This window comes from Nocardiopsis coralli (genome assembly GCF_014892575.1).
Classification (GTDB): Bacteria; Actinomycetota; Actinomycetes; order Streptosporangiales; family Streptosporangiaceae; genus Nocardiopsis; species Nocardiopsis coralli.
Genome location: NZ_JADBGI010000006.1, coordinates 57672 through 167903 on the forward strand (window position 1 = coordinate 57672; position 110232 = coordinate 167903).

Below are 110232 nucleotides of genomic sequence, written 5' to 3' on the forward strand. Positions count from 1 at the left end.
GTGCGCACGGGAACGCTCGACGGGTTCATGGAGCTCATCGACCCGGGCATGCGCCGCCTGCTCTCCGACACCATGGACGTGGTCCCGCGTCCCTACGCCCCCACCTCCTCCCCGGCCCTGGCCTCGGTGGACGGGGCCACGGTGCAGGACAAGCTCGACGAACTGGACCTGCCGGTCGAGGAGTACAACGCCAACGAGGCCGCCTGGGTCGGCCACCTCAACGCACCGCCCAGCGAGGCCGGATTCAGCGCCGCGCTCCGCTGGACGGCCGCCACCGCCGGTTCCTGGCACCTCATGCACGAGGCCTCCGCCGTCTTCCGGCTGACCGAGGGCACCCGGGCCCTGGTCTCGGCTCTGGCCGAGGAGGCGCGGGCCGAGATCCGTACGTCCACCACCGTGAGCCGTATCGAACACGGTGACGACGGGGCCGTCGTGACGACCGCCGACGGCAGCCGGATCACTGCGGGGCGGGTGGTGGTGAGCCTGCCGCAGAACATCCTCCCGAGCGTGGAGTTCTCCCCGGCCCTGCCCCCGGGCAAGATCGCCCCCGCCGAGGAGAAGGCCGCCTCGCAGGGCGTCAAGGTCTGGATCAGGGTGCGGGGGCCGATCACCCCGTTCTTCGCCTACTCCTCCGCGCAGCACCCGCTGTCGGTCGTGCGCACGGAGTTCATCGGCCAGGACGACGCCGTGCTCGTGGCCTTCGGCGCGGACTCGACCCGCATCTCACCGGACGACCGGGACGCGGTGCAGAAGGCCCTGAACGTGTGGCGGGACGACCTCGAGGTCCTCGACAGCACCGGGCACGACTGGATGGCCGACCCGCTGTCCGGGGAGACCTGGATGATCCACCGCCCGGGTCAGGTCTCGCGGTACCTCGAGGAGCAGCAGCGCAGTGAAGGGGGCCTGCACTTCGCCGGCAGCGACCACGCGAACCTCTGGCCCGGCTTCATCGACGGCGCGGTCGAGAGCGGGCTGCGCGTCGCCCGGCAGATCACGGTCGGAGAGTGAGCCCCGGCCCTTCAGCGAGAGACCGGACCCGCGGGACTCCCCCGCCCCGACGAACGACACGAAAGGGCACCAGCGACACCATGGTCACCGCCGACACCGCCGACTCTGCAGCCACGACCGACACCGCCGCCGACGACCTGGAGCGGATCCTCGACCGGGCCGCTTCCGCCGCCCCGACCTGGGGTGCGACCCCCGACCACGAACGGGCGCATGCGTTGCGCCTGGTCGCGGACGCGCTCTCCTCGGCCCGGGACGAGCTCGTCCCGGTCGCCCACGAGGAGACCGGACTCCCCCACCGCCGGCTCGAGGGCGAGGTGCAGCGCACCGCGGTCCAGCTGCGGATGTTCGCTGACCTCGTGGAGGAGGGCGGTCACCAGCGGATCACCGTCGACCGCGCCGACCCGGACTTCGCCCCCGCCCCGCGGCCGGACCTGCGCCGCATGCTCGTGCCGTTCGGCCCCGTCCTGGTGTTCGCCGCGAGCAACTTCCCGTTCGCGTTCTCCGTCGCGGGAGGGGACACCGCCTCGGCCCTCGCGGCGGGCTGCCCGGTGGTGCTCAAGGCCCACCCGGGACACCCCGTGACCTCGCAGCTGACCGCCCGCCTGGTGTGTTCGGCCCTGCGTGAGGCCGGCGCCGACGAGGGGGTGTTCGACCTGATCAGCGGGGTCGAGCCCGGGGTGCGGGCGCTGAAGGACCCGCGGATCACGGCGGCGGCCTTCACCGGGTCCCTCGCGGCAGGGCGTCACCTCTTCGACATCGCTGCTTCGCGGCCGGAACCGATCCCCTTCTACGGCGAGCTGGGCAGCATCAACCCCGCCGTGGCCACGTCCGGGGCCGCGCGCGAACGCCCCGACGACATCGCCCGCGGGTTCACGGGCTCCTTCACGCTGGGCGCCGGCCAGTTCTGCACCAAACCCGGGCTGCTCCTCATCCCGGAGGGCACGGATCTGCCCGAGCGCCTCCAGGAACTCGTGGAAGGTGTGGACGAACAACGGCTGCTCACCGCCAAGGTCGCCGACGCCTACGGGCAGCGGTTGACGGAGCTCGCCTCGACCGCGGGGGTCCGGGTCCTGGCCGGGGGCGAAGAGACCGTGCACGGGTCCGACCGCCCCGAGGCGGGGGCGAGCCTGTTCGCGGTCCACGCCCGCGACTTCGACGGCCGGGCGCGGACACTGCTGGAGGAGAGCTTCGGCCCGGCGTCGATCGTGGTCGAGTACGGCTCGGCCGAGGAGGCACGGCGGGTGCTGTCCCTGCTCACCGGCAGCCTCACGGCGACCGTGCACACGGCCTCGTCCCCGACCGAGGAGGAGGACCGGGACGTGCGGATGCTGCTCGACACGGTGCGGCCGAAGGTGGGGCGCATCGTGTTCGACGAGTGGCCCACCGGCGTCGCGGTGACCGCGGCCCAGCAGCACGGAGGCCCGTTCCCCTCGACGACCTCGCCTGCCCACACCTCCGTCGGGACCGCCGCGGTCGACCGCTTCCTGCGCCCGGTCGCCTACCAGAACACCCCGGAGCGGTTCCTGCCGTCCGCCCTCAGGGACGGGCAGGCGGGCTGAGCCACCCGCGCCCCCGAACGTCCTCCCACCGTCCGTACTCGTCGGTATGCACGGTGTGCACGCGGATTCCTGACCGAACCCTCCACCCTCGCTGCGGCTAAGGTGGGGGGCCGGTAAAGCCCCTCGGGGCGAACGAGGACGCGTGGGAGGACGAACACATGGGCGAGGCGCCCGAGTCGGCGGACCTGACCAACAAATCCGTGGTCAAGGCCGTGCGCCTGCTGAGGGAGCTCGCCAAGCACCCCCACGGCGCGACGGCCACCGCCCTGGCGGCCGAGACCCGGATCGCCCGGCCCACCGCGTTCCGGCTCCTCTTCAGCCTGGAACAGAGCGGCTTCGTCGACCGGGTCGACAACAACTACATCCTGGGTTGGGACCTGGCCCGCCTGGGCAAGATCGCCGACCCCTACGCCGGGCTGGTCAAGCGGGTCCAGCCGGCGATCGACGACCTGGCCGCACTGCTCAACGAGTCGGCGACCCTGTCCGTACCCCGCGGGGACGACGACCTGGAACTGATCGCGGACGCGTCCGGCCCCCACGTGGTCGGCGGCGGCATGGGCAAGTACATCGGCCAACGGTTCCCGCTGCACGCGAGCTCGACCGGCAAGGTCCTGCTGGCGGAGCTCTCGGAGGACAGGCTCGCGTCGATCCTGCCGGAGGAGCTGGAGTCCTTCGCCTCCCGCACCGTCACCGACCGCGCGGTACTCGCCCAGGAACTGTCCGAGGTGCGTGAGCAGGGCTACGCGGTGATCGACAACGAGCTCGAGGAAGGGCTCCTCTCCCTGTCCCGGCCCGTGCGGGACTCGGCGGGGAACCTGGCGGCGGTCCTGACGGTCAACGGGCCGCGTTACCGCTTCGGCCGGGACCGTATCCCCGACGCGCTGCAGGGCATGCAGGAGACGGTCAACAGCATCGTCGACGTGCTCTGGGAGGAGTCCCCCCAGAAGTAGGCCGGGAGCGCCGACTCGGCATCGAACACGTCCACGCCCGTTCCCACAGCAGCGCCCGGCCTCCCCTGTCCCGACGGGGACGTGGAAGACCGGGCGCGGGTCGCGGCCGGAGGCCTCAGCGGGATCCGGTGTGCTCGGTGTCGTCCGCGCGAGCGGCGTCATCGGCCGCCTCGGCGCCGTCGAGCTGCCCGGTGTGCTCGCGCAGCAGTTCCTCGGTCTCCTGCTCGGCCCCGGCGGCGGACTCGGCGAACTCGGGGGTGTCGAAGACCTCCCCGGCCAGCGGGTCCTGGATCGCGTCCTCCTCGCTCCAGTCGAGCGCGCCGGTGTCGGGGTCGACCGTGGTCTCCTGCGGGGCGACGTCGTGCACGGCGAGGACCGTGCCGCCGTTCTCGGGGGCGTTCGCCACGACCCCGCTTCCCACGGCGGGGTCGAGCCCGGCCAGTGTCGCCGAGGCGGAACTGAACCCGCCCTGGTGGCGACTGCCGCTGTTCTGCACCCGCAACAGGTCGCGCAGGTTCTCCCCGAGTTCCTGCTGGTCACCGGCCTGTTCCTTCGCGGTGGAGACCAACGCGGAAGTGGTCGCCTGCGGACGGATGCGCACGTAACGCGGCATGACGGCGATCTCGTAGCGCAGCATCCGGACCAGAGCCACGGTGGCCACCACGTAGATGACCGACAGCGGCGCTGCACCGGCGAGGGAGCTGACCTGGAGCACGGTCAGGGCGGCCTCACCACCCGCGAGCAGCAGGAGTGCCCCGGACACACCGACGAGCGCGGCCCAGAACAGGCGGGTCACCCGGGGTGTCTCGGTGCGTCCGCCGTGGCAGAGCACGTCCACGACGAGCGAGCAGGTGTCGGCCGAGGTCACGAAGAAGAGGCCGATGACCACGATCGCGATCATCGACAGTACCGCGACGAACCCGGGCCCGATCGGCAGGTTCTCGAAGAGGGTGAACAGCGAGGTGTCGGTGTCGACGACGCCGCCCTCGCCGATCATGCCGCCCTGGGTGATCTGGTAGTGGATCCCGGTGCTGCCGAAGACCGTGAACCACACGATCGCGACGACGGTCGGGGCGAGGATGACGCCGAGAATGAACTCGCGCACGGTACGTCCGCGGGAGATGCGGGCGATGAACATCCCGACGAACGGCGCCCAGCTCAGGAACCAGCTCTGCGTGAAGAGGGTCCAGCCGAGCGTCCAGCCGTCATCGGCGCCGGCACCGGTGACGAACATGAGTTCCGGCAGCGCCTGCACGTACTCACCGGTGTTCTGCACGAGCGACTGGAACAGGAACACGGTCGGGCCGAGCAGGAGCACGGCCAGCGCCAGGAGCGCGGCCAGGCCCATGTTGGCGTGGGAGAGCCAGCGCAGCCCCTTGTACAGCCCGCTGATGACCGAGATGGTCGCGACCGCAGTGATGATCACGACCAACCCGACGAGCAGGGTGTCGGAGGGCTCGAACCAGCCCAGATGCGCCAGCCCGGCCTGGATCTGGAGCACGCCCTGCCCCAAGGAGGTCGCCACACCGAACATGGTGCCGACCACCGCGAAGACGTCGATGGCGTGGCCGAGCCAGGACTCGATGAGCTTGCGGCCGAAGACCGGTTCGAGCAGCCAGCGCACCGACAGCGGGCGTCCCCGGCGGAAGGTCATGTAGGCCAGGCCGAGGCCGACGACCACGTAGATGCCCCACGCGTGCAGGCCCCAGTGGAAAATGGCCTGGCCGATGGCGGCGCGTCCGGCCTCCTCGCTCCCGGGTTCCATGCCCAGCACCTCGGGCGGGGCGACCATGTGGTTGAGCGGTTCGGCCACGCCCCAGAAGACGAGGCCGATGCCCATCCCGGCCGCGAAGAGCATGACGAACCAGGTGAACAGCGAGAACTCGGGCTTTTCGTCGTCGCGTCCCAATCTGACGTTTCCCGCCTTGGACAGCGCGGCCCAGAAGGAGAAGACGAGAAAAACCGTGACAGCGAGGACGTACCACCAGCCGAGGGTTTCTCCGATGCCGTCGCGGATACCGCTGAAGGCGGCCTCGGCGTCGTCGCCGTACTCGGCCCCGTACCAGGTGGCCAGTGCGAGCGCTCCGACGACGATGAGGACGGCCGGGACGAAGACCGGCTTCGAGAGACCTTGCCAGACCGAGGGTCTCTTCCCGTCGTTCTGCTGGAGAACGGATGACACGTGCGTTTCCTCTTCTTTCGGATCGTGCGGACACCGCAACGGTGCGGTGGTGCTCCGGCCCGCGTGCGGTGCGGTGCCGGGCGTGCGTCACGGCGGTGTCCATGGCGTGGGCCGCATCCCCCGCTGCGGGGGTGTGCGGCCGTGGTGCGAGGCTTCGGGCGCCGCGGGCTCTTTGTGCTGTCGGCTGTGGTCCCCTCAGCCGGTCGCGCTGGGCTCGGGGTGCGCGGAGAACACGGCCTGCGAGGCGAGCGGGACCGCCAGGATCGTGACCACCGCGGCGATCACGGTCGCCGTGGTCAGGGGCACAGCGAAGGTGAGCAGGCCGACCAGGACCGGTGGAACGCCCGCGCCCGCGTAGAAGGCGATGTAGAGCGCGCCCGAGATCCCCCCGCGCTGCGCCGGCGGCACGGCGCTCTCCACCGCCGCGGACGCTCCCCCGTACGCGAGCCCGTGGCCGATCCCCGCGACGACCGCAGCCACGGCGGTGAGGAAGGCGGCGCCTCCGAAGGAGAGGGCCAGCAGGACCAGGCTGAGCAGGAGCGCCGCGAGCCCGGCCAGCTGCGCGTTGCGCACGCCCAGCGCGGGCACGGCCGGTTGCACGAACAGGGAGAACAGCAGGACCGTCCCGAGGATCGCCCCGACCACGGCCAGGTTGCTCTGCCCCTCACGCGCGAGCAGGGTCGGGATGACCGACAGGAACAGTCCCGCGGTCGTCCACGCGAGGAACCCGGTCCGGGCGGCCGCGCGGAAGACGGGCCGCAGGGGGCCGGGCACGTGCGGGCGGGCGGGCCGCCAGTGCCGCAGCGACGCCCCTTCCGTGCGCGGCAGGGCGGACACCCGCTTCCAGGCGACCCACAGCAGCACGAGGTGCAGCAGGAACGGGAGCGTGAGCGGCGCCGGGAGGTACTGGCCCAGGAACCCGGCGGCGACCGGCCCGAGCGCGGTCCCGCCCACGAAGGCGGCACCGGCGGCCACGGCGGCCCTCCGGTCCCCTGCTCCCCGTACCGAGGAGCTGATGAGCGCGACGGCCGCACCGGTGGCCGCGCCCAGCGCGATGCCCTGCGCGGCCCGGCCGACGACCATCCAGGCAGGGCCTACCGCGAGGGCGAAGCAGACCGAGCCGAGCGCGGCGGCCGCGATCCCCCACCGCAGCACCGTGCGCGGGCCGAGCGCATCCGACGCGGGGCCGAGGAACAGCAGCGCCGGGATGCTGGTCAGCGCGAAGGTGGCGTAGGTGATCGTCATGAACGCATCACCCACCCCGAACGCCTCCTGGTATCCGGGATACAGCGGGCTCGGCAGGTAGGCGCCGATGGTGAGCACCACCAGGACGAGGACTCCGGCACGCAGTTCCACGGGGCGGTCCGTTCGGGGGCCGCTTCCCCTCTCACGCTTCGTAAACATCACGGGACCAAGTTTGGGCGCCATGACCGCTGATGAGAAGCAAACATTTTTCTTCGGAACCGTGCAAAATGGTTGCATGATCGATCCGAAGCTCAAGGTCCTGCAGATGGTCGCCGAGCACGGCACCGTCACCGCGGCCGCCGAGGCGCTGCACTACACGCCCTCCGCGGTCTCCTACCGCTTGCGCCAGCTCTCCGAGGAGCTCGGGGTCGACCTGCTGGCGCCCTCCGGACGGGGCATCACTCTGACCGCCGCGGCGCGTGTGGTGCTGCGCCACGCGGAGAACCTGTACGCCGAGGCCGAGCGCACCTACGCCGAACTGGCCGCGGCGACGGACGAACCCACCGGACTGTTCACGCTGTGCGGGTTCTCGACCGCGGCGACCCACCTGCTCCCGCCGGCCGCCGCCGACCTGCGGGACCGGTTTTCCCAGGTCACGCTCCGGGTGATCGAGGCCGAACCCGTGCGCTGCTTCGACCTCCTGCATTCGGGCGACGCCGACCTCGCCCTGGTGACCAACACGGCCGGGACCCCGCCCACCAGTGACGAACGCTTCGACCAGCAGCCCCTCCTCGACGACCCCCTGGACCTGGTGGTCCCCGAGGGCCACCGCCTCACCGGCCTGAACCGGGTCACGCTCGCCGACGCCGCGGACGAACCCTGGATCGTGGGCAGCACCGGGACCACCTACCACCACCTGGTCCTGAACGCCTGCATGACGGCGGGGTTCACCCCGAACATCGCCCACCACGCCGACGAGTGGGACACCGGGACCGCCCTGGTCGCCCACGGGTTCGGCATCATCCTCGTGCCGAAACTGGCCCGGCTGCAGGACTGGCCGGTCGTGCGCCTGCCACTGTCCGGGGAGTCCGCGCCCGTGCGCCGGATCCTGGCCGCGACCCGCAAGGGCAAGCGCGATCACCCCCTGGTCGCGGCGGCACTGGAGAGCATCAGTTCCTCGTCGACGCTGCGCCCGGCCGGCGAGGACGGCGTATGAGTACCGCCGGCACCCGGGACTGACCCGGAGGAGCCCTCGGCGGGAGGGGTGCCACCATGGATGCGATGCCGGAGAGCCGTGGTGGTCGACACCTGCGGGCCGGGGTGTTCACCCTGGTCTGCGCGAGCCTGTCCGCGCACGGGCACGCGTTGAGCAGCGGTCATGACGTCTCGCTCCTCGGTCTGCTCCTCGGGGCAGCCGTCGTCCACGCCTTGACCTGGGCGGCCTCCACCCGCAGCATGGGACGGCTCCGGATCGCCGGCCACATGCTCTGGGGCCAGTTCGCCCTGCACATGGCCCTGACCGTGATCGCCGCCCCGGGCGGTGATCACGCCGCTCACGGCCAGATCACGGACACGGCCCAGGGCGCCCCCGCCGGAGCCATGATCGCCCTGCACGTGTTGTCAGCGCTGGTGAGCGCGTGGTGGTTGCACCGGGGCGAGCGGGCGTTCTTCGCGTTCCTGGGTTTCATGGCCCTGCGGGCCCTGCCGCTGCTGGTGGTCGCCGGTGCACTGCCGACCCCGGCCACGCCGCCGAAGGCACGGGCACCGTTCCCCGATCACCGTGGCCGCCCTGCGTTCTCCTACCTGCGGTACACACAGGTCCTGCGCGGTCCGCCAGTGCCTTCTCCGGCCTGAACCCCCGTCGTCCCGGGCCACGAGAAGCCACTGCATCGAGCGCACCGAGCGACTCGCGCGACGCACGTGTACCGCTGCCTGCCCGGTCATGACCGGGCGGTCCGAGGTGGGACGTGTGTCCGGACGCGCCGCCACGCGCTCGGAGCAGCGTTTTCAGGACCACCGAGAAACGCCCCGAGGAGCCTGTCCATGACCACCCCTGCCCTCCCCCGGAAGAGCCCCCGCCGGGTGGACCGCCGCACCCTGCGTACGGACCTGCGCCATCTCATGTTCGACGCGGTTCTGGCCCTGGCGGTCACCGCGCTCATTTTTGCCCTCCTGTACTGGCGGATCGACGCCGGTACGTCTCAGACCCTCGACGTCATGCCGGAGCTGGACGACGCACGTGTGTACTGGCTCTACTGGGCCTGCCAGGCCTTCGGCTGGTCGGCCCTGCTGTGGGCCTGGGTCAGCGTGGTGTTCGGCCTGGCCCGGTCGATGGTGCCGCTGAGGTCCTCCCCGTTCTCCCACGCGCAGGTGGAGCGGTGGCACCGTGTCACCAGCATCACGACGATGTTGCTGATGCTGGCCCACGCGCTGGCGTTCTTCGCCGAGAAGATGCGCGCGAACGACGACGGGCTCGGCCCGGTCCCGCGGCTCCTGACAGCGCTCGCCGACACGTTCGTTCCCGGCCATTACTCGTCCGGGACCGGTGAGGTGGCCATCCTGATCGGCCTCATCGCTCTGTACCTGGCGATCCCTCTGGGCCTGTCCTTCTACGTGCGTTCGTGGACCGGAAGCAGGCTGTGGCGGGCCCTCCACCGGTTCGTGATCGTCGTCTACGTGCTCAGCGTCTGGCACACCCTGCTGTACGGCACCAACGTGTGGTTCGAAGGGTGGTTCCGGACACTGGTCTGGGCGCTCCAGCTCCCGATCGCCCTGTTGTTCCTGGCCAGGCTGTTGCGCCCGCTGCGACAGGAGGAGCGCCTGTCCCTGCGGAGCGTGGCGCAGGAACCGCGCCCCGGTGTGCTCGCGCGCTCGGCGGGACGGCTGCTCACCGCCGCCGACGTGGTCGTCCTGCTCCTGGCCACGGTGACCGGCCGGGACGGCGGCCGCACACCGGACGAGGAGGCCGGGGACATGCTCGTCACCCAGCCGATGGTCTGGGGCGGCCTCGCTGTCCTGGTGACGGTGATGGGGGCTGTGGCCCTGGCGAGGAGGCGGCCCCGCCCGGTGCCCACCACACCTGCCGAGTGAGCCGTCCGGTGCCTGAGCCGGGCCTCGGGCCGGGCCTCACCCCACGTTCAGTACGAGCTTGCCGATGTGGCGCCGGGTGGCGAGCTCGGTCTGGGCGCGGTGCACGTCGTCGAGGCCGAAGGTGGCGGCGATGACGGGCCGCACGTCCCCGCTCCGGGCGATCCCCACCAGGGTCCGGAAGTGAGCGGGGGTGTGCATGCTGGAGCCGACGAGCACGAGGTTGCGGGTGTACAGGCGCCGCACGTCCAGGTGCGGGTCGGCGCCGCCCAGGGCGCCGGCCACGATCCACCGTCCGCCGTCGCGCAGTGTTTCGAGCCCGTACGTGAGGCCGGTGCCGGCGACGACGTCGAGCACGGCGTCGACGCCTTCGGGGGCGAGCCCGGCGATGCGCTGCCACGGGTCGCCCTCGCCCCGGTCCAGGACGTGCTCGGCACCGGCCTCGCGCACCGCGTCGAGCTTTCCGGCGCTGCTGACCGCGATGACCCGGCAGCCGCGGGCCGCTGCCAACTGCACGAGGGCGAGCCCCACACCGCCGGAGGCGCCGGTGACCGCGACGGTCTCCCCCGCCCGCACGCCGCCGCGCTCGAGCATGCCGAGGGCGGTTCCGTAGGCGGTGGGGAAGCACGCCAGCTCGGCGTCGTTCAGCGGGGAGTCCCCGACGTCGTGCACACGGCCGGCCTCGACCAGGACGTACTGGGCGTAGCCGCCGTCGCGCTCGCTGCCGAGCAGGCCCACGGGGTTGGCGTCGTCGCCGTCGCCGTCGTAGATCGCGGGGTCGACGAGGACGCGTGCGCCCGTGAGGCCCGGGTCGACGCCGGCGCCGGTGCTCTCGACGGTTCCGGCGATGTCGGCGCCCTGCACGCGGGGGAAGTCGATCGGCCCGCGCCACCCGGACCGCGCCTCCGGGTCCCCCGGTGCCCCGTAAGCCCCCTCGCGGGTCCACAGGTCGGTGTTGTTGAGCGCGACCGCCGCGACCCGGACCAGAACCTGGCCGGGGCCCGGGGCGGGAACCGGGATCTGTGCGAGCTCCAGGGCATCGGCGTCGCCGTGGCGGGTGATGCGGGCGGCGAGCATCGTGTTGTCGTCGGCCATGGTGGTGACCCCCTCCTCAGGTATACTGATCGGTAAACCTTCCTCCGCAGCCTAAGGTACACAGATCAGTGAAGGCAACCGCTCTCGATCCTGACACGCTGACCCCGGGCGCACGGCGCGTCCTCGACTCCGCCTCGGAGCTGTTCTACGAACGCGGCATCACGGCCGTGGGCGTCGACCTGATCGCCCAGCACTCCGGCGTCACCAAGCGCACGCTCTACAACCGGTTCGGGTCCAAGGAGACCCTCGTGGCCACCTACCTCCTGGCCCGGGACCGCCGCTGGCGCGCCCACGTCGCCGATGCGCTGGAAACGCCCGACCTCTCCCCCGGGGAGCGCGTGACCGTGCCGTTCCGCGCCCTGCGGGAATGGATGCGCGGCAACCCCAGGGGCTGCGCCTTCATCAACGCCCTCGCGGAACTGCCCGACCCCGAGCACCCCGGCCATCAGGTGGCCGCCGACCAGCAACAGTGGCTGCTGGAGCTCTTCACCTCCCTCGCCACCGACGCCGGCCTGCGCACCCCCGACGACCTGGCCCACCAGCTGCTCTGCCTGTACGAGGGGGCGCTGGCCGTGCAGGTCCCCGCCACCACGCGCAGCAGCGCGGAGACGGTCGGCGACGCCGCGGCCGTGCTCGTGCGGGCCGCCGCACCGAGCAACCCCTGACCGGAAGAAGGATCCCCATGCTGCTCGTCGTCTCCGGTGCCTCGGGCGTCGGCAAGAGCACCGCCCGCCTGCACGCCGCCCCGCTCCTGGGTTCCGAGTTCGAGTCGGTGGAGCTGGGGCACTATCCGCCGATCCCGCGGACCCCCACCTCCGCGTGGCGGCAGGAGACCGTGGAGCGGATCGTGCAGCACGCCATCGAGCTCGACGGGCAGGGCCGCCACCTGCTGCTGGCCGGCGACCCGGTCCCCGCCGGGGAAGCGCTCGCGGCCCCTTCGGCGGACCGGATCGACGTCGCGGTGTGCCTGCTCGACGCCGACACCGAGACCCAGGGCGCCCGCCTGGACGCCCGGGACGAACCTGCCGAAACCAGGCACCTGCACGCCGCGTTCGCCGACTGGATGCGCAGGCACGCGGTCGACCCCGCGCACGCGCCCGAGGTGGTCACCGGTGATGCCTGGCCCGGGATGCGGTGGGACCGCTGGGTCGGCGCCGACGTCGCGCAGCACTGGGAGATGTCCGTGGTCGACACCTCCCACCGCACCCCCGAGGAGGTCGGCGCGTCGGTCGCCGACTGGTGCCGGCGTGCGGTGCGGGGCGAGGCCCCCGTGTTCCGCGCGGGCTGGCACCTGGCCTGATCCGGGCCCACGGGCCGGCCAAGGCCACCGCGCCCTCGTTTCCACCCGACCTTCCCTGCTCATACCAACATTCGTTAGATTGTTTGTATGACGACCGATTCCTGTGACCTGCTCTGCCTCGACCTGCCCCAGGCCGAGGCGGTCCGCGCACGCGTGCCCGTCGACGGCCCCGCCCAGCAGGCGGCCGACCGCGCGCGTGCGCTGGGCGACCCCACCCGGCTGCGTATCGCCCGTGCGCTGCAGGTGGGCGAGGAACTCTGCGTGTGCGATCTGGCCTGGGTCTGCTCGTCCTCGCAGAACCTGGTCTCCCACCACGTGCGGCAGCTGCGCACCGCCGGGCTGGCCGCCTCGCGCCGCGACGGCAAACTCGTGATGTACCGGCTCACCGAGCCCGGCCACAGGCTGCTCTCGGCGCTCATGCCCGACACCGAGACGGCAGAGAGAGGCTGACCGGCCATGTCCGACCTGTGCTGCGGCGACGACCCGCCGAACCCGTCCGGACGACGGCTCCCCCTCGCGGAGGGCTCCGGCACCACCGCGTCGTGCTCCTGCTGCGCGGGCGACGGGCCCGGCCCGCCGGGGGACGGCAACGACGCCGACGGGGGCGACGGCTGCGGCGACCCGACCTGTTCCTCCCCACCCGCCGAACGGGACACGGCGCCCAGCCGGTGGTGGGCGTCGTCGGCCGTGCGCTGGTCCACCGCGGCCGGTGCGCTGTGGATCGCCGGGCTGCTCGTCGATTGGATCACCGGCGCGACGGCGGTCCCGACGCTGCTGTACGCGGGCGCGGTCGTCGCAGGGGGCCGCACCTTCGTGCCCTCGACCCTGCGCGCCCTGCTGAAGGGCCGCCTCGGGGTGGGCACCCTCATGACCGTGGCCATGGTCGGGGCGGTCCTCCTCGGCGAGGTCGGAGAGGCAGCCATGCTCGCCTTCCTCTTCTCCCTGGCCGAGGCGTTGGAGGACCACGCCGTCGCGCGCACCCGCCACGGGTTGAGGGCCCTGCTCGACCTCGTCCCCGCCCGGGCGACCGTGCTCCGGGAGGGCGCCGAACACACCGTCGGGCCGGAGGAACTGGCGCCGGGCGACGTCCTGCTGGTGCGTCCCGGCGAACGGGTCGCGACCGACGGGGTCGTGCGTTCGGGCCGTTCCGCGCTGGACACTTCGACCGTGACCGGGGAATCGGTCCCGGTCGAGGCGGTGCCGGGGACCGAGGTCTTCGCGGGCACGGTCAACGGGGGCGGGGTCCTGGAGGTCGACGTCACCGCACGGGTGGCCGACAACTCCCTGTCCCGACTCGTGCACATCGTCGAGCGCGAGCAGGCCCGCAAGGGTGCGGCGCAGCGGCTGGCCGCACGCATCGCACGCCCGCTGGTACCGGTGATCCTCGCCGCCGCGGCGCTGATCGCCGTGGCCGGTTCCCTGGCGGGCGACCCGGCGACGTGGATCGAACGTGCCCTGGTGGTGCTCGTGGCCGCCTCGCCGTGCGCGTTCGCCATCTCCGTCCCGGTGACCGTGGTGGCCGCCATCGGTGCGGCGAGCCGCTCGGGGGTCCTGGTCAAGGGAGGGGCCGCCCTGGAGAGCTTCGGGGCGGTGCGCACCGTCGCGCTCGACAAGACCGGGACGCTCACCCGCAACGACCCCTCGGTGGTGGCCGTGGAACCCGCGCCCGGGCACACACGCGAGCAGGTCCTGGCCGTGGCCGCCGCATTGGAGGCCCGCAGCGAGCATCCCCTGGCCGCGGCGATCCTGGCTGCGGGCCCCGCCCCGGAGCCCGCCTCCGACGTCGAAGCGGTGCCCGGCCAGGGGCTGACCGGAACCGTGGACGGTGCGTCCGCCCGCCTGGGCCGTCCCGGGTTCGTGGAGCCCGGTGACCTCGGCGGCACCGTGGCCGCACTGCAGGAACAGGGGGCGACGACCGTCCTGGTCGAGCACGGGGGCCGGGTCCTGGGGGCCGTGGCGATCCGCGACGAACTCCGCCCCGAGGCCGCCGCGACCGTGGCCGAGCTCCACCGGATGGGCCTGCGTACGGTCGTGCTCACCGGGGACAACGAACGGACCGCGGCGGCCCTGGCCGCGCAGGCGGGTGTCGGCGAGGTCCATGCCGACCTGCGCCCGGAGGACAAGTCCGCACGCATCGATGCGCTGCGCCGCCACGGCGCCGTCGCGATGGTCGGGGACGGGGTGAACGACGCCCCCGCCCTCGCCACCGCCGACGTGGGTGTGGCGATGGGCGCGATGGGCACGGACGTGGCGGTCGAGGCCTCCGACGTCGCTCTCATGGGCGAGGATCTGCGCACCCTGCCGCGCGCGCTCGCCCATGCGCGCCGGTCGAGGCGGATCATGCTCCAGAGCCTCGTACTGTCCGGCGGCATCCTCGTCGCTCTGGTCCCCCTGGCCGCTCTGGGTGTCCTGGGGCTCGCCGCGGTGATCCTCATCCACGAACTCGCGGAGGTGCTGGTGATCGCCAACGGGGTCCGCGCGGGACGCCGCCGCGACCACGGCAGCGCCGCGGCACCCGGGACCTCCCCGAGCAGCCCCGTGCGGGAGGGTTCGGCCACCCGGGCGGCAGCGCTCGGTGACCCCCGGTAGGGTCCACCCTGTGACACACCGACCGCACCTGCACCGGCGCACCTTCGTGGTGTCGTTGCTGGCCGCGGTGGCGCTGTGTTTCCTGTGCGCCGTGTGCCACCAGACCCAGTCGGAACCGCTGTCGGGCCCGGCGGTCGCAGCGGCCTCGGCGTGCCCGGACGAGGAGGGGCCGTCCCCCGCGGACACCGGCCCGCCGGCCGCGGAACACCACTGCGAGACCGCCGAGGGGCAGGTGCTGCCCTCGGGCCAGTCCCCGCTGTTGCTCGGGGCGGTCCTGCCGCTCACCCCGTTCCTGCTCAAGCCCCCCGCCCGCGGCCCGGTCGGACACGCTCCGCAACGGCAGCCCTCGCCGCCGCACGGTTTCACGCTCCTGACCAGGCTCTGCGTCCAACGCGTGTAGTCACGGCCCGCGCTGCTCCGCCCCGCAGCGCCCTACGCACGCCGCGCCCCGGCGCGGCCGGCCGTGACCCTACGTCCCCGCGTGCCCGCGCACGCGCCGAAGGACTGGATGCACCATGAGCAAGAATCTCGCCATCACACTGGGGCTGATCCTGGTCGCCGTCGTCGGCCTCGGTCTGCTCGTCGGCCTCAACGAACCCGACCAGAGCCCTGACGGAAGCGAACAGGCCAACACGCCCGAAGGCGGTACCACCGCCCCCGAAGAGACCCTCGTGCGCGAGGACAGCCGCTTCCTCGACCAGCACGACGACGCCTCCGTGACCGTCGTGGAGTTCCTCGACTTCGAGTGCGAGGCCTGCCGCGCCCAGTACCCGGTCATCGAGAGGATCCGCGAGGAGTACGAGGGCCAGATCGACGTCGTCGTCCGGTACTTCCCGATGCCCGGCCACACCAACTCCGCCCCGGCCGCCGCTGCCGTCGAGGCCGCCGCCCAGCAGGGCGCGCTGGAGGAGATGTACCAGCGCATGTTCGAGACACAGGCGGAGTGGGGCGAGTCCCAGGAGGACCGCTCCGACGTCTTCGTCGGCTTCGCCGAGGACCTCGGCCTGGACATGGACGAGTTCACCGAGACGATGGGGTCGGAGGAGACCCTGGAGCGCGTCCAGGCCGACTTCGACGACGGCGTGGAACTGGGTGTGCAGGGCACCCCCACCATCTACGTCGACGGTCAGCAGACCACGACGATGCCCGACTACGAAGAGCTCAGCTCGATGATCGACCAAGGCCTCGAGGAATGAGCGGCACCCGGGCCTCCGACCGGGCCGCGGTCCCGGGAAGCGACGTCCCCGTCATCGGCCGGGCCCTGCCCTGGATCCTCGTGGCCGGGGGCGGGATCGGGTTGCTCGCTGCCGCCGCCCTGCTGGTCGAGAAGATGCTCGTCCTGGACGACCCCGGGCACACACCCGCCTGCAGCATCGACCCGGTGCTGTCCTGCGGCAGTGTCATGAACACACCGCAGGCCGAGGCGTTCGGTGTCCCCAACCCGCTCATCGGCGTCGCGGGGTTCGCCGTGGTGCTCACGGTCGGGGCGGGGCTCCTGGCCGGGGCGCGGTTCGCGCGCTGGTTCTGGTGGGGGCTCCAGGCAGGAACGCTCTTCGGGGCGGCCTTCGTCCACTGGCTGATCTTCCAGAGCCTGTACCGCATCGGCGCGTTGTGCCCCTACTGCATGGTCGTGTGGGCGGTGACCGTGCCCCTGTTCTGGTACGTGACGCTGTACAACCTGCGCGAGGGGCACCTGAGACTGCCCCGTGCCCTGAACCCGGCGGCGGGCGTCCTCTCGCGCAACCACACAGTCGTGTTGACGCTGTGGTTCCTCGGCCTCGGGGTGGTCATCTGGCAGGCCTTCCAGGTGTACTGGTCGACCCTGCTGCAGTGACCGCGGCCGACGGCCGTGCGCGGCACCTGCCGCCGGGAGGCCCGGTGGCTCCGGCGGCAGGTGTCCGTCATCCTTCGAACTGCGCGTGCGGTGGCGGGTTCTTGCGCGGGCGCATGCGCACCTGGGGTAGTTCCGGGGCGGGGAGCCGGTCCAGCCCGTCGCGGTTCCGGCCCGGGCCGCCGTGGCCCACGTAACCCTCGACGCGGCCGAAGCGCTCGCCGTGCTCCTCCCACTCCTGGCGGAACTGGCGGATCTCCTCGGTCGAGCGGCCCAGGAAGTTCCACCACATGATGACCTCCTCGTCGAAGGGCGCGCCGCCCAGGAGCACGAGCCGGGCCGGTTCACCCCCGCCGTTGGCGATGCGCAGGGTCTGCGAGCCCATGCCGGTGTAGCCCACGGCGTCCTTCGGAACGTGCACGCCCTCGAGCGTGACGGCCCCGCCCGTGTCCACCAGGAGGCCGTGCTCGAAACCCGCGTCGACCTCGAGATCGAGTTCGGCGCCGGGGTCGAGTCGGAGTTCGGCGCCCACCAGCGGCGTGTACATGCTCACCGGCGAGCGCGAACCCAGGAGCGAGCCGAGGAAGACCAGCGCGGAGCCGCCGTCGAAGCCGACGGGCTCGGGGACGTGGTGCTCGAACTTGCGGTCGGCGTCGTGGCGGGCCTCCTCCGGCAGCGCGACCCAGAGCTGCACCCCGTGGAGGCGGCCGGTGTCGGGCGAGGACGTCTCGGAGTGGCAGATGCCGGCGCCCGCCGTCATCAGGTTCATCTCCCCGGGCAGCACATCGGCGCTGTTGCCGCCCGAGTCGACGTGGGCGATGGCCCCCTCGAACAGCCAGCTGACCGTCTGCAGCCCGGTGTGCGGGTGCGGCGCCACGTCCATCCCGCCGGTGGCCGCGACCTCGTCCGGGCCGTAGTGGTCGACGAAGCACCACGCCCCGATCAGGGAACGCTGCCGCTGCGGGAGGGTTCGGCGCACGTTCATCGCGCGCGGGCCGCCCAGCGGCACGGCCCGGGAGCTGATGATCTCGACCGGCGCCCGCCCCTCGCGTTCGGCCCAGGGCCCCGGCAGGCCGCCGTCGGCGCACACCTGAGGGCTCGGGCGAGCCTCCTGGTTGGTCATTGCGGTGTCCCTTCCACCCGTCGTCGAGCGGGGTGACCGTGTCGGCCGCCCTCGTGTCCGGTCGCCGTGGCTCAGCTTCGCACGTGTTCCGCGGAGGCCTGCGCGGAGGCGGCGAACAGCGCGTGCACGGCGGCACGGACACGGTCGTCGACCGCCTCGGGGGTGTCGGCGTCGAGCTTGCCGTCCAGGTGGAGGAAGGCCAGACCGTGCACGAAGGCCCACACCGAGGTCGGCAAGGTGTCGGTGTCGGCCCCGGGAAAGACCGTGCGGACGACACCGGTCACGTACTCCCAGACGGTGGCGGTCGCCTGCACACGTTCTTCGTCGTCCCGGTCGCAGGGTTCGGCGAACATCACGCGGAACAGCGCCGGGTGTTCGACGGCGAAACGCACGTAGGCGACGGCGATCTCCGCCAGGTCGTCGAGGTTCCGGGATGAGGGACGGGCTGCGGCGAGGTACCCCGCGAGCTCGCGGTACCCCTCCCCCGCGACCGCGGAGATGAGCTCCTCCCGGTCCGCGTAGTGACGGTAGGGCGCCGCGGCGGAGACCCCGGCCCGCCGCGCGACCGCGCGGAGCGACAACCCGCTGCCGCCGCTCTCCTCGAGAAGCTCCCGGGCGGCCCTCACGCAGGCGGCGCGCAGATCGCCGTGGTGGTACGGGGCACTGGCCTGTGACACGGGCCCAGCCTCCCTGATGATGACGGTGCTTACATCCCCAAGGTAATCACCGCGCAGGCAGGGGACCGACCGCCGGCGCCCCTCCGTTCCGGCCGGCGGTCATTCGTTCACCAGCAGGAGCTTGCCGAAGTGGCCGCCCGCTTCGATGATCCGGTGCGCCTCGGCGGCCTCGGCCATCGGAACACTCCGGTCGACGACCTGGCGCACGGCCCCGCTCTCGATCAGCGGCCACACCTGGCTGCGGACCTCGGAGACGATGGCGGCCTTCTGCTCCGGAGGCCGCGAGCGCAAGGTGGTGCCGAACACCGACAGGCGCTTGAACAGCAGGTCCGCCAGGTTGAGCGGGGCCTCCAGACCGGCCTGGAGTCCGATGACGACCAGGCGGCCGTCGGCGTTCAGCGACCGCACGTTCCGCTCCAGGTACTGGCCGCCGATGATGTCGAGCACGACGTCGAAGGGTCCGTGCTCGGCGAAGTCCTCGGTGCGGTAGTCGACGGTCAGGTCGGCGCCCAGCTCCCGCGCCCGGGCGGCCTGCTCGGCGCCGCCGACGGTGGTGACCACACGGGCGCCCTTCGCCTTGGCGATCTGGATCGCCATGGTGCCGATGCCGCCCGTGCCGCCGTGCACGAGGAAGGTCTCGCCCTCCTTCAGACCCGCGGTCATGAAGACGTTGGACCACACGGTGGCGACCGCCTCGGGCAGGGACGCGGCCTCGACCAGGCCGACGCCCTCGGGCACCGGGAGCAACTGTCCGGCCGGGACGGCGACCTTCTGCGCGTAACCGCCGCCGGTCAACAGCGCGGCGACCTCGTCGCCCACCTGCCGGCCGGTCACGCCTTCGCCGAGGGCGCTGATACGGCCGGAGACCTCCAGCCCCGGATACGGCGACTCGCCCTCCGGCACGGGGTACAGCCCGACCCTCTGCACCACGTCCGCACGGTTCACGGCGCTCGCAGCCACGTCGACGACGACCTCGCCGGGCGCGGGCACCGGGTCCTCGACCTCGGTCCACGTCAGGACCTCGGGGCCGCCGAACTCATCGATCGTGATCGCCTTCATGACACTCCGTTCGCAGGGTCGGACCAGGTCGCGCCTGATGTATGCACTGTTCACATTAGGGGTGCAAGTAAGCACCGTCAACATTGGGGGCGGGCGCCGCCGAGGCACCACGACGGTGGTGAACGTCGATGCGCTCCACCGACTTTCGTCGGTGCCGTTCCGCCCCGGGACGCCGAAAGGCCGACCTTCGCCACACCGGAATTCACCATTGTGGTGGATCCGCCGACGGCGCTCCGTTCATTAGCGTGTTTCCCACACCCATTCGCAGGCCTCTCCTCCGCAGAAAGCAGGGAACCCCATGAAGCGTGACGCCCGTTCCACCGCCCTGGCCCTCGTAGCCTCCGGCCTGGTGATCGTCGGATCTGCCGCGTGCTCGCCCCAGGAGATCTCCGCGACGCTTCTTTCACCGGGTTCGGAACAGTCGGCCGAGAACGCCGGGGCCGAAGCGGAATCAGGGAACCTTTCCGGCCAGGTGGAGTTCCTGTCCCCCGGCGAATTCATCATCGACGACCAGGCGTTCCTCGTCGGCGAGAACACACAGATCACCGGCGGTATCAACGCCTGCCCCGCCGTCGAGGGCATCGACACGGACGGCATCGGGACCGTGGAGTGCGACCTGGAGTCGTTCGAGGCCGCGGTCCAGGGGGACACGGACGTCTTCGCCGAGGTCGCCCTGGGCGAGGAGGGCGTCGCCGAGTCGATCACCGAGTACGCCCAGGACGGCCAGGCCCCCGCCGAACCGGAAGACCCCGAAGCCGCGCCCGAGGACGGCGACGGGGAAGCCGGAGAGGCCGGAGGCTTCACCGGAACCGCGGCGGGTGAGCTGGAGTACCGGTCTCCGGGCGAGTACTCCATCGACGGCACGACGTTCTACGTCGCGGAGGACACTCAGATCACCGCCGGGAACTACGCCTGCGCCGGCGGGGTCCAGGACCCCGACACCGGCGAGGTCACGTGCGACTTCGACGACTTCGACGCCACGCTCGCCAACGGGACCGCCGTCCTCGCCACGGTCGACATCGTCGACGGGATCGCCGAGTCGATCACCGAGTACGAGGCCTGACGCACCCGCGACCCCCCGGCGTCCGGGGCCAGGGGAACCGTCCCGACCCGGCCACGGGGGTGGCCGGGGCCCGGCGCTCTCCGTACCCTGAGGGCCCCGGACCAGAAGGAGGCCGCCGTGCACCTGAAGCTCAAGCCCTGGGAGGACCAGCCGGACGAGGGTCCGGAAGCCCCCGAGGACCAGCCCGAGGAGCCCGAGGACGACCCCCACAGCTGACGCCGGTCGGAGCGCGCGGGGTCGACCACCGATCGGGTCCCCATGCGCAGGAAGGTGCGAATGCCCCGACAGGGTTCCGGATCACCGATCGATCTGCACGGCTCCCGCGCGCTCATCTTCGATTGCGACGGCACACTGGCCGACAACCACCCCGCGCACTTCGCCGCGCTGAACGACGTCCTGCAGCACTACGGCGTGCGCGTCTCGTGGGACTGGTACTCGGCCCGCACCGGCCTGCCGGGCGCCGAGACCCTCGCCGACGCGGCATAGGAGCACTCCCTCACCTTCGCGGTTCCGGTCTCCGAGCTCGCCGCCGAGTGCGAGAACGCCTACCTGCGCCACGTGCACCGCGTACGGGAGATCGCCTGGGTCGCCGACATCGCCCGAAGCGCGGACGGTCGGCCGACCGCTGTCGCCTCGAGCGGGCGCCGCGTCAGTGTCGAGGCCACCCTGCGCGCGATCGGGCTCGACCGCACGTTCGACGCCGTCGTCACGCGCGAGGACGTCGAGAGCGTCAAGCCCTCACCCGACCTGTTCCTACTCGCTGCACGCCGACTTGCGGTCGACCCCGCTCAGTGCGCGGTCCTGGAGGACAGCGACGAAGGCAGCCTCGCCGCCCGACGTGCCGGCATGGCCGTGGTGGACGTCCGATACAGAACCCAGCGATAGATGCTCAGCGTCGCGGCACGTACCGGGGGTTCCGTATCTTGAGCGCCGCGCCGAGCTCCGGCAACTCCCGAGGAGACCGAGGACGACCGCGCAGCTGAACGGCACCCTTTTGCTCACGGCGGAACACCTCAACCGAGCGCCAAGAAGGCCCTGCCACCCCCTGGGTGACAGGGCCTTGGAGAGCCAGCGAGCTCTTGATCGCAGAGCCGGAGACCGGCCGAGCGATTGCGAGAATTCAGCCTGCCATACAGGGGCCCGGCCTCGCCGACAAAATCAGATTCCGAACGAAGACTTCGCTGCCACGGGTCCCTGATTCCAACGCGTCACGAGGTCCGCGAGGGTCTCGTAGAAATCAGGGAAGGTCTTGCGGGCGCAGGCTGGGTCGTCCAACAGAAGGGGTTCGGGCAGACGCAAGGACGTAACGGTGAAGCTCATGGCGATGCGGTGGTCGGCATGACATGCGATGACTGCTGGATCAGGCGTGCCGGGCCGGACCTCGATCCAGTCCTGACCGGTTCGTGTGTCGATGCCGAGGTGGGTGAGGTTGTCGGCGCTGGCGGCGAGGCGATCGCATTCCTTGACCCGGGTGTTGTAGACATCGACGATCCGGACGGGCGCGTCGGCGAAGGGCGCGACAGCGGCCAGGGTGGGCATCGTGTCGGAGATGTCACGCATGTTGACCTCCAGTCCGTGGAGGTTACCGGTGCCGGTCACGCGAATGTCCTCATCGGTGAATTCGACGTCCGCCCCCATATCGCCGAGGACGCGGGCGAAGCGCACGTCCCCTTGGAGGGATCGGGACCCCAAGCCATTCACCACAACGGTGTTGCCGGTCACCGCGGCCGCAGCGAAAAAATAGCTACTGGTCGAGGCATCGGGCTCGATGTCGTATTCGCGTGCGGTGTAGTGACCAGGAGCGACATGGAAGACCTTTCCTTCGCGGCGGACCTGCGCGCCGAACTCCCGCATGACGGCCAGAGTCATCTCCACGTAGGGAACGGAGACCAGCTCGCTGACCTCCACCTCCAGACCGTCGGGGAACAGGGGGCCCGCCATGAGCAGGGCTGTCAGGAACTGTGAGGAGACCCCGGCATCCAGCACGATGCGGCCGCCCTTGAGCCCACGGGCGTTGATGGTGGCGGGGAGATGGCCTTCGGCGCCCTCGCAGACGACATCCGCGCCGAGCTCTCGGAGCGCCTCGAAGAGGGGCCCCATCGGGCGGCGGCGCATCTGCTCGGACGCATCGAACCGATAGGTTCCCTTCCTGGCCGCCGCCAGCACCGGCAGGAACCGCGCGACGGTCCCTGCGTCACGGCAGTAGACCTCGGCTTCCTGCACAGGTCGGGCAGCCGCGCTTCCGGTGACGATCCAGTCCTCGCCCTCGGTACGCACCGTGTGCCCCAAGGATGCCAAGGCCTCGGTGAAGGCTTCGGTGTCGTCGGAGAGCAGGGGGCGCCGCAGCCGGGAATCTCCCGAAGCGCATGCAGCAAGAAACAGGGCGCGTGCCGTCAGCGACTTCGAACCCGGCATATCCACTACAGCCACGCCCGCTACCGCCCTCCACTGAAAAATCTGATTCTTTCAATCGGACCCCAGAGTACCAGTCTTCAGCCAGAGCGGCGCAAATTCAATTATCGATGGATTCCTCGATCGTCCGAGAAATGCGCCAACCCCTTTGAGTACGGCAACGGGCTCCTGAAAAGCCAGAAACTCCAGCACCGCTGCACCCGAACGAAATCCGGCACCACCACGGCGTGCGCGTTCCGGGTGCCGGCACATGGCCCGCTCAGCCGAACCGGTTGTTCCTGCGCACATCGCCCCGCGCTCTGCCCCGTGGACACCTGGGCGCTGTCTTGCGAGGTAGGAGATCTCAACGTGAGCTGTTCATTTGGATTCCAACCGGCCTCCCAGGTGATCACGGTCTGAGCCGTTTCCCAGTCGGTGTGGCAGGCCTACGCCCCGCACGAAGCACGCGGAGAAACCCTTGCTGAGCAGTGGAAACCTGGATATTCGGGCGCTGACAGCACCGCTGTCAGCGCCCGCTCACACCGTCCTCGACCAAAACGTGACCCTTTTTCCGAGAAAGGTCGAGGAGCCTCAGGCCACCTGGCTCATCACCTTGTCGTAATGGCTCTGCGCCCGGGCTGCTGCCGCCGAGCGCCCGTACCGGCGCAGCATCTGCCCGCTCTCCCAACCGTTCAGTTCCTGGAGGTCACCCTCCGCACCGCCGCGCGCCAACCACTCGTGCGAGAAGTGGTGCCGGAACCGGTGCGGGTACACCTCAGGAACACCCGCCTCACCCGCACGCCGACGGATCATCTGATAGATACCGCTCCGGGAGATCGGCCCGCCCCGTACCGACAGCCACAACTGCTCCAGATGGGCCTCATCGCGCCTGGAGCGCTCGCGCAGATACCGGTCCAGAGCCAGGGCCGTGGGCGGCGTGAATCGCACCCACCGCGTCCGCTCCCCCTTGCCCGTCACCCGGGCCTTACGACGGTCCAGGTCCACGTCAGCCAACGTGAGACCGGCCAGCTCCTGCAGCCGCATCCCTGTGTCCCGCAGCAGGCTCATCAGCGCGAAGTCCCGACGCCGCAGGAACCCCCGCCCCTTGGCCTGGGCCAGGATCCGATCCGTCTCGTCCTGCTCGAAGACCGGCACCGGCTCCACCGTCACCTTGGGCGGCTTGGTCTTGCGCATGGGGTTGGGGATCTCTTCTTCCTCGGCCAGCCACCGGAAGAACTGCTGCAAGCACCGGTACTGGTTGTTCACGTAGGAGGACTTGTGGCCGCGCTCGTGCAGCCGGACGATCCACGTCTCCACGTGCGAGCGGTCGACGTCCTCCCAGTCCCAGACGGGATCGAACGTCTCGAGCTCCGCCGGACGGCCCGTGTCAGCGTCCAGGGCGTGGCGGTGGTCGATGTCATTGGGCTGACCGCCCGCCAACAGGTGCTCGGCGGCGAACCACGCCACCGCCTCGCGGTACATCGAGATCGTCTTGCGGCTGCGCTTGAGCGCGCGCAGCGAGCGGGTGAAGGAACGGATGTGAGCGTCGAGCGGACCCGCGGCCATGTTGCGGGGCCCGCGGCGGAGACGGATGCCTGCCATAGGCGGTACCTCACTGAGCGTCCAACCGGCAGAGCCGGTGATGATGCCCGAGCGATTTCCCGCGTCAGACCATGTGAGAGCCAGCGAGGGGAATCGAACCCCTGACCTACCGCTTACAAGGCGGACGCCTCTGCGACACAGAACATGCGCTTGACCTGCAAAAACACGGAGCCGAGTGAACCTGTTCGCGAACTTCTGAACGCATTCAGCACACCCCCAATGGCAAGCCACTAGGGGGTCCGGATGCTGGCGGGCGCTCGTAGCCTCCGCCACGGCATCCGCAGGCTCCGTGTCAGCCCCCGTCGGGCGGCACGCAGTGAAACCACGTGAGGGCTACGCTTTCGACCATGCGCCCATCGACCCCCCAATGGATCGGCATCGTCCTTCTCGGGCTGGTTCTGCCAGCGCTCGCTGCTACGGCCTGGCCTCTGGTGGCCGCTCTGGTCGATCGGGTGCCCGAGGGGCTCCCCGTAAGTCGCCTTGCACTGGCGGTGGCACTGGGAGCAGCCTTGGTGGTAATCCTCCGCGGCTACCTTCCCCGCCTGGGATGGCTGATCGTCGGGGCCTGGGCCATAGCTATCGGGGCAGTAGCAGTGATGGGGCTGCTGGCCTGGTTCGTACTGGGTCTGCCTGGGTTGCAGCCTCCCACTTCCCTGGCTCCTCGGGACATAGACGCGATCGCCACCCGAGCCTTCGCGATCGTGGCCGGCCTGGGGGGTGTGGCTCTACTCGTGATCTCCTACCGGCGCCAACGAGCCACCGAGCACGCCGAGCAACGCGCCGAACGGGCCGCCGAGCGGGAGGTGTCCAAGCTCTTCACTGACACCTTCGACAGTGCCAGCGAGAAGCTCGGTAGCGAGCACCCGGCTGTGCGCCTGGCTGGGGTTCACGCTTTGGCGCGTTTGGCCGACGAGGCCCCTGAAGGGCGCGAGGCATTGGTGCAAATGGTCATCGACGTCCTATGTGCCTACCTGCGTATGCCCTATACACCGGCCCCTGATCCACTGCCGAAGAACGCCTCCAAGGCCCGGAAGGAAGAGCGCCGTGAACGGGAGCTGGAGTTCGCCGCGCTGCGCGAGGTGCGCCACACCATCATCCGCATTATCGGTGAACGCCTACGCGAGGCCACCCGCTGGCGTGGAAAGCACTTCGACTTCACGGGCGTGACCTTCGACGGCGGTGACCTCCACGGAGCACACTTCACCGGCAGCGTGGTGAATTTCGACGGAGCTCAGTTCACCGGGGGCGAAGTTAATCTGAGCGGCGCAAAATTCGCAGGAGGCATGGTGCGCTTCGACGAGGCGAAATTCAGCGGCAGCATAGTGCACTTCGGGGGATCGAAATTCACCGGAGGCACGATTATTTTCGGAGGAGCCGAATTCACCGGAGGCGAAGTGCATTTCGGCGGATCCAGGTTCACCGGAGGCGAGGTGGACTTTGGCGCGGCCAAGTTCACCGGGGGCAAGGTGCACTTCATCGAGACTCGCTTCACCGGCAGCGTGGTGAACTTTCGATGGGCCGAGTTCAGTGGCGGCGTGGTGACCTTCCTCAGCGCCCACTTCAGCGGCGGCGTGGTGAACTTCGGCGGATCCAGGTTCACCGGAGGCGAGGTGGACTTTGGCGCGGCCAAGTTCACCGGGGGCAAGGTGCACTTCATCGAGACTCGCTTCACCGGCAGCGTGGTGAACTTTCGATGGGCCGAGTTCAGTGGCGGCGTGGTGACCTTCCTCAGCGCCCACTTCAGCGGCGGCGTGGTGAACTTCGGCGGATCCAGGTTCACCGGAGGCGAGGTGGACTTTGGCGCGGCCAAGTTCACCGGGGGCAAGGTGCACTTCATCGAGACTCGCTTCACCGGCAGCGTGGTGAACTTTCGATGGGCCGAGTTCAGTGGCGGCGTGGTGACCTTCCTCAGCGCCCACTTCAGCGGCGGCGTGGTGAACTTCGGCGGATCCAGGTTCACCGGAGGCGAGGTGGACTTTGGCGCGGCCAAGTTCACCGGGGGCGGGGTGCACTTCAGTTTGACCCAATTCAGCGGAGGCGAAGTGCGGTTCGAGGGAGCTCACTTCAGCGGTGGGCTGGTCAATTTCATCAGCGCCAGCTTCACTGGAAGCTACGTGGACTTCCAGCTAGCTAAGTTCAGCGGAGGGAAGGTAATGTTCGAGAGGTCCCACTTTATAGGGGGTGAGGTGCTCTTCGAAGAAAACGAGTTCAGCGGCTGCGATGTGAATTTCATCCGGTCTCGATTCGACAGTGGACACGTGTCATTCGCCGGGTCCTGGGGAGTACGCCCAATGAACCTTAACCCACCCACAGAGACCCTTATTCCTGAAGAATGGACTGAATACCATTTTGGCAATGATTAGGGAATTCCGACCCCATGCAGAAACTCACTCCGTGGTCGCTTGGAGCTTGTCGACTACACAGGAGGGACCAAGCTGCATACGCTTGGACCCTCACTACAGCTAAAGCAGAGAACTCAGTTCTTCCAACCAAGGTTTGCGAGAGCGAGCGCTCGGGCTTCCACGACGGCGATGCGGGCGGCGAGTTCGGCCTCGTCGACGTGTGAGGCCGCGGCCGTCACCTGCCCCTCCCACTTCCGGTAAAGCAAGCCGGCCTCCGACGAGAACCACCCCGGAGCGACGACACCGAGAGCCAGGAGCAGGCCGGTGTCCTCGGAGGCCGGCAGTGCCATCCATCCCCCGAGAGCCACGAGGAGTTCGCGGCGCACGCACAGGGTGGCGGGGTGCACAGGGGCACGGTGGAGGAGGGCGGACGCGTCGGACCGGAAGCCGCCAGGGCCGACAACCTGGGCCCATGCGGCGATGACAACGAGCGCGACACCAATCCAGCTACGAGACCGAACACGGACCAGGCAGCTAGCTTGCAGGCACCTGGAGACCGTTGGCTTCCATCTGCCCGGCCAGGCCAGGACGGCTCACTGCGTGTCGAGTCGGACCCAACTCGAGACGGCTTCGAGGACGCGATCGTCAGAGAAGGACTCCTCGATAACAGCAAAGGCGTTGGCACGCAGCTCCTGTACCCATACTTGCCCTGCTGAGGTGTTGGGAGCTCCGACATCGATTTCAGAGGTGATGTCCCGTACCAGTGCTGTGCTGGCCTCGCCGAAGAAGAACAAGGCATAGGAGGCCAGCTGCCTGCGGTGAAGAATCGTGGCTTCGGTTCCGAGGAGCAGTTTGAGATGCACCGAGATCTTCCCGGTCACGTAGCTCCTGCTGACGCCGTGCTCCTTCGCCACGCTGTCCCAGAACATCGGGAAGGCCTCCTCCGAGTCGGGTGCGGGCAGCATCATGAGGAGCTTGATCAAGTAGTTGGTGTGCTTGGAGTCGGTCAGGTCCACCATGGCTACCTTTCGGTGAGGGGTTGAGCGCAGTCACGCTACAGCGTGCCTGCGGCAGCTGCCAGGCCGGCGGAATGCCCGGCCACGCTTGGCGCACGAGCAGGGAGACCGCGCCGCAACCTCCGCATCCACCCGGGCAAAAGAAGGGCCCGAACCGCTCGGTTCGGGCCCTCTGTTCGGGGAGCTAGCGCTCGTTCCTGCGCTCCGCGCGAGCGTCGTCCTCGTCCTCCCAGGTGTGGTCCATGGAGCGCTTCAGGGACGCCACATGGTCCACGAAGGCTTCCACGCCGAGAGACCTGAGCATCAGCGTCGCCGCACGCTCCGGGGACGGGTCGGTCTGGTTCGTCGGCTCGAGCCCTTCCTGCCGGAGCAGTTCGCGGACCTGCTCGATCAGGCGGTCTCGGTCGTAGCTCTGGTACATGATCAGGCCTCCCAGGTCTTCCCGGTGAGCTTCTCATACACCTCGACGTAGCGAGCTCGGGTGGCCTCGACGATCTCATCGGGGATCTCCGGGCCAGGGGGAGTCCGGTCCCAGTCGGTGATGGTGCTCGACCAGTCGCGCACGAACTGCTTGTCGAAGGCGTGCTGGGTCTGCCCCGGCTGCCAGTCGTCCGCCGGCCAGAACCGCGAGGAGTCGGACGTCAACACCTCGTCGGCGAGCACGAGCGTGCCGTCCGCCGCGCGCCCGAACTCCAACTTGGTGTCGGCGATGATGATGCCGCGCTCAGCTGCGATCTGCGCACCGCGCCGGTAGATGTCGAGGGTGACCTCGCGCAGCCGGTCCGCGGTGTCCTGACCGATCTCGGCGACCACGTCGTCAAAGGTGATGAACTCGTCGTGGCCTTCGGTCGCCTTGGTCGTGGGGGTGAAGATCGGTTCCGGGAGCTTGGAGGCTTCCTCCAGTCCCTCGGGGAGCGCGATACCGGAGACCGTCCCCTGCTTCTCGTACTCCTTGAGCCCGAGGCCGGCGAGGTAGCCGCGCGCGATCCACTCCACGGGCAGCATGGTGAGCTTCTGGCAGCGCACGGCACGTCCGGCCCACTCCTCAGGCACGTCGGTGGCGGAGACGACGTGGTTGGGCACGAGGTCGGAGAGCTGGTCGAACCACCACAGCGAGAGCTGCGTGAGGATCTTGCCCTTGTCGGGGATGGGGGTGGGAAGCACGACGTCGTAGACGCTCACGCGGTCCGAGGCCACCAGGATGAGGTCGTCGCCATCAGCGTAGACGTCGCGCACCTTGCCCGAGTGCAGCAGTTCCATGTCGCTCCTACCTGGAGATCTCGTAGTTGTAGGTGGCCCAGCGTCGGGCCACGGAGACGGACTGGCCGAACTCGATCACGTCACCTTCGGCGTCGAGCACCCAGTTCTGCTTTCGCAGGACCGGAGAGCCGAGCGGAATTCCGAGGACCGCGGCGTCCTCCTCGGAGGCGATGTCGGCGCGGAGCTGGTCCTTGCCGGAGGCCGGCACCAGCCCGGCCTTCTCCTCGACGTACTTCGGGGTGCCCTGGGGAAGCCGCTTCTGTTCGAGCAGGAGCGGCGCGACCTCGGCAACTTCGCCCTTGAACCACGACGTGCTCGCGGAGGAAGGCATGCCGTCGCGAAGGGTGAGCCGCTGGCGCCGGACCACGTCGGAGCCGACCGGAACGCCGAGAGCGTCGGCGACGTCCTCGGGGGCCGGCGTGAGCTCAGCAGCCCGGATCTCGGCGCGCTCGTTGCTCGCGTAGATGCGCCCTTCCATGCTGCGGACCACTCGGTCCTTGGCGCTGGCCGCTGAGTGCCCACGGGTGACGATCGTGCCGACGCCGGGCTCGCTGCGCACGAGGCCCTCGGCCTTGAGCGTGCTGACGACCTTGGTCGCGGTGGCCAGGGAGATCTTCCACTTGGCACCGATGTTTCGGACCGAGTCGATCTTCTGCCCGTCCTGGAGGACACCGGACTCGATCTCCGACTTGATGTGCTTCACGACCTGCATGTAGGGCGGGTCGGTTCGGTGGACCTGAGGGGACACGTGCGGCTCCTTCGTGGTGAACGCGATCAGTGTACTAGTACGCGTAGCTGTTCGGCCATGTGAGCTGCGACTCTGCTGCCAGGCAAGGCCCGGCACAACGAAAATATGTGACCCGTACTAGTACACCTAACGTTCGCGTGCTATAACGGTTGCACGGCAACAGGCCGCAGCCCGGAAGAGGACTCCGGTGACCAGGGCAGAGCTCTGCTTCACCGCGTGGAATCCCGGAGCGCACGAGTGATGACAAGCCCACGTGGCACATAGCGAGCTTCGCCCCGACCCCATCCCGAGCTCCCAAGGGACGGCGACGGGCCCGCGACCACGGCACCTGCATCGGTGCACCGCTCTAACCAGGCGGTACGGAATGGCCGCGGTAATTGAGCACCCCCTGCGGGTGCCTGTCCTCGCCGCCCCGGACGCTGCCACGCGATCGGGCCGGCGGGGGCGGGGACCGCAGGGTCCTCCTCTGAACCACTCTCCGAAGGAGCAGCCCACGATGCCCACGTTCACCGCTGACACTCCCGGCCCGATCACGCTCGACCTCACCGCCCCCATCGCCGACGTCACCATCCGGACCAGCCCGGACCTGAACACCGCCACCATGACGGTGACCGGCCCCGACGAGGTCGTCTCCGGCGTCACGGAGCACACGGAGGACAGCCGGTGGACGGTCCGGCTTCCCGACCCCGGCCCGACGGTGATCACCGGATCGTCCGGCGGAGTCCGCAACACCGTCTTCGGCAACATCTCCGGCGGGGCGATGATCGTGTCCGGTGGGAACGTCACCATCTCCAGCGGCACCGTGATCAGCGGCATCAGCGGCGGGAGCACCTTCACCCAGACCGAACCCGTCAAGGTCGACATCACGCTTCCCGAGCGCTCCAACGCCGCCCTCTCCCAGAGCACCGGCCAGGCCCGGCTTCACGGCCACTACGCAGCCGTCGACTTCCGCTCCTCCAACGCCGGACTCGAGTTGAACGGCGACGCCGAATACCTGGACGCCGACACCACGAACGGCAGCATCAGCGTTGCCGGCACCGTCTCGGACGAGATCAACACCTCCGCCACCAACGGCACCCTCACCCTGACCAGCTCGGCACCGCGCACCGTCGCTCGGGCCACCAACGGCAGCGTCACGGTAGCTGCATCCGGCCCCCACAGCATCCGTGCCCGCACGACCAACGGCTCCCTGACGGTCCTGAAGAACGGCCACAACGCCGACGTCACCAGCTCCACCACCAACGGCAGCGAACTCGTCCACTGACCGGTCCACCTCAGGAAAGGACCCCAAGGATGCCGAACGCCGACACCCTCGAACTCCACCGTTCCCTGCGCGCTTGGGCCGACGGGTACAGCCCCGATGCCGCAGCCGTCGACCTGCTCATCGCCCACGGCACCTGGCTCCACCGGAACGACTTCCGCCACCACCTGGTGCCGGGCCACACCGGTGACGGCCAGGAGATCACCGCCATCGATTGGGAGGGCCTGTTGGAGGTCCGCACCCAAGGGCTGCCGGCCTCCTCCTCCGAAGTGGCCGTCCTCGACATCGCCCTGTCCCTGGCGGCCAACAAGCCGGTTCCCCTGGGAGAGGTCCTGGGGCTGGACGCGACCAACACCGCAGCGGTGGCCACCGCCCTCGTGCGAGCCGCCCAGCACTCGGCAAGGGTCACCGTCACCCTGGCCGACCCCAACCAACCCCCGAACCCCGCGCTGCCCGTGTGACGGCGGTGCCGCCCCACGGGGCGGTGCCGGGGCCACACGGTCCGCCACCGAACCGACCACGGAAGGAGCCCTGTGGGCGCCCTCTTCACCAGCCTCGGCGTCGCCCTGATCATCCTTTCCGCTTTCGGCCCCGGTGGCTTCCTGGCCCTGCTCGCAGGCGTCGGGTTGCTCTGGGCCGGACTCGCCCTCTGACCGACAACACCCCACACGCAAGAGAGCCCCGTCCGGACGCGACCCGGCGGGGCTCTTGCATACCCACAGCAATGGAGCGATGAGATGCACGACGAGCTTACCTTCGACGACCTCGACCTCTTCGACGACCTCGGCCCGGTTGCGGTGGCCCACGACTATGCGCCGGCCTACTGGGACCCCGAGGACGGTCTGGTGCACGGCACCGACCCGAACGAACCCCGCGAGGCCCCGCCCCAGTGGGACGAGGGCTGGGACGACCCGGCCAGCGCGGCGGCGATCCTCAGCGCGACAGTCGTCGACGACGCCAGGTTGTTCGGCCTGGCCGACGCTCCCGCCGACAGCCCGAGCATCGATGAGTTCCTCGAGGCGGTGGCACCGGTCGAGGCCGAGGAAGAGCTGCTGACCCTCATCGAGAACATGCTCGGCGCCACCCCGGAGGAGCTGCAGGAGGTCGCAGCGTGAGCATCGGCTCCTTCTACCGGCTCATCAGGTCTGACGACCTGCGCCCTTGGCCCATGGGGATCGCCGTCGGGGTTCTCGGGGCCGTTGTGGTTCCCCACCCCGTTCTGGCCGCCGTCATGGCTACGTCGGCCCTGGGGTTCGCCCTCTTCGCGATCGATTGCGCACGCGTACTGCCCCCGGAGTGCTCGTGCGGTAAGCGCCACTGGGACGGCGAAGGCGAGAGCCCTTGCTGCGACCCCGAACGCATCAGCACCCACGTTCCGGAGCGCGAACGCTCCCCCGAGATGGCTAGCGAGGTCCGCCGATGAGCTTCCGCACCCTGACCGAGATCCTCACGGGGCGCCGCCCCATCACCGTTTCCCGCCGCACGAACACCGGGATCGAGCCGATGGTCACCGGCCGCCTCCTGCGCGAGGAGCCGGGCCGCCTGGTCGTGCTCGCCGCCGACGAGTCTGTGCACCACATCCACCTCCACCCCGAGCTGATCGTCGGGAGGCCCTGATGCAGCACTTCTACGCCTTCACGCTCTTCGGACTCGCGCCGCTCGTCCTGACCCTCGTCCTCGTCGTGAACCTGTACGCCTGAAAGGAGCGCCCCCATGGGCAAGAAGAACCGGCCGGAGCGCCCTGACCAGGACGCTCCGGTCACCGCCGAGCAGATCCAGCGCACCGTCCAGGACGCCAAGACGCTGGCGTCCATCCCGGACCAGAAGTTGCTGGAGGACCCGGCCCTCAACCCCGCCACCCGTCAGCGCTACGACCAGCTCACGGCGGCCCGCCTGCAGGCCACGCTCGACCTGGAGCACCGCCGCAAGCTCAGGGAGGCCGAGGAAGCCGACCGCCGGGAAGCGGACCAGGCGGAAGTGGAGCGTGTCATCGCCTCCGCCCGCCAGGCGACCTCACCGGCCCGAACCATCCTGACCATGACGCGCCACCAGAGCCGGTTCGGCCGCATCACCCTGACCGCGAGCCTGCTCCTGTCGATCGGGTCCGCGGTCGGGCTGGCCGCCCTGGTCGCCCAACACGGCGGCCCGGAGCCGGTCGGCTACCTCGCAGAGATCGGATTGACGGGGTTGTCGACGACGGTGATCGTCTGGCGGGGCATCCTCGCTCGTGCCGGCACCGTCATCGACCAGAGCACGAGCCGCCTGTTCCTGACCCTCATGGTCGTGCCCCTGCTGATCTCGGTCATCGGATCCACCCTGGGGGCCGGTCCGGTCGGCGCCGCCTGCAGCGTCGGGTCCGCACTCTTCGCCGGACTCACATACCTGATCAACACCTCGGCCTCGGACGCGATCAAACAGTCGATCACCAAGATCGACCGGTCCGACGGGCCGACCGAGCACCCGCCCGAGCCGGACGCTCACACGGGCCCCGACCGTGCGAGCACCCCCGACCGGACCGCGACCGGAGATGGCCTCGGCGTCGTCGCCGATGCCCTTGCCGACGAGGCTGCCGACTACCTGCGCTCACACGAGAGCCCGTCCGAGCGCTCGCACGAGCACGGCCGCTCACACGGACAGGACGAGCCCTCCACCGTTCCGCAGAACGGGCAGGTCGGCGCGTCTGAGCGCCCGTGGGAGCAGGACCGCTCACACGGGCCCGATCAGGGTCCGCTGACCGCTCAGGAACGCCGCCGCCTCGAGGGGCTGCAGAACCGCAAGAGGGTGGCCAACTTCCTGTACGAGCGTCCCGACGCCACCGCGGCCGAGATCGCCGACGCGCTCGGCCTCGGCGAGTCCACCGTCCGCCGCATCCGCAAGGAACTCGACACCGGCGGCGCATGAGGATGCGGCACCCCAAAAACCGCACAGCACACACCACACACCGACTCGACCACCTCTGCTCTGAGGCAGTCGTCGCCCCCTGAGAAGGAGACCGAAATGTTCCGTCCTGTTCTCGACGTCGCCCTGCTCGCTGCGGTCCCGATGCTGCTCATCGGGGTAATCGCGGCCTACCCCGATGTCCCGACCTGGATGCTGGTGGCCTGCATCGGCGTCGCTGCGCTGCTGTTCGCCCCGGTCGGGGCCGGGCGCACCGCCGCCCCTGCGGGAGTGAAGTAATGACCGACACCGCAACCGACCAGTCCGAGGAGGAAGCGGTCAAGGTCGGCCCGGGCATCGGTGAACGCCTTGGCTCCTGGGTCAAGGAGTCGTTCACCCCACCCGAGATCTGGTCCGAGGACCGGCCCAGCCTGCGCAAGCAGCTCGACTATGCCCGCCAGGGAGCTTGGGGCCCCGAAGAAGGGTGGCCCCGCTACCTGGCCCTCGCAGCGTTCTGGGGCGTCAGCTTCCCCACGTCGGTGGCGGCCTACGCCCTCGAGTGGGTGGGTGAGCGGCCCTCGCGATGGATCACCGCGATCGTGCTGGCGTCTCTCATCTACCAGATCCCCGGCATCCCCTGGCTCGTGGACCTGCTGATCCGCATCCCTGCCTGGCCTCTGACGGCCACCTGGTCGGCGCTGGGGCTGACCGGCCCCTGAGCCGCCACCCAACACAGAAAGGAGGACCTTCGTGGTCGTTTCATCCATGGTCGGCGCGATCGCCGCCGGCATCGCCATCGTCATGTGGTTCTTCAAGAAGAAGGGCCGCACACTCACCGTTTGCTGCCTGCTGGCCGGGTTCGCAGTCGCCTGGCCGCTCTCGCAGGCCCTCGCAGGTCCGCTGACAGCCCTCGACCAGATCGCCGCCTGGGTGACGGTCAACCTCCTGCTCGCTGCTGCGGCCTCCACCTGGCTGTTCTTCCAGCTCAAGGAGAAGGGCACCAAGGCCTTCACCCCCTGGGTCGCGCTGATAACCCCGGCGCTCTTCGTCCTGGCCGCGGGTCCGTTCCTGCTGCCGCTCGATCTGGTCAGCAATGCCACGACACAGCTCGAGTCCGGTCTGTCCACGGTGAGCAGGTGAGGTGCCCATGTTCGAGTTGATCGTCGCTTGGAGCGTGTTCACCTTCCTCGTGGGCAAGGGGGCCGAGTCGGCCATCCACGCCTGGAAAGGCACAGCGCCGCCCGCCCATGAGCGGCGCATGGCCCGTATCCGGTCACGTCAGAGCGCACAGGAGAACGGCGACCACGACGGCTCACCAGCCGGACGAGGCGGCCGTCGTCGAGGCCGCGGCGCGATGCGCGCATACCTGGCCGATGTGTGGGACGAAAAGTGGATCGAGGCAGCTCAGCGTCGTGCCGATCGCTATCCCGAACGGGCCGAGCGCGCACGCGAGCGGGCCCGCATCCGAGAGCAGGTCCGGGCCGAGTGGGAGCGCAAGCTCGAGGACCGGTGGGAACAGCGGCGCGACGAGCGTGCCCGGAAAGAACTCGATCGGACCAACGAGCAACTGTCCCGTGCCAGAGAAGCACTCACCCAGTCCCGCCAGGAAGAGCAGAAGGCCCGTATGGAGGCCCGGGACAGCAAGCGCGACGCCGAACAGGCCGCTTCGGACGCTCGTGCGGAGCGGGCCCTGGCCAAGGCCGATCGCGCCCGTCAGAGCGAGCGCGCTGAGGAGCAGGCCCGCCGAGCTGAGCAGGCCGAACAGCGGGCTGCACGAGCCCACAAGCGCGCCCAGCAGCTCGAGAAGAAGGCCCGCGAGCAGGACGAGCGGCTGCGCGCCGCACAGCGGACGTTGGATCGCCTCAACGACCGTGCGGCCGACCTGAACCATGACGACCAGACCGAGGACGCTCCCACGAGTCAGGAGAAGGAGGCCGAGCCCACCGAGACGCCCGAGACCGACGAGGGCCGCCCCGAAGACACCGGCCCCGAGTCAGCGGGTGACCAGCAGAACGACGAGGAGGGCGGTCAGGTACTGCCCTTCCCCACCTCCGTCAATGACAACGCTGAGAACGAGAAGGAGCAGAGCATGAGCGACCAGAACAACAACGGCGGCAACGAGGTGCTGGGCCTGGACGGGGCACTCAGCTTCGCCCAGAACCTGGAGAACGTCAGCCAGGCGAACATGACCGGCACCGAGCAGGCCGTGGCCGCCATGGAGCGCGGCAAGGTCGGGGCCTCCATCACCGGCCGCGGTCAGCAGGTGATGGAGGCTCTGGACGCGCTCACCTCCCTGGCCTCCGCCTGGAAGGAAGACATGGAGCGGATGAAGACCGTCCAGGAGGCCTACGACGCCACCCCGGACGCCGGCGACAAGGAGTTCGTGACCGGCGGCCGGTAGACGGCTCTGGTGGGGCGCTCGACATGGGCGCCCCACCCCCGGTTCTCACTCTGGGTGTTTTGCAGTCGGGTGCAGGAGCGACTGCAAAACACCCCCACAGCGACTGCAAAACCCCCACCGCATGTCCGATTCACCCCGATTTTCTTGGTGAACGGGGTGGTCGAGGCGGTGGGAGTCGAGAGCAGAGTGCAGAACTGCAAAACCCACCACCTCTTACACACAGTTACGAGTTTCGAAGGTTGAGGACACCGCCCGGCCGCCCGCCGGACGCGCGTCCTGAGCCTGCCGAGGCGCCCGCACCGCGAGGGAGGAGCCCGCGATGGCCAACACCACCAAGCCGTCGAAGAAGGAACTGGAGAAGGCCCTACGGGCGGACTTCGAACGCACGCTGGCTCAGGCGATGGAACGGGCCGGTGCCGAGAGCCACAGCGCCGCCGGAACCAAGAGGTCCCAGGAGAACGAGGCCACCACCGGCAAGGAGCAGGCGACAGCATTCCTCGAACGTCTCCGCCGCGTCGAGGACACCGCCCTGCGCCACCGACTGCGCCTGCAGTACCAGCCCCATCTGGTCGGTGCGGCGGTCGCAGCAACCGCACTGATCGCGCAAGCGGCTCAGCTCGCGGTCGGCCCGTGGGCATGTGCGGCCGGCACCGGAGCGCTCATGGCTGCGACCCTCGCCGCCGTGCGGACGCGACGAGCTGGTTGGTGGGCCGAGGCGGGGGCGTGGCTCCGGGCCCATCCGCTGCGCATGGTCCTCGTCGGGTCGACTGCCTGGACGTGGATGGTGTGCTCACTGCTGGTGGGCTTCGACGGAGCCCACATGCTCGCCACCGGCGGTCTGGGGGCGCTGGTTGCCCTGTCGGCCCACTGGTGGCGCACCCACCGCATCGCATACCCCGAGGCTGCCGCTCAGGCCAAGGAGCAGGCCGCGGAGGAGATTGCCGATGTCGACCACATCGCCGAGGCCTGGGCCGCCAATCTCGCCGCCGAGAACAAGCCGCTGGCCGGTACCAGCCTGACCGACTACGAACGCACCCAACACGGCCATCAGTGGACCGTGCTGCTGCGACCGGGCGGGGGCGGTCTGGCCGAGTTGAGGGCGAAGGCTACGGCGATCTCCACCGCCATCGACGTCGACGTGCCGATGATCAGCCTGGAACGCCACCCCACCGGACGCCCGACCCGGGCGGTACTTCGGGTGACCGTGGACTCGCCGGTCACCGATGGGGTCCCGGTCACCCACGACGAGGACGGCCCGGTCGTAGCGGACCTGCCCCTGTGGAACGCGAAGGCCGGGGACATCACTCTGGGTCCCTACGCCGACGGCGTTGGGGTCAAGTCGTGGAAGACCTACCGGCCCAACAGCCTCTACGGCGGCTACATCTTCGGTGACACGGGATCGGGCAAGTCGGAGCTGCTCAACCTCATCGCTCTGGGCCTGCTCGCTTCGGGCACCACCGCGTACTGGTACCTCGACGGCCAGGAAGGCGCCTCCTCCCCGCTGGTAGCCGCCCACGCCGATTGGGACTGTTCGGAGTCGCCGTCCAAGGCCCGCCAAGCTCTGGAGGCGGCCTGCGCGGTCATGAAGATGCGCCAGATGCAGAACAAGGCGGCCCAGGCCAAGGGGTTCACTCCCTCGTCTGAGCGCCCGGGGCTGGTCCTGATCATCGACGAGTCCCACTTGGTGTTGACCGACTACGTGCGCATTCGCAAGGCCAGCGGGTTCGCCGGCAAGAGCAACGCCGAGCTGGCCGAGCTGATCGGACGCACAGGGCGCAAGGTCGGCGTCGCGCTCATCTGCGCCTCGCAGGACACCACCCTGAAGGCCTTCGGCAACAGCGGCCCGCTGCGGTCCTCACTGCTGCGCGGCAACGGGGTGGTCATGTTCTCCACCAACCGCATCAGCGCAGGCATCCTGCCGAACTTCTCCGCCAACCCTGCCGACCTGCCCGACGGCGGCGGCTACGCCTACTCGCTCGAGACCACGGACGCCACGGGCGCCAAGCACTCCAGGTCGGCGACCTTCCGCGGCGCCTACACCGAGGACTTCGGCCCGGACCTGGCCCGCTATCCCACCCGGGTGCTCGAGGAGGACTCGGCGACCGTCATCGACCTCTACCAGAACCAGGCATACGAGAGGAGACACGAGATCACCGCAGAGGCCAAGGCCGAAGCGGTCGGGGCCGACATCGACGCGTTCAAGCGCGGCGAGATCGACATCAACGACTTCCTCTTCGGCAACGGGCACACCACGCCGGCGGCCGCGGCCACAAGCACCACAGGCGGAGACGGCTCGGCACTGCCCGAACTGGCCGTCCTGCCTTCCCTGAGCGAGCTGGTGAACACACCCGCCGAGGACGACGAGGACCTCGTCGACACCTCCGGCCTGACCGCAGTTCAGCGGGCGGTGTACGAAGCGGTCTCGGACGGCATCAGCCGCACCCGGGACATCCCCGGGGTGATCGGTCGCTCGGAGAGGGCGGTCTACAACGCCAAGGGGGTTCTCATCGAACACGGCCTGCTCGTTCAGGCCGGACGTGGGGAACTGGCTCTGACCTCCAGAGCGGCATGACCCCGGACGACGAGGTGATGCCTCTGCCCACCAGCTTCCGCGCTGGTGGGCGGGGGGACCGCCTGGTCCACCCACACACAACGACGGCCCCACCGCAGCTTCCAGGCACCGGTGGGGCCGTCTTCTCTCCGCAGAGAGGACTACACCGTATGCGAAGCGCAACCCCCCGCGCCGCACTCGCCCTCCTGATCCACCGGTCGCTGATCCTGGCCGGCGTCATCGTCCAGTGCCCGGTCTGCCTGCAGCACTACGAGACCAGCGACCCTCGCGCCTCCTACCCGCACAACAACCACTGACCCCGGTGATGCCTCTGCCCACCAGCTCCCGCACTGGTGGGCGGGGGGACCATCCGGTCCCGAACGGAGAAGACCCGCCCCGCTGGTTTGCCGACCATCTACCGGGGCGGGTCTTCCTACTCCTGGAAGGAGCACCCCTAGTATGAGCGCGAAGCGCTGCTGCGGAACCTCGATCGGCGTGATGATCGAGGACGAACGCCACAACCTCCTCATGGTCACCCGCGGCTGGTGGCCCAAGGGCACCGCTCCCGTCGCGGGGCACGTGAGGGACGAACACACCGACGTGGCCGCTGCCCTGGTCGCCGAGGTCGAAGAGGAAGTCGGCCTGACGGTGACCGGCTCCGGGCTGCTCTGGGAAGGGTTCCTGCCCAACCTGTGTGCCAGCCTCCCCCACCGGCCCACGCCCGGTCACTACTGGCACCTGGCCATCGCCACAGCCGAAGGGCAGGTCACCCCAGCCGAGGGAGAGACCAAGGGCGCGCGCTTCTACTCGCCGGTCGAAGTGAACGACCTCGCCCACGCGACGCTGGCCCACTACCGCGACGGCGGACGCGCCGAGGAGCAGCCCGACGAGTCCCTCGAGGCTGTGTGGCTGCGCCTGCTCTGGGAGGCGGGCCGTCTGAGCTGGCTCTCCTCCGAGGACCTCGCCGTGGCAGAGACCGCCTATACGACCGAGCCCGGCGAGTACTGGCTGGGAGGGCGGCGCTGATGGAACTCCCCCCGCTGATCCGTGTGATCTCTTTCGGCTACCTGCACTCGCCCCCGCCTGCGGAGGCGCACATGGTCTTCGACCTGCGGCGCCACTTTCGGGACCCGCACATCGATCCGGAGTTCCGTCACCTGACCAGCTCCAACCCCCGTGTGCGGGCGAAGGTGCTGGGCACACCCGGCATCCCCGAGCTCGTCGACGCGATCATGGCCGCCTCCGTGGCGATGACCTCCGGTCCGGCCCGAGCCGACGTCGTCGTGGCCATCGGATGCGCTGGCGGCCAGCACCGAGCGCCGAACGTCGCACGGTCCGTGGTCGAGCGCCTGGAGGAGATGGGCCACGACGTGCAGCTCGACCCCCGGCACCTCACGAAGCCGGTGGTGGAGCGGCCGTGATCTGCGTGTTCTGCCAGATCATCAACGACCAGGCACCGGCTGAGGTGGTCCAGGTGTGGCCTGACGCCATCGCGATCGCACCGCTGCAGCCTGTGGCCGACGGCCACCGCCTGGTCCTGCCCCGCACCCACGTGGAAACCGCGGTCACCGACCCCGTCGTGACCGCCACGGCCGCACGCCGGGCCGCCCAGACGGTGCGACCTGGTGAGCACATGGCTCTGAATGTTGGCCCCGAAGCAGGACAGACGGTCCCGCACCTGCACATCCATCTGTGGCCGTGCCTCGGGGCCGGTGCGTGCATGCCCTGGGGCTGCCCGACCACCCACCGCAAAGGAGATTCCCGATGACCGTCACCCACCCGACTCAGTGGCTGGGGGTCGGCGGCCGCACCGAGCACGCTGACCTCCTCGACCAGATCCCGCACGACCTCGTCCTGACCTGGGACGGTGAGGTCTCCTACTCCGTAGAGATCCGTTTCGTCCTCGACCCCGAAGAGCCCGAGGCCTACCTGTGCTGGGAGGTCGACCGCGACGTGCTTGCCCGCGGAACGGCTTCCTGGGCGGGCGACGGAGACTTCCGCATCGCTGTGTGGGCCCAGGACCCGGCCCTCGTGGTCATCAACCTCTTCGACGCGGTGACCGGCCGCTGGTCCCGCTACCTGGCCCGCCGCGGGGAGCTCGAGGACTTCCTGGCCGAGACCTATCGGCAGGTCCCCTCCGGAGAGGAGCAGCTGAGCCTCGAACGGGTCCTGGCCGCCCTGATCGGGGGTGAGCGCTGATGAAGACGCTGCCCCCGCCCACGGACCCCACCTGGCGGACCCGAGCTGCTTGCCGGGATGAGGACACCGAGCTCTTCTTCGACGAGGACCGCCAGGCGGAGGCCCAGCAGGTATGCGCCGCATGCCCGGTGCGCACGGACTGCTTCGACGCCGCCCTGGCCACCTACGAGAAGTACGGGGTGTGGGGCGGGGCGACGACCCACGCCCGCACCGTCGAGCGCCGGCGGCGCCTGCGAGGGCGCGAGCCCCACTATCCCGCACCGCCCCCGCCCAAGGAAGTCGCTTCGCCCCCGGCCAGGGTCGACGCCACGGGTTCGGTACGGCGCCTGCAGGCGCTGCGGGCCGACGGCCACCGCACCTCCGACATCGCCGAGACCGCTCTCTGCTCGGTCAAGACGATGAGCGCCTGGTGCCACACCGACCGGAGGCGCATCGACGCGTCCCTGGCCAGCTCGATCTCCAGGGCCTACAGGGACTTGGCCGGACAACCGCCCGGAGGGAGCGGGCCGGGCCTGGGCCCGGAGGGACGTCGCTCACGGGCCGCCGCTCGCGGGTGGGTCCCCAGCACCCGGTGGGCCGGCATCGACCTCGACGACCCGCGCTCCCGACCTCACCCCGACGCAAGCGAGACCGCCGCCTGAGACCACCGACACCGCACACGAAACGGGCCCGCCACATTCCAGCTGTGGCGGGCCCGTTCTGTTCCCGGTTCTACCAGAAAGGGCTCCCCAGATGTTCGAGTTGACCGTGCCCGTCAACGAACTGGCCGCCCACCTGAAGTGGGTGTCTGACCACTGCCCGACCCGCCCCGCCGTGCCGGTCCTGGCCGGGATCCGCCTGAGCGTGACCGAAGGCCGCCTGGCCCTGGACGCGACCGACCACAAGACCTGGGCCTCGGCCCGTGTGGAAGCCGACACAAGCGGAGAGGGCATCGCCGTGCTCCCCGGGCGACTGCTGTCCACCCTGGTGGCCAAACTCCCTGCCGACCGAGAGCTGCGTCTGGAGATCGAGGAGGCTACCGCCCGCCTGCGGTGTGGACCGGTGAACGCCCGCCTGCACACTCTGGCCGCCGATGAGTACCCCGCTCCGCCGGAGGTTCCCAACACAGTGGGCCGGTGCGAGGCCTCCGACCTGGCCCCGGCCACGGCACGGGTGGCCGCCACCGCCGGGACCGACGACGCAATCCCGCACCTGATCGGGATGCAGCTGGTGTTCGGCGACGACGGTCTCTCCCTGGCCTCCACCGACAGGTACCAGGCCTCCCACGCGACCGTGCCGTGGACACCCACGATCTCCGCGCCCGAAGCAGGCCCGAAGGATTCCATCGTGGCGGCCGCGACCCTGGCCCGGGCAGCACGCGGCCTGATCGGCGACGTGGATCTGGCCGCAGGCGACGACCTGATCGGCCTGATCACCCACGCGCGCACGCTGATGATGCGCTGCCTGGACTACGAGTTCCCGAAGGTCGAAGCCTTCCTTGACTCCGCTCGCTCCCGCCACACGGCCACCGTGATCGTGGAGACCACCGTGCTCACCGCGGCGGTCGAGCGGGCGCGGCTGTTCTCCCCCGCGTCGGTTCCCATCACCTTGCACGTGGCAGGCAACGAGGCGACCGTTCGCGGCGGTCAAGAGGGTGAGGAGACCGCCGAGACACTGCCCGTTGAGGTCGAGGGCGAACTCGACGAGGACGGCGTCACCTTGGGCATGAACGCGGGCTACTTGCTCGGAGCCTTGTCAGGCACCCGCTCCGAGCAGGCCCGGTTGGCCCTGGCCACGGAGACCAAACCCGTGATCGCCACCGGCACCGACAGCGACGACCGGAACTGGAACGTGCTCATGCCCCTGCGCCTGTCCGGTCGGCGGTGAACGCCGGCCTCTCACCTCAGCACCTGCTCGAGGATCCCGATCTCCTCGTTCAGGTGCTGCCTTGAACGCCGAACACCCCGCGCCTACAAACCGATCCATCTGAGGAGGACAGCATGAAGGTGTACGACCTGTACCAGCGCGGCCGCCCCGAGCGCGCCCGAACTCTGGCCGCCGAGCTCCGACAGACCGTGCCCGAGCGGTGGTCGGCCCTCGACCGGTACCGCGCCGAGGAGCTCATCGAAGACCCGATCGACGAGGACGAGGCGGACGAGATGTGGCATCGCCTCAACGTGGCCGACCTCGGGGTGGCCCTGCGTGCCTGCTCGGGCGGTTCCTGGGCGGTCACCACGACCGGGGATCACCTGCTCATCGAACGGGTCGAGCTCACCAACGACTGGGCGGAGGCCGAGCAGCGTTACTTCGACCTGGTCGAGGACCTGTTGGAGGAACACGACCTGCGCGGTTGGGACTACAGCGACGTGGGCCGGTGCGTGGCCGCGGGCGGCGTTCTGCTGCCGAAGGCCCCCGACGCGGAGTTCGACATGTGGCGGATCTTCGTGTGAGGCCAGCCGCCCACGACAACCTCCGCATCCGGTGGCTCCGGCACGTGCTCGGCACGGCCTCGATCTCGGACGCGGTGCGTGTGGTGCTCCTCACGCTGGCCGAGGGGATGGACGAGGACGGAAGGGTCGAGGCCGACCGAGAGGAGCTGGCACAGCTCCTCTCACGCTCCCCTCGCCGCATCTCGTCGAGGCTGAGCGCAGCCATCGAATCCGGGTTGCTCAAGCGCACCCGACGGGGCTCACGGGGAGCCAAGAGCGCGTTCGAGGCCGCACTCCCGGAAAGTGCATTGGTGACCCCCGGGGGTCCCTTGTTTCCGAAGAAACAAAGGACAGAACCAAGACCTGTTTCCGAGGAAACCAATCGCCCCCGGGGGTCACCTGTTTCCGACGAAACAGATCACACCCGGGGGTCACGAGGAGCCGTTCCTTCGTCACCCCCGGGGGTCACGAAGGAAGCGCCCCCTATAGGGGAAGAGCGCTCGGAACCCGCTCCACAGGCCCCTTCGGCCCCGCCCGATCACCGCAGCCGGCACGGGCGGGTCAAGGCCCTCTCGGCCGTCTACGAGGACGCCACCAACCACATGACCAACCCGGACAAGGTCCGAGGGATCGTCCGGAAAGCCGTAGATGCGGGGTGCTACTCGGACGAGGAGATCATCCGCGGCCTGCGCCACATCGCCGCCGAGGGCCGCTTCTCCCTGACCGCCGACAGCCTGCGGATCGCCATCAACAAGAGCGCACCACGCCCCAACCTCCGCGTCGTGGGAGGCCACACGCCCTACCGCAACCCCTCCGACTACGGAGACAACCCCGACCCCTGGGCATGAGGAGGCCCTGCATGAGCACTCGAGACGCAGATCTGCTCCATCGGCTGCGCCACATCATCGACCAGAAGGGGCTGGACACCACACCCGGTCCCGTCGAGGACGATCCGCACCCCGACCTGCCGGGCCACCCCGAGTTCCACCACAGGCAGCGCGTGAACAGCGCCCTGTCCCGGTTCGAGACCACCACGCCGCCCCGCTACCTGACGGCCTCCACCGAGCACCCTCAGGTGTGCGATTGGGCCGACCGGGTGGCCGCGGACCCGACGCAGGCACCCTCCCTGATGCTCTGGGGCGGCACGGGCACGGGCAAGACCCACGCCGCCTACGGGGCCGTCCGCAGGATCGCCCTGAAGGGCCCCGCGAGGTTCGCGTTCGTGGCCACCACGTTCCCCGACCTCTACGCCGCTCTGCGGCCCGGGGCGGCCACCGACGAGGAACGCGAACGGCACCTGCGCCGCGTCCTGAATGTCCCGCTCCTACTCCTGGACGACCTCGGCACGACCAAAAGCTCGGCCTGGACGGAGGAGGTCACCTACCGGATCGTCAACCAGCGCTACAACCGCATGCTGCCGACCCTGATCACCAGCAACCCGCCGCCGGCGGCCCTGCCCGAGCTGCTGGGCGACCGGATCGCCTCCCGGCTGATCGAGATGACCACACGCGTGGAGATGAACGGCCAGGACAGGAGGCTCCGTCGATGAGTCCCGTCCTGACCGCCCACACGAAAGCGGCCCCGGCCTGTACCGCCAAGCACCGCCGGGACCGCGCCCCACACCTCAGCAAGGAACGGAGCTCCTCCATCATGACCGACGGCTGCATCATGACGTTCCCGAGCAGGGAGGTCACCCCCGCATGAGCACCAAGACCCCCAAGATCCCGGCACAGCGCGGCCGCGGGTGGCTGACGGTCGACGAGTTCTGCGAGGAGCTGCTGATCAGCCGCGACACCTTCTACGACTGGCGGAAGAAGGGGCGTGCCCCGAAGTGCGCGAAGCTCCCGAACGGGAGCCTGCGCATCCGCCGTGCCGAATTCGACAAGTTCATGACCACCGCCGAGGAAACCTCCTGATGATCGACCCCGACGACCTGAGCTACAAGGTCGCCATCTGGAAGACCGAGGTCTACAAGGGTGCCCGGGCCACCACCCACACCGTCCGGTGGCGGGTCGGCACGAAACGGCACCGGGAGCCCCTCCGTTCAGGACGCCAGGCCGAGGCCTTCCGAGCGCAACTCGTGCAAGCTCAGAGCCGCGGCGAAGCGTTCAGCATCAGCCGCGGACGCCCTGTGAGCGTCCTTCGAGCCACAGCCGACAAGGAGGCACAGGAGCGCCAGGGGGTGACCTGGTACGACTTCGCTGTCTCTTACGTCGACCACAAGTGGTCCGACACATCGGCCAAGCATCGGGCGAACATCGCGTTCGCGCTGATGATGGCGACGACAGCATTGCTCAGCACCGACCGGGGCATGCCGGATCCGATCCTGCTCCGAGGTGCGCTGAAACGCTGGGCCTTCAGCAAGACGAACCGAGCGAAGCAACAGCCGGCAGAAGTCGAAGCAGCCCTCCGATGGGTCGCTCAGAACTGCCGGACCGTGGGAGAGCTCTCCGACCCCGGGCTCGCAGGCTCCATGGTTCAGGCAGTGACGCGTGACCTGCACGGCAGGAATCTGAAGGTCTCATCCCAGCGACGCAACCACAGCATCATCAAAGCCGCGCTCGCACATGCGGTCTCAGAAGGGCTCCTGGACTACTCCCCCATCAAGGAACTCGAGGTGAAGAGTTCCAGCTCGGTGCACCAGGTCGACCGCCGGTGCGTCATCAACCCTCGGCAAGCCGGGCAACTGCTGAATGCCGTGCGGGAGTACGGAGACGAGCACACCGACCAGAAGTCCGGCCCCCGACTGGTGGCTTTCTTCGCCGTGATGTACTACGCGGCGCTCCGCCCCGAGGAAGCGGTCAATCTCCGCAGGCACGACCTGGTGCTTCCCGAACCGAAGCACACCACTAGTGAAGACGGGGAGGAGGAGCTCACCTACGACTGGGGCACCATCTACGTAGGTCAGGTCACCCCTGATGCGGAGCCGGCGTTCACCGACGACGGCAGCAACCGGGATACCCGCGATGCGCCCAAGCAACGAGGAGCGGGTGAGGTCCGTCCCGTCCCCTGCGACCCGGAACTGACCAGGCTCTTGTGGGAGCACATGGAGGAGTTCGGCACCGACTCGCGGGGGCGCCTCTTCACTGGGGTACGCGACGGCACCCCGCTCGCATCCAGCACTTACCGACGTGCGTGGTCCCGAGCGCGGGACCGGGCTCTGACCGAGTCTGAGGCGGCCTCACCGCTGGCCCGGCGCCCCTACGATCTTCGGCACACGTGCGTGTCCACGTGGCTGAACGCAGGGGTGTCGACGAAGCTCGTGGCCCAGTGGGCAGGGCACAGCGTGGCGGTACTGCAGGCGATCTACGCCAAGTGCCTCGTCGGTGAGGAGGAACAAGCGAAGACGCGCATCGAGGAGGCCCGCAAGCGCTTCTGAACGCATTCTGAACAACCACTCACCGCGGACCGCTACTGTCCACCGACAGCCACCGACGCATACAAAGGCCCCGTCACCTGTTCTCGCAGGTGACGGGGCCTTTTTGCATGTCAGAAGAAGAGCCAGCGAGGGGAATCGAACCCCTGACCTACCGCTTACAAGGCGGTTGCTCTGCCGATTGAGCTACGCTGGCGGGCGCTCCGCGCCGAGCGGGCCGGAGCGTCCAACCGAATGGTACCGGTTCCCGCGGCGGTCAGCCCACTCGGCGGGGTCCGGTGTCGACCGGGGACGCGCGCGGCGCCCCCGGTGCGGCCGATCAGCCCTGCTCGGAGCGCAGGCGGGCGATCTCGTAGAGGGTCACACCGGCGGCGACGGATGCGTTGAGCGATTCGGCGGCGGTGATCGGGATGCTCGCGACGGCGTCGCAGTTCTCCCGCACCAGGCGCGAGATGCCCTTGCCCTCGGCGCCGACCACGACCACGAGCGGGCCCGTGGCCAGGTGCAGGCCCGGCAGGGTGGTGTCGCCGTCGGCGTCCAGGCCGACGGTGAAGAGCCCCTCCTTCTTGTAGGCCTCCAACGTCCGGTTGAGGTTGGTGGCCTGCGCGACGGGCAGGCGCGCCAGAGTCCCGGCGGAGGTCTTCCACGCGGTGGTGTTGACGCCGGCGGTGCGGCGCTCGGGGATCACGATGCCGTGGGCGCCGAAGGCGGCCGCGGAGCGGGCGATCGCGCCGAGGTTGTGCGGGTCGGTGATCCCGTCGAGCACGACGATGAGGCCCGGCTCGTCGGCCGCCTTGGCGCGGTCGAGCAGGTCCTCGGGCGCGGCGTACTCGTAGGGGCGCACCTGGAGCACGATGCCCTGGTGCGCGGCACCGGGCTGGCCGTTGCTGTCGCAGCGGCGGTCGAGCTCGTTGCGGGTGACCTCGGAGACCTCGACGCCCAGGTCGCCGGCCAGGCGGGCGGCCTCGTTGACGCGGTCGTCGGAGTCGAGGCTGTTGGCCAGGAACAGGCGCTTGGCGGGCACGTGGGCACGCAGGGCCTCGACGACGGGGTTGCGTCCGACGAGCAGGTCGGAGTTGACCTTGCGGCCGCGCTGCTCGCCGCGGTCCTGGCCCTTGGGACCGGGGCCGCCCGCGGCTTGGCGCTTGGCGGCCTTGGCCTTCTGCTTGCCCTCGTACCAGTGGCGCTGCTCGGCGGGCAGGGTCCCGCTCTTGGCCTCGAGGGAACGGCGGTTCTTGCCGCCGCTGCCCTTGGTCGGGCCCTTCTTGTTCTTCTTCGCCGGCATGGTCGCCGCCTCCCGTACGTTCTGCGAGCATGCCGGAAGCGCGGTGCGTCCGGCGGTTGGTGCGCCGCCCAGAAGAGGCGGGCAAACCCCCAGACTACTGGGGACACGGCACCGGACAGGTCCCTGTCCGCAGTTCACGGGGCCGCCCCCGCGGCCGCCTCCCCCGGGCTCGGGAAGGGAGGCGCCGCGGGGCCGGGGTCATCCCATGTCGTAGACGCGCACGTGGTCGACGACCATCTGCTGCGGGAACTCGGTGCTGTCGTCGGGGTAACCGGGCCACTCGCCGCCGACGGCGACGTTGAGGATCAGGAAGAACTCCTGGTCGAAGACCCAGTCACCGTCCACGTCGTCGGCAGTGATGGTGTTGAAGGGCACGTCGTCGACCGACCAGGTGATGGAGCCGGGCTCCCAGTCGATGGCGTAGGTGTGGAAGTCGTCGGCGAACGATCCCCCGTCGGGGTGGTCGTAGGAGGAGCCGACACCGTCGCCGCCGGAGTAGCCGGGCCCGTGCACGGTGCCGTGGACGGTACCGGTCTCGTGCCCGATGAACTCCATGACGTCGATCTCGCCGGAGTCGGGCCAGGGGGTCTCGGGGAACTCCGAACCCAGCATCCAGAACGCCGGCCAGATGCCTTGGCCCTCGGGGAGCTGGATGCGGGCCTCGACCCGCCCGTACTCGTGCTCCATGTTGCCCTGGGTGGTCATGCGCGCGGACGTGTACTCGTCGCCCTCGTCCAGGGCGGTGATGACGAGGTTGCCGTCGCCGTCGAGGGCCGAGTTGTCCCGGCTCTCGGTGTAGTTCTGCAGCTCTTCGTTGCCCCAGCCGTGGTCGCCGGTCTCGTGGTTCCAGTTGTCGGGGTCGGGGGCGTCGCCCTCGGATCCCTCGAACTCGTCGGACCAGACAAGCTCGGCCTCCTGCGCGGCCTCGGGCGCGTCGTTGGAGACGGGTTCGATGTTCACCGCGGGGTCGTCGCCCCAGGTGAGCGCGGTCGCGGTGAGCGCGACGGCGGCCCCGGCGGCCAGGGCGGGAACGGTGTAGCGGCCGGCCCTGCGACGGGTGCGGCGGGAAGTGCGGGGGAGGTTTCTGTTGTCGGTGCTCATTCGGTGCTCCGGGGGTGGAGAGTGGCGGGAAACGAGCCCTGGACCTGCGCGGCACGGGGGCCGTGGAGATCCTGTAGATGCCTGGTTAACCTCAGCTGAACCAGTGTTAAGCGACTGTACGTGCGGGGTCGGTCACCGACAAGGGGGTCGCGGCGGAAATTTGGGAACGCTCCCACAGCTGCGACCGGCGACCCCATCGGAACTCGGTCCGGTGAGACACCCCGCCCCCGAACGACGGCGGGGTGCCGCGGCCCTCGGCCACGGCACCCCGTGCGTTCATGTCCCCGGCCCCACGACCGGGCGCCGGTTCACCCCCGGCGCAGGTCCCAGCGCGGCCCCTGCGGGGTGTCCTCGACCACGACACCGGCCTCGGTCAGCTGGTCGCGGATCGCGTCGGCCGCGGCGTAGTCCTTGCGCGCGCGGGCGGCCTGGCGCTGCTCCAGGGCCACCGACACCAGGGCGTCGACGACCTCGGACAGCCCCTGGTCACCGCCGCCGGACCACTTCTCGCTCAGCGGGTCCAGCCCCAGCACGTCGAGCATGGTGCGCAGCTCGGAGGCGTACTGGGCGGCCTTGTCGTTGCTGTCGGAGGCCAGGGCGCTGTTGCCCTCGCGCACGTGGCCGTGCACGACCGCGAGCGCCTGCGAGACGCCGAGGTCGTCGTTGAGCGCGGCCTCGAAGTCGCCGGGCACCTGCTGTGCGGGTGTGACTTCCCCCAGCACCTCGACGGCACGGGTCAGGAACCCCTCCACGCGCTGGTAGGCGGCAGCGGCCTCCTGCAGCGCCTCGTCGGAGTAGTCGATCGTGGAGCGGTAGTGCGCCTGGGCGAGGTAGTACCGCAGCTCGACCGGGCGCACCTTCTCGATGAGCTTGGGGATGAGCAGCGAGTTCCCCACGGACTTGCTCATCTTCTCGCCGCCGACCTTGAGCATGCCGTTGTGCAGCCAGTACTGGGTGAACCCGTCGCCGGCGGCACGCGACTGGGCCTGCTCGTTCTCGTGGTGCGGGAAGACCAGGTCGAGCCCGCCGCCGTGGATGTCGAAGCTCGGCCCCAGGTACTTGGTCGCCATCGCCGAGCACTCCAGGTGCCAGCCCGGTCGCCCACGGCCCCAGGGGGTGTCCCAGCTGGGCTCGCCCGGCTTGGCCCCCTTCCACAGGGCGAAGTCGCGCGGGTCGCGCTTGTCCCGGTCGGGGTCGGAGTCGGCCGCCTCCTGCACCTGGTCGAGGCGCTGGTTGGAGAGCTCGCCGTAGGGCGGGTAGGAGCGCACGTCGAAGTAGACGTCGCCGGAACCGTCCTCCGCGGCGTAGGCGTGGCCGTCGTCGATGAGGCGCTGCATGAGCTCGATCATCTCGGGCACATGGCCGGTGGCCCGGGGCTCCACGGTCGGCGGGAGGCAGCCGAGGGTCTCGTAGGCCCAGGTGAACGCACGCTGGTTGCGTTCACTGACCTGCCACCACGGAACGCCCTCTTCGGAGGCGGTGACGATGATCTTGTCGTCGATGTCGGTGACGTTGCGGCAGAAGGTGACGTCGTACCCCAGGTGGGTGAGCCACCGCCGCAGGATGTCGAAGTTGACCCCGGAGCGGATGTGTCCGATGTGCGGAGGTGCCTGCACTGTGGCACCACACAGGTACAGGGACGCACAACCCTCGCGCAGCGGGGCGAATTCGCGGACCTGTCGGGCACTGGTGTCATAGAAGCGCAGACTCACGCTCTTGAGCGTATCTGCTTTCCCTTCGCGCACGAGTCACAAACAACGAACCTTCGGGGCTCACCGCCCGTGCCCGGCGGCGCTCGCGGACGCGCACGCGGGGGAGAAATGGTTGAGCCGTATTGACACCAGCGGCATGTGAGATAAACCGGCCGCGGCCGCGCTCGCGCCCTCCCGAATCAGGCATATCCCCCGGACATCGGCGCCGGCCGCCGTCGGGAAGCAACCGGAATCGGCCGGAATCTCGTGTTGGCGGCACCCCCTCGACTACTCTGCGATGACGATGGCCCCTAACAACACGACCCCCGAGGAACAGCGCGACCGGTCCGGTGACCGAGCAGCGGGAGCCGGCCCCCTCATCGGCGGCACCGTCTTCGTCGGCGTCATCACCGCGTGCGCGCTCGTGCTCTCCTACCACGGCCTTTACCAGCTCGCCGAGTACGGCGGACACGAGGGCAGCGCGTTCGCCCACGTGTTCCCCGTGACCTACGCCTTGATCGTCCTCATGGCCTTCTGGGTCAGTTACGTTCTGCGTTCGGCACCGCCCCGCGACCGCCTGTGGGTCGACGTCGGGCTCATCCCCGTGCTGATCCTGTTCGCGGGGGCCACCATGGTCGCGCGCAACCTCGGTCTCTTCGACCCGCAGATCACAGGGCCGCTGCTGTCCGAACGCGTCGCCAACGTCATCGTCGCGGTCGCCCCGCTGGCCGCGCTCCTCATCGCGATCCTGCTGTGGATCACGGTCCGCGCCCACATGCGGCGACGGAACCGGGGCACCGCGCGCCCGAAGCCCTCCGCCGACCGCACGACGGTGCTGCCCGCCCGCCGCCCGGCCTCCGAGGAGCCGGAGCCCGCGCCGCTCAAGACCCGCCTGTTCGACCTCGGCCAGGAGAACCGTGGGGAGGACGAGGAGGACTCCACCGAGACCGAGCGTCTGCCCGCGGTCGGCGCTGCCTCGGAACGCGACGGGGAGGACGCCGAGCCGGAGCCGGTCGCCGACACACACGCGTTCGCGCGGCCGGAGGAGCCGGAAGAGCCCGAGGAGCCGGACGAGGTGCGCTCGGAGGCCCCCGCCGAGGTCGACCCCCCGGAGGAACCCGAGCCGGAGCCCGTCGAGGCACGGTCGGAGCCCGGTCCGGAGACCGGTTCCCTCCCCCGCCGCACGGGCGGGGACAACCCCATCAAACGCGCCGCAGAACAGCCGCCGGTCGTCCCGGGCGCCGCACCTCCGCGCGAGCCCGAGCCCGCCCCGGAGGACGATGCCGCGTTCCACCCGGTCGTGGTGCCCGACCACCTCGCCGACGAGGGCTTCGAGCACCAGTCCCCGGTGGGCGACCCCGTCACCGACGAGGCCGAGGCGCCCCGCGAGGAAGCTCCGGACGCCGGGGCCGACCTCACCGGGACGGCCACGGAGAGCCCCGCTGAACCCGTGCCGGCCGCGCCCGCACGGGCCGAGGCCACCCCACCCGTGCGTGCTGTCGGAACGTTCGAGACCCCGGCCCACGGCCCGGCGAACGCCGACGCCGACCCCGTGGACCCGGAACGCCCGGACGAAGGCCGTCCGGCGCCCGACGCCGGTGCTGCAGCCGCAGGGCCGGGCCCGGCCCCCGCCCCCGCGGGTCCCGACACCGGTTCCGTGGAGCCCGACCTGGAAGCAGAGTCCGCGGGGCCCGCCCACGACGTGCCTTCCGCGACCGAGTCCGTGCCCTTCGGGGCTCCGTCCGAGACCCCTTCCGCCCCGGACCACCCCCCGGAGGAGGCCCCGGTCGCCTCCGCAGGCCTGGACGACGAGGAGGACGGGGACCCGGCGTCCCCGGCGCCCGATCCCGCCGGGGACGAGCCCGCCGACGAGAGCGCCGACGGCCCCGCCCTGTGGGAACCGCCCACGGAGGAGACCGGCGGCATCCTGGACGACTACGTGCCCCCGGTGTGGACCCCGCCCGAGGACGACGGTCCCCTCGTCGGCACGTCCGTCGGCGAGACCGAGGGGTCCGAGGTGGCCGACGGCCCCGTCCCGGCTCTGGACCACGACACCGGCCCGGAGGTCCGCGCGGCCTTCGGAAGGCCGGCCGCCGTCCCGCCCGGTGCGTCCGTGCCCGAGGAGCCCGAGCACACCCCGGACACCGAGGAGCACGACCGCTCCGAGCCCGGCGACGCAGACTCGGCCCCCGAACCCACGGAAGTCGAGGAGCCGGCCGAACCGGCCGAGCCCGCCGAGCTCGAAGACCCCGCGTCCGACGCCCCGCCCGAGGAACCCGCCGACGACGGGGACGCGGTCCGCCGCACGACACCGCCGCCGCTGCGCCGCACCCCTCCGCCGCCCGCCAAGCCGCGTTCGTCCCCGGCGGCGCAGGCGCAGGACGCACGGTCCCTGCGCAAGCGTCCGATGGTGCTCAAGCCGCGCCGTCCCCCGATCCCGGACCTCAACTCGGGCCCGCCCTCCCGGCAGGTCCGCAGCGAGCCGATGCGCCCGGAGGACTGACCCCGCGCCCCGGAGGTCAGCCGCTCCCCAAGGCAAGGCAAAAGGCGCCCGCGAGCCATCCGCTCGCGGGCGCCTTCGTCGTGGTCCCTGTTCCGGGTCAGGCCGTGGGCACGCACAGGGCGGTCGCCACCGCCGCGATGCCCTCGCCCCGGCCCGTGAGCCCGAGCCCGTCCGTCGTGGTCGCAGAGACGCTCACCGGGGCGCCGACGACTTCGCCGAGCACCTTCTCCGCCTCCGCCCTGCGCGGGGCGAACTTGGGCCGGTTGCTGATGATCTGGATCGACACGTTGCCGACCTCGAAGCCGGCCGTGTGCACCCGGGCGACCGTCTCGGTGAGCAGGGCCGCACCGGAGGCGCCCTTCCACCGGGGGTCGGAGGTGCCGTAGTTGGATCCGAGGTCGCCCAGCCCGCACGCCGACAGCAGGGCGTCACAGGCGGCGTGGGCGGCCACGTCACCGTCGGAATGGCCACTGACCCCTTCTTCGCCCGGCCATTCCAGACCGGCAAGAAAAAGGGTGTGGTCAGGAGAAAAGGGATGGACGTCTGTTCCGACGCCCACCCTGGGAATTCGTGTCATGAAAAAGTGATATTCCACAATCGCGCCCCGGCCGATCCTGAGAATCTTCGGCCGGGGCGACGACTTGTTCGTCTGTGGTCCCCTAGTTGGTGAGAACCTCGTCGAGGAGGGCTTCGGCCTTGTCCTCGTTGGTCTTCTCCGCGAGTGCGAGCTCACTGACGAGGATCTGGCGGGCCTTGGCGAGCATGCGCTTCTCCCCTGCTGAGAGACCGCGCTCCTTGTCCCGGCGCCAGAGGTCGCGCACGACCTCCGCGACCTTGTTGACGTCGCCGGACGCCAACTTCTCCAGATTGGCCTTGTAGCGCCTGGACCAGTTCGTGGGCTCCTCGGTGTGCGGAGCCCGCAGCACCTCGAAGACCTTGTCCAGACCGTCCTGACCCACCACGTCGCGAACGCCGACGTCCTGGGCGTTCTCAGCCGGCACGCGCACCGTCAGATCGCCCTTGTCAACCCTCAGAACGAGGTAGGTTCTGTCCTCGCCCTTAATGGTGCGAGTCTCGATCGCTTCAATACGAGCAGCCCCATGATGGGGGTAGACAACAGTGTCGCCGACCTTGAAAGCCATGTGACAGGTACCCCTTCCGCTACCACGAGGATACCATGAATCTGTGACTTAACGTACCTATTAGGTTTGCGAAGCTGCAGGTCAGGCCACACTTTTCAGGGGTTGACAAAGTATACCCCGCTGCTACTGCATGCCTGGTCGGAGCGGCGCGGGGGCCTTTCGGCCCCCGCACACAGGGAAGATCGGCACCACCGCGACGTGTGGGCGCGGCGCCTCCCGAGAGCCGTGTCACGCTTCCGGCTCGTAGTCCTCCCGCCGGTCACCCGTGACCATGTAGACCAAGTTGTCGGCCACGTGCACCGCGTGGTCACCGAAGCGTTCGTAGAAGCGCCCGACGAGTGTGACGTCCATCGTGGCCTCAACGCCGTACTCCCACCCGGGCGCGAGGATGCGCTCCAGGAGCTTGCGGCGCAGGCGGTCCATCCTGTCGTCGTCCTTGTCGAGTTCCCAGGCGGTGTCGGGGTCCTTCTCGGTGATGACCTCGCCGGCCTTGGTGACGAGCATCTCGGCCTGGTGGCCCATCTCCAGCACGATCGAGCGCACCGGCTTGGGGATCGCGGAGTCCGGGTGGCGCCGACGGGCGATCTTGGCCAGGTGGACGGCGTGGTCGCCCATGCGCTCCAGGTCGCCGCGCATGTACAGCGACGTGATGATGGTCCGCAGGTCGGAGGCGACCGGCTGCTGGCGGGCCATGAGGCTGAAGGCGGTGTCCTCGATCTCCTGGTCCAGGCGGTTGATCTCCTCGTCTCCGGAGATGACCTCCTGGGCCGCGTTGAGGTCGCTGTCGAGCAGCGCCGTCGTGGCTCGGGCCACGGCATGCCTGGCCAGCCTCGTCATCTCGACGAGGCGTTCGCTCAGGCTGTCGAGGCCCTCGTGGTAGGTATCGCGCATAGGTCAATGCTCCCAGTGGTAATTCGAAGTGTCGGCCAAGGTTCGGTGAACGCTGGGCGAACCTCGCCCGTGTCACCTGCCCTGACCGGGTAAAGCCACACCCCGCACGTTTACGATCGAACCGTGCAAGGGGAACTTCTCGCCGCCGTGGCGGGCATCATCGGACTCGTGGCCGGCGTCGTCGTCGGTGCCGCGGTCAGTTCCGTGCTCCGGGCCAACGGCCGCTCGGGGACGGGCCGCGGCGGCCGCAACCACAAGCAGTCGGCAGAGCTGGGCCGGGACGGCACCACTCTTCCGCCGGGGATCGCCGAAGTGCTGTCGGCACTGCCCTCCTCCGCGGTCGTTCTGGACTCGGCCGACCGGGTCCTGCGGGCCTCCTCGGCCGCTCGTGCCTTCGGCATCGTGCGGGGCGAGGAGCTCGTCATCAGCGAGCTGCTGGCGCTGGCGCGGCAGGTACGCCGCGACGGTGTGATCAGGGAGACCGACATCGAGGTGGCGGTCCGCAAGTTCGGCCCCGACGCGACCTCGTTCGCCGTGCGCGTGGCCCCGCTCGGCGGAACGGGCCTGGTGCTGGTGCTGGCCGAGGACCAGACCGAGCACCGTCGTCTGGAGGCGGTGCGTCGGGACTTCGTCGCCAACATCTCGCACGAGTTGAAGACCCCGGTGGGCGCTCTGTCGTTGTTGGCGGAAACCGTACAGGACGCCAGTGACGATCCCGAGGCCGTCCGCCGTTTCACCGAGCGTATGCAGACCGAGGCCAACCGCCTCACCGCGGTCATCCAGGACCTCATCACGCTCTCCCGCATCCAGGGTGCCGAACCCATGGCGGAGCCCACGCGCGTGGACCTGAACGCCGTCGTGGAGGAGGCCCTGGACACGGTGCGCATGCCGGCCGACGCCAAGGGCATCGAGCTGGTCGGCAGCGGCGCCGAGGGGGTCACGGTGATGGGCGACGAGGGGCTGCTCGGCACCGCCCTGCGCAACCTCATCTCCAACGCCGTGGCCTACAGCCCGAAGAACACACGGGTCGCGGTGTCGGTGGGGAAGTCGTCGTCCTCGGTCGACATCAGCGTCGCCGACCAGGGTATCGGCATACCCCAGCAGGACCTCGAACGCATCTTCGAGCGGTTCTACCGTGTGGACGCCGCTCGGAGCCGGGCCACAGGCGGTACCGGCCTGGGCCTGGCCATCGTCAAGCACATCATGACGCACCACCGGGGAGAAGTGACCGTGTGGAGCAAGGAGGGGTCGGGCTCGACGTTCACACTGCGTCTGCCCAGACCCGAGACCGGAGGGTACGACGCCCCCCGCAACACCGACCGTCAGGAGGCGGCCCAGTGACGCGCGTACTCGTTGTCGAGGACGAAGAATCGTACAGCGACGCCCTGTCGTACATGCTGCGCAAGGAAGGTTTCGAGGTCGCCGTGGCCCCCACGGGCAACGTGGCGCTGGAGACCTTCGACCGCACCGGGGCGGACCTCGTCCTTCTCGACCTCATGCTGCCGGGCCTGTCCGGCACGGAGGTGTGCCGCACCCTGCGGCAGACGTCGAACGTCCCCGTCATCATGCTCACCGCCAAGGACTCCGAGATCGACAAGGTCGTCGGTCTGGAACTGGGCGCCGACGACTACGTCACCAAGCCGTTCTCCTCGCGTGAGCTGGTGGCCCGCATCCGTGCGGTGCTGCGCCGCCGCGGCGAGGAGGAGGCCCCGCTGCCGGCCGCGCTGGAGGCCGGTCCGGTCCGGATGGACGTGGAACGCCACGTGGTCACCGTGCGCGGCGACAACGTGTCGCTGCCGCTGAAGGAGTTCGAGCTGCTGGAGGTGCTCCTGCGCAACGCGGGGCGGGTGCTCACCCGGATGCAGCTCATCGACCGGGTGTGGGGCGCCGATTACGTCGGTGACACCAAGACCCTGGACGTGCACGTCAAGCGGTTGCGCGCCAAGATCGAGGAGGACCCCTCCCACCCGCGCTACATCGTCACCGTGCGCGGGCTGGGCTACAAGTTCGAGCCGGTCACCGTCGAAGCGAGCTGAGCACGGCCGTACCCCTCACTGCGCCCCGGACCCCCTCGGGTCGGGGCGCTGCGTCGTGTCCGGGACCGTCTGCCGCCCTGACGCTCAGACCTCGAGGACGACCGTGAAGGGCCCCTCGTTGGTCAGTGAGACCGACATCTGCGCGCCGAAGACCCCGGTGGCGACCTCGGCGCCGAGCTCACGCAGCTCCTCGACGACCGCGTCCACGAGCGGTTCGGCCACCTCGCCGGGCGCGGCCGCCTGCCACGTGGGGCGGCGGCCCTTGCGGGCGTCGCCGTAGAGGGTGAACTGGCTGACGACCAGGAGGGGCGCTCCGACGTCGGAGCAGGACTTCTCGCCCTCGAGGATGCGCAGCGTCCACAGTTTCCTGGCGATCTTGGCGGCCTCGGCCCGGGTGTCGCTGTGGGTGGCGCCCACGAGGGCCATGAGCCCGGGGCCGGTGATCTCGCCGACGGTCGCCCCGTCGACGGTCACCGACGCGTGCGAGACCCGCTGTGCGACCGCGCGCATGTCGTCGTCCTCCTGCTCATGAGTCGGCCTTGAAGCGGTTGAGGGACCGCAGCCGCCGGGTGTTGGTGATGACACCGGTGAGGGTCACCACGAAGGTGCTCACGGAGTCGGCGAAATCCTCTCGGATCCGCCATCCGTCCGGACCGGTGTACCAGTGGAGCCCGTCGCCGTCGAGTTCGTCGCTGGTGAGGTCGGTGCTCGCGGCCTCGGCGAGCAGGGCGGCCCAGCGGTCGACGTCGTCGAAGATGACGGCGTAGGGCAGGTAGCGCGAGAAGAAGGTGACCCGGCGTTCGGGCGGGGCCTGGGTGGCGCGTTCGCTCTCGAGGTAGTCGCGGAAGCCCATCGTGTGGGCGTAGACGGAGCTGCCCAGGCGGGTCTTGGCGGGCATGTACTGGGCCCCGGCGGTGACGGCGGCGCCGACGATGACCACCGCGAGTCCCGTGAAGGCCAGGGAGGTGAAGGCGGCGAGCACCCCGGTGAGCACGACCCCGGCGGCGGTGACGGCCATGCCGATGGTGGTCCACAGGCCGCGTTCCTGGTCGGGCGAGCGTGCGAACCAGCCGAGGTGGACCATGTCGCGGTAGAGCTGGGCGCGTACCCGGTCGACGCGTTCGGGCAGGTGCGGGGACCTGCGGGCGGAGGCGAGGTCGGACAGGGTGACAGTGTCGTCGTCGCCGAAGAGGGCCTCCATGAGGAGTTCCTCGGAGGGCAGGAGCGGTTCGTCGGTGCCGCCCTCCTCGCGCACCAGGCGCCAGTCGACCGACGTGAAGTGGTGGTGCGGCAGTTCCTCGATGCGTAGGTGCCCGCGGACGGCGAGGTCGAGCACGGTGGCGGTGAGGTCGGCGATGTCGACTCGTTCGTCGATGAGGGTGCCGATCTGGCCGGGGTGCACGTCGTCGGGGGCGTGGAAGCGGGGCAGGAGTCCGGGCCGGTCCTCGATGGGGTCGTGGTCGCCCTCGGCGGACTCCTTGCGCAGGGCACGTTCGTCGCGGCCGCGGATGCGTACGAGGGCGACGAGGCCGGCGGCGGGCAGCAGGAGCAGGAGCCCGAAGACGGTGGCGGTGGTGGGTGTGATCGCGAAGGCCGAGGCCAGGGACCACCGACGGTCGAGGTCGGGTGCGCCCTCGGCGGTGCCCTCGGGGTAGGTGACCACGATGTCGAGGCGGTCGGCGGGTGACATGTCGGCCTGCAGGAAGTGGGCCACGGAGGCGTCCTGGCCCATGTCCGAGGCGGTGCAGTACATGGCGCTGCGGGGTTCGCCGGCCAGGCAGGACACCGCCTCGGGCGGCATGGGGGCGTTCACGGTGACGTCGGTGGTCTCGACGTGGTGGCTGTAGGCGCCCACGGCCCGCCACTCCAGCTGGACCCCTTCGGAGACCTCGGTGACCGCGCCGGTGACGGTGTAGTCGAGCTCGACCTGTTCGCGCCCTGCGGTGTCCAGGTGCACCAGGAGCGAGGCGCCCTCCTGCTCGGTCTCGACGGGGACGGTACCGCCGTCGGGGTCGACCGCGCGCACGTTCTCGACCTCGAAGCGGCGGTCGTACTCCTTGTCGTAGAGCATCGCCGTGGTCAGGGCGCGGCTGAAGGTGTCGGGGGCACCGCCGTCGAAGGTGAGGGTCTCGCGTGCGGTCAGGGTGCCGTCACCGTCGAGGTCCAGCTGGATGTCGTTGGTGATGGCGCCCCCCGGGTCGGCGGCCCCCGGCGCCTGCCCCGGTACTGTTGTGGTCGGCACGGCCGCGGCCTCTGCCCGGGGCGTCCCTCCCGCCCCGCTGAGGAGCACAGCCGTGACCAGCGAGGACAGCACGAGCAGGGCCGTCGCGCCCGCGACCGCCCGACGCCAGGAGTCGACCCACCACATGACGCGAGAGCCTATCCGGTCCCGTTGTGCGTCGTTGCCCGGGGCGTGTCCCCGGGCCGCAGGTCACCCGATGTGCGCGGGGGTCGCGGAGTGAGAGCGCGGTCCCTGCCCGACGCGGGGGCCTGGGCCGAGCGCCCCGGGCTCCTCCAGCGGATGGGCCTGGGGGTGGCGTTGACGCTGGGTACCGGGTTGGCGGCGGTGGGTGTCACGGGGTTCCTCGCGATCTCGGCGGCCTTCCCCCCGAACGGGCACGACACCGGCATCGCGGAGGCCGGTTTCCCCGCAGCGGGCGGGCTTCCCGGCGGCAGCAGCGCGTCCGACGCCGTGGCCGATTCCGGCCAGGAAGGGTACGGGGACGACCCGCTCGGAGACAACCCGCTGTACCGGGTCGGCGAGCTGGGCGAGGTGACCTGTGCAGCACCGGATCTCGACGAGTCGGACCCCGAGTCCGTCGAGGAGTTCGCGCATGCCATCGCCGACTGCCTGGACGCGGCGTGGTCGGACTACTTCGACGAGGCCGGGCTGGAGTTCTCCTCCCCCAACCGCGTGTACTGGCACGCGCCCGGCCACAGCCCCTGCGGCCCCTTCCCGGACGAAGGGACGGCGGCGTTCTACTGCGGCGCGAACGAGGGCCTGTACCTGGGTGTGGAGGACATCGTGGAGGCCTCGGCCGGCAACGACGAGCCGGAGGCGTACACGTTCCTGCTCAGCCACGAGTACGGGCACCACGTGCAGGGGCAGTCCGGGATGCTGGCGGAGCTGCACGCGGCGCGGGCCACGGCGAACAGGGACGGTGAGGACGAGCTGACCAGGCGGAACGAGCTCCAGGCCAACTGTCTGGGCGGGGTGTTCCTGGGGGCGTCGGGCGACTCTCTCGGGCACGGCCGGTCGGAACAGGACAATATCCTCGACGACGTCGCACGCCGCAGCGACAGCGGCGGCGAGCACACACACGGTTCGCAGGAGAACGGGATCCTGTGGACCCTCCACGGCATGGACCGGATGAACCCGGCCTCCTGCAACACGTGGGTGGCCGACGAGCCGCTGGTGCGGTGAGTGGGCCGGGGCCGCGGTTCCTCCCCCGCGGCCGGGAACGGCGACGGCGACGACAGGTGGGCGGACCAGGGGTGCACGCGGGCTTCGGAGAATCGTCCCGGGCCGAGGCGGTGCGCAGGGCCCGGCGCAGCGACCGCCGGGTGTTCGCGCTCGTCACGGCTCTGCTGGTGGCGCTCCTGGCGTTGACGCTGTTGTCGTGGACGACCGTGGCGGAGGAGGGCTCCGGCGGTGCGTCCCAGGAGATGGAGGACCCGGCCGACGTCGGCCCGCCCGCGGACGAGACCAACGTTCCGGGCAGTGGTGCCGTGTCCGAGCGGCTCGGGACCCAGGACACCCCCACGGGCCGGACGGCGCTGGTGGCCAACCCTCTGTACGAGTCGGGGCGCCTGAGCCCGCTGCCGTGCCCGGTACCGGAGCTGGAGTCACAGGACCCGGAGTCGATGGAGGAGTTCCTGCACACGATCGCCGACTGCCTGGACCAGACCTGGGAGGCGCAGTTCGCCAAGGCGGGGCTGGAGTACGAGGCGCCCGAGCGGGTCTTCTGGGAGGAGCCGGGGGTCAGCCCGTGCCGTCCTTATCCCTCTCCTGCGGGCGCGTTCTACTGCCGGGCGAGCGAGAGCATCTACATCGGCCTGACCGACGTGGTGGAGAAGTGGAACGGGGCCTCGCAGAGCGTCATCTACGCGTCGCTGCTGGCCCACGAGTACGCCCACCACGTGCAGGGCGAGTCCGGGCTCCTGGAGTACTACCACGAGCAGCGCCAACTGGAGACCGAGGAGGCGGACCGGAACTCGTGGACGCGCCGCAGCGAACTGCAGGCCAACTGCATGGCGGGGGCGTTCCTTGGTTCGGTGCGGGTGTCGTACCCGTTGACCGACGGGGACCTGGACACGCTCCTGACCGACGCCGCGGCCACCGCCGACCGCCCCGAGGAGACGGCCGAGGAGCGCACGCACGGGTCGATCGACAACAGCGTCTCCTGGACCGAGCAGGGTTGGGAGGAGCAGGACCCGGGTGTGTGCAACACCTGGGAGGCCTCGGAGGACGAGGTGTACTGACCACCCTGCGGTGACGGCCCGCCCCGTGTGCGCGGGGGACCCGGTGCCCGCGGGGCCGGGTGCGGCCGTTGTCCACAGGCGGGGGATCCGACCTGTTTCCGGGGACCCGGGCGTGGTTATATGCGGACCATGCCGGATCACTCCGTACCCCCCGGTCCCCGTCTTCCCTCCTCCCCGACGGCCCCCGCGCCCCTCGCCGACGATCCCCCGGCGCAGGAGGCCGCCGCACCCGGTGCCGACCGCGTCGAACTGCGTGTGCACGGGGTCAGCGGCGGCCGTGCCGAGGAGCTGTTGGACGTCGAGCCGGCGGTACGGGTCGGCGGCGACCGGTCTGCGGGGTTCTTCCGGTGGCGCCGCGAGCCCGACACCGAGACGGTGCCCGGCATGCGGCGGGAGATCTTCGCGTGGGGGAACCTGACCTCCGGCAGCGCCTCCCGCGCGTTCTGGCTGCTGCTCCTGCCGTTCATGCTGCTCAACATCTCGTACTGGATGCGGCCGGGCCGGGTCGACCGCGGTCCGCGCGGGGTACGCCGGGTGGCCAACAACGTCTACGGGGCCGGGGTGCGGTTGCTCGCCCTGTCGTTGACGGTGCTCATCGTGCTCGCGGCGGCCGGGATCGGCATGGACCTGGTGGCCTGGCAGTGCCCGGCGCAGGCGCAGGAGTGTGTGCGGGCGCGGCCGTGGCTGGCGTTCCTGGCGGCGCCGGCCTCGCCCCTGTCGGCCCCGGGCACGGCCCTGCTCATCGGGGCGCTGCTGCCCGCGCTGGTCGTGGTGGCGCTGTGGCGGCTCTCGCGCCGCACGGCCTCCGACTACGAGGTCGCCGACGGCCGGGTCCGCGCCGAGCCCTCCGACGCCGCGCCGCTGAGCAAGCCGGGGTTCTGGAACAACAGCGAGACCATGGCGCGGCTGCGGTCGGCGCACATCGCGGTGGCCGTGGGAACGGTGGCGGCGCTCCTGCTGGTGCCGGCAGTCGGTTACGACCTGGAGGCGCACGCGCTGGGTGAGCCCGCGCTGCCGGGGTCCTGGGTTCCGGGTGTGCTGCTCGCGGTGCTGCTGGCCGCGGTGACCACGGCCGCGACGGTGAGTGTGCTGGTGCCGGGGGTGGATCCCCGGTGGAACGCGCGCGCCGACCTGCTCTGCCGGGTACTGCGCGACCTCGCGCTCGGGTTGGCGGCGGTGGTCGCCCTGTACACGTTCTGGCCCCGCCCGGGGTGGGTGGCCGAGGGGCGCCTGCCGGGCGCCACGAGCATGCTCAACACCCTGTTCACGGTTCAGGGGGTGCTGGTCTTCGTCCTGGTCGGGGCGGCCCTGGCCCTGCACACGGTCGACCGGGCCCACGGGTTCACCGCGATGCGGGGCATGGCCGGGCCGGCGACGGCCGCGCTGGGTGTGCTGCTGGGCGGTGCTTTCTCCGCGGCGTTGGTGTTCCAGGGGTCGGTGTGGTTGAGCGGGTGCGGTTCGTTCGCCACGGAGGAGGCCGACTGCGTGCCACTCGTGCCCCCGGAGATCTACTCGTGGTTGCAGCTGGCCATCGCGCTGGAGGCGGTGGTGGTGCTCGTGGTGGCGGCGTTCCTCCTGGTGCGGTTGCACGCGGTGCGCAGGGCGCTGATCCCCGACGTGGCCGAGCACTACGGACGCGGGGAGGATGCCCGGCGCACCCGCGACATCGCACACGCCTGGGCGGTGGGCCGCCTGACCGACACCATGCCGGGTGTGGTCCTGGCCCTGCTGCTGCCGGTGCTCGCACTGGTCGGGTTGGCGGTGCACGCGGCCCTGACCGGCGGCATGGAGACCGGACCGGCACCGGCGGCGAGCGCGGTCGCCGGGGGCATGGAGGGCGTCGCCCTCGAGACCATCAGCACGCTCACCGGTATCGGCTCGCTGCTCGGAGCAGGCGCGCTGGTGGCGCTGGTGTGGATCGGGCGCAGCGCCTACCGCGACCGGCCCACCCGCCAGGCCGTCGGGGCGCTGTGGGACGTGGGCACGTTCTGGCCGCGGGTGGCGCACCCGTTGGCGCCGCCGTCCTACGCGGAGCGGGCGGTGCCGCAGCTGACGGTCCGGGTGGCGCACCTGACCGGGGACGGGACCACCGTGGTGCTGTCCGGGCACTCACAGGGGTCGGTGCTGGCGGCGGCGACGGTGTGGCAGCTGCCGAAGGACTGTCTGGGCCGGGTCTCGTTGGTCACCCACGGGTCCCCGCTCGACCGGCTGTACGCGCGGTACTTCCCGGCCTACTTCGGGCCGCACTCCTTCGCCGACCTGCAGCGGCGCACGTCGGGGTGGCGGAACCTGTGGCGGCGCAGCGACGCGATCGCCGGTCCGGTGCGGGTGCGCACCGACCCCGACGACCGCAACAGCGAGCTGACGGTGGTGGAGCCCCGGGAACCGCTCACCGACCCGGTGGCCTACGACGCTCCGCCCGGGGAAGCACGCCGCCCGGAGATCCTGGGGCACTCGTCCTACACGTACGACCCGGCCTACGCGGAGGCGCTGTGGCGGGTCTCGACCGAGGAAGCGCAGGTCACGGGCGAGGAAGGTCCGGTCTCACTCGAAGGAGGGGGTGACCCTCACCAGGGGCCGTAGGGGCCGTTGTTGCGGCCGTTGTCCACACCCTTGACCGCGGGGCGCACGTCGAGGAGGTAGATGAGTGTCACCACCAGGCAAGCGATGACGAGCACGCCGCGGCCGGAGAAGACCGCGAGGCCGGACAGCGCCGTGGCCGCACCGGTGAGGATGACCCAGAGCTTCTTGGTCTGCTTGTCCATCACCTCGAACGCGGCGGCCGGCGTACGTACCGCCTCGACCAGCGCGTAGAGACTGGCCACGAAAGTGGCCAGGTAGATGGCGAACCAGATCAGGCCCACAAGGATCACTCTCCCGATTGCACGTTGGGCGGGTGGTGCGCCCGCTCCCCCACGGTAAACGGACAGAGGGCACCAATCGTGCCCGAGCGATCGTGTTCCTGCGGGTGTCGGCGGTCTCCCCGGCCACGGGAGGCCCGGTCAGACGGGGATGTGCCAGAGGCAGACGACAGAGGAGAGGAGGAAGGCCGAGGACCCCATCACGAACGCACCGATGTGGTACGAGAGCTCGTCGTCGGGGTGCAGCAGCCGGTTGACGCGCCGCACGACGCCGGGCTGGGCCTTCTCGACCACGGCCATCGCCCCGTCCGGAACGGGCCCGGGGCCGGCGGCGCCGAACCGCAGCAGCGCGGTGGCGAGCTCGCGAGGGGAGCTGGTGCGGCGTGCCTGGTCGTCGGCGCACATCTCGATGAGCAGCGCGACGGTCTCGTAGTAGGTGCGCACCAGCCGCACCTTCGGGAACGCACGCTTGAGGGAGGAGAAGGGCAGCAGCACCAGGTCGTGGCGCTGGCGCAGGTGGGCCTGCTCGTGGGCGAGCACGGCGGCGAGTTCCTTGTCGTCCAGGACCTCCAGCGCGCCGGCGCTGATGACGACCTGGGAACGCAGGACCCCGGGCAGGCAGTAGGCGGCGGCCACGGGGTGATCGACGACCCGGGCGCCGGGCACGTCGGGGTGTTCCTCGGCCACGAGCGCCAGCAGGTCGTGGTGGCGTCGGCGCACGCGTACGACCTGGACGAAGGAGGAGACCAGACCGTAGAAGAGCACCAGCGTGAGCACCATGGCGAGCACCACGGCCACGATGTGGCTGATGCCTTCGAGCCCCTGGGAGAGCTCGGCCAGGAAGAGTTCACCGGTGAAGATGTCGCCGACCAGGGCCATGCTGCCGGCGGCTGCGCCCTTCTGGTACGAGGACAGGCCGAAGGAGAGCAGGGCACCGATGGTGGACACACCCCAGGCGAGGCCGAGGGCCTGCCAGGCGATGACCGCTGTGTAGGGGCCGCGAGTGGGCCATTTGGCCCTGTGGAGGGCTTCCATGGCCAAAAGACAGCCGACCGATACCAGGGAGAGGAGGGCTGCACTGACCATACGGGCTAGTTCCTTGGCTGCTCGATTTCACCGAGTGCGCGCCGGAGCGCTTCAGCCTCCTGGCCGTCCATGGACTGGACGAAGGCGGCCAGAGCGGCATCGCGGTCACCCGTCTGGCCGAGCGCGTCGAACATCATCTCCGACACGTAGTTCTCTCGGCTCGCGGCCGGGCTGTACCGCCACGCACGTCCCTCACGTGCCCGGTCGACCACCTTCTTCTTGGCGAGCCGGTCGAGCACGGTCATGACGGTCGTGTGTGCCAGGTCGCGATCGGCCAGGGCCTTACCCACCTCACGAACCGTCATCGGTTCATTGCGTGCCCACAGTACATCCATCACCGCGCGTTCGAGTTCGCCAAGCCGATTCATGCCAGTGAGTCTACCGGCGCATCTACTACGCGTTGTCGTACCCCCACGTTAAATCTGGATGGCCTGTGGGCAAGGCGTTCTTGACCCGTTCGGCAGGGGTGTGGCGCTCCGTCACCGGCAGGGTAGGGACCGGGCATGGCTACCGACAACCCCACGGACATCACCCTCCTCCGTGGAGACATCACAGAGCAGCACGTCGACGCCGTCGTCAACGCCGCGAACAGCTCCCTCATGGGCGGCGGCGGGGTCGACGGCGCGATCCACCGTGCGGGCGGACCGACGATCCTGGAGGGGTGCCGCGCCCTGCGGTCCTCGGAGTTCCCGGAAGGGCTCCCGGCGGGACGGGCCGCTGCCACGACCGCCGGCGACCTTCCCGCACGCTGGGTGATCCACACCGTCGGCCCCGTGTACAGCAAGGAGGAGGACCGGAGCGGGCTTCTGGCCTCGTGCTTCACCGAGTCGCTACGGATCGCGCACGGGCTGGGCGCGGGGTCGATCGCTTTCCCCGCGATCTCCACGGGTGTCTACCGCTGGCCGGTGGAGGACGCGGCGCGGATCGCGGCGCAGGCGGTGCGCACGGCACCGGAGAGCGTTCCCGACATCCGGTTCGTTCTGTTCAGCGACCGGGCGCTGGCGGCGTTCGAGGAGGCGTTCGCACCCTGAGCGCCTGCGTCGGCGGCGTTCCCTCAGAGCGCGTGGCCGCCGGCGACCTGCAGTACCTGGCCGGTGATCCAACGGGCCTGGTGGGAGGCGAGGAAGACCACCGCGTCCGCGATGTCCTCGGGCTCGCCCACGCGTCCCAGAGGCACGACCGAGCGGGCGTGCTCGAGCGTCTCGCCCTCCATCCAACCCGTCTGGACCGGGCCGGGAGCGACGGCGTTGACGCGGATCCCGGTCGGGCCGAGGTCCAGGGCGAGTCCGCGGGTCAGCGATTCCAGGGCGGCCTTCGACGTGCCGTAGGCGACCTGGCCGGGGAACGCACGGGCGGCGTCGGTTGAGATGTTGACGGCGCAGGGCGGGTCCCCGGCGTCCTCGACGAGGGCGCGGCGGCGGGCGAGCTGGGAGATGAGCAGGGCCGGGGCGACCGAGTTGACCCGGTAGGTGCGTTCGAGGGTCCCGGCGGTGAGGGTGTCGACGGTGTCGGGGCTCTCGCAGTGCGCGGCGTTGTTGACCAGCACGTCCACGGGGCCGAGGAGGTTCTCGACCTCCTCCAGCAGGCGTCCGGGGGCGTCGGGCTCGGAGAGGTCGGCGGTCACGGACACGGCCCCGGGCAGGTCGGTGACCAGGTCGGCCACGCCTTCGCCGTCGGGGGTGACGTGGTCCCAGTGGGCGCCCTCGGGTTCGGGTTCGGCGCGGCCGAGGTTGTGCACGGCCACACGGGCGCCCTCGGCGGCGAAGGCCCGTGCGACGGCGGCGCCGATGCCCGCGCCGGCCCCGGTGACGAGGACGGTGCGATCCCTGAGCCCGGTGTCGATCATGGTGTGCCCCCCGTGTGTGGTCTCCCCCGGAACGCGACCGATCCTAACGAGCGCCCACGTCCCGGCCCAGGGAATTCAGCCGCCCTCGGGGTCGGCGATGGGTTCGGGGTATCCGGGCGGGGGCGGGTCCTGGGCCCAGGGCGTGTGCGCACTGCGTCCGGGAAGGTCGGCCAGTTCGGGAACGTGCCTCCGGACGTAGACGCCCTCGGGGTCGAAGCGGCGTGCCTGGCGCAGGGGGTTGAACCCGCGGTTGGGGCGCGTGTCGTTGCCCGTGCCGGCCACCCACTGCCAGTTCCCGTGGTCGTCGGCGACGTCTCCGTCGTACAGGTGCGCGTCGAAGTGGGCGACGCCGTGGCGCCAGTGCACGCGCAGGGTGCGGGTGAGGAAGGCCGCGGTGATCATGCGGGCCCGGTTGTGCATGAAGCCCTCGTCGAGGAGCTGGCGCATGCCGGCGTCGACGATCGGGACGCCGGTGCGCCCCTGTTTCCAGGCCTCGAGTGCGTCCGGATCCTCGTGCCAGGTGCGGCCGCGGTCTCGGTAGTCGTGCACGGTGATGCCGGGGAAGGCTGCGGTGACCTGGTGGTGGAAGTCGCGCCAGGCCAGCTGCCGCACGTAGGCGTCGCCGCCGCGGGCGTGGGCGGCCCGTTCCAGTTCCAGCGCGGACAGGCAGCCGAAGCGGAGGTCGGCCGACAGCTGGGAGGTGGCCCGGCCGGGGAGGTCGTCGTGGCGGTCGGGGTACTCGGCCAGGCCGCCGTCGAGCCAGTCGTTCCGGCGTGTGCGGGCGCGCGCTTCGCCCCCGCGCAGGGGCACGCGTGCGGGGACACCCCGGCCCTCCTCGGGCAGGTGGCCGGGGATCGTTCCGGGTTCGGGGCCCGAGGGCACGGGCACGCGGTCGGGTGCGGGCAGGACCGGCCTGCGCTCGGTACCTTCCCAGGCGCGCCAGTAGGGGGTGAAGACCTTGTAGTGGTCCCCGCCGACCGGGGTGAGGGCGCCGGGCGGGACGACGGTGAGCCCCGGGTGCGTGTGCACGCGCAGGCCCGTGCAGGAGAGCCGGTCCAGGCGCCGCTGCGCGGTACGGCTCACCCCGGCGGACAGGTGGACGTCGGTGGCCCCGGTCTCCTGGGCGAGGGCGTGCACCTCCTCGGCGGTCTCCCCCTGACGTACGAACAGCTCTCCTCCGCGGGCGCGCAGGGTCGCGCGCAGGTCCGCGAGGGCGTCGGCGAGGTAGGCGTTGCGGTTGCGCGACGCCCGCCCGGTCAGCGCCGGGTCGAGCACGAACACGGGCACGGCCCGGTCGTTCTGCTCGAGCGCGCGGGCGAGCGCGGGGTGGTCGTGGACGCGCAGGTCCTGGGTGAACAGCACGAGGGCGGTCTCTGCCACCAGGCCTTCCTCACTCTCGGTCACGGTTGTGGCCACTGAATCCGGGTGGTGACCACGGTGCCAGAGAGCGAGCCTGCGGGTAGGGGGAACACATGAAGCCGAACAACCCTCCGGAGACGACGAACGCCCCCCGCCCGCTGGTGGGGGTGTCCAGTTGCCTGCTCGGCGCCCCGGTGCGCCACAACGGAGGGCACTCACGCCACCGGTTCCTCACCGACGAGTTGGACCGGTTCGTGGACTGGCTCCCGGTGTGCCCGGAGGCGGAGATCGGACTGGGCACACCGCGCCCGACCCTGCGGCTGCGGCGCCGCGAGGAGCAGGACCGGGTGGTCTCCAACGCCGACGGGGCCGACCACACCGACGCTCTCGCCTCCATCGCCGACCAGCACCTCGACCGCCTGCGCGAGGCCGACGGGTACGTGCTGAAGAACAAGTCGCCCAGCTGCGGGCTGTTCGCCCTCCCGGTCGCAGGCGAGGAGGGTCAGAGGGTGAGCGGCAGCGGGCGCGGGGCCTTCGCCGACCGGCTCACGCGCCTGCTGCCGTCCCTGCCGGTGGAGGAACAGGGCCGGCTGATGGACGCCTCGCTCCGGGAGTGGTTCGTGGAACGGGTCTTCGCGCACGCGCGGCTGCGGACCCTGTTCGCGGGCGACTGGCGGCCGAAGGACCTCGTGGACTTCCACACCCGGCACAAGCTCCAGCTCATGGCGCACTCGCCGGAGGGCTACCGGGAGACCGGACGCCTGGTGGCGCGGGCCGGCGAGCGCCCGCGGCAGTGGACGGAGGAGGCCTACACCGCGGCCTTCCACCGCGCCCTGGCCGTGCGCACGAGTCGGGGCAAGCACGCCAACGCACTCCAGCACGCGTTCGGGATGCTGAGCCCGCTCCTCGACGACGGGCGCCGCCACGACCTGCTGGCCTCCATCGAGGACTACCGGCAGGAGCGTGCTCCGTTGAGTCTGCCGACGGCCCTGCTGCGCCACCACTGCGGGTCGGAGGAGGTGCCGTGGGCGCGGGACCAGACCTACCTGCGGCCGTACCCGGACGATCTCCGTCTGAGGCACGCCGTGGCCGTGTGACACAGAGACGAACACACACGGGGAGTAATTGGCTACACTGAGTAACTACCCCGAGGCCGGGTGCCCCTGTCCCCGGCCACCCCTCCCCGTTCCTCCGAGGTGTCGGTGTGTTCACGTCCTTGTCCTGGCGTCCCCTCGTCCTCGCGTCCTCCTGCACCGTCGCGATGGTCGCCGTGACCCTGGCGACCGTCCCGTCCGAGGGCCTGGTCGAGCGGGTCGAGGCCCGGCTGCCCCAGAGCGCGCCGGAGCTGACCGCGCACGAGATGCGCCTGCCCGAGGAGGGAGGCACTCCCCTGGCCGCCCCGCACCCCGAACCGGGCGGGGTCGCCGCGTGCGAGGAGGGCGGCAGCGACGAAGTACTCGCCCTCGACGACGACGGCGCCCCGGGCGGACAGCGACCCCTCTGGGTGCACCGGCCCCCGGGCCCCGACAGCGCCGACCTGCCCGTCCTGTACCTGCTGCACGGCTCGGCCTCCACCCACGTCACGCTCATGGAGCAGGGCCTGGGCCCCCTGCTGGACCGCGAGATGTGCCGAACCGGGGTGGAGTTCGTGGTCGCCGCACCACACGGGCAGGAGTCCGGCGGGGCGGCGACCGAGTGGGCCGACGCCGCCGACGGGTCCTTCGGCCTGGAGAGCTTCGTCACCGGCGACGCGGTCGAGGCGGTCGAGGGCGAGCACGGGCGGCACCGGAACCTGCGTGCGATCGGCGGGTTCTCCATGGGCGGGTACGGCGCAGCGAACCTGGCACTGCGCAACACCGAGCTGTACACCCAGGTCGCCTCGTTCGGCGGGTACTTCGGCGCGGACGACCCGCACGGGGTTCTCGGCGACGACACCGCCGAGCACTCCCCCGACCGGCTCCTCGACCGCGGGGGCCCCGACGACCTCCGGTTCGTGCTGGTGGAGGGCGACGACGAGCACCCGGGGCCGGAGGACGGGGGCGTGCGCGGGGAGGCCGAACGCTTCGCCGGGCTGCTCGAGGACCGCGGTATGACGGTCGCCACCGACCACCCCGACGGCGGACACGACTTCGAGACCTGGAAGAGCTCCGTTCCCACCGCCGTCGACTTCCTCGCCGCCGGGTGGGCCGCGTCCCCCTGATCTCCCCTTTTGTCAAGACCCGGCCCCTCGGACCGTCCGGTTGGGAACAGTGTGTACCTTCGTCGCTGTTGACGACAGCGGTTGACGGCACGACTCGGACGATTCGGAAGGGACCCACCGGTGGCTGGAAGCGTTCCCACGGGAGATCAGGCGGTAGTCCCGTCCAGGGTCGCGACGGTCAGCCTGCACACCTCCCCCCTCGACCAGCCGGGGACCGGTGACGCGGGCGGCCTCAACGTGTACGTGGTCGAGGTGGCCCGGCGCATGGCCGAGCGCAACGTGGCCGTGGACATGTTCACCCGCGCCACCGACCCCGACCTCCCGCCGGTCGTCGAGCTCGTCCCGGGCGTGAACGTGCACCACGTCCCGGCCGGACCGTTCGGACGCCTCGACAAGAACGCACTCGCCGACCACCTGTGCCCCTTCATCTTCGGGATGCTGCGCGCCGAGGCCGAGGCGGCGCCCGGCCACTACGACCTCGTGCACGGCCACTACTGGCTGTCCGGCCGCGCGGGCGTGGCCGCCGCCCGCCGCTGGGGCGTTCCGATGGTGCAGACCATGCACACCATGGCGCGGGTGAAGAACGCGGCGCTGGCCGACGGCGACAGCCCCGAACCCGAGCTCCGCGTCAAGGGCGAGGACCAGCTCGTGCGCCAGGCCGACCGGCTCATCGCCAACACCGAGGACGAGGCGCGCCAGCTGGTCGACCACTACGGGGCGAGCGAGAACCGCATCAGCACGATCCCGCCCGGTGTGGACCTGGACGTGTTCACCCCGGGCGACCGCCGTTCCGCCCTGCGCCGCATAGGGCTGCCCGACGACACGGAACTGTTGCTGTTCGTGGGCAGGGTCCAGCGTCTCAAGGCCCCGGACGTGCTCATCCGCGCCGCCGCCGAGCTGATCGAACGCGACCCCTCCCTGCGTGACCGGCTCGTGGTCGGGGTGGTCGGCGGGCTCTCCGGCGGGGGCATGCGCGAACCCCGGATGCTCACCGACCTGGCCCGTTCCCTCGGCGTGGCCGACGTCGTGCGCATAGAACCGCCGCAGTCGCGCTCCCGCCTGGCCGACTACTACCGCGCCGCCACGGCCACGGTGGTGCCCTCCTACTCGGAGTCCTTCGGGCTGGTGGCCGTGGAGTCGCAGGCCTGCGGCACCCCGGTGGTGGCCGCGCGGGTGGGCGGGCTGTCCACCGCGGTGGCCGGCGGGGTGTCCGGTGTGCTCGTGGACGGCCACGACCCTGCCCACTACGCCGCAGAGCTGCACCGGCTCATCGACGAACCGGCCTGGCGTGCGAAGCTGGCGACCGCGGCTCCGCGCCACGCCGCGACCATGGGCTGGTCGCGCACGGTCGACGAACTGCTCGACGTGTACGGCCGGGCCCTCGCCCCCCGCGCACCGCTCCCCATAGCCGCCTGCCGCTGACGCGGTACGGGCGGCCGACACCGACGAGGAAGGGACACCCCTGGTGACCAGCAACCCCGCGCGCGAGGCCGCCGTCGAGGCGGTCACCGCGGCAGTGGCCGAAGCAGGACTTGACGTGGAGATCCCCCGCGAGGGCTCCTTCCTGGTCACGATCCCGGGCAACGCCAAGCTCAAGACCCTGGTGTGGCTGGAGGCCGGCCCGCACAGCCTCACCCTCACTTCGTTCTTCTGCCGACAGCCCGACGAGAACCACGGCGACTTCTACCGCTGGCTCATGCAGCGCAGCGCCGAGATGTTCGGGATGGCCTTCACCGCGGACGAGGTCGGCGACGTGTACCTGCGCGGGCGGCTTCCGCTGTCCGGCGTCACACGGGAGGAGGTCGACCGCCTGCTCGGGTGTGTGCTGACCTACACCGACGAGAACTTCAACGCCGCCCTGGAACGCGGTTTCGCCTCGGCGATCCGCAAGGAGTGGGCCTGGCGCACCGAGCGGGGCCACGACACCCGGAACCTGCGCGCGTTCGCGCACCTGGCCGAGCAGCCGGAGTGAGACGGGGCGGCCGCGCGGGTGGCCTTCGCCCCGAATGCACGGGGTGAGCTGCGCGGTCCGGGCCGGGGGCTCGTTAGGGTGGGCGGTATGGGAACTCTGGTACTGCTGCGACACGGTGAGAGTGTCTGGAACGCCAAGGGCCTGTTCACCGGCTGGGTGGACGTGGACCTGTCGGCCACGGGCGAGGAGGAGGCCCGCCGCGGCGGTGACCTGCTCCAGGAAGCCGGCGTGCAGCCCGACGTCGTGCACACCTCGCTGCTCAAGCGCGCGATCCGCACCGCCAACCTGGCGCTGGAGAACGCCGACCTGAGCTGGCTGCCGGTCGAGCGCTCCTGGCGCCTGAACGAGCGCCACTACGGTGCGCTCCAGGGCAAGGACAAGGCTCAGACCCGCGAGGAGTACGGCGAGGACCAGTTCATGGTCTGGCGCCGCTCCTACGACACCCCGCCGCCGGTCATCGCCGACGACGACACCTACTCCCAGGCGGGCGACCCGCGCTACGTCGAGCTCCCCCCGGAGCTGATGCCGCGCACCGAGTGCCTCAAGGACGTGCTCGAGCGCACCCTGCCGTACTGGTACGACCAGATCGTTCCGGAGCTGGCCGCGGGCGCCACGGTGCTGGTGGTCGCGCACGGCAACTCGCTGCGCGCGCTGGTCAAGCACCTGGACGGGATCAGCGACGAGGAGATCGCCGGGCTGAACATCCCCACCGGCATCCCGCTGCGCTACGACCTGGACGACGACTTCCACCCGACCAACCCGGGCGGCACGTACCTGGACCCGGAGGCCGCGAAGGCCGCCATCCAGGCCGTCGCGAACCAGGGCAAGAAGTGACCCGGCGCTGACCGAGGTGTCGGGCCCGCGTCCGTGGGGCGCGGGCCCGACGTGTGTCCGGAGGCCGGGGACCGGGCCGGAGAGCAGGGCCCGGAGGCAGGGGCCCGGGTCAGTAGACGAGCGCCTGGGCGCCGTCGGCGAGGGTCTCCTCCACGAAGGTGGGGGCGCCCGCGATGCGCACCCCCTCCGCGAGGTCGTCCTGGGTGAGGTCCCGGCGGGCGGCGCACTGCGTGCACACCGTCACGGTTCCGGCCGCGAGCACGGCGCCGAGGAGATCGGCCAGAGGGGCGGCGTGCGGCAGGTCGAGGTCCAGGGTCTTCCGGGCGACGGCGAACCACGCCGCCTCCCCGGTCAGCCACAGCGAGACCTCGACCCCGCTCGCCACGGCCGCCGCAGCGACCGTGAACGCCTGGTTGCACCGCTCAGGCGCCTCAGCACCGGCGGTGACCTTGATCACCAACGAACGAGCCATGGCGTCAGCCTACTGAGAGCCCGAGGGCCAGCAGCACCGCCCCCGCGACCGCGCAGACCACGAAGGCCGCGGTGAGCGAGAAGGCCTCGGTACGGCGGGGCGGGGTGCGCACGGCAGTGACGTCCACGCCAGGCTCGACCAGGAGCTTTCCGCCCTCGGGAGCGGTGATGACCACCTGGCCGTCACGCACCGCGGGCACCCCGGTCACACGCACGCTCTGACCCCGGCGGATGACCCACTCGCGGTACTCGAACTCGATGGTCTCGCCCCGGAAGACACCGGAGATGCGCCCCTTAACGCGCGGCAGCAGGTCGTCGGCGGCCGCCGCGACACCGGGCTGCGGGCGCCCCACGACGCGCTGCAGGCACAGCTCGGCGCCACGCTGCTCGCTCTCGTCCGGGTCGACGAAGATCCGCTCGCCCTCGGGGTCGCCGCCCTCCGGGACCAGGCCGAACAGGTCCTCGGAGGTGTACTCGGCGATGGAGTCGCAGGTGCGCTGGCGCACGGCGGAGTCCCCACCGTCCCGGTTGAGGGGCCAGTAGTGGCGCAGTACCTCGTGCCCGTGCCAGACGCACCCAGCGCCCGCCAGACCCGAGCTGATGGTGCCCGCCGGGCCGGGCGCGGCCACCCCGGTCAACGTGACACGTTCACCCTGCTGGGCGGCGAGCGCGGAGGGGCGCAGCCGGGCGATGCCCTGTTGGCGCAGCCAGCGCCGCAGACCGATGACGGTCAGCGGCAGGAGGACCACAGCGGCCACGAGCAGCGCCGAACCGATCACCAGTAACACAGTCCGCCCCTTATGAACGCGTCGAAGCTCTTACGGCAGCGGCGGCCCAAGCACCCCGTGGCCACACCGCGTACGGTGACAATCTTTACCAGTTCTTCGGGAAAGCGGGGCCAATTGGGCGTATCCAGCCGGTGGCCGCTGGACGCGGGGCCGCCACGGTCACCGGCACCCCCGCGGCACGGCTACGCTCGGGGGCTATGGACGCTGCGGTACACCCTGATCTGGCGAAACTGTCCTTCCTGATCGGTCGTTGGGAGGGCGTCGGCGTGGCCGGCTACGCCGAAGAGGAAGAGTTCCAGTTCGGCCAGCGGGTCGAGTTCACCCCGCGCGAGGGCCTGCCCTACCTCGACTACCGGGCACAGGCCTGGCGGATGAACCCCGACGGCACGCTCGGCGAGCTGGTGACGGAGGAGTCGGGCTACTGGCGCGCGCTGTCCGAGGGCGACACCGCGCAGTACGCCAAGGACGACGAGAAGAACATCATCCACCTCGAGGTGCTCATCTCGCACAACGAGGGCTTCATCGAGTCCTACCTGGGCAACGTGTTCGCCAACCGTGTGGAGATGGCCACGAACGCGGTCATGCACACCATCACGGGGCTCGAGGTCACGGCCTCGCACCGCCTGTACGGGCTGTTCGGCGAGGACCGCAACACCCTGGGTTACGCCTGGGACCTGGCCGCCCGCGGGCACGACCTGCGCTCGTACATGTCGGCGCAGCTGAAGAGGTCCGAGGGCGAGAACGACGAGCAGAGCGCTCAGGCGGACGCCGAGCAGAGCTGAGACCGAAGGGCTCGGGGGCCGGTCGCTGTCGGGGGCCGTGCCCCGGACATGGGCGGACCCCGGGCCTTCTCCCTCCGAGGAGGGGCCGGTCGGACGAGGCCGGCAGCCCGGGGTCCGGGTGTCCGTCTGGGATTCGCGTCGGGCGCACCGCGCGAACGTCGGGTGTCGCCCTAGCGGACGGACACCTCGCAAGTCCTAAGATCGTGCATTCTTCGGACCACCTCCCTTCTTGCGTGTCTCCGACACTACGTCCGCTCCCGAGAGCGTGGCAAGGGATTTTCCTGACGACGAAACCGCAGTTCAGGGACGCGTTTTCCGACGGTTGGACAGCCGGATAATCTCGGGGCATGACTTCGCCGCTGCTGACCACACCGGGTGCCGTGACCGCCGAGTCCACCGACCAGGGGGTGGCCGCCCACTACGGTGACCCCACCCACGAGGGGCGCGCCATCGAGCGTTCCGCCGCCTGGGTGGACCGTTCCAACCGCGGCGTGGTCCGGGTCTCCGGCCCGGACCGGCTGGGCTGGCTCAACGACCTCACCAGCCAGCTCACCCAGGGGCTGCCCGCCGGGGCCGGGACCGAGGCCCTGGTCATGGACACCCGGGGCCACCTGAAGCACCACCTGTCCCTGGTGGACGACGGCGAGGCCACCTGGATCCACACGGAGCCGGACGCTGCCGCGCCGCTCGCGCAGTTCCTGGACTCCATGCGCTTCATGCTGCGGGTCGAGATCGAGGACCTCTCGGAGAGCCGCGCGATGCTGACCGTGGCGGGCCCCGAGCGCGACCGGATCGTGGACACCCTGGACACCTCCGACATCCCCGTGCGCGCCACGGAGTACGAGAGCGACCTGTTCGTGCCCGCCGAGCGGCTCAAGGAGACCGCCGACGCGCTGAGCGCGGCCGGTGCCAAGCCCGCCGGGCTGTGGGCGTACGAGGCCAACCGGATCTCCGAGCACCGGGTGCGGCCGGGTGTGGACACCGACGAGCGCACGATCCCGCACGAGGTCGACTGGGTCGGCCGCGCCGTGCACCTGGAGAAGGGCTGCTACCCCGGGCAGGAGACCGTCGCGCGGGTGCACAACCTCGGCCGCCCCCCGCGCCGGCTCGTCATGCTGCACCTGGACGGGACGGTGGAGCGCCTGCCCGAGGTCGGTGCCGACATCGAGCTGGACGGCCGCAAGGTGGGGCGTGTGGGCTCCTCCGGCCGCCACCACGAGCTCGGGCCCATCGCCCTCGGTGTGGTGCGCCGCAACACCCCGACCGACGCGGAGCTGACCGTCGAGGAGATCGCCGCGGGCCAGGAGGTCGTCGTCGATCCCGACACCGGGGCCAACGCCCAGATCAACCTCCGGCGCCGGCCCCGGTGACACGGGACGCCCAGCGCCCCCCGGTCGCCACGAGGCGGCCGGGGGCGCTTGTATGCGTATGGCCCTCGGGCGGCGGGAGCGCGGCCCGGGCCACGGGGGCGGATCAGACGGTGAGCACGATCTTGCCGCGCGTGCGCCCCTCCTGGTTCAAGCGCCAGGCGTCGGCCGCCTCGGACAGCGGGAACGCGCGCTCGACGTGCACCGACAGCTTGCCCCGGTCGGCGAGGCGACCGAGCTCCACCAGGTCGTCGTGGTCGGGGCGCACCCACAGGTAGTGGCCGCCGTGTTCGGCAGCGGACGGGTCGGCGATGGAGACCAGACGCGCGGGCTCCTCGAGCAGCGGCAGGGACGCCTCGACCGCGTCTTCGCCCACGAAGTCCAGAGCCGCGTCCACACCCTCGGGGGCCAGGGCGCGCACCCGCTCGGTGAGGCCCTCCCCGTAGGTGACCGGCTCCGCGCCCAGGGAGCGCAGGAACTCGTGGTTGCGCTCGCTGGCCGTACCGATGACCCGGGCGCCGCGGGCACGCGCGATCTGCACGCCGAAGGAGCCCACACCGCCGGCGGCCGCGTGCACGAGCACCGTCTCGCCGGAGACCGGGACGACCCGGTCGATGGACTGCAGCGCGGTCAGGGCCGCCAGCGGTACCCCGGCGGCCTGGTTCCAGTCGAGGGAGAGCGGCTTGTGCGCGATCATCCGCACGCTCGCCGACACGAGCTCCGCGTAGGCGCCGTTCTGCGCCCAGTCCTTGCGGATGTAGCCGTACACCTCGTCGCCGACCCGGTACTCGGGGACGTCGAACCCGGTCGCCTCGACCACGCCGGCCACGTCCCAGCCGGGGATCATCGGGAACCCGGCCTCCATGACGGGGTCCAGCCCGCCGGAGGCGAGTTTCCAGTCGACGGGGTTCACGCCGGCGGCGCGGACCCGGATGAGTACTTCGCCGGGCGCGACCTTGGGGTCGGGGAGCTCGGTCTCGGTGAGCTCGTCGGCGGTTCCGTAGTTGTTCAGTGCCATTGCCCTCATGGTCAGCAACAGCGACGGAGGGCGCCGACGCATTCCGTGGGCCCGCGTGAGCCGCGCCTCCGGCCGGGTCCCGGCCCCAGGGCCCGACACACGTGTGCCCGCCGCACCCCGGAGGGCACGGCGGGCACAGGCACACGCTTCGTCGGGGCGGGGCCCGAACGCGTCAGCTCAGCGCATCAGCGCAGGGCGGCGGCCAGGCGCTCGTCGTGGAGGCGCTCGCCCCAGGCCGGGGGCAGCGGGTTCAGCTGCCCCACGCGCCAGCGCAGCAGCAGGTCGGCCAGCTGCGGGTTCCGGGGCAGGGCCGGGCCGTGCAGGTAAGTGCCCAGCACCTGGCCCTGGTAGGCGCCCTCGGTCCGGTCGTCGTTGCCGATCCCGCGCACGAGCGTCGACAGCGGGCGGGCGGACGGGCCGATCGCGGTGCGGCCCTGGTGGTTCTCGAAGCCGGTGATACGGCCGACGCCGAGCCCCGGGTCGACGTCCGCGACGATCTCCCCGACCGCGCGCGTCTCACCGCGGCCGCTGCGGATGTCGATGATGCCCACACCCGGGAGCGGGTTGGAGTCGTCGTCGCCGTAGGTCTCGCCGATGATCTGGTAACCGGCGCAGACGGCGAACACACACCCGCCGTTGCGCACCGCTCCGGCCAGACCTCCGTCCGCGCGCAGGCGCTCGGCCGCCAGGATCTGCGGGCGGTCCTCACCGCCGCCGAGCAGGTAGATGTCGCCGTGCTGGGGCACCGGGTCGCTGGAGTGGACGTGCACGACCTCGGTGGGGATCCCGCGCAGTTCCGCGCGGCGCTTGAGGATCAGGACGTTGCCCTGGTCGCCGTAGGTGCTCAGCAGGTCGGGGTAGATCCACACGATCCGCAGAGCGCTGCTGGTGTCGGTCATGGTGGTGAACTCCCCTACTGGACGCGGCCGTACGCCGTGCGGATCTGCTGGAAGGCCGTGTAGTTGGCGATGACGTCGACCTTGGTGATGTCGGGGCGCTCGGACTTCAGGCGCCCCAGCACCTCGTCGACACGGTCGGCGACCTCGAACGGGACCCCGTCGGTCTCCAGGCGCAGCGCGAGGTCGGTGCGGCGCTCACCCATGACGAAGACCCGGCGGTCGCGCAGGACCCGGTAGTCGACGTCCCACAACCACGAGGTGTCCTTGCCGTCCGGAACCTGGGCGTTGACCGCGAGGATCACCGGGACCCGCGGCGGGTCGAGCACGGCGAACGACTCCAGCCACCCGGCCGGGTTCTTCGACAGGAGCAGGCGGACCTCGACGCCCATCGTGACCACGGAGGTGTAGCGCCCGGCCACGGACTTGATCTCGCGGAGGCGGTCGATGGTGCGCTCGGGGTGGATCCCGTACCCGGCCGCGGTGGCCGCGGCGATGGCGGCGTTGGCGCGGTTGGCGTCACCGGGCAGGTTGAGCTGTAGCTTGATGCGCTGGCCGTCGGGCGCGACGAGTGTGTCGGCGTCGTTGTCCACGCTCCAGGTGGTCCGCGGACGCGCAAGACCGCACTCGGGGCACTCCCAGTACGGGTCGGTGTCGCGCTTGAGGTGGCCTCCGCACTCGGGGCAGCACCAGGAGTCCTCCTTCCAGCGCTGGCCGGCCGAGACCCAGGTGGCGTTGGGCGCGCCCAGGCCCGCCCACGCGACGAGGGGGTCGTCGGCGTTGGCGATGACGTGGGTGTTGGTCTTGCCGAGGGCGGTACGCCACTTCTTGGCCAGGAGGTTGATCTCCGAGGCGCGGTCCATCTGGTCGCGGCTGAGGTTCATGAGCACGACGAAGGCCGGCTGGGTGGCCTCGATGACCTGCGGGAGGTACTTCTCGTCGACCTCCAGGACCCCGTTGACGGCCGACTTGTCGGACGAGAGCGCGGTGATGTGGCCGGTCGGCATGTTCGCGCCGTACTCGTTGGTGGCCACCCCGCCGAACTCGCGCAGGGCCTGGGCGATGAGGCGCGTAGTGGTGGTCTTGCCGTTGGTCGCGCTGACCAGGGCCAGGCGGCGGCCGCGGGAGAGTTCGCCGAGCAGGTCCGGCGCGACCTTGAGCGCGACGCGGCCACCGATGACGGAGCCGTCTCCGCGTCCGGTGGCACGGGACAGGCCGGCTGCGCTCCTACCCAGTACCGATGCCAGTTGGGCGCGCAAGGGAAGCTCGCTCATCTACTCTCCACTGTCGCTCGATCACCCGGTGTCGCCGGGGTCCGGGGCTTGGGTGATGGTCGGGCCAAGCTTAGTGTCCACCACCGGTCAGGACCGCCAGTCCAACCGTTCGGGAGGAGGCCCGAGGTTGGGCGGGACCTGCTCCGGTGGTCGGCCGGTGTCGGCTCCCACGGGGGCCGGGTGCCGCTCGGGTTCCGCTCCGTGCCGTGTGCCCGTTTCTTCGGGCCCGGCGGCCGGTTGCGGGCGGGTGGCCGGCTCCCCCGTCCGCGGCCGGGCCTGGTCGGCACGGTCGGACGTACCGTGCCCAACGCCTGGGCCGTGACCGGTGTTCCGGGAGTCGTCCACCGTGGCCAGAGTGGCTGTGGACAGGGTGAGGATACCCGGGTTGGTGTCGGCCAGGACAGGACCGGACGGGTCGAGGACCAACGCCACCGTCGCGGGGAGCGTTCGCAGGGCAGCGGCGTCGGTGCCGCTGGTCCGAACGGGTGATTCGTCCCCGTCCGCACCCCCGGGAGGGGCGTCGGAACCCTGCGCCCGTGCGGTCGCCTCGCCCCAGCCGGTGGCCGATCTCACACGCCGCAGGAGGTCGAGCGGGGCCACGGCCGCGGCGGCGCTGCGGACCATCGCCCCGGACTCGGTGTGCGGTGAGGGGAAGAGGCGTTCGTCGTGGGTGTCGGCCTCTTGGTTCCGGACGGACCCGTCGGCGACGGCCTCGTCCCCGACGGTCTCGCTCAGCCGGTGCACGGCCAGGCGTTCGGGGTCCCGGCCGGGGTGCTCGGCGACGGCGCGTGCCAGGAGTTCGGCGTCGCCCTCGTCCGGGCGCATGACCATCGGGAGGCAGCGCGGGTCGTCGAAGCGGGACAGCGCAGCGCCGGAGGCGTCGCGGAAGAGCAGCACGACCTCCACACCGCTGTCCTCGGCCACGGACAGCACCTGCTCGACCTCATCGGCGGGCAGGCGCTCGGCCCCGCACACCACCACCGTGCGCCGGCGGGCCGCGGCGCCGGCCGCGTCCGGGCTCTCACCCAGGAGCTCGCTGAGGGCCGCCACGGCGTAGGTGCCGTAGGAGCGGGCCGCCGACTCCCCCGAGGCACGGTCCACCGAGATGATCTTGACCTGTGCGTAGGCCGCGGCGTCGGCGCGCGTGCCGACCGCTTCGAACGGGGACAGGCGGCGTTCCAGTTCCCAGGCGCGCGCCCACACATCGGGGTCGTCGCCGCAGCGTTCCCGGACCCGGTCGCGGCGGTCGTGGGAGAGCAGGGCCAGCGCGGGGTCGTCGCCGGCCTCGTCGTCCGCGCGGGTGAGCAGGGCGCGCAGCCCGCCGATGATCTCGCCCACGCCGGCGTGCGGGCCCAGGACCTCCAGGAGCCGGAGCAGGAGGGTCTCGTCGGCGTCGGCGCTGTCCGCACCGCCCCCGGACGCGGCCACGGCAGAGAGGATGCGGGCGCGCTGGCCGGCGTCGAGGTCGGTGCCGAGCGTGACCAGCGGGAGGTCGGCCGGGAGCACCCAGTGCCGCGGCGCGACCGCGCACCGTCGGGCCAGGCGCCCGAGCTCGCTGGAGACGCCGTGCCCGGTGAGGTCGACGACGGTGAGGTCGCCGCCCTCCCTCAGCCGGGAGAGCCCGACCGTGGTGAGCAGCGCGGACCAGCCCGCGTCGGTGCCGCCGGCCACGACCACGGAGCCGACGCCGTCGGGCACGGTGACGCCGTACCAGTGGGGCTGGGCCTCGTAGGCGCGGAAGGCGCTCTGCCATGCGGTGTAGGCCTCGGCGTGCTCGCGTTGGCGTTCGCGGAGGAGTCGGTCGCGTTCGTCGCGTTCGGCATCGAGGCGTTCGCGGGCTCGGCGGACCCGTTCGGAGACCACGTGGCGCCCCTGGAGGAGGGCGACCGCGATCGGGGCGGCGATGGTCACGCAGGCGAACACCCCGGCCAGGGCGAGGATGCCCGGAAGGATGCGCAGCGCCCACAGCAGCGGGCACAGGAGCGCGATGAGCCCGAGCCCGACCAACGCGGCGTAGAGGGGGCGGTTGGTGCGGGCCTCGTCGCTGCGTTCGACCTCGGCCATCCCGTCACCCGGCGGCTCGGCGTCCTCGGGGGCGGGTCGGCGCGGGGCCTCCCCGGGGTGCGGGATGAGGACCGCGGGCCGCCATCCCACATAGGTCCGTGAGGTCCGCGCACGGGGCGCACGTGAGGGGGTGGACATCGTCCCGACACCTCCTGTCCGACCTTGAGTGACTCAAGTGAAGCAGGACCCGCGACGGTCTTCCAGCCCTCGTGTCCACCCCTGTGGACAACCGCGGCGTCCTCCGCTGCGAACAGGACCGGGACCGCGGTTCCGACACGCCCGGGAAGAGGGGCCCGTGCCGATGTTTGGCCCCCGGAGCACGGGCACGGTGACCGGTACCCCCACGGGAAGGAGCCCCCGTGTCCGAGCCGACCCTCCTCCTCGTCGTCTCACTGATGTTGCTGTGCCCGACCTGCCTCGCCGGCATCGTCTGCGTGGTCAAGGGGGTCCGTTGGGACAACGACCGAGGCGAGCCCGGCCACCCTGCCCACGGCAGTCTCACCGAGCTGTGGTCCGCGCGGCTGCTCGAGACCGCCCCGATCTCCTCTCGGCGCCATCGGCGGGCACGGGCCGTGGTCCGCTCCGGTGAACGGACCGACGACCCCGAACTCGCCCCCGCCGTGCACGCCTTGGCCGCCACCCGGATCATCTACTGGTGGAACCCCTGGACCTGGTCGGGTCAGGCCCTGTTGTTCGTGACGCTCGCGGGCACGATCGGCCTCAACCCCGCCACGTACCTGTGGGGAACCGCCGCCGGGCTCGCGACGGCCGTGCTCGCCGTCGGCATGGTCGTCGCCCAGCCGCGCATGGTGGCCCGCTACGGCCGGGCCCTCGACGCGCACCGGCCATACGTGGCGTGGGGCGATCCGCGGGAGACCGTGCCCGGGCGGTCGCCGACCACCGCGAAGCACCGGGACCGGAAGGGCTCATGACCGTAATCCACGAGATCCGCACCCTGCTCATGGTCGCCTCCATCGGGCTGATCCTCGCCGCTCTGGTGCTGCTCGCACTCTCCATCCGGTGGAAGCGCAGGAACCGAGGGGGTGGGACGTGGGCCGAGCGGGCGCTCGTCAACGGGCTCCGGCACCGGTTGCACGAGGTCGCTCCCCCGGATCTGAGACGGCAGGCCGCGCGTACCGTCCGCCGGAGGGAGACCACCACCGATCCCGGCCTCGGCCGCGCCGTGCACCTCACGGCCCGGATGTGGCGCCTCCACGCGGAGGACCCGTACCACCACGCCGCGCTGGCGCTGCTCCTGGCCGGGACCTCGCTCAACCTCGTGCACATCGGGCTTGGTCCGACCGACCCGCTCGCCCTGTCCCTGGCGGGAGCACCGGGGCTCGTCCTCGCCCCGTGCCTGCTGTTGATCCGCCGGCTCCGGCTCTCCCGCACCGAAACCGCACTGGAACAGCACGCGCCGTTCACCCATCCCGAGGACGAGACCCCATGGGAACCCACCGACACGTCACCACCACCGCGCGAGAGATGACCGTCCCACTGCATCCGGCCCAGGAGCCCCGTGTCCTCCCTCGAGAACATTGCCCACTTCACCCTCACCGTGCTGGCTCTGGCCACCGCGCTCGTCCTGCTCGCTCTGCACGTGCGATGGCACCTGCGGCACGGACTGCGGGTGAGTACGCGCGCCGGTTACCACCCCCGGTTCCGGCTCGACGAGCTCGCACCGCCGGGTTCCGACGTGCGGCGCCAGGTCAAGCGCATCATCCGCCGCGGAGACACCGCCGACGATCCGAGCCAGGGCCGTGCCGTGCACCTCATGGCCTGGGTCCGCCACCGCGAGTACGGGAACCCGTGGCCACCGTGGCTGGGGCTGGCCGCGGGTACGGGGTTCCTCCTGAACTCGTCGCTCTGGCCACTGACCGAACAGGGTTCCTGGTTGCCGGGCGGCCTCGGTCTCTTCTGGCTCGGGGCCGGCACGTTCTGGTGGTTCGCCCGGCGGACACAACTCCGCCTCACCGAGCAGGCCATGGCCCGGCACACGTCCTTCGCCGACCCCACCGACACGGTCCCGCCCAGGGCGCAGGGCTGAGCGGGAAGGCACACAGAAGGGCGCCGGCGGGGACCTCGTGGGTCCCCGCCGGCGCCCTCACACGTCGACACCGTCGCGGGCCGCGGCCCGCGGCACAGGTGTCAGGCGTTCACCTGGATCTCGATGACCTTGCCGACCTCGGCGGTCACCGGGTACTCACCGGTGAAACCCTGCGAGGCGAGCACGCGCACCTTCCAGTCGCCGTCGGCGGCGAAGAAACGGAACGTGCCCTCGTCACCGGTGGCCACCTCGCCGACGAAGTCGTCCGAGGCGTTGAGCAGTCGGGCGTAGGCGCCGCGCAGCGGCTGCCCGTCACGGGTCACCGTGCCCTGGATGACGGCCTGGTTGCCGGCGTCCACGTCGGCGAGGGCGACCCCGCCCTCGGGGGCTCCGCAGCTGTCGCTCACTTGGCCTCGGCCTCCCCCAACTCGACCGGGACGCCCACGAGCGAGCCGTACTCGGTCCAGGAACCGTCGTAGTTCTTGACGTTGTCCAGGCCGATGATCTCGTGCAGGGCGAACCAGGTGTGCGAGGAACGCTCGCCGATGCGGCAGTAGGCGATGATGTCCTTGTCGAGGTCCACCCCGGCCTCGGTGTAGAGCTCGCGCAGCTCGTCGGCGCTCTTGAAGGTGCCGTCCTCGTTGGCCGTCTTGGCCCACGGGATGTTGCGCGCGGTCGGGATGTGGCCCGGACGCTGCGAGGTCTCCTGCGGCAGGTGCGCGGGGGCCAGCAGCTTGCCGGTGAACTCGTCGGGCGAGCGCACGTCGACGAGGTCCTTGGTACCGATGGCGTCGACGACCTCGTCGCGGAAGGCGCGGATGGCCGTGTTCTGGGCCTTGGCCTTGTACGCGGTCTCGGCCCGCTCGGGGACCTCCTCGACCAGCTCGCGGGAGTCGAGCTCCCACTTCTTGCGGCCGCCGTCGAGCAGGCGCACGTTGTCGTGGCCGTACAGCTTGAAGTACCAGTACGCGTAGGCGGCGAACCAGTTGTTGTTGCCGCCGTACAGGATGACCTGGTCGTCGTTGCCGATGCCCTTGCTGGACAGGAGCTTCTCGAACCCGGCCTGGTCGACGAAGTCGCGGCGGACCGGGTCCTGCAGCTCGGTCTTCCAGTCGATCTTGACGGCGCCACGGATGTGGCCCTTGTCGTAGGCGGCCGTGTCCTCGTCGACCTCGACGAGGACCACGCGGTCGTCGTCCAGGTGAGCCTCCACCCAGTCGGCGTCCACGAGGACGTCGGAGCGGCTCATGGGGAACCTCCAGTGTTGTGGTGCGGTGTCACGTGTTGGCGCTCTCCGGGCTGCTGCCCGGGAAGCGGATGATCCGGGGGTCCGGGCGGTCTCCGTGGCCTTCGGCTCTCACGTGCGGGGGCGCAGGGGTTCTCGCTGCGGGTACCGGAAACAGCCCCCGGGGCCGGTGGGGCCTGGGGCGTGCGGAGGATCCGGGGCGTTGCGAGAAGGGCACCGCGACGAGGGATCGCGGGCTGCCGGTGACGACATGCATGGAATGCTGTCCCCTGCGTGCGCGGGTGTGATGACCGGTCGGCACGGCTCGGCGTGGGCCTCGGGGGCCCGACCGCCCTAGGGACACGGACAGAGCGCGCCGGCGACGCGGCAGAAGTCCACTGCCCGTCGCTTCGTCAGATACGCGCTCGTCAAGGAAGTCACGTCTGCGACGTTACCGGCCCGACCCGGAATTTGTCACTAGTGGCCTGGATCACAGGGCACCCTGGGATGCCCGCTCAGAAGGGAAACCCGGTGCCTCGGGCCCGCCCCGGAACGCCGACCCGGGACGCTGGAACCCCTCAGGCCACGGCCTCGCCGATCGCCGCGATCACGTCGGGCTTGCGCGGCTGTCCGACCGCCCGGCGCACCACACGGCCGTCGGCGTCCAGCACGAACACGGTGGGGGTCCCGGCGATACCGAGTTCCCGCACCAGTTCCAGGTGGGACTCGGCGTCGATCTCGGTGTGCACGACACCGTCGACCATGTCGGCCACGTCCTCGAGGATCCTGCGTGTGGCACGGCAGGGCTGGCAGAAGGCCGAGGAGATCTGCACGAGCGTGGCCCGCTCCCCGAGCGGGCCACCGACCCGGTCGGCCGTGAGCACATCGCCCACGGCCCCTTGCGTGCCGTCCATCCCGATCAGGCCGCCTCGCCGCCCATGATCGGCACGTCCGACGCGGTGCCGTCGACGCGGACGCCCGAGCTGTTCGGGTCGACGTCGGTGATGTGCAGACCGTAGGGCAGGTCCGGGATCTGGATGCTGAAAGCGAGCATCCCGGCGACGCTGTCGACGACCTGGGAGGGAGCGCCGTCCACCTCGACGTCGACCGGCCGCACGTGGAGGGTGTCGTCGTCGACCTCGAACTCGGCACCGGAGGAGATCTGGGTGCTGAGGTCCAGTTCGGTGATGGCGAGCTCACCGGACATCCGGGGCTCCTCGCCCTCGTCGTTGATGGTCACGCCCTCGGGCAGCTGGGAGTTGAGGTAGCTGTACGGGAGCACGACCGAGCCGTCGACCTCGCCCGCGGTGACGTCGGGGTCGCCGCTGACGAGGTCCATCAGCGGGGCGTCGACGTCGGAGAGGTTCACCCGCACCTGCTCGACATCGACGTTCTCCACCGTGGCGCTGTCGGCGCTCAGGTTGATCTCGGAGTAGTTGCCGCTGATCGCCTGGGGAAGGAACGCCCAGCCCTCGACGGACACGTCCGGCTCTTCCGGCATGTTCATCTGCTGGGCGGTCTGTGAGGCGATCGTGTTCTGCGCGAAGCTGCGGGCGAGCACATCGCCCACGACCACCACGACAGCCAGGAAGATCAGGAAGACCACAAGGAACTTACGCATCGGAAATCCCAGAACACTCTCTCTTGCTCCGGCGCGCGTTTCGGCAGGGTGGTCCGGCCGTCTTGGTCACACGCCATCGGCACCATGCGGGTACCGGTCAGAAAAAACCGTCGCAACGGTACTTCACCCGGACTTCGACGCTCTCAGTCTCCGGACGGTTCGACAAACCAGGACGAAGTGACTCAGTCGAGACTTCCCGTCCCGGCCCTGGACCGCACCGGGCGTCTGTACCGAGCAGGTCAGCGCGGCATGAGCATAGCCGCGAGACCCTCACCGGCGGCCGCTTCCGACAGGGAGAGCTCGATCACGTTGGTGGCGACGACGATCCCGGTGCTGCGGCGCTGGAACTCGAGCACGTGCGGCTGCTGCTCGTGCTCCTCGCGGGCGAGGTCGTCCCGGTAGATCGCGTAGACGATGCGCTGCTGCTGCGCGCCCGACACGGTGTGGGAGGCGAAGAGCAGGGTGTCGGGCTCGTTGCGCGAGACCTCGGCCACGACGGCGCTCGACAGCTGGTCGAAGGCGGGCATCTGGCCGTCGGCGATCGTGTAGATGGTGATGACGCCCCGGGCCTTGGAGGCCTGGGAACGCGGCGGACCGTCGTAGAGGTCGTCGTAGGACTCGGCGTGGCGGCGCTTGCGTCGCACGGGCTCCTCCGGAGGGTCTTCGAGGTCGTCCTCGTCCGCGTCGTCGTACTCGTCGTCGTAGTAGTAGTCGTCGTCATCCTCGTAGCGGTCCCTGCGAGGGCTGACGGCCAGAGCCGCGGCGCCCCAGAGGGCCGAGACCGCACCCAGCATGAGCAGCGGACCGAGGGCGTCCAGACCGAAGCGGCCGACGACGACGGACAACAGCGTGCCCAGGACGACCAGTCCGACGACGGCCAGGTCCAGGCCCTTGACCGCGGAACGGCGGCGGGCGACCGCCACGAGGGCGGTCAGCAGCAGGACGGCGGCCAGGCCCTGGGTGACACCGAGGAGGACACGCGGGATGAGGTCGTAGTGGTCGGAGAAGGCGGGGAACGTGGCGCCGAACTGGCCGCTCAACCGGTCCACGCCGAACACGACCAACGGGACGATGGTGAGGGCGCTCAGCAACAGGCGCGACGCGAAACGCGCCATGGGGGCGCGCACGGCGTACTCGAAGGCGCCCCAGGCCATGTAGAGCGGCCCGAACAGGCTGACCCCGATCTGGAGCAGCCTGAAGGTGAGTTCGCCGAAGTCGAACATCGCGCCGATCACGGCCGCGCTGAGCCCAACGGTCATGCCCAGTGCAGCGATCAGCCAACCGATCGAGGCCGCACCGGGACGGCGCTGTGCGTACGCGGCGAGGGCGGCGGTGCCGCTCCAGCCCACCAACGCGCTTATGAATGCCAGTCCTACCGTCACCATCACGAACAATGATGCTTCACGTCAGTGGGTGGATGTGCACCACGTGCACTGATTCGGCACCCTCGTCAGGGGCGATCCCGCAGAACGAGGGCTACTCACGGGTTCAAAAGTGTGATCTTCATCACCCGTTTTTCCTGCGTGACCCTGTGACGGTGCGGCGACGACCTGGGGCCTTAGGCTCAGCACACACGGGGATCCTCCCCCCGAAGACGGAGGGCCGCCTCCCCACCCGAGCCAGGAGTAGAACGTGTCACAATCCGTCCGGCCCGGGGCCGCCTTCTTCGACGTGGACAACACCCTCATGCGGGGTGCGTCGATCTACCATTTCGCCCGCGGGTTGGCAGCCCGCGACCTTTTCACCACACGCGACCTGGTGCGATTCGCGTGGGGGCAGACCGTCTTCCGCATCACCGGGAGCGAGCAGCCCGACCACATCAACGCCGCCCGCGAATCTGCCCTGGCCTTCGTCGCAGGCCACGACGTGGACGACCTCGTGGCGCTGTGCGAGGAGATCTACGACCACACGATGGCCGACCGGATCTGGGAGGGCACCCACGCGCTGGTGCGCCGCCACCTCGACGCCGGGCAGCCCGTGTGGTTGGTGACCGCGACACCGGTGGAACTGGCCCGCATCATCCAGCGCCGCCTCGGGCTGACGGGGGCGCTGGGCACCGAGGCGGAGCGTTCCGGGGGCGTCTACACCGGGCGGCTCAACGGCGACCTGCTGCACGGGCCCGCCAAGGCCGTGGCCGTGCGTGAGCTGGCCCGGGAACAGGGGCTGGACCTTCAGGAGTGCTCGGCCTACAGCGACTCCTACAACGACCTTCCACTGCTGTCGCTGGTCGGGGACCCGAACGCGGTCAACCCGGACGGCGAACTGCGCCGCTACGCCCGCGCGCACCACTGGCCGGTGCACGACTTCCGCCGGCACCGGCGCGCGGTCAAGGTCGCCGTGCCCGCGGCCGCTGCGGGGGCAGCGGCGGGGCTGGTGGCGTTGAAGGTGGCACGGCACCGCGCCGCGCAGTAGGGCACCTTCGGCCCGGGGACCTGCTCAGTCGGAGCGGCCCAGGGTCGCGCGGGCCAGCGCCAGCACGTGGATCGGACGCAGCCCGTGTCCGCGTGTGGTGTGCGCACGGCCGCGGCGCGCGGTGCGTGTGCGCCCGCGCACCCCCGCGTAGTCCTCGAAGGCCTGCGCGGAGCTGTACGAGGGGCCCCACCCCAGAGCGTGTTCCAGGGCCCCGGTGTCCATCGAGCGGCCGCTGACCGCCGCGTGCACCGCCCGCTTGGCGCTGAGGCTGGCGTAGTCGATGCGCCCGCGCTTGGCAGCCCGGCGCAGCACGTCGAGCCCGCGCGCGGGGACCGGGAGGCGCTGGCCCCCGACCCGGCGCAGGCAGTGCGAGAGCGGGACGGTGTCGGCGCCGGCCACGTCGAAGAGACCGTCCTCCTCGGACAGCGCCATACGCACCAGGGCCTCGGCGGCGTCGTCCTCGTGCAGGAAACGCACGTGCGGGTCGCTGCCGAGCGCCGTGGGCACCACACGCTGGTCCAGGTACCGGGTGAGGGGGGTGTCGACCGAGGGGCCGATGAGGTTGGCGAAGCGCAGCACGGCCACCGACATCTCGGGGCGGCGGCGCTGCAGTGCACGTGTGTGTTCCGCGACCTGGGCGGCGTCGTCGGAGTCGAGGGTGACGCCCGCCCGCACGACCAGGCGGCGCACGCCCTCGGTGTGCCGCAGGGCCGACAGCATGCGCACGGTGCCCAGCACGTGGTTCTCACGGTTGGGTCCGCGCTCGGTGTCCAGGCCCAGGTGCAGGACCAGGTCGGCGCCGGAGTCGGCGACGATGCGGGCCAGGCTCTCCTCGTGCAGGTCCACGTGCGCGAACTCGAAACCCTCCGAACCCGGAGCCGGTGGGGAGGAGTCCGCCCCGATCACCCGGCGCACGCCGGCGACCCCGCTGAGGGACCGGGCGACCCCGGCGGCCAGTGGGGTGGAGACCCCGGTGACGAGTACGACACGAGCCATGGGACACGTTCCTTGACGGAGACGAAAGCGGTTCCGGGACGCCCCTGGGGGCTCCCCGGCGGGTACGCGGATCCGTCTCCCACGAGCGGTGGAAAGGCGTCCGCGGTCCGTGAGACACAACGGTGCCCCACTCAAAAAATTCCACCCCGCCGGTCAACCGCCCGTCAACCGGCGGGGTGCACGAAGCTGCCCCGGCGTCCGCGCACACCCGCGTGGGCGGGCGGACGCGCCGGGGTCAAGCGCCGGGCACGCCGGGGCCGTCACCGTACAGCGACGCGGCCGGTTCGGCGTAACTGACGCTGGCCAGGCGCTGCTCCACGAAGGTCAGCGACGTGACGCTCGCGAGGTTGCACTCGCGCAGGTCGGGGCGGTGCCAGAGGCGCTTGCCCTCGGCGGCGCGGCGGGCCATCCAGATCGGCAGCTGGTGGCTCACGCACACCGCCTCGCGCCCCCAGGCCGCGCGCCGGGCGACCTTGATGACCTCGACCATCCGCTGGACGATCTCGGTGTAGGCCTCACCCCACGAGGGCCGGAACGGGTTGTAGACCCGCGACAGCACGTAGGGGTCGCGCACCGAGCGCACCGACAGGGACATGCCCTCGAACTCGTTGGCCGCCTCGACGAGCCGGTCGTCGAGGGTCACGGGGAGATCCGTGCGCTTCTGCAGCGGCTCGGCGGTCTCCTGGGTGCGGTCGAGCGGCGAGGAGTACAACGCGGCGATGTCGTGGCCCTCGAACCAGTCGGCGGCCATGTCGGCCATCTCGCGGCCGCGGTCGCTCAGGTGGAAGTCGGGCATGCGCCCGTAGAGGACCTTCTCGGGGTTGTACACCTCGCCGTGCCGGACCAGGTGCACGACGGTGGTCGTGGTCATCGGGAACGTCTTCCTGTCGTGTGCTGGGTCATGCCTGGCTCTGCGCCTCGGCGGCGGCACGCGCGGCGCGGGGCAGGGCGGAGACCACCTGCTCGATGGCGGCCTCGTCGTGCGCGGCGGAGAAGAACCACGCCTCGAACGCCGCGGCGGGCAAGTACACGCCCTGCTCGAGCATGGCGTTGAAGAACGCGGCGTAGGCCGCGGTGTCGGTGGTGCGCGCGGTGTCGAAGTCGACGACCTCGTGGTCGGTGAAGAAGACCGTGAAGAGGTTGCCGCCGCCCTGCACCCGGTGGGGCACGCCCTCGGCGGCCAGGGCCTTGGACACCTCCGACTCCACCTGGGCGGAGACCCGGTCGATGTGCTCGTAGACCTCGGGGGTCGCGCCGCGGAGCGTGGCCACGCCCGCCGCGGTCGCCAGCGGGTTCCCGGACAGGGTTCCGGCCTGGTAGACGGGGCCGTTGGGCGCGAGGCGGTCCATGACGTCGGCGCGCCCGCCGAAGGCAGCCGCGGGGAGGCCGCCGCCCATGACCTTGCCGAAGGTGACGAGGTCGGGGGCCACGCCCTCGAGCCCGAACCAGCCGGACGCGCTCACACGGAACCCGGTGAGGACCTCGTCGAGGATCAGGAGCGCGCCGTGCTGGTGCGCGATCTCCTTGAGGCGGGCGTTGAAGCCGGCCTTGGGCGGGACCACGCCCATGTTCGCGGGGCAGGCCTCGGCGATGACGCAGGCGATGTCGTCGCCGTGCTCGGCGAAGGCCTGCTCGACCGCCTCGGGGTCGTTGTAGGGGAGCACGATGGTGTCGGCCGCGCTGGCGCCGGTCACGCCGGGGGTGTCGGGCAGCGCGAACGTGGCCAGGCCGGAGCCGGCGGAGGCGAGGAGGGCGTCCACGTGGCCGTGGTAGTTGCCCGCGAACTTGACGACCTTGCTGCGGCCGGTGAAACCGCGCGCGAGGCGGATCGCGGACATGGTCGCCTCGGTGCCGGAGTTGACGAGGCGGACCTTCTCGACGGGGGTGCGCTCGGAGATGAGTTCGGCCAGCTCGACCTCGCCGGGGGTCGGGGCGCCGTAGGAGGTGCCCGCGTCGACGGCCCCGTGGAGGGCCTCGACGACGCCCGGGTTCGCGTGCCCGAGGATCAGCGGTCCCCAGGAGCAGACGAGGTCGACGTAGCGGCGGCCCTCGGTGTCGACGAGGTAGGGGCCCTCGCCCTTGACGAAGAACGGCGGGGTGCCGCCGACGGCACCGAAGGCACGGACGGGCGAGTTCACACCGCCGGGCACGACGGCGTTCGCCCGCTGGAAGAGCTGTTCGGAAGTCTGTTGAGTACCCACGTCACCAGTGTGTCAGGTGTGCCGGAGTGCCCGTCCGTGACCCGCCCCGCACCCCGGCCGCCCGCCTGCTCAGGGGCTGCTGCGACAGGAAGTGCCCCGGGCCGGGGCCCGGGGCACGTGTGCGTGGGGAGGGTCAGACGCGGGCGTCGGACCCAGGTGCGGGGGCCTCCGCCGGCTCGGCGGGCCGGGGGGCGTCCTCGGCGCGCAGCAGGGGGCGCAGGCGGTCGACCTCGGCGAGGCGGTCGACGAGCCCGGTGAGCGGGCGGGCCATGGCCAGGGAGACCAGTGTGGCGACGGTGGCGCCGACGATCAGGCCGACCGTGACGTCGTGCGGGTAGTGGGCGCCCACCAGGACGCGGGAGAAGGCCTCGAGCACGGCGAGCACCGCGACGGGCAGGGCCATGCGGTGCCAGGTGATGACGATGGCGGCCGCGGCGGCGCCGGCGATGGCGGCGTGGTTGCTGGGGAAGGACCAGTCGCCGATGGGGTCGCAGGTGGCGATGGTGCTCAGGTCGGTCATGGCCTGGCAGGGCCGCAGCTGCTCGAAGAAGGCCTTGATGGTGCGGCTGACCATGTACGCGACGACCGTGGCCACGGGGGCGAAGAGCGCCAGTCCGACGGTGCGCGAGCCGAGGGAGCGCGCACGCCACCAGGCGGCCAGGAACAGCACCGCGAAGGCGACGAGCAGCAGGTCCGTGCCGAACTCCGCGACGCCCTGCACCCAGGGGTCGAGGCCGTCGGCGAACTCGATCACCGATCGGGACCAGGCAGCGCTGACGGCGAAGATCTCGGAGATCATCATGCTCCATCGGGGTCGTGCGGGGAGGGTCGCGCCCTGTGGGGGACGGGGGGGCGGGCGACGCACCGTCGGGAGGTGACGGGACTCCCACGGGCGGATGACGGGAAAGCCTTGCTGTATGACCAAACTAGCGGCTCCTGTGAGCCTCTGTGTTCGGGTGCGGGGAAAGAGACCGGGACCACGGCGGACCACCTGCGATACCGGTGAGTAATTTGGTGGGTGCAAGAGCCCCTGCCACAGATCCGGAGCAGCCCATGAGCGGGACCTTCACCACGGCCGACCTGATCGACGACCACGGCGACACCCTGCGCAGCTGCGCGACACAGTTCCGCCAGTACGGGGGCCGCGCGGTCTTCTCCGGCCCCATCCGCACCGTGCGTTGCCACGAGGACAACGGGCTGGTCAAGAAGGTGCTCAACAGCCCCGGCGAGGGTGCGGTCCTGGTCGTGGACGGCAACGCGTCCGTGCGCACGGCCCTGATGGGCGACATGATCGCCGAGGCCGCCGTCGCCAACGGCTGGGCCGGTGTGGTGATCAACGGCGCGGTGCGCGACACCGTCGCCCTGGCCGGGCTCGACCTGGGTGTGAAGGCGCTGGGGTCCAACCCCCGCAAGTCCGCGAAGGACGCCGCCGGCCGCCTGGACGAGCCGGTCGTCTTCGGCGACGTCGAGTTCGTGACGGGCGAGTGGCTCTACAGCGACCACGACGGCATCGTCGTGAACAGCACGAAGCTCTGATCACACGGCCGGGAACCGGGCGGTGACGAACGCCCCTGCCCCTCCGGACCCGTTCGTCACCCCCGGTTCACCCGCTCGGCCGCCCGCATCCGGAGCCCGTGGCGCAGGAACGGCCACACGAAGGCGCCGAACATCGCGGGCACCAGCAGGAGCGGCGGCAGGCTCGCCAGGAGCACGTCGTCGGTGAAGAACACCGTGACGATCTGGACCGCCCCGACCCCGGCCACGGCCACACCGGTCGGGCGTGCGTTGCGCGCGAGTATCAGGCCGATGCCGTCCTCCGGGGTCCGGAGCCGCTGCACACGCGGCAGCAGGAGCCCGAGCAACACCAGGCCCGACCCGACGGACAGCCCGACCACGAGCGCGACCGGCAGGTCCCCTCCCGCGGCGTTCAGCACGAGCACCCCGTGGAGCGGTGCCAGCAGGAGCGCCATCGAGGCCATCACCGCGTCCCCGGCAGCCCGCGTACCCCGCGCCGATCCCCGCAGCGCGCCCGGCAGGTGCGGGCGCAGGGTGTGGCCGACGGCGGCCAGGGCCAGGAACAGGGCCCCGATCCCCACCAGCGTCAACGGCATCGCGGCGACCAGCAGGCCCCTCGGCGTGGTTCCGCCGTGCGGTCCCACCCCGCTCTCGTCGTTGTCGATCGCCGCGGGCAGGTCGGGCCAGGCCGTCCACGCGAGCGCCGCCATGACCACCAGCGCGACCGCCGTGGCACCGACCCCGATCCGGGGCACGACCGCCCCGCCCGCGGCCCGCTCGTCCCCGTGTCCTGTCGCCGTCACCGTGCACCTCCGCATCCGTCCCAGCACGTACGGACGACGTTAGGGACGGCGGCACGGGCGGCACATCGGGCGCGGGGCACCTCGGGGTCACGTCCTCCGCATGCCGGAGGTCACGGCCGCCGGCATGACCGCTGGGCCATGGCCGCCCGGGACCCGTCCGCCTATCCTCGGGGCATGCGCGTCGGCCCCCTCCCCGGCCCTTCCCCCTGGGTCGCCCTCCGCCCGGACCGTCCCCCGAGGATCCTGCAGGTCCTGTTCTGGGGGAACATGGCCACGACCTTCGCCGTGTTCGGTTTCACGGCATGGGCGGAGCGCGAGCACATCAGCACCGCTCCCCCGGAGGTCACCGCCGTGGTCGTGGCGGCCACGCTCAGCGCGGTGCTGTGCTGCCTCCTGTGGCCCTTCGCCGCGTGGTCCCCGCACGCACCCGCCCGGCGCCGGGCGGTCAGCGCCGCGTTCCTGGTCGTGGCGGTCCTGTGCACGATGACCAGCAACGCCACCATGTTCCTGCTGGTGTGCGTGGCCTCGGTCCAGGCGGTCGCGGTGTTCGGGGTGACGGGCGGGGCCGTGCACGCGGTGCTGCTCGCGGCGTTCGGGCTGTCGGGTCCCCTGTTCATCCCCGAGATGCCGCTCTGGGCCGGCGTGTACACCGCCGCCACGATGCTCTTCCTCGCCGCCGTCTCGGCCGCGCTCTTCCTGGCCCTGACCGTGGCCGCGCGGCGGGCCGAGCACACCCGCGATCTCCTGGCCGAGCTCGAACAGGCCCACGGGGAACTCCGCGTCCGCAACCGCCAGGTGCGCGAGATGACCCTGGCCGAGGAACGCTCGCGCATGGCCCGGGAGATGCACGACAGCACCGGGCACCACCTGACCGCGCTGGCGATGACCCTCTCCAACGCGCTCCGGTTCCGGACACACCGCCCCGACGAGGCCTGGACCGAGGTCGAGCAGGCGCGCGACCTGGCGCGCGAGGCCCTCGAGGACACCCGGCGGTGGGTGCGCGCCCTGCGCCCGCTCACCCTCGAGGGTGTCTCGGGCCCCGAGGCGATGCGGGCGCTGGCGGGGTCCTTCGACGGCACCGGGCTGCGCGTGGACTTCACCGCCGAGGGCACCTGGCCCGATCCGCCGGAGGCCGCGGAACTGGTGTGTTACCGCGCGCTCCAGGAGGGCCTGGCCAACGCGGTCCGCCACTCGGGCGCGGGCCGTATCGGGGTGCACCTGCGTTCCACCCCCGACACCGTCGAGCTCATGGTCGAGGACGACGGTCAGGGCGCCGGTGCCGCACGCACCGAGCGGGGCTTCGGGCTGCGCGGGATCGCCGAACGGGCCGGGGCGGTGGGCGGCGCCATGACGGCCGGGAACGGCCCCGAGGGCGGCTTCCTGCTCCGTGTCGAGGTCCCGGCCTCCGAACCCTCACACGAGGCACTCAGCGCACGGGAGGGCGCAGCATGACGGCGGTGACGGTGGTGGTCGTCGACGACCAGGCACTCATGCGGCAGGGGCTGCGCAAGCTCCTGGAGATCGAGCCCGGGATCGACGTGGTCGGCGAGGCGGCCGACGGCGTCGAGGCGCTGGACGTGCTCGCCGAGCTTCCCGAACCGCCCGACGTCGCGCTCGTGGACGCACGCATGCCACGGATGGACGGCGTGGAGCTCATACGCCACCTGCAGGGGACCCACCCCGGGGTCCGCGCGATCGTCCTCACCACGTTCGACGAGGACGGCACGGTGCTGGACGGTCTGCGGGCTGGGGCCCGCGGGCACCTGCTCAAGGACGTCCCGCCCGAGGAGCTCGTGCAGGCCGTGCACCGGGTCGCGGCCGGGCAGACGGTGCTGGGCGGTCCGGCCACCGCGCACCTGGTCGCGGCGCTCCCCGGGGCTGCGACCACTGAACCGAATCCGGAACCCGACGACCCGCTCTCGGACCGCGAACGCGAGGTCGCGCTCAGGGTCGGCGAGGGCGCCACCAACCGGGAGATCGCACGGGCCCTGTTCATCACCGAGGGCACGGCCAAGAACCACGTGACGTCCGCCCTGCGCAAGCTCGACCTGCGCGACCGCACACAGCTCGCGCTGTGGGTCCGCCAACGGCGCCGAGCCGGCGGGTGAACGGTTCAGAGCACGTGGACCGACTCCAGGACCGCCTCGCGCAGCTCCTCGTCGGCCTCGTCGGGTTCGGCGGCGCCGTGAATCCCGACGAACACGGCGGCGTACTGCTCGCCGCCGGTGTCCACGAGGAGGAAGGCGTTGTCGGAGTCCTGGATCACGAAGTCGCCCCGGGTGGCCTCGACCGCGCCGTCGACCTCGTACGGAGCGGTGCCCCCGGCCTCGAACCCCTCGTTCAGCGGGCCGACGAACTGCTGGATGAACTCTGCGGCCCCGGTGGTGCCGACCGGCCCGCCACCCTCCTCCGGGACGTTCATCGCGGACAGCGACGCGTGGGCGAGCAAGGTGCCGTCCTCGCGCAGGAGTGCGTGCTCGATCGCCGGTTCGTCCAACTCGGTGCTGGCGTGCGGCGGCAGGTCGTCGTGGGGCACCCAGTCCTCGGGGAGGGTGAAGCCGATGCCGTAACCCTCGACCTCCTGCCCCTGGAGCCCGGCCTCCTCGGGTTCACCGTCCTCGGCACCGCCGGTCCCGTCGGAACCGTCGTCCCCGGAGCCGTTCCCGTTCGGGTCCTCGGCGGAGGCGTCCCCGCTCCCCGACCCCCCGGACGAGGCCCCCTGCACCGTGCCGAGCGCGAAACCACCGCCGACGGCGACGAGCAACAGCACGCCGGCCCCGGCGGCCACGGCCCACACCGGGGCACGGCGGCCCGTCCCCTTGGCGGGCGGGGACTGTGGCGTGTGGGGTTCGGGGGTCCGGGGGTTCTGCGGGGTACTCACCCGGGTGAACCTACTGGCTCACCGAACGTGAGTGGAGGTTCTGGCCGATACCGGACACCCCCGTCCCGGAGGGCGGTCAGTGCGGGAACTCCTCGCTGGCGTCGGCCAGGATGTCCAGCACGGCGATCGGGTCGGGGAGGACGACCGACCCGTCGCTCTCACGCGGGGTGCGGATCCAGGTCACCCGGCCGCCCGTGGGCAGGGCCGAGGGTGCGCCGAGCACGAAACTGTCGCGGCAGTGCCAGCGCAGACCCGGCATCTCCTCGACCGACTCGGGGACGCAGTCGAGGTGGCAGGACCACCACTCCTCCTCGTCGACGGGCGAGCGGGTGGCGACGAAGAACAGGTACCGGCCCTCGAGGGCGGCGACGGGACCGGCCGGGAGACCGGAGCGCCCCATCCGCGCCAGGGCCATGACCCCGGCCTCGCGGGGCACGTCGAGGACGTCGAAGACGCGGCCGGTGGGCAGGACCACGTTCGCGGCGGGGTCGGCGCTCCACCACCGGCGCAGGGTGTCGGCGTCGGTGCTGGCCTCCACGCCCCAGGCGGCGCTGACCGGATGGGCGGCCGGGTCGGGGCACCCCATCCGGTCGCAGGTACACGCACGGTCGTGGCCGGGGGCGGCACCGCGGACCACGGGCCAGCCGAGGTCCGCGTAACCCAGCGCGGACGTCAGCATGCTGTCCGGCGTCTGCCTGCGTTTACGTCGGTACAACACATCCGCCATGGGGCCTCCCGCGGTCGCCTTCGATCCGGTCGCGGCCTTCGGAGGGAGGGCCCGGCCCCGGCGGCCGCGACCGGGGCGTTCGGGCCTGTCGCGTCAGCGCAGGAGCCGGGCCGCCTCGGTCGCCCAGTAGGTGAGGATCTGCTCGGCCCCCGCCCGCCGGTAGGAGGTGAGTACCTCCACGATGGCCCGGTCGCGCTCCAGCCATCCGCGCTCGGCGGCTGCCTCGATCATGGCGTACTCACCGCTGACCTGATAGGCCGACACGGGCACCGGCGAGGTCTCGGCGACCTTGGCGACCACGTCCAGGTAGGCCAGGCCCGGTTTGACCATGACCATGTCCGCACCCTCGGCCACGTCGAGGGCGACCTCCCGCAGGGCCTCGCGCACGTTGGCGGGGTCCTGCTGGTATCCGGAACGGTCGCCGAACTGAGGAGCGCCCTCGGCCGCCTCGCGGAACGGGCCGTAGAAGACCGAGGAGTACTTGGCGGCGTAGGCCAGGACGGGAACCTGGGTGTGCCCGGCGCTGTCGAGCCCGGCCCGGATCGCCGCGACCTGGCCGTCCATCATGCCGCTCGGGGCGACCACGGCCGCGCCCGCCTCGGCCTGCGCGGCGGCGACGGCGGCGTAGCGCTCCAGCGTGAGGTCGTTGTCGACGTGCCCGTCGACCTGCAACGGCCCGCAGTGCCCGTGGTCGGTGTACTCGCACAGGCACAGGTCGGCCATGACCACGAGGTCGTCTCCGACCTCCGAGGACAGGTCGCGCAGGGCCTCCTGCACGACACCGTTCGGGTCGTCGGCCTGGGTCCCGGTGGCGTCCTTGTGCTCGGGGATACCGAACAGCATGAGCCCGCCGACCCCGGCCTCGGCGGCCTCGGCGGCGGCCTTGCGCAGGGAGTCGCGGGTGTGCTGGACCTGCCCGGGCATCGAGGAGATCGCGACCGGCTCGGTCAGCCCTTCCTTGACGAACATCGGCAGGATCAGGTTCTCCGGGCGCACCGCCGTCTCCGAGACCAGTCGGCGCATGGCACTGCCACGGCGCAGACGGCGGGGCCGCGCGGCGGGGAAAGCGGCGTCGGAGCTGGATGCGCTCATGTGGATCTCCCGGTTCGGTGGTCTCGGTCGGCGGTCGTCGCTCTCGGGCTCAGAGCTTGCGGCGGCGGCCCCGGCGCTTCTGGCTGGGCTTGAGCACGGGCTTGCCGGACTCGATCGCCTCACGGCGCCGCTCGTCGCCGTACTCGGCGAGCGCCTCGGCCAGCGCCGTGACGGACGGTTTCGATGCGACGACGTCGACGCGGAGCCCGAACTCCAGGGCGGTCTTCTCGGTCTCGCGGCCGATCACCGCGATCGCGGTCGTGTTGTGCGGCTTTCCTGCGATCCCGACGAGGTTGCGCACGGTCGAGGAGGACGTGAACAGCACCGCGTCGAAACCACCCCCCTTGATCGCCTCTCGGACAGGCTGCGGCGGGGGCGCGGCCCGGACGGTGCGGTAGGCCGTGACGTCGTCGACCTCCCACCCCTTGCTGTCGAGGCCGCTGGAGAGCGCCTCGGTGGCGATGTCGGCGCGCGGCAGCAGCACCCGCTCCATGGGGTCGATCTCGGCGTCGTAGGGCGGCCAGACCTCGGCGAGCCCGGCGCCGGACTGCAGGCCCTCGGGCGGGGCGAGGTCGGGTTCGATGCCGAACTCGCGCACGGCGGCCGCGGTGGCGTCACCGACGACGGCGACCTTGACCCCGGCGAACGCACGCGCGTCGAGGCCGTAGGACTCCAGACGCTCGCGGATCGCCTTGACGGCGTTGGTCGAGGTGAAGGCGATCCACTGGTAGCGGCCGGTGACCAGGCCGCGTACGGCGCGCTCCATCTGCTGCGGGGTGCGCGGGGGCTCCACGGAGATCGTGGGCACCTCCTCGGGCACGGCGCCGTGTTCGCGCAACTGCTCCGACAGGGAGGCGGCCTGCTCCTTGGTGCGGGGCACCAACACGCGCCAGCCGAACAGCGGCAGGGTCTCGAACCAGCTCAGCTCGCTCTGGCGCGAGACGGGGCGGCCCACGATCATGAGCGCGGGCTCGGTGAGGTGGTGGTTCTTGGCGTCCTTCTGCTTGAGCTCGGCCACGAGCCGGGACAGCGTGGACGTGACGGTGGTCTGGCGGGTGGTGCCGCCGGCGCGGACCACCGAGACCGGGGTGTTGCCGGGGCGGCCGCCGGCGACGAGGGACTTGCAGACCACGTCGAAGCCGGGGCCCTGGTGGTGCGCGGCCTGCCCGGCGGGGGCGTCGGCGCCCATGATCACCAGGGTCGTCTCACCGGCGGCGGCGTCGGCCCAGTCGACGTTCCCCTCGCCGCGGGCGTTGATGACACGGATCTCGGTCTCGTCGCCGTTCAGCAGCGGGACACCGGCGAAGGTGGGGGCCGCGGTGATCGAGGAGAGCCCGGGGGCGACCTCCACCTCGATGCCGGATTCACGGCAGGCGGCCACGAGCTCGGCTCCCCGGCACACGACCAGGGGGTCGCCCGAGTACAGGCGCACGACCCGCTTGCCGTCGCGGGCGTGGGAGAGCGCGACCCCGTTGAGGTCGTCGCCGCAGGTGTCGGCCTCGACCACGGACACCTCGGGTGAGCAGTGCTGCAGGAGTTCGGCACGCAACGCCGCGAGCTCGTCGGCCGCGGGCTCGCGCAGGGTGATGACCACGTCGGCTCGGCGCAGCAGCTCGGCGGCGCGGAGCGTCAGCAGGTCGGCGCTGCCGGGGCCGGCCCCGACGAGGGCGACCTGTCCGGGCCGAACGGTGGCACGCTGCTCCTCCGGCTGGGGGTTGGCGTTGGCGTTCACGTACTGGCTCCTCTGTGTGGATCGCCCCCTGCCCCGGCGCGGACGGGGAGGGGGAGGGGGCCTGCGGCGGGGCGGGGCCGCCGCTGACTCCTGCTCAGGCTTCTTCGTCCCGCTCGGCGAAGGCCTCGGCCACGATACGGTCGGCGCCCTCGGCGATCATCCGGCGGGCCAGGTCGCGACCGAGGGCGACGGCGGCGTCGGTGTCGTCGGGCGACGGGATGTCGGCGGTCCCCTGGCGGCGCACGGCCTCGCTGCCGTCGGTGGCCACGACCGCGGCGCGCAGGCGCAGTGTGCCGTCGTGGTACTCGGCGTAGGCACCGACGGGCGCGGCGCAGCCGGCCTCGAGCTCGGCCAGCACGGTGCGCTCGGCGGCGGTCGCGAGCCGGGTGGCGGGGTGGTCGACCTCGGCCAGGTACCCGAGGTCGTCGGCGAGGCGGTCGGTGCGGCACTCCACCGCCAGGGCGCCCTGGCCGGGTGCGGGGAGCATGATGTCGGGGCCGAACACGTCGGTGACGTCGTCCTGGCGCCCGACCCGGCCCAGGCCGGCGTAGGCGAGCACGACCGCGTCGAGTTCGCCGGAGGTGACCTTGCCCAGGCGGGTCTCGGCGTTGCCGCGGATCGGGACGAAGTGCAGGTCGGGGCGGGCCAGGCGGAGCTGGGCCACGCGCCGGGGCGAGCCGGTGCCGACCGTGGACCCGGCCGGCAGGTCGGCGAACTTGAGCCCGTCGCGGGCGCACAGGGCGTCGCGCGGGTCGTCGCGTTCGGGGATGGCGGCCAGCACGAGCCCTTCGACCGGGGTGGTGGGCAGGTCCTTGAGCGAGTGCACGGCGAAGTCGATCCCGCCGGCCTCGAGCTCGTCGCGCAGCGCGTTGACGAACACACCGGTGCCGCCGAGCTGGGTCAGGTGCGCCTTGGTGACGTCACCGAAGCTCGTGATGAGCTCCAGCTCGATCTCCCGGCCGGTGCGCTCGGTGATCCGGTCGGCCACCATCTTGGACTGGCTCGTGGCCATGGTGCTGCGCCGGGTGCCGAGCTTGGCGGGTGTGCCGGTCATGCCTTCTCCTGTGCGGCCGACACCGGGGCACCGGCGGGGCCGGCGTTTCCGCGTGTCGGGGACGTGTGCGGGTCGTCGAGGTCGAACAGGCGTCGCAGGGCGTTCTCGTAGGCCTCGCCGTCGGGGTCGGCCGCGAGCTCCTTGACGCGGACAGTGGGACGGTGCAGGAGCTTGTCGGCCACGCGGCGCATCGCGCGGCTGATCTCCTCGCGGGATCGGTCGTCGAGGTCGTCGGGCAGGCGGCCCATCAGGCGGGCGAGCTCGCTCTGCACGACGTCCTGGCCCTGGGAGCGCAGCGCCACGACGGTGGGCGCGACCTCGTTGGCGCGGCGCACGGAGCGGAACTCCGTGACCTCCTCGTCGACGATGCCGCGGGCGAGCGTGAGGGCGTCGGAACGGGTGTGTTCGCCGGTGCTGTGCGTGGAGGCCTGGCGCAGGTCCTCGATGTCGACGACGCTGACGCGGTCGAGCCCGCGGGCGTCGGGGTCGATGTCGCGCGGCAGGGCCAGGTCGAGCAGGACCAGCGGCCGGGCGCGGGAACCGGTGGCGGCGATCTGCTCGGCGGTGAGCACGAGGCCCTGGGCACCGGTGCAGGAGATGACCAGGTCGACGTCGGGGAGCACGTCCGCGGCGTCGGCGAAGGGCACCGCCTCGGAGTGCACGTTCTCGTAGGCCTCGGTGAGGCACTCGGCCAGGCGTGCGGCCCGCTCGAAGGTGCGGTTGGCGACGGTGACGCTCGCGGCGCCCTGGCGGGCCACGGTGTTGGCGGACAGGGCGCTCATGGAACCGGCACCGAGCACCAGCACGCGGATGCCGGTGAGCGGGCCGGGGGTGGCCAGGGAGTTGCCGACGGCGCTGAGCGGACCGGACGTGGTCTCGGGCGGCGCGGCATCGGCGGCTTCCGAGGTCTCGGCGTCGGTGGCGCCGGACATCGGGCAACCCGCGGGCGGCGTGGCGCGGCTGTCGGGCGATCCGCCGGGGATGCTCGCGCCGGGGGCGGTGGCCAGATCGCGCAGGGCGACGGTGAGGCCGAAGCTCACCATGTCGGCGCCGGCGTGGTCGAGGTGGGTCTCGGTGTGGGCCCGCTTGCCGACCCGCAGGGCGCGCTGGCCGAGGTCGTTGAGCACACGGCCGACGGAGCCGTTCTCCTGGCCCTCCTTGAGGGAATCGCGCACCTGGCCGAGGATCTGCCCCTCGCCGACGACCATGGAGTCGAGGCCGCAGGAGACGGCGAAAAGGTGCTCGACGGCGCTGTCCTCGTAGTGCACGTAGAGGTGTCCGGAGAGCTCGCTGAGCGGGACCCCCGTGTGCCAGGACAGGAGCTCGGTGACCGCGGCGACACCGCCGTGGTAGGCGTCGACGTCGGCGTAGATCTCGGTCCGGTTGCAGGTCGAGACGACCATGACCTCACTGACGGGGTCGGAGCCGAGCATCTCCGCGACGGCCTTGGCCCGCGTCTCCCCGTTCAGCGCGACACGTTCGAGCAGGGCCACCGGCGAACTCCGGTGGCTCAACCCCACGGCCAGGACACTCATCCGCGTACTCCCATGTCGGCACTATGTCTCACAGTGCTTCCCCATCCTCGGGCACGTCCACAGGCGAGCGCGCGCAGCCCCCTCGTACTGTGCGCGCCGCTCTGCATCCGGGGTCGCCCTCAGGTGGCCGCCCCGTTCTCCGCCCGACTCTCAGGTCAGTTCCAGTCCTGTCCGGTCCGCGGGTGCGCGGCCGTCCCCGTCGGCCCGCCGCTGGGCGTGGAAGGCCAGGATCTGGAGTTCGATGGACAAGTCGACCTTACGCACATCCACACCGTCCGGCACATCGAGCACGACCGGCGCGAAGTTGAGGATGCTGGCCACGCCCACCTCGACGAACCGGTTGGCCACGTGCTGTGCGGACGCGGCCGGTGTGGCGATCACCCCGATGGACACACCGTTGTTGCGTACGGCCTCTTCCAGACTGTCAATATGCCCGACCCGCAGGCCCGCGACGCTCTGCCCGACCACCCCGGAGTCGGCGTCCAGGAGGGAGGCGATGCGGAACCCGCGGGTACCGAACCCCCCGTAGTTGGCCAGCGCACGGCCGAGGTTCCCGATTCCCACGATGGCCACGGACCAGTCCTGGGTGAGACCAAGTTCACGGGAGATCTGGTAGACGAGGTACTCCACCTCATAGCCGACCCCGCGCGTTCCGTAGGACCCCAGGTGCGAGAGGTCCTTGCGGAGCTTGGCGGAGTTGACCCCTGCCGCCGAGGCGAGCGCCTCGGAGGAGACCGTGAGCGTGCCGCGGTCCTCCAGCGCCTGGAGAGCACGCAGGTAGACCGGGAGCCGGGCGACGGTGGCCTCGGGGATGCCCCTCTCCCGGGGCCGAGGCGGACGGCTGATCACGGTCTGGCACTCCTGCGGCGGTCGGTGCGGGCGGGGGTGCGGGCCTGCGGCTCCGTTGGAGGCCGCCGTGGTGGTGGTCCCCGACAGGTCTGTGCGTATCAGGTTACGTGCTTGTGAAACTACGCACAAAGTGGGAGGCCGTGTGATTCTCGCTCCATCCGTTCCCATGGATCGGCCACCGTGTGAAGCCGGAGAAACGCACGATCACAGAGATTCACATTCGTCACGATTCGAGGGCGGACCGGAGCCTTCCTTCGTCCACCCGCCAGAAATCGTGCCGCTCACCGTCGACGAAGGTGACCGGAATCTTGTCCCAGTAGTCCTCGTGCTCGGACTCGGTCACGTCGTGGAGCGACACCTCGGCCCGAGTGGCCCCGAGTTCGTCGGTGACCCGCTCGACGACCCCCCACGCGTCGGCGCACAGATGACAGCCCGGCTTGCCGAGCACCACCACCCGAGCGGCGCGGGTCCAATCCCCCGTTTCGGCCATGTTTCCTCCTCGTTCCAGGGTCTTTGCAGCGGCCCTAGCCGCCGGCGAAGGGCGGTAGGACCTCGATCACACTGCCCTCGGTGATCACGACGTCACCGTGGGATCGGGTTCCGACCGGCTTCTCGTCCACAAGAATCGACGAGACCCCGAGAACCCGCTGGAAGTGATCGTCCGCCCGGTCGTGACACACCGTGTCCACGACTTCCTGCAGAGTGTCCGCTTCGACCGTTTCTTCGCCCGTTCCGGCCGCATCCTTGGCCGCGGCCCAGTACCTGACAGTGCACTTCGCCATGTGTTGATTATCCTTGGTGTTGCTCGGAGGCGACATATTAAGGAATTCTTCACCGAGGGCAACGGCGCCTTCGTTCGTCCGCTCAGCGCGGGCTTGACGAGATGAGACGCATGAGCCATCTGCTGCTACTGACGAACTCGAACGAACCGTCCGACCACGTCCTGCCCGCCCTCGGACTCCTCCTGCACTCGGTGCGGGTGGCCCCCGCCGAGGCCGGCGCCCTGCTTGCCTCGGGAGCCGGAGGGTCGGCCGGATCCCCCGTCGACGCCATTCTCGTCGACGCGCGCACCGACCTGGCAGCCGCCCGCAACTTCTGCCGGCTGCTGGACACGACCGGGCTCGACTGCCCGCTCCTGGTGGTGCTCACCGAGGGAGGCGTCGCCGCGCTCACACCCGACTGGCAGGTCGACGACTTCGTGCTCGCGACCGCCGGACCCGCCGAGGTCGAGGCCCGGCTCCGGTTGGCCGTCGGAGCCGCCGAGTCCACGACCGACGACCCCGACGAGATCCGCCGCGGCGACCTCGTCATCGACGAGGCCACCTACATCGCGCGTCTGCGGGGCCGCATCCTCGACCTCACCTTCAAGGAGTTCGAGCTGCTCAAATTCCTGGCGCAGCACCCGGGCCGGGTCTTCACCCGGGCGCAGCTCCTCCAGGAGGTGTGGGGCTACGACTACTTCGGGGGCACCCGCACGATCGACGTCCACGTCCGCCGCCTGCGCGCCAAGCTCGGCTCGGAGCACGAGTCGATGATCGGGACCGTCCGCAACGTCGGTTACCGGTTCGTGCCCGAGACCTCCAAGTCGCAGGCCCAGCAGTCCGCACCGCGCGAGAGCGCTCCGGAGCCGCTCCCGGCGGCCCGGCCCGCCGAGGCCGGCCAGGGCTGACCCGGCCGGGCCCCGCGTTCGAAGGGGCGCCGCCTCCCTCCGTGGGAGCGGCGCCCCTTCTCGTGTTCCGGCGCACCCGCGATGCGCTGGGGCGCAACCGATCGCCGCCGCGTACCCCCTCGTCTTCACCGCCGCCAGGTCCTAAGATCTGGGATGCACCCGAGAGCCGGGGAGACTTCAGGCGCGGCGGGACCCTCGAGGTCGGGTGCGACCGACCTGTTCCCGGCGCGCCAACGGAGATAGAGGACCCACATGCGCACCGCTTCGACGACGCCCCCGTCCCCCGTCGCCGGCCGTACCCGCGCCTTCGGGGCCGCATTCGTCGGCTCCACGCTCGTCGCGATGGCCGCCGCCCCCGCCGCCTACGCCGACCCCGCTCCGGCCGTGACGCTGGCCGAGCCGTACTCGCTCACCACACCGGGCGAGGACCTGGGCCCCAACGCCCTCACCGTCACCAACGCCGCGAGCGCACCCCTGTGCCTGCTCGGGCTGTCCGCCTCCTCCGACGCGTTCCCCGTTGAGGGCCCGAACGTTCCCACGGTGGCCCCCGGGGAGACGGTGCAGGCGGGCGCGCTCAGCGGCGCCCCGGAGGAGAGCACCGAGGTCACCGCGACGCTCGCGCACGCGCTCGCCGACGAGGACGGCAACTGCCCGGGTGAGGCCGACGGGGCGAGCGAGGTGACCTGGTCGGTCGACGTGATCCCGCCGCCCGAGGAGCCGGAACCGACCGAGGAGCCCACGGAAGGGCCCACCGAGGAACCGACCGAAGAGCCCACCGAGGAGCCCACGGAGGAACCGACCGAAGAGCCCACCGAGGAACCGACCGAGGAGCCCACGGAAGAGCCCACCGAGGAACCCACCGAGGAACCCACCGAAGAGCCCACCGAGGAACCCACCGAAGGGCCGACCGAGAGCCCCACGGACGGACCCACGGAAGGCCCCTCCGACGAGCCGTCCGAGTCCGACCGGCCCACCGACGAGCCCTCCGCCGAACCCTCGGACGAGGACTCCGGGTCCCCCTCCGAGGACCCGCGCCCCTCCCCCGACGACGGTTCGCAGGGCGGCGCCCCGGGCTCCGTGCCCCCGCGCGGGGGTTCGGTCGACACCCCGCCGACCAGCGGCGCCGACATCCCGACGCTCCCGCGGGACGAGGCCGACCTGCCCGACGTCTCCCCGGAGGGCGAGGACCTCGCCGACCTCCCGCTGGTGAGCCCCGGCGAGGACGAGGACGACGAGATGGAGGGCGCCGAGGTCGCCGCCGACCACGACCAGATGGGCGCCGGCGTTGCCCCGGCCGCGCTCCTGGCCGCGCTCCTCGTCGCTCTGCTGCTGGCGACCCCGATCATGCCCTCCCGGCGTGTCCGCGGCGCCCTCGAAGGCGGTTACCAGGGCAAGCGCCGCAAGGGCTGACGGCAGGCCCGGTCTCACACGCTTTTTACGGTCGGGTCGTCGTAGGCTTTCGGGCCATGAGCACCGTGAACGTCACCGACGACCTGACCCCGGACCTCGCCGACCGTGTCCTCGCCCTCGCCGAGCAGGCCCAGGAGGCCGACGGCGTCGCCGCGCTCTCGGAACAGCCGCTGCTGCGCGTGCGCCACGGGGCGCCCGGGGGGAGCGCGCGCTTCCACGTGCTGACCGACGGCGGCGAGGTCGTGGGCGCGGGTGTGGTCGAGCGTGCCGCCGGCGAACCCGACTCCGCGGAGTTCGTCGTCGCGCCCGCGCAGCGCCGCCGCGGACACGGGGCGGGGCTGCTGCGTTCGGTCCGGCAGGACGCAGGGCCGGACGGGATCCGTGTGTGGGCGCACGGCCGCCTGCCCGGAGCGGCCGCCCTTGCCCGTTCCGCGGGATGGCACACCGTCCGCGAGCTCCTCAAGCTGCGCATGCCCCTGCGCGACCTGACCGCCGACGAGCGCGGCGGGCCCTGGGCCGCACCCGAGCTGCCCGAGGTGTCGGTGCGCCCCGACGTCGCCGACAAGGTGACCGTGCGCCCGTTCGAGGTCGGGCGCGACGAGCAGGCGTGGCTGCGCACCAACGCGCGTGCCTTCGCCGACCACCCGGAACAGGGCCGCCTGACCATGGACGACCTGCGCCAGCGCCAGGAGGAGGACTGGTTCGACCCGGCCGGGTTCTTCCTCGCCGCGACGGAGCAGGGTGACGTCGCCGCCTTCCACTGGACCAAGACCCACGCCGACGGGGCCGGCCTCACCGACGGCGAGACGGTCGGCGAGGTCTACGTCGTGGGTGTGGACCCGGACTGGCAGGGCACCGGGCTGGGCCGCACCCTCACCCTCGCCGGCCTGCACCACCTGAGCGACTCCGGCCTCCCGTGGGTGCACCTGTACGTCGACGGGGAGAACACCGCGGCGGTGCGGCTGTACGAGAGCCTGGGCTTCTCCGTCTGGGAGGCCGACGTGATGTACGCGCCGGACGCATGACCCCGGTCACCCCCGTCCGACTTCCGGTCCGGGTGGGGGTGATCACATTCACCGACCACATCCCCTGCGGCCACGGCGTTGCGACACCCCGTTCATCTGCCGTTCATCTCTTCTGGGAGATCTGGTCACCTCCGCCGCCTACCTTCACATTCGGCGCGGCACGTCCTATTCGCGCGCCCGGGTGACCTGCCCAGCAACCCATTCCCAACGGAGCCACTCCATGACGACCACGGACGCGCCCCAGGCGGCACCCCCGCCCTCGGGCAAGCGCCGGATCGGCGACGTAGTCTTCGCCGGGCTCGCCCGCAGCTCGGGCATCCTCATCCTGCTGATCCTGGCCGGTGTCGCC

116 protein-coding genes, 2 tRNA genes and 1 pseudogene (2 of these 119 running past the window's edge) are annotated in these 110232 nt (G+C 71.0%); 65 read left to right on the top strand and 54 right to left on the bottom strand.

Going from position 1 to position 110232, the window contains the following annotated elements:
* From IDM40_RS08190 to IDM40_RS08200, 3 genes are all read left to right on the top strand, one after another.
* Positions 1–1008, top strand: partial view of a flavin monoamine oxidase family protein gene (locus IDM40_RS08190; protein ID WP_193121327.1) — the 3' portion only. 282 nt of this gene lie to the left of the window's left edge; the window shows 1008 of its 1290 coding nt (coding positions 283–1290); its start codon lies off the left edge, out of view; its stop codon occupies positions 1006–1008.
* A gap of 80 nt (positions 1009–1088) precedes the next feature.
* Positions 1089–2567: an aldehyde dehydrogenase (NADP(+)) gene (locus IDM40_RS08195; protein WP_193121328.1), complete on the top strand. Its 1479-nt coding sequence runs from the start codon at positions 1089–1091 to the stop codon at positions 2565–2567.
* A 158-nt stretch (positions 2568–2725) separates the two neighbouring features.
* Complete coding sequence (locus tag IDM40_RS08200) at positions 2726–3517, top strand: IclR family transcriptional regulator (RefSeq protein ID WP_193121329.1); 792 nt, start codon at positions 2726–2728, stop codon at positions 3515–3517.
* Between the two features lie 115 nt (positions 3518–3632).
* Here the strand turns inward: IDM40_RS08200 and IDM40_RS08205 are convergent, their stop codons facing one another.
* Both IDM40_RS08205 and IDM40_RS08210 read right to left on the bottom strand, forming a co-directional pair.
* The gene (locus tag IDM40_RS08205; RefSeq protein WP_193121330.1) at positions 3633–5699 is read right to left on the bottom strand and encodes a BCCT family transporter; all 2067 of its coding nucleotides are present in this window, start codon (positions 5697–5699) and stop codon (positions 3633–3635) included.
* 195 nt (positions 5700–5894) lie between these two features.
* On the bottom strand, positions 5895–7055 hold the full coding sequence (locus IDM40_RS08210; RefSeq protein WP_193121331.1) for an MFS transporter: 1161 nt from the start codon (positions 7053–7055) through the stop codon (positions 5895–5897).
* A gap of 124 nt (positions 7056–7179) precedes the next feature.
* Between IDM40_RS08210 and IDM40_RS08215 the strand changes: the two genes are divergently transcribed.
* From IDM40_RS08215 to IDM40_RS08225, 3 genes are all read left to right on the top strand, one after another.
* Entirely contained in the window at positions 7180–8100 is a 921-nt protein-coding gene (locus IDM40_RS08215; RefSeq protein WP_193121332.1) for a LysR family transcriptional regulator, read from the top strand.
* Between the two features lie 65 nt (positions 8101–8165).
* On the top strand, positions 8166–8738 hold the full coding sequence (locus IDM40_RS08220) for a hypothetical protein (RefSeq protein ID WP_193121333.1): 573 nt from the start codon (positions 8166–8168) through the stop codon (positions 8736–8738).
* Positions 8739–8927: 189 nt separating this feature from the next.
* Positions 8928–9974 carry a ferric reductase-like transmembrane domain-containing protein gene (locus tag IDM40_RS08225; RefSeq protein WP_193121334.1) on the top strand — a complete coding sequence of 349 codons (1047 nt, stop codon included), beginning with the start codon at positions 8928–8930 and terminating at the stop codon, positions 9972–9974.
* A gap of 36 nt (positions 9975–10010) precedes the next feature.
* On the opposite strand, the gene IDM40_RS08230 is transcribed toward IDM40_RS08225, so the two are convergent.
* Positions 10011–11066: a zinc-binding dehydrogenase gene (locus tag IDM40_RS08230; RefSeq protein WP_193121335.1), complete on the bottom strand. Its 1056-nt coding sequence runs from the start codon at positions 11064–11066 to the stop codon at positions 10011–10013.
* Between the two features lie 68 nt (positions 11067–11134).
* On the opposite strand from IDM40_RS08230, the gene IDM40_RS08235 reads away from it, so the two are divergent.
* The 7 genes from IDM40_RS08235 to IDM40_RS08265 all read left to right on the top strand — a co-directional run bounded on the left by IDM40_RS08235 (position 11135) and on the right by IDM40_RS08265 (position 16789).
* A complete protein-coding gene (locus IDM40_RS08235; protein ID WP_328806971.1) occupies positions 11135–11731 on the top strand; it encodes a TetR/AcrR family transcriptional regulator in 597 nt (198 codons plus the stop codon).
* Between the two features lie 17 nt (positions 11732–11748).
* Complete coding sequence (locus tag IDM40_RS08240; protein WP_193121336.1) at positions 11749–12366, top strand: hypothetical protein; 618 nt, start codon at positions 11749–11751, stop codon at positions 12364–12366.
* Between the two features lie 87 nt (positions 12367–12453).
* Positions 12454–12816: an ArsR/SmtB family transcription factor gene (locus tag IDM40_RS08245; RefSeq protein WP_193121337.1), complete on the top strand. Its 363-nt coding sequence runs from the start codon at positions 12454–12456 to the stop codon at positions 12814–12816.
* 6 nt (positions 12817–12822) lie between these two features.
* Positions 12823–14955: a heavy metal translocating P-type ATPase gene (locus tag IDM40_RS08250; protein WP_193121338.1), complete on the top strand. Its 2133-nt coding sequence runs from the start codon at positions 12823–12825 to the stop codon at positions 14953–14955.
* 10 nt (positions 14956–14965) lie between these two features.
* Positions 14966–15355: a hypothetical protein gene (locus tag IDM40_RS08255; protein ID WP_193121339.1), complete on the top strand. Its 390-nt coding sequence runs from the start codon at positions 14966–14968 to the stop codon at positions 15353–15355.
* A gap of 115 nt (positions 15356–15470) precedes the next feature.
* On the top strand, positions 15471–16151 hold the full coding sequence (locus IDM40_RS08260; RefSeq protein WP_193121340.1) for a DsbA family protein: 681 nt from the start codon (positions 15471–15473) through the stop codon (positions 16149–16151).
* Positions 16148–16789 (top strand): vitamin K epoxide reductase family protein, encoded by a 642-nt coding sequence (locus IDM40_RS08265; protein ID WP_193121341.1) that lies wholly within the window; start codon positions 16148–16150, stop codon positions 16787–16789. Before IDM40_RS08260 ends, IDM40_RS08265 begins: the two co-directional genes overlap by 4 nt.
* A 67-nt stretch (positions 16790–16856) precedes the next feature.
* Here the strand turns inward: IDM40_RS08265 and IDM40_RS08270 are convergent, their stop codons facing one another.
* The 3 genes from IDM40_RS08270 to IDM40_RS08280 all read right to left on the bottom strand — a co-directional run bounded on the left by IDM40_RS08270 (position 16857) and on the right by IDM40_RS08280 (position 19645).
* Complete coding sequence (locus tag IDM40_RS08270; protein ID WP_193121342.1) at positions 16857–17909, bottom strand: pirin family protein; 1053 nt, start codon at positions 17907–17909, stop codon at positions 16857–16859.
* Between the two features lie 71 nt (positions 17910–17980).
* The gene (locus IDM40_RS08275) at positions 17981–18586 is read right to left on the bottom strand and encodes a TetR/AcrR family transcriptional regulator (RefSeq protein WP_193121343.1); all 606 of its coding nucleotides are present in this window, start codon (positions 18584–18586) and stop codon (positions 17981–17983) included.
* 99 nt (positions 18587–18685) lie between these two features.
* A complete protein-coding gene (locus tag IDM40_RS08280) occupies positions 18686–19645 on the bottom strand; it encodes an NAD(P)H-quinone oxidoreductase (RefSeq protein ID WP_193121344.1) in 960 nt (319 codons plus the stop codon).
* A gap of 298 nt (positions 19646–19943) precedes the next feature.
* On the opposite strand from IDM40_RS08280, the gene IDM40_RS08285 reads away from it, so the two are divergent.
* Both IDM40_RS08285 and IDM40_RS28050 read left to right on the top strand, forming a co-directional pair.
* Positions 19944–20708 (top strand): hypothetical protein, encoded by a 765-nt coding sequence (locus IDM40_RS08285; RefSeq protein WP_193121345.1) that lies wholly within the window; start codon positions 19944–19946, stop codon positions 20706–20708.
* 276 nt (positions 20709–20984) lie between these two features.
* Positions 20985–21593: pseudogene (locus IDM40_RS28050) on the top strand (HAD family hydrolase).
* Positions 21594–21866: 273 nt separating this feature from the next.
* Here the strand turns inward: IDM40_RS28050 and aroA are convergent.
* The 3 genes from aroA to IDM40_RS08305 form a co-directional block, all read right to left on the bottom strand.
* Positions 21867–23138 carry a 3-phosphoshikimate 1-carboxyvinyltransferase gene (aroA, locus tag IDM40_RS08295; protein WP_193121346.1) on the bottom strand — a complete coding sequence of 424 codons (1272 nt, stop codon included), beginning with the start codon at positions 23136–23138 and terminating at the stop codon, positions 21867–21869.
* Between the two features lie 552 nt (positions 23139–23690).
* On the bottom strand, positions 23691–24701 hold the full coding sequence (locus tag IDM40_RS08300) for a tyrosine-type recombinase/integrase (protein ID WP_193121347.1): 1011 nt from the start codon (positions 24699–24701) through the stop codon (positions 23691–23693).
* 81 nt (positions 24702–24782) lie between these two features.
* Positions 24783–24874: transfer RNA gene (locus IDM40_RS08305), tRNA-Thr, on the bottom strand.
* A 258-nt stretch (positions 24875–25132) separates the two neighbouring features.
* Here IDM40_RS08305 and IDM40_RS08310 point away from each other — a divergent pair.
* On the top strand, positions 25133–27064 hold the full coding sequence (locus IDM40_RS08310; protein WP_193121348.1) for a pentapeptide repeat-containing protein: 1932 nt from the start codon (positions 25133–25135) through the stop codon (positions 27062–27064).
* 113 nt (positions 27065–27177) lie between these two features.
* On the opposite strand, the gene IDM40_RS08315 is transcribed toward IDM40_RS08310, so the two are convergent.
* From IDM40_RS08315 to IDM40_RS08335, 5 genes are all read right to left on the bottom strand, one after another.
* Positions 27178–27450, bottom strand: coding sequence for a hypothetical protein (locus tag IDM40_RS08315; protein ID WP_216630512.1), 273 nt, complete (start codon positions 27448–27450; stop codon positions 27178–27180).
* Positions 27451–27636: 186 nt separating this feature from the next.
* Positions 27637–28059: a hypothetical protein gene (locus IDM40_RS08320; protein WP_193121349.1), complete on the bottom strand. Its 423-nt coding sequence runs from the start codon at positions 28057–28059 to the stop codon at positions 27637–27639.
* A 184-nt stretch (positions 28060–28243) separates the two neighbouring features.
* Positions 28244–28480, bottom strand: coding sequence for a hypothetical protein (locus tag IDM40_RS08325; RefSeq protein ID WP_193121350.1), 237 nt, complete (start codon positions 28478–28480; stop codon positions 28244–28246).
* 2 nt (positions 28481–28482) lie between these two features.
* On the bottom strand, positions 28483–29319 hold the full coding sequence (locus tag IDM40_RS08330; RefSeq protein ID WP_193121351.1) for a phosphoribosylaminoimidazolesuccinocarboxamide synthase: 837 nt from the start codon (positions 29317–29319) through the stop codon (positions 28483–28485).
* Positions 29320–29326: 7 nt separating this feature from the next.
* Positions 29327–30067, bottom strand: coding sequence for a GntR family transcriptional regulator (locus IDM40_RS08335; RefSeq protein WP_193121352.1), 741 nt, complete (start codon positions 30065–30067; stop codon positions 29327–29329).
* 496 nt (positions 30068–30563) lie between these two features.
* Here IDM40_RS08335 and IDM40_RS08340 point away from each other — a divergent pair, with 496 nt between their 5' ends.
* From IDM40_RS08340 to IDM40_RS08455, 24 genes are all read left to right on the top strand, one after another.
* Positions 30564–31331, top strand: coding sequence for a DUF4097 family beta strand repeat-containing protein (locus tag IDM40_RS08340; RefSeq protein ID WP_193121353.1), 768 nt, complete (start codon positions 30564–30566; stop codon positions 31329–31331).
* Positions 31332–31360: 29 nt separating this feature from the next.
* A complete protein-coding gene (locus tag IDM40_RS08345) occupies positions 31361–31789 on the top strand; it encodes a hypothetical protein (protein WP_193121354.1) in 429 nt (142 codons plus the stop codon).
* A gap of 276 nt (positions 31790–32065) precedes the next feature.
* Complete coding sequence (locus IDM40_RS08350) at positions 32066–32443, top strand: hypothetical protein (protein ID WP_193121355.1); 378 nt, start codon at positions 32066–32068, stop codon at positions 32441–32443.
* Complete coding sequence (locus tag IDM40_RS08355; RefSeq protein ID WP_193121356.1) at positions 32440–32751, top strand: hypothetical protein; 312 nt, start codon at positions 32440–32442, stop codon at positions 32749–32751. The genes IDM40_RS08350 and IDM40_RS08355 overlap by 4 nt, the downstream gene beginning before the upstream one ends.
* Positions 32748–32945 carry a hypothetical protein gene (locus IDM40_RS08360; protein ID WP_193121357.1) on the top strand — a complete coding sequence of 66 codons (198 nt, stop codon included), beginning with the start codon at positions 32748–32750 and terminating at the stop codon, positions 32943–32945. The genes IDM40_RS08355 and IDM40_RS08360 overlap by 4 nt, the downstream gene beginning before the upstream one ends.
* Positions 32946–33041: 96 nt before the next feature.
* On the top strand, positions 33042–34229 hold the full coding sequence (locus IDM40_RS08365; RefSeq protein WP_193121358.1) for a helix-turn-helix domain-containing protein: 1188 nt from the start codon (positions 33042–33044) through the stop codon (positions 34227–34229).
* A gap of 96 nt (positions 34230–34325) precedes the next feature.
* The gene (locus tag IDM40_RS08370; RefSeq protein WP_193121359.1) at positions 34326–34505 is read left to right on the top strand and encodes a hypothetical protein; all 180 of its coding nucleotides are present in this window, start codon (positions 34326–34328) and stop codon (positions 34503–34505) included.
* On the top strand, positions 34505–34924 hold the full coding sequence (locus IDM40_RS08375) for a hypothetical protein (protein ID WP_193121360.1): 420 nt from the start codon (positions 34505–34507) through the stop codon (positions 34922–34924). Before IDM40_RS08370 ends, IDM40_RS08375 begins: the two co-directional genes overlap by 1 nt.
* A 31-nt stretch (positions 34925–34955) precedes the next feature.
* The gene (locus tag IDM40_RS08380) at positions 34956–35345 is read left to right on the top strand and encodes a hypothetical protein (protein ID WP_193121361.1); all 390 of its coding nucleotides are present in this window, start codon (positions 34956–34958) and stop codon (positions 35343–35345) included.
* 7 nt (positions 35346–35352) lie between these two features.
* Complete coding sequence (locus IDM40_RS08385; protein WP_193121362.1) at positions 35353–36606, top strand: hypothetical protein; 1254 nt, start codon at positions 35353–35355, stop codon at positions 36604–36606.
* Positions 36607–36925: 319 nt separating this feature from the next.
* Positions 36926–39178: a hypothetical protein gene (locus tag IDM40_RS08390; protein WP_193121363.1), complete on the top strand. Its 2253-nt coding sequence runs from the start codon at positions 36926–36928 to the stop codon at positions 39176–39178.
* 149 nt (positions 39179–39327) lie between these two features.
* Positions 39328–39474, top strand: a complete 147-nt coding sequence (locus tag IDM40_RS08395; RefSeq protein ID WP_193121364.1) for a hypothetical protein — start codon at positions 39328–39330, stop codon at positions 39472–39474.
* 142 nt (positions 39475–39616) lie between these two features.
* Positions 39617–40183, top strand: coding sequence for an NUDIX hydrolase (locus IDM40_RS08400; RefSeq protein ID WP_193121365.1), 567 nt, complete (start codon positions 39617–39619; stop codon positions 40181–40183).
* The gene (locus IDM40_RS08405; RefSeq protein ID WP_193121366.1) at positions 40183–40578 is read left to right on the top strand and encodes a RapZ C-terminal domain-containing protein; all 396 of its coding nucleotides are present in this window, start codon (positions 40183–40185) and stop codon (positions 40576–40578) included. Before IDM40_RS08400 ends, IDM40_RS08405 begins: the two co-directional genes overlap by 1 nt.
* A complete protein-coding gene (locus IDM40_RS08410; protein ID WP_216630553.1) occupies positions 40575–40925 on the top strand; it encodes an HIT family protein in 351 nt (116 codons plus the stop codon). The genes IDM40_RS08405 and IDM40_RS08410 overlap by 4 nt, the downstream gene beginning before the upstream one ends.
* Complete coding sequence (locus tag IDM40_RS08415) at positions 40922–41356, top strand: SsgA family sporulation/cell division regulator (protein WP_193121367.1); 435 nt, start codon at positions 40922–40924, stop codon at positions 41354–41356. The genes IDM40_RS08410 and IDM40_RS08415 overlap by 4 nt, the downstream gene beginning before the upstream one ends.
* A complete protein-coding gene (locus tag IDM40_RS28930; protein WP_193121368.1) occupies positions 41356–41997 on the top strand; it encodes a WhiB family transcriptional regulator in 642 nt (213 codons plus the stop codon). The genes IDM40_RS08415 and IDM40_RS28930 overlap by 1 nt, the downstream gene beginning before the upstream one ends.
* A 91-nt stretch (positions 41998–42088) precedes the next feature.
* Positions 42089–43222, top strand: coding sequence for a DNA polymerase III subunit beta (locus IDM40_RS08425; protein ID WP_193121369.1), 1134 nt, complete (start codon positions 42089–42091; stop codon positions 43220–43222).
* 113 nt (positions 43223–43335) lie between these two features.
* Positions 43336–43785, top strand: a complete 450-nt coding sequence (locus IDM40_RS08430) for a hypothetical protein (protein WP_193121370.1) — start codon at positions 43336–43338, stop codon at positions 43783–43785.
* Between the two features lie 581 nt (positions 43786–44366).
* Positions 44367–44612: a hypothetical protein gene (locus tag IDM40_RS08435; protein WP_193121371.1), complete on the top strand. Its 246-nt coding sequence runs from the start codon at positions 44367–44369 to the stop codon at positions 44610–44612.
* 11 nt (positions 44613–44623) lie between these two features.
* Entirely contained in the window at positions 44624–45313 is a 690-nt protein-coding gene (locus IDM40_RS08440; RefSeq protein WP_193121372.1) for an ATP-binding protein, read from the top strand.
* A complete protein-coding gene (locus IDM40_RS08445) occupies positions 45310–45468 on the top strand; it encodes a hypothetical protein (RefSeq protein ID WP_193121373.1) in 159 nt (52 codons plus the stop codon). The genes IDM40_RS08440 and IDM40_RS08445 overlap by 4 nt, the downstream gene beginning before the upstream one ends.
* Positions 45465–45680, top strand: coding sequence for a helix-turn-helix transcriptional regulator (locus IDM40_RS08450; RefSeq protein WP_193121374.1), 216 nt, complete (start codon positions 45465–45467; stop codon positions 45678–45680). The genes IDM40_RS08445 and IDM40_RS08450 overlap by 4 nt, the downstream gene beginning before the upstream one ends.
* Complete coding sequence (locus IDM40_RS08455) at positions 45680–47143, top strand: tyrosine-type recombinase/integrase (RefSeq protein WP_193121375.1); 1464 nt, start codon at positions 45680–45682, stop codon at positions 47141–47143. Before IDM40_RS08450 ends, IDM40_RS08455 begins: the two co-directional genes overlap by 1 nt.
* Before the next feature lie 120 nt (positions 47144–47263).
* On the opposite strand, the gene IDM40_RS08460 is transcribed toward IDM40_RS08455, so the two are convergent.
* The 4 genes from IDM40_RS08460 to cysS form a co-directional block, all read right to left on the bottom strand.
* A tRNA-Thr gene (locus IDM40_RS08460) sits at positions 47264–47336 on the bottom strand.
* Positions 47337–47459: 123 nt separating this feature from the next.
* Positions 47460–48425 carry a 23S rRNA (guanosine(2251)-2'-O)-methyltransferase RlmB gene (gene rlmB / locus IDM40_RS08465; protein ID WP_193121376.1) on the bottom strand — a complete coding sequence of 322 codons (966 nt, stop codon included), beginning with the start codon at positions 48423–48425 and terminating at the stop codon, positions 47460–47462.
* A 198-nt stretch (positions 48426–48623) separates the two neighbouring features.
* On the bottom strand, positions 48624–49526 hold the full coding sequence (locus tag IDM40_RS08470) for a glycoside hydrolase family 16 protein (protein WP_193121377.1): 903 nt from the start codon (positions 49524–49526) through the stop codon (positions 48624–48626).
* 308 nt (positions 49527–49834) lie between these two features.
* Positions 49835–51238, bottom strand: coding sequence for a cysteine--tRNA ligase (gene cysS, locus IDM40_RS08475; protein WP_193121378.1), 1404 nt, complete (start codon positions 51236–51238; stop codon positions 49835–49837).
* 283 nt (positions 51239–51521) lie between these two features.
* On the opposite strand from cysS, the gene IDM40_RS08480 reads away from it, so the two are divergent.
* On the top strand, positions 51522–53720 hold the full coding sequence (locus IDM40_RS08480) for a DUF2637 domain-containing protein (protein WP_193121379.1): 2199 nt from the start codon (positions 51522–51524) through the stop codon (positions 53718–53720).
* 97 nt (positions 53721–53817) lie between these two features.
* On the opposite strand, the gene ispF is transcribed toward IDM40_RS08480, so the two are convergent.
* From ispF to phoU, 3 genes are all read right to left on the bottom strand, one after another.
* Positions 53818–54297 (bottom strand): 2-C-methyl-D-erythritol 2,4-cyclodiphosphate synthase, encoded by a 480-nt coding sequence (ispF, locus tag IDM40_RS08485; RefSeq protein ID WP_193121380.1) that lies wholly within the window; start codon positions 54295–54297, stop codon positions 53818–53820.
* 82 nt (positions 54298–54379) lie between these two features.
* On the bottom strand, positions 54380–54862 hold the full coding sequence (locus IDM40_RS08490) for a CarD family transcriptional regulator (RefSeq protein ID WP_193121381.1): 483 nt from the start codon (positions 54860–54862) through the stop codon (positions 54380–54382).
* A gap of 228 nt (positions 54863–55090) precedes the next feature.
* Complete coding sequence (phoU, locus tag IDM40_RS08495) at positions 55091–55753, bottom strand: phosphate signaling complex protein PhoU (protein ID WP_193121382.1); 663 nt, start codon at positions 55751–55753, stop codon at positions 55091–55093.
* A gap of 123 nt (positions 55754–55876) precedes the next feature.
* On the opposite strand from phoU, the gene IDM40_RS08500 reads away from it, so the two are divergent.
* Together IDM40_RS08500 and IDM40_RS08505 are read left to right on the top strand one after the other, a co-directional pair.
* Positions 55877–57094, top strand: coding sequence for a sensor histidine kinase (locus IDM40_RS08500; protein ID WP_193121383.1), 1218 nt, complete (start codon positions 55877–55879; stop codon positions 57092–57094).
* On the top strand, positions 57091–57789 hold the full coding sequence (locus IDM40_RS08505) for a winged helix-turn-helix domain-containing protein (RefSeq protein WP_193121384.1): 699 nt from the start codon (positions 57091–57093) through the stop codon (positions 57787–57789). Before IDM40_RS08500 ends, IDM40_RS08505 begins: the two co-directional genes overlap by 4 nt.
* Before the next feature lie 84 nt (positions 57790–57873).
* Here the strand turns inward: IDM40_RS08505 and dtd are convergent, their stop codons facing one another.
* Together dtd and IDM40_RS08515 are read right to left on the bottom strand one after the other, a co-directional pair.
* Positions 57874–58299 carry a D-aminoacyl-tRNA deacylase gene (gene dtd / locus IDM40_RS08510; protein WP_193121385.1) on the bottom strand — a complete coding sequence of 142 codons (426 nt, stop codon included), beginning with the start codon at positions 58297–58299 and terminating at the stop codon, positions 57874–57876.
* A 16-nt stretch (positions 58300–58315) separates the two neighbouring features.
* Complete coding sequence (locus tag IDM40_RS08515) at positions 58316–60157, bottom strand: DUF2207 domain-containing protein (protein WP_193121386.1); 1842 nt, start codon at positions 60155–60157, stop codon at positions 58316–58318.
* 153 nt (positions 60158–60310) lie between these two features.
* Here IDM40_RS08515 and IDM40_RS08520 point away from each other — a divergent pair, with 153 nt between their 5' ends.
* From IDM40_RS08520 to IDM40_RS08530, 3 genes are all read left to right on the top strand, one after another.
* Positions 60311–61213 (top strand): neutral zinc metallopeptidase, encoded by a 903-nt coding sequence (locus IDM40_RS08520; protein WP_193121533.1) that lies wholly within the window; start codon positions 60311–60313, stop codon positions 61211–61213.
* A gap of 71 nt (positions 61214–61284) precedes the next feature.
* Positions 61285–62271: a neutral zinc metallopeptidase gene (locus IDM40_RS08525; protein WP_193121387.1), complete on the top strand. Its 987-nt coding sequence runs from the start codon at positions 61285–61287 to the stop codon at positions 62269–62271.
* A 120-nt stretch (positions 62272–62391) separates the two neighbouring features.
* Positions 62392–64854 carry a hypothetical protein gene (locus IDM40_RS08530; protein WP_193121388.1) on the top strand — a complete coding sequence of 821 codons (2463 nt, stop codon included), beginning with the start codon at positions 62392–62394 and terminating at the stop codon, positions 64852–64854.
* On the opposite strand, the gene IDM40_RS08535 is transcribed toward IDM40_RS08530, so the two are convergent.
* The 3 genes from IDM40_RS08535 to IDM40_RS08545 all read right to left on the bottom strand — a co-directional run bounded on the left by IDM40_RS08535 (position 64839) and on the right by IDM40_RS08545 (position 66586).
* Complete coding sequence (locus tag IDM40_RS08535) at positions 64839–65144, bottom strand: DUF2516 family protein (protein WP_193121389.1); 306 nt, start codon at positions 65142–65144, stop codon at positions 64839–64841. The two genes, IDM40_RS08530 and IDM40_RS08535, sit on opposite strands and share 16 nt — an antisense overlap.
* Before the next feature lie 129 nt (positions 65145–65273).
* Positions 65274–66218, bottom strand: coding sequence for a M56 family metallopeptidase (locus IDM40_RS08540; RefSeq protein WP_193121390.1), 945 nt, complete (start codon positions 66216–66218; stop codon positions 65274–65276).
* Between the two features lie 5 nt (positions 66219–66223).
* Positions 66224–66586, bottom strand: coding sequence for a BlaI/MecI/CopY family transcriptional regulator (locus tag IDM40_RS08545; protein WP_193121391.1), 363 nt, complete (start codon positions 66584–66586; stop codon positions 66224–66226).
* Positions 66587–66721: 135 nt separating this feature from the next.
* On the opposite strand from IDM40_RS08545, the gene IDM40_RS08550 reads away from it, so the two are divergent.
* Positions 66722–67249 carry an O-acetyl-ADP-ribose deacetylase gene (locus IDM40_RS08550; protein ID WP_193121392.1) on the top strand — a complete coding sequence of 176 codons (528 nt, stop codon included), beginning with the start codon at positions 66722–66724 and terminating at the stop codon, positions 67247–67249.
* 23 nt (positions 67250–67272) lie between these two features.
* Here the strand turns inward: IDM40_RS08550 and IDM40_RS08555 are convergent, their stop codons facing one another.
* Complete coding sequence (locus IDM40_RS08555) at positions 67273–68064, bottom strand: SDR family NAD(P)-dependent oxidoreductase (protein ID WP_193121393.1); 792 nt, start codon at positions 68062–68064, stop codon at positions 67273–67275.
* Positions 68065–68139: 75 nt separating this feature from the next.
* Positions 68140–69444, bottom strand: a complete 1305-nt coding sequence (locus tag IDM40_RS08560) for a cryptochrome/photolyase family protein (protein ID WP_193121394.1) — start codon at positions 69442–69444, stop codon at positions 68140–68142.
* Between the two features lie 92 nt (positions 69445–69536).
* Here IDM40_RS08560 and IDM40_RS08565 point away from each other — a divergent pair, with 92 nt between their 5' ends.
* The 5 genes from IDM40_RS08565 to IDM40_RS08585 all read left to right on the top strand — a co-directional run bounded on the left by IDM40_RS08565 (position 69537) and on the right by IDM40_RS08585 (position 74429).
* Positions 69537–70520, top strand: coding sequence for a YbgA family protein (locus IDM40_RS08565; RefSeq protein WP_193121395.1), 984 nt, complete (start codon positions 69537–69539; stop codon positions 70518–70520).
* Positions 70521–70627: 107 nt separating this feature from the next.
* Positions 70628–71623 carry an alpha/beta hydrolase gene (locus IDM40_RS08570; protein ID WP_193121396.1) on the top strand — a complete coding sequence of 332 codons (996 nt, stop codon included), beginning with the start codon at positions 70628–70630 and terminating at the stop codon, positions 71621–71623.
* A gap of 120 nt (positions 71624–71743) precedes the next feature.
* Positions 71744–73045: a D-inositol-3-phosphate glycosyltransferase gene (mshA, locus tag IDM40_RS08575; RefSeq protein ID WP_193121397.1), complete on the top strand. Its 1302-nt coding sequence runs from the start codon at positions 71744–71746 to the stop codon at positions 73043–73045.
* Between the two features lie 43 nt (positions 73046–73088).
* Entirely contained in the window at positions 73089–73595 is a 507-nt protein-coding gene (locus IDM40_RS08580; protein WP_193121398.1) for a YbjN domain-containing protein, read from the top strand.
* 87 nt (positions 73596–73682) lie between these two features.
* Positions 73683–74429: a phosphoglyceromutase gene (locus IDM40_RS08585; protein WP_193121399.1), complete on the top strand. Its 747-nt coding sequence runs from the start codon at positions 73683–73685 to the stop codon at positions 74427–74429.
* Positions 74430–74538: 109 nt separating this feature from the next.
* Here IDM40_RS08585 and IDM40_RS08590 read toward each other — a convergent pair whose 3' ends face one another.
* Both IDM40_RS08590 and IDM40_RS08595 read right to left on the bottom strand, forming a co-directional pair.
* Complete coding sequence (locus IDM40_RS08590; protein WP_193121400.1) at positions 74539–74901, bottom strand: DsrE family protein; 363 nt, start codon at positions 74899–74901, stop codon at positions 74539–74541.
* 4 nt (positions 74902–74905) lie between these two features.
* Positions 74906–75688 carry a GIDE domain-containing protein gene (locus IDM40_RS08595; protein ID WP_328806972.1) on the bottom strand — a complete coding sequence of 261 codons (783 nt, stop codon included), beginning with the start codon at positions 75686–75688 and terminating at the stop codon, positions 74906–74908.
* A 197-nt stretch (positions 75689–75885) separates the two neighbouring features.
* Here IDM40_RS08595 and IDM40_RS08600 point away from each other — a divergent pair, with 197 nt between their 5' ends.
* Both IDM40_RS08600 and ygfZ read left to right on the top strand, forming a co-directional pair.
* On the top strand, positions 75886–76470 hold the full coding sequence (locus IDM40_RS08600) for a nitrobindin family protein (RefSeq protein ID WP_193121401.1): 585 nt from the start codon (positions 75886–75888) through the stop codon (positions 76468–76470).
* A 347-nt stretch (positions 76471–76817) separates the two neighbouring features.
* Positions 76818–77840, top strand: coding sequence for a CAF17-like 4Fe-4S cluster assembly/insertion protein YgfZ (gene ygfZ, locus IDM40_RS08605; protein ID WP_193121402.1), 1023 nt, complete (start codon positions 76818–76820; stop codon positions 77838–77840).
* A gap of 103 nt (positions 77841–77943) precedes the next feature.
* Here the strand turns inward: ygfZ and IDM40_RS08610 are convergent, their stop codons facing one another.
* The 4 genes from IDM40_RS08610 to IDM40_RS08625 all read right to left on the bottom strand — a co-directional run bounded on the left by IDM40_RS08610 (position 77944) and on the right by IDM40_RS08625 (position 83227).
* A complete protein-coding gene (locus tag IDM40_RS08610) occupies positions 77944–78864 on the bottom strand; it encodes an NADP-dependent oxidoreductase (protein ID WP_193121403.1) in 921 nt (306 codons plus the stop codon).
* 176 nt (positions 78865–79040) lie between these two features.
* On the bottom strand, positions 79041–79754 hold the full coding sequence (locus tag IDM40_RS08615; protein ID WP_193121404.1) for a type 1 glutamine amidotransferase: 714 nt from the start codon (positions 79752–79754) through the stop codon (positions 79041–79043).
* A 14-nt stretch (positions 79755–79768) separates the two neighbouring features.
* Positions 79769–81025, bottom strand: coding sequence for a Mur ligase family protein (locus IDM40_RS08620; protein ID WP_193121405.1), 1257 nt, complete (start codon positions 81023–81025; stop codon positions 79769–79771).
* 87 nt (positions 81026–81112) lie between these two features.
* The gene (locus tag IDM40_RS08625; protein ID WP_193121406.1) at positions 81113–83227 is read right to left on the bottom strand and encodes a hypothetical protein; all 2115 of its coding nucleotides are present in this window, start codon (positions 83225–83227) and stop codon (positions 81113–81115) included.
* Between the two features lie 221 nt (positions 83228–83448).
* Here IDM40_RS08625 and IDM40_RS08630 point away from each other — a divergent pair, with 221 nt between their 5' ends.
* Genes IDM40_RS08630 through IDM40_RS08640 form a run of 3 tightly spaced genes read left to right on the top strand, consistent with a single transcriptional unit; the run spans position 83449 to position 85136 of the window.
* Positions 83449–84021 (top strand): hypothetical protein, encoded by a 573-nt coding sequence (locus IDM40_RS08630; RefSeq protein WP_193121407.1) that lies wholly within the window; start codon positions 83449–83451, stop codon positions 84019–84021.
* Complete coding sequence (locus tag IDM40_RS08635; RefSeq protein ID WP_193121408.1) at positions 84018–84578, top strand: hypothetical protein; 561 nt, start codon at positions 84018–84020, stop codon at positions 84576–84578. Before IDM40_RS08630 ends, IDM40_RS08635 begins: the two co-directional genes overlap by 4 nt.
* 30 nt (positions 84579–84608) lie before the next feature.
* Positions 84609–85136, top strand: coding sequence for a hypothetical protein (locus IDM40_RS08640; protein ID WP_193121409.1), 528 nt, complete (start codon positions 84609–84611; stop codon positions 85134–85136).
* 101 nt (positions 85137–85237) lie between these two features.
* Here the strand turns inward: IDM40_RS08640 and IDM40_RS08645 are convergent, their stop codons facing one another.
* The 6 genes from IDM40_RS08645 to IDM40_RS08665 form a co-directional block, all read right to left on the bottom strand.
* Positions 85238–85543 carry a DUF1416 domain-containing protein gene (locus IDM40_RS08645; RefSeq protein WP_193121410.1) on the bottom strand — a complete coding sequence of 102 codons (306 nt, stop codon included), beginning with the start codon at positions 85541–85543 and terminating at the stop codon, positions 85238–85240.
* Positions 85540–86385, bottom strand: coding sequence for a sulfurtransferase (locus IDM40_RS08650; RefSeq protein WP_193121411.1), 846 nt, complete (start codon positions 86383–86385; stop codon positions 85540–85542). Before IDM40_RS08650 ends, IDM40_RS08645 begins: the two co-directional genes overlap by 4 nt.
* 330 nt (positions 86386–86715) lie before the next feature.
* Complete coding sequence (locus tag IDM40_RS28935; protein ID WP_394296524.1) at positions 86716–86802, bottom strand: putative leader peptide; 87 nt, start codon at positions 86800–86802, stop codon at positions 86716–86718.
* Positions 86803–86939: 137 nt separating this feature from the next.
* Positions 86940–87275, bottom strand: a complete 336-nt coding sequence (locus tag IDM40_RS08655) for a TlpA family protein disulfide reductase (RefSeq protein ID WP_193121412.1) — start codon at positions 87273–87275, stop codon at positions 86940–86942.
* A 5-nt stretch (positions 87276–87280) separates the two neighbouring features.
* The gene (locus IDM40_RS08660) at positions 87281–87982 is read right to left on the bottom strand and encodes an LmeA family phospholipid-binding protein (RefSeq protein ID WP_193121413.1); all 702 of its coding nucleotides are present in this window, start codon (positions 87980–87982) and stop codon (positions 87281–87283) included.
* 239 nt (positions 87983–88221) lie between these two features.
* The gene (locus IDM40_RS08665) at positions 88222–89367 is read right to left on the bottom strand and encodes a putative quinol monooxygenase (RefSeq protein WP_193121414.1); all 1146 of its coding nucleotides are present in this window, start codon (positions 89365–89367) and stop codon (positions 88222–88224) included.
* Positions 89368–89614: 247 nt separating this feature from the next.
* Here IDM40_RS08665 and IDM40_RS08670 point away from each other — a divergent pair, with 247 nt between their 5' ends.
* A complete protein-coding gene (locus tag IDM40_RS08670; protein ID WP_193121415.1) occupies positions 89615–90394 on the top strand; it encodes an HAD family hydrolase in 780 nt (259 codons plus the stop codon).
* Positions 90395–90418: 24 nt separating this feature from the next.
* Here IDM40_RS08670 and IDM40_RS08675 read toward each other — a convergent pair whose 3' ends face one another.
* The 4 genes from IDM40_RS08675 to IDM40_RS08690 form a co-directional block, all read right to left on the bottom strand.
* Positions 90419–91390: a Rossmann-fold NAD(P)-binding domain-containing protein gene (locus tag IDM40_RS08675; RefSeq protein WP_193121416.1), complete on the bottom strand. Its 972-nt coding sequence runs from the start codon at positions 91388–91390 to the stop codon at positions 90419–90421.
* 235 nt (positions 91391–91625) lie between these two features.
* Positions 91626–92261, bottom strand: coding sequence for a histidine phosphatase family protein (locus tag IDM40_RS08680; protein WP_193121417.1), 636 nt, complete (start codon positions 92259–92261; stop codon positions 91626–91628).
* Positions 92262–92289: 28 nt separating this feature from the next.
* Positions 92290–93591 (bottom strand): glutamate-1-semialdehyde 2,1-aminomutase, encoded by a 1302-nt coding sequence (hemL, locus tag IDM40_RS08685; RefSeq protein WP_193121418.1) that lies wholly within the window; start codon positions 93589–93591, stop codon positions 92290–92292.
* 133 nt (positions 93592–93724) lie between these two features.
* Positions 93725–94390, bottom strand: a complete 666-nt coding sequence (locus tag IDM40_RS08690) for a phosphatase PAP2 family protein (RefSeq protein WP_193121419.1) — start codon at positions 94388–94390, stop codon at positions 93725–93727.
* Positions 94391–94644: 254 nt separating this feature from the next.
* On the opposite strand from IDM40_RS08690, the gene rraA reads away from it, so the two are divergent.
* Complete coding sequence (gene rraA / locus IDM40_RS08695; protein WP_193121420.1) at positions 94645–95127, top strand: ribonuclease E activity regulator RraA; 483 nt, start codon at positions 94645–94647, stop codon at positions 95125–95127.
* Between the two features lie 56 nt (positions 95128–95183).
* On the opposite strand, the gene IDM40_RS08700 is transcribed toward rraA, so the two are convergent.
* Positions 95184–95909 (bottom strand): hypothetical protein, encoded by a 726-nt coding sequence (locus tag IDM40_RS08700; RefSeq protein ID WP_235997439.1) that lies wholly within the window; start codon positions 95907–95909, stop codon positions 95184–95186.
* A gap of 174 nt (positions 95910–96083) precedes the next feature.
* Between IDM40_RS08700 and IDM40_RS08705 the strand changes: the two genes are divergently transcribed.
* Entirely contained in the window at positions 96084–97361 is a 1278-nt protein-coding gene (locus IDM40_RS08705; protein ID WP_193121421.1) for a sensor histidine kinase, read from the top strand.
* On the top strand, positions 97358–98017 hold the full coding sequence (locus IDM40_RS08710) for a response regulator (protein ID WP_193121422.1): 660 nt from the start codon (positions 97358–97360) through the stop codon (positions 98015–98017). Before IDM40_RS08705 ends, IDM40_RS08710 begins: the two co-directional genes overlap by 4 nt.
* Before the next feature lie 5 nt (positions 98018–98022).
* On the opposite strand, the gene IDM40_RS08715 is transcribed toward IDM40_RS08710, so the two are convergent.
* The 9 genes from IDM40_RS08715 to IDM40_RS08755 form a co-directional block, all read right to left on the bottom strand.
* On the bottom strand, positions 98023–98790 hold the full coding sequence (locus IDM40_RS08715) for a hypothetical protein (protein ID WP_193121423.1): 768 nt from the start codon (positions 98788–98790) through the stop codon (positions 98023–98025).
* 76 nt (positions 98791–98866) lie between these two features.
* Positions 98867–99517, bottom strand: coding sequence for a bifunctional DNA primase/polymerase (locus tag IDM40_RS08720; RefSeq protein ID WP_407939949.1), 651 nt, complete (start codon positions 99515–99517; stop codon positions 98867–98869).
* Positions 99518–99610: 93 nt separating this feature from the next.
* Positions 99611–100609, bottom strand: a complete 999-nt coding sequence (gene hemB / locus IDM40_RS08725; RefSeq protein WP_193121424.1) for a porphobilinogen synthase — start codon at positions 100607–100609, stop codon at positions 99611–99613.
* 49 nt (positions 100610–100658) lie between these two features.
* Positions 100659–102341: a bifunctional uroporphyrinogen-III C-methyltransferase/uroporphyrinogen-III synthase gene (locus tag IDM40_RS08730; protein WP_193121425.1), complete on the bottom strand. Its 1683-nt coding sequence runs from the start codon at positions 102339–102341 to the stop codon at positions 100659–100661.
* Between the two features lie 94 nt (positions 102342–102435).
* A complete protein-coding gene (gene hemC, locus IDM40_RS08735; protein ID WP_193121426.1) occupies positions 102436–103395 on the bottom strand; it encodes a hydroxymethylbilane synthase in 960 nt (319 codons plus the stop codon).
* Complete coding sequence (locus IDM40_RS08740; RefSeq protein ID WP_193121427.1) at positions 103392–104930, bottom strand: glutamyl-tRNA reductase; 1539 nt, start codon at positions 104928–104930, stop codon at positions 103392–103394. The genes hemC and IDM40_RS08740 overlap by 4 nt, the downstream gene beginning before the upstream one ends.
* A gap of 150 nt (positions 104931–105080) precedes the next feature.
* Positions 105081–105779: a redox-sensing transcriptional repressor Rex gene (locus IDM40_RS08745; protein WP_193121428.1), complete on the bottom strand. Its 699-nt coding sequence runs from the start codon at positions 105777–105779 to the stop codon at positions 105081–105083.
* A gap of 223 nt (positions 105780–106002) precedes the next feature.
* Positions 106003–106269, bottom strand: coding sequence for a glutaredoxin family protein (locus IDM40_RS08750; RefSeq protein WP_193121429.1), 267 nt, complete (start codon positions 106267–106269; stop codon positions 106003–106005).
* Between the two features lie 34 nt (positions 106270–106303).
* Positions 106304–106561 carry a MoaD/ThiS family protein gene (locus IDM40_RS08755; RefSeq protein WP_193121537.1) on the bottom strand — a complete coding sequence of 86 codons (258 nt, stop codon included), beginning with the start codon at positions 106559–106561 and terminating at the stop codon, positions 106304–106306.
* A 110-nt stretch (positions 106562–106671) separates the two neighbouring features.
* On the opposite strand from IDM40_RS08755, the gene IDM40_RS08760 reads away from it, so the two are divergent.
* The 4 genes from IDM40_RS08760 to pstC form a co-directional block, all read left to right on the top strand.
* Positions 106672–107448: a winged helix-turn-helix transcriptional regulator gene (locus tag IDM40_RS08760; RefSeq protein ID WP_193121430.1), complete on the top strand. Its 777-nt coding sequence runs from the start codon at positions 106672–106674 to the stop codon at positions 107446–107448.
* 252 nt (positions 107449–107700) lie between these two features.
* A complete protein-coding gene (locus tag IDM40_RS08765) occupies positions 107701–108858 on the top strand; it encodes a PT domain-containing protein (protein ID WP_193121431.1) in 1158 nt (385 codons plus the stop codon).
* Between the two features lie 56 nt (positions 108859–108914).
* Positions 108915–109883 carry a mycothiol synthase gene (gene mshD / locus IDM40_RS08770; protein ID WP_193121432.1) on the top strand — a complete coding sequence of 323 codons (969 nt, stop codon included), beginning with the start codon at positions 108915–108917 and terminating at the stop codon, positions 109881–109883.
* A 220-nt stretch (positions 109884–110103) separates the two neighbouring features.
* Positions 110104–110232 carry the start of a phosphate ABC transporter permease subunit PstC gene (gene pstC, locus IDM40_RS08775; RefSeq protein WP_193121433.1) on the top strand. The gene runs 834 nt beyond the window's last position, so the window shows 129 of its 963 coding nt (coding positions 1–129); it begins with the start codon at positions 110104–110106; its stop codon lies beyond the right edge, outside the window.

Excerpts from the sequence above, each read along its gene's own strand:
- IDM40_RS08270 (WP_193121342.1), bottom strand. The coding sequence starts at position 17,909 with ATGACCAACCAGGAGGCTCGCCCGAGCCCTCAGGTGTGCGCCGACGGC.
- IDM40_RS08385 (WP_193121362.1), top strand. The coding sequence starts at position 35,353 with ATGTTCGAGTTGATCGTCGCTTGGAGCGTGTTCACCTTCCTCGTGGGC.
- IDM40_RS08225 (WP_193121334.1), top strand. The coding sequence starts at position 8,928 with ATGACCACCCCTGCCCTCCCCCGGAAGAGCCCCCGCCGGGTGGACCGC.
- IDM40_RS08300 (WP_193121347.1), bottom strand. The coding sequence starts at position 24,701 with ATGGCAGGCATCCGTCTCCGCCGCGGGCCCCGCAACATGGCCGCGGGT.
- IDM40_RS08195 (WP_193121328.1), top strand. The coding sequence starts at position 1,089 with ATGGTCACCGCCGACACCGCCGACTCTGCAGCCACGACCGACACCGCC.
- IDM40_RS08360 (WP_193121357.1), top strand. The coding sequence starts at position 32,748 with ATGAGCTTCCGCACCCTGACCGAGATCCTCACGGGGCGCCGCCCCATC.
- ygfZ (WP_193121402.1), top strand. The coding sequence starts at position 76,818 with ATGACTTCGCCGCTGCTGACCACACCGGGTGCCGTGACCGCCGAGTCC.
- IDM40_RS08265 (WP_193121341.1), top strand. The coding sequence starts at position 16,148 with ATGAGCGGCACCCGGGCCTCCGACCGGGCCGCGGTCCCGGGAAGCGAC.
- IDM40_RS08625 (WP_193121406.1), bottom strand. The coding sequence starts at position 83,227 with ATGTCCACCCCCTCACGTGCGCCCCGTGCGCGGACCTCACGGACCTAT.
- hemB (WP_193121424.1), bottom strand. The coding sequence starts at position 100,609 with ATGAGCGCATCCAGCTCCGACGCCGCTTTCCCCGCCGCGCGGCCCCGC.
- IDM40_RS08200 (WP_193121329.1), top strand. The coding sequence starts at position 2,726 with ATGGGCGAGGCGCCCGAGTCGGCGGACCTGACCAACAAATCCGTGGTC.
- IDM40_RS08395 (WP_193121364.1), top strand. The coding sequence starts at position 39,328 with ATGCGAAGCGCAACCCCCCGCGCCGCACTCGCCCTCCTGATCCACCGG.
- IDM40_RS08610 (WP_193121403.1), bottom strand. The coding sequence starts at position 78,864 with ATGAGGGCAATGGCACTGAACAACTACGGAACCGCCGACGAGCTCACC.
- IDM40_RS08665 (WP_193121414.1), bottom strand. The coding sequence starts at position 89,367 with ATGGTGACGGTAGGACTGGCATTCATAAGCGCGTTGGTGGGCTGGAGC.
- IDM40_RS08445 (WP_193121373.1), top strand. The coding sequence starts at position 45,310 with ATGAGTCCCGTCCTGACCGCCCACACGAAAGCGGCCCCGGCCTGTACC.
- IDM40_RS08415 (WP_193121367.1), top strand. The coding sequence starts at position 40,922 with ATGACCGTCACCCACCCGACTCAGTGGCTGGGGGTCGGCGGCCGCACC.
- IDM40_RS08280 (WP_193121344.1), bottom strand. The coding sequence starts at position 19,645 with ATGAAGGCGATCACGATCGATGAGTTCGGCGGCCCCGAGGTCCTGACG.
- IDM40_RS08585 (WP_193121399.1), top strand. The coding sequence starts at position 73,683 with ATGGGAACTCTGGTACTGCTGCGACACGGTGAGAGTGTCTGGAACGCC.
- ispF (WP_193121380.1), bottom strand. The coding sequence starts at position 54,297 with ATGACACGAATTCCCAGGGTGGGCGTCGGAACAGACGTCCATCCCTTT.
- phoU (WP_193121382.1), bottom strand. The coding sequence starts at position 55,753 with ATGCGCGATACCTACCACGAGGGCCTCGACAGCCTGAGCGAACGCCTC.
- IDM40_RS08470 (WP_193121377.1), bottom strand. The coding sequence starts at position 49,526 with ATGAGCACCGACAACAGAAACCTCCCCCGCACTTCCCGCCGCACCCGT.
- IDM40_RS08545 (WP_193121391.1), bottom strand. The coding sequence starts at position 66,586 with ATGAATCGGCTTGGCGAACTCGAACGCGCGGTGATGGATGTACTGTGG.
- IDM40_RS08350 (WP_193121355.1), top strand. The coding sequence starts at position 32,066 with ATGCACGACGAGCTTACCTTCGACGACCTCGACCTCTTCGACGACCTC.
- IDM40_RS08675 (WP_193121416.1), bottom strand. The coding sequence starts at position 91,390 with ATGGCTCGTGTCGTACTCGTCACCGGGGTCTCCACCCCACTGGCCGCC.
- IDM40_RS08260 (WP_193121340.1), top strand. The coding sequence starts at position 15,471 with ATGAGCAAGAATCTCGCCATCACACTGGGGCTGATCCTGGTCGCCGTC.
- IDM40_RS08405 (WP_193121366.1), top strand. The coding sequence starts at position 40,183 with ATGGAACTCCCCCCGCTGATCCGTGTGATCTCTTTCGGCTACCTGCAC.
- IDM40_RS08705 (WP_193121421.1), top strand. The coding sequence starts at position 96,084 with ATGCGCGTCGGCCCCCTCCCCGGCCCTTCCCCCTGGGTCGCCCTCCGC.
- IDM40_RS08555 (WP_193121393.1), bottom strand. The coding sequence starts at position 68,064 with ATGATCGACACCGGGCTCAGGGATCGCACCGTCCTCGTCACCGGGGCC.
- IDM40_RS08530 (WP_193121388.1), top strand. The coding sequence starts at position 62,392 with ATGCGGACCATGCCGGATCACTCCGTACCCCCCGGTCCCCGTCTTCCC.
- IDM40_RS08230 (WP_193121335.1), bottom strand. The coding sequence starts at position 11,066 with ATGGCCGACGACAACACGATGCTCGCCGCCCGCATCACCCGCCACGGC.
- IDM40_RS08710 (WP_193121422.1), top strand. The coding sequence starts at position 97,358 with ATGACGGCGGTGACGGTGGTGGTCGTCGACGACCAGGCACTCATGCGG.
- IDM40_RS08435 (WP_193121371.1), top strand. The coding sequence starts at position 44,367 with ATGACCAACCCGGACAAGGTCCGAGGGATCGTCCGGAAAGCCGTAGAT.
- IDM40_RS08765 (WP_193121431.1), top strand. The coding sequence starts at position 107,701 with ATGCGCACCGCTTCGACGACGCCCCCGTCCCCCGTCGCCGGCCGTACC.
- IDM40_RS08655 (WP_193121412.1), bottom strand. The coding sequence starts at position 87,275 with ATGGACGGCACGCAAGGGGCCGTGGGCGATGTGCTCACGGCCGACCGG.
- IDM40_RS08565 (WP_193121395.1), top strand. The coding sequence starts at position 69,537 with ATGAAGCCGAACAACCCTCCGGAGACGACGAACGCCCCCCGCCCGCTG.
- IDM40_RS08455 (WP_193121375.1), top strand. The coding sequence starts at position 45,680 with ATGATCGACCCCGACGACCTGAGCTACAAGGTCGCCATCTGGAAGACC.
- hemC (WP_193121426.1), bottom strand. The coding sequence starts at position 103,395 with ATGACCGGCACACCCGCCAAGCTCGGCACCCGGCGCAGCACCATGGCC.
- IDM40_RS08755 (WP_193121537.1), bottom strand. The coding sequence starts at position 106,561 with ATGGCGAAGTGCACTGTCAGGTACTGGGCCGCGGCCAAGGATGCGGCC.
- IDM40_RS08680 (WP_193121417.1), bottom strand. The coding sequence starts at position 92,261 with ATGACCACGACCACCGTCGTGCACCTGGTCCGGCACGGCGAGGTGTAC.
- dtd (WP_193121385.1), bottom strand. The coding sequence starts at position 58,299 with ATGCGCGCGGTCGCACAGCGGGTCTCGCACGCGTCGGTGACCGTCGAC.
- IDM40_RS08620 (WP_193121405.1), bottom strand. The coding sequence starts at position 81,025 with ATGAGCGAGCTTCCCTTGCGCGCCCAACTGGCATCGGTACTGGGTAGG.
- IDM40_RS08390 (WP_193121363.1), top strand. The coding sequence starts at position 36,926 with ATGGCCAACACCACCAAGCCGTCGAAGAAGGAACTGGAGAAGGCCCTA.
- IDM40_RS08340 (WP_193121353.1), top strand. The coding sequence starts at position 30,564 with ATGCCCACGTTCACCGCTGACACTCCCGGCCCGATCACGCTCGACCTC.
- IDM40_RS08285 (WP_193121345.1), top strand. The coding sequence starts at position 19,944 with ATGAAGCGTGACGCCCGTTCCACCGCCCTGGCCCTCGTAGCCTCCGGC.
- IDM40_RS08330 (WP_193121351.1), bottom strand. The coding sequence starts at position 29,319 with ATGGAACTGCTGCACTCGGGCAAGGTGCGCGACGTCTACGCTGATGGC.
- IDM40_RS08635 (WP_193121408.1), top strand. The coding sequence starts at position 84,018 with ATGACCGTAATCCACGAGATCCGCACCCTGCTCATGGTCGCCTCCATC.
- IDM40_RS08220 (WP_193121333.1), top strand. The coding sequence starts at position 8,166 with ATGCCGGAGAGCCGTGGTGGTCGACACCTGCGGGCCGGGGTGTTCACC.
- IDM40_RS08750 (WP_193121429.1), bottom strand. The coding sequence starts at position 106,269 with ATGGCCGAAACGGGGGATTGGACCCGCGCCGCTCGGGTGGTGGTGCTC.
- mshD (WP_193121432.1), top strand. The coding sequence starts at position 108,915 with ATGAGCACCGTGAACGTCACCGACGACCTGACCCCGGACCTCGCCGAC.
- IDM40_RS28930 (WP_193121368.1), top strand. The coding sequence starts at position 41,356 with ATGAAGACGCTGCCCCCGCCCACGGACCCCACCTGGCGGACCCGAGCT.
- IDM40_RS08540 (WP_193121390.1), bottom strand. The coding sequence starts at position 66,218 with ATGGTCAGTGCAGCCCTCCTCTCCCTGGTATCGGTCGGCTGTCTTTTG.
- IDM40_RS08440 (WP_193121372.1), top strand. The coding sequence starts at position 44,624 with ATGAGCACTCGAGACGCAGATCTGCTCCATCGGCTGCGCCACATCATC.
- IDM40_RS08720 (WP_407939949.1), bottom strand. The coding sequence starts at position 99,517 with ATGGCGGATGTGTTGTACCGACGTAAACGCAGGCAGACGCCGGACAGC.
- IDM40_RS08245 (WP_193121337.1), top strand. The coding sequence starts at position 12,454 with ATGACGACCGATTCCTGTGACCTGCTCTGCCTCGACCTGCCCCAGGCC.
- IDM40_RS08375 (WP_193121360.1), top strand. The coding sequence starts at position 34,505 with ATGACCGACACCGCAACCGACCAGTCCGAGGAGGAAGCGGTCAAGGTC.
- rlmB (WP_193121376.1), bottom strand. The coding sequence starts at position 48,425 with ATGCCGGCGAAGAAGAACAAGAAGGGCCCGACCAAGGGCAGCGGCGGC.
- IDM40_RS08365 (WP_193121358.1), top strand. The coding sequence starts at position 33,042 with ATGGGCAAGAAGAACCGGCCGGAGCGCCCTGACCAGGACGCTCCGGTC.
- IDM40_RS08740 (WP_193121427.1), bottom strand. The coding sequence starts at position 104,930 with ATGAGTGTCCTGGCCGTGGGGTTGAGCCACCGGAGTTCGCCGGTGGCC.
- IDM40_RS08615 (WP_193121404.1), bottom strand. The coding sequence starts at position 79,754 with ATGACCGACACCAGCAGCGCTCTGCGGATCGTGTGGATCTACCCCGAC.
- IDM40_RS08370 (WP_193121359.1), top strand. The coding sequence starts at position 34,326 with ATGTTCCGTCCTGTTCTCGACGTCGCCCTGCTCGCTGCGGTCCCGATG.
- IDM40_RS08430 (WP_193121370.1), top strand. The coding sequence starts at position 43,336 with ATGAAGGTGTACGACCTGTACCAGCGCGGCCGCCCCGAGCGCGCCCGA.
- IDM40_RS08240 (WP_193121336.1), top strand. The coding sequence starts at position 11,749 with ATGCTGCTCGTCGTCTCCGGTGCCTCGGGCGTCGGCAAGAGCACCGCC.
- IDM40_RS08515 (WP_193121386.1), bottom strand. The coding sequence starts at position 60,157 with ATGTGGTGGGTCGACTCCTGGCGTCGGGCGGTCGCGGGCGCGACGGCC.
- IDM40_RS08345 (WP_193121354.1), top strand. The coding sequence starts at position 31,361 with ATGCCGAACGCCGACACCCTCGAACTCCACCGTTCCCTGCGCGCTTGG.
- IDM40_RS08520 (WP_193121533.1), top strand. The coding sequence starts at position 60,311 with ATGGGCCTGGGGGTGGCGTTGACGCTGGGTACCGGGTTGGCGGCGGTG.
- IDM40_RS08400 (WP_193121365.1), top strand. The coding sequence starts at position 39,617 with ATGAGCGCGAAGCGCTGCTGCGGAACCTCGATCGGCGTGATGATCGAG.
- IDM40_RS08550 (WP_193121392.1), top strand. The coding sequence starts at position 66,722 with ATGGCTACCGACAACCCCACGGACATCACCCTCCTCCGTGGAGACATC.
- IDM40_RS08650 (WP_193121411.1), bottom strand. The coding sequence starts at position 86,385 with ATGAGCCGCTCCGACGTCCTCGTGGACGCCGACTGGGTGGAGGCTCAC.
- IDM40_RS08760 (WP_193121430.1), top strand. The coding sequence starts at position 106,672 with ATGAGCCATCTGCTGCTACTGACGAACTCGAACGAACCGTCCGACCAC.
- IDM40_RS08690 (WP_193121419.1), bottom strand. The coding sequence starts at position 94,390 with ATGATCTCCGAGATCTTCGCCGTCAGCGCTGCCTGGTCCCGATCGGTG.
- IDM40_RS08480 (WP_193121379.1), top strand. The coding sequence starts at position 51,522 with ATGGCCCCTAACAACACGACCCCCGAGGAACAGCGCGACCGGTCCGGT.
- IDM40_RS08425 (WP_193121369.1), top strand. The coding sequence starts at position 42,089 with ATGTTCGAGTTGACCGTGCCCGTCAACGAACTGGCCGCCCACCTGAAG.
- rraA (WP_193121420.1), top strand. The coding sequence starts at position 94,645 with ATGAGCGGGACCTTCACCACGGCCGACCTGATCGACGACCACGGCGAC.
- IDM40_RS08660 (WP_193121413.1), bottom strand. The coding sequence starts at position 87,982 with ATGCGTAAGTTCCTTGTGGTCTTCCTGATCTTCCTGGCTGTCGTGGTG.
- IDM40_RS08450 (WP_193121374.1), top strand. The coding sequence starts at position 45,465 with ATGAGCACCAAGACCCCCAAGATCCCGGCACAGCGCGGCCGCGGGTGG.
- IDM40_RS08215 (WP_193121332.1), top strand. The coding sequence starts at position 7,180 with ATGATCGATCCGAAGCTCAAGGTCCTGCAGATGGTCGCCGAGCACGGC.
- IDM40_RS08590 (WP_193121400.1), bottom strand. The coding sequence starts at position 74,901 with ATGGCTCGTTCGTTGGTGATCAAGGTCACCGCCGGTGCTGAGGCGCCT.
- IDM40_RS08325 (WP_193121350.1), bottom strand. The coding sequence starts at position 28,480 with ATGTACCAGAGCTACGACCGAGACCGCCTGATCGAGCAGGTCCGCGAA.
- IDM40_RS08250 (WP_193121338.1), top strand. The coding sequence starts at position 12,823 with ATGTCCGACCTGTGCTGCGGCGACGACCCGCCGAACCCGTCCGGACGA.
- IDM40_RS08490 (WP_193121381.1), bottom strand. The coding sequence starts at position 54,862 with ATGGCTTTCAAGGTCGGCGACACTGTTGTCTACCCCCATCATGGGGCT.
- IDM40_RS08600 (WP_193121401.1), top strand. The coding sequence starts at position 75,886 with ATGGACGCTGCGGTACACCCTGATCTGGCGAAACTGTCCTTCCTGATC.